Raw genomic sequence first — 115343 nt, 5'->3', positions numbered from 1 at the left:
CGCAGCTGTTCGTCGCAAGTACGTCACCAATATACCCGGTATGACTTAAGCGAATATCATTGGCGGACGCGCTGCCGGTGGCACTGAGACATGTCAGATGCAAAACGCCATCGGTTTCGCCCTGTGCAGGCTGAACCAGACTGCAGTTATCCGGAACGGCTGAAGTGAGCTGGTCAAACACCAGATCGCCGCCAAGGCTTTGCTGAATGCTAAGATCTGTTATCGTCTTGCCGGTGGCGATATTGACCCCATGAGAAAAACTGACCTCAAATGGAGCACCTGGTACTCGTTCATTTTCTGCTGCATACATCTGGTAACCATAAGAAAATACGGCTGGTATTACCGTGCCCGGCTCAGTGGTACCGATGATTGCGTCGTTGTCCCGGTGGCGCTGTCGCCGTACTCATAGACCGGCTGGACATTGAAGTGTAGCGGCTCCCCCATAGGCGCGGCAGAGTCGATGGTCAGACAAATGCTGGCATTGAGTGCAGGCCCGCCAGCCACGACTGAGCCTACGGGTAATGACGCCAGCGCCAGGGTTTGCCCGATACTGCCTGTCACGTCCGTGGTGCTGCGGCTGTCGGTTAACAGTTGGCTATTATCTTCTGAAAATATGCCCATAGGCTCAATATCAATCGACTCACCTAACGCGGTCACCGAGTGTACCGTCAACAGCTCATCAGTAATTAGCCGATAGTATGGGCCGTAGCCCGGCTCACCGCTGTTCGTCAGGACGGCGGAGACACACACCGTATTGCCGGCAAAAGCCGAACCTGGGCGGCCCAGGCTAACCTCAGGCTGGGGCGACGTAACTGCGGCGCGACTGACCTGCGAAACAGTGGTCAGCAGTACAAATGCGCTTATAATGAAGGCCCATAAGGGGTTTGACATTGAGTATCCTACTCTACTTTTCATTCACTACTAACATAGCGAGTTCGGACCACTGATACCTTTAGTCTTTCGGATACTCTGGCGGGGACAGGGCACTAAAACACGCACCAAAGAGCACCATGACAACACATCAATTAGCCTATGAACTGCGTCTCCTTTGAGCTTAGTGGTAGAGGGTCGGCATGCGGTATGTAAATTTATACTCGGGTACCAGCTTTCAGCGGCCCTAAAAGTTCTGGTTATCAAAAAAATCATAAACTTAAATCTAAATCGACATGCTGCAGGGTCTGAAACCCGCTGCTGAACCGGGACAGGTCTCGCGGGATAATATGCTCGATTCGCTGGTAAGCGATTGTTATATAAGTGTCAAAGACCTTATGAGGCAATAGTGGCTTCATCGCACCCGGCGTTAAGCCTGCAGTGAGCATGTGCTCAGCTGACGGTGTTAGGAGAATTCCTGCTCGCTCGCGGCAAACTACTTGTCTATCGACAGCCCTGCTTTTATTGCGCATTTGCTGCGATTTGTGCTTTACCTTATTTGCTGTTCACGCTACAAAGCCTGTCTGAACTTTTTTTGTGAATGATAGGCAATACCATAATGCTGTCGTTAGATACCCTGAATCTGGTCTGGCAAGAGGCGCTGGGCAAAACCCTGGCCGCCCTGACCAGCCCGGCTTTTTTATTGCAACTGGTGATCATTGCCGTTATCTATTTGATTGGACTGATTACAGCCACGCAGGTGCGCCGCCGGATCCCGTTTTTACACCATCCACCCACCAGCGCTACGCATTCGGTTACATGGTTTGGTTTTCAGTTGGGCCGCACCTTGTTTCCGTTATTTACCATTATTCTGCTGAAATTTTCCACCACCCTTGGTACGCAATTTCAACTGGATCCCTGGCTGCTTGATGTGGCGCTGATAGTAGCGGTATTGCTGTTTTTGAATTCCTGTATCAATGGCTTTGTCCGCAACCGCGCCGTCGCTATCTTCATGCGTTACGTGGGCCTGCCTATTGTCTTTGCTCATCTCATTGGCATGTTACCGGTCATTATCAAGACGCTGGAAGCCATATCTATTTCGGTAGGAAATGTAGATGTCTCGGCCTATGGGATAACCCGGGTTATCGTGTTTGGGGTATTGCTGTTCTGGCTTGGACGCACCTCTAATACCATGGGACAAGACATTATCCGTAATCGCCGGGATTTGGATATCACCACCAAGGAAGTCTTTGCCAAACTTTTCGAAGTGACCCTGTTTTGTGTGATTGTGCTGTTGCTGCTTAATGTAATGGGCATCAATCTCACGGCACTGGCGGTATTTGGCGGCGCGCTGGGTGTCGGACTTGGCCTGGGGTTGCAAACGATTGCCTCTAACTTTATCTCCGGGATTATCATCTTGCTCGATAGATCCCTAACGGTGGGCGATTATGTCGAGCTGGAAGATGGTGCCAAAGGATTTGTTCGCGAATTTAAAATGCGTTATGCGGTACTGGAAACCTACGATGGCAAAGACATTCTGGTCCCCAATGAAAAGTTCATCAGCTCGCTTTTGGTAAACTGGACCCATAAAGATCCTAAACAACGCTATCGGATAGATTTTTCAGTCGCCTATCAAACCGATATACGTGCGATGGTGGAGATTATAAAAGCCGCCATCGCGGAGCACCCGCAAGTGTTAAGCGGTGACGATATCCCCATTGAGGAGCGCCCCGATTGCGAAATTGACAGCTTCGGCGACTCCGGGGTGAACATGTTTGTCGAGTTCTGGATGGAAGGTATCGATGATGGGAAAAACCGTGTGGGGGGAGACTTATTACTGACCGTATTTGAAACCCTGCGCGCCCATGATATCCAGATCCCCTTCCCTCAGCGGGAAGTTCGTATTATCGAAAAATAAACTTATTGACCGGTTATCAGGCTGACACCTGATAACCGGCCTTAAAAATAACGCACTTGCCGCCATAGCCCAAAAAACAAGCTGCTCACCTTTTAAACAATTACAAATACCCTCTTTTACTTCAATACCTTACAAAGACTCTAATAGTCATTATCTAAATAACCGAAAATAATCTTTTATTGATAACCTGACCGTATGGTTAAGTAATATTAATTTAGATAAAATTATTTTAAATCATAAGGTTATAATTTAATTAACACTTCATTTACACAAATGCGAAGTATCTTAACCCTTTGCCTGTTAAATCTCGTTTCCCTAAGACATCTATTTTGCTATCCTTTCGCGGCAAATTTCTCAGATGACGAATTTTTCGCCACCAAACACTTATACGAGTATTAGAATAATGTCGTTACTACCGTCCATCACATTCGCGAAAGCCAGTGTTCTGCTAGAGCAGAATATGGGTACGTGTGTGCATTGGCTTTGTCGTAGTTTTGGCATGACGCTGTTCATTGCAGCGCTCAATATTATTCTGATGCTATGCGGGTCGCTGGCCGATTCCACTGATGTGGTTTCGGCAGTTATTGAAAACCCGGTCATCGGCCCGGTTACCGTCGCCTTTTTGGGCCTGCTTGTGGCCTACTCGGTAATGTGCGGCTCATTTAAATCTTCGTTACTTACCAGCCTGTTTCAGAGCACACCGGCCCGCCGGGCGGGTGTCATTCTTCGCAAAACGCGATATACGCTCCAAATTTTTGCCGCCAGCCAACGTCGTCAACTTACGCATGGCTCGCGCGCGCCCCCTTTAAGTCACGGCTGATAATGCGGCCTGTTTGCTATCCATTGTATTGACAGCGGGTAGCAAGCTGGACGCAGTATCGACCGACTTAAAATGATGGGACCGCCCTGGTGTGCGTCCCTAAGATCTGAGCGTCGTTCTGCTTGCGGAACGGCAGGATAGTAAACCTCTGGGTTGTAGGAAAATTCCTTTGCTTATTCGTAACCTTAGTAAAATTGCTCTTACCGCCATCGTGTTAACACTAGCAGGTTGTAGTGGCGGGGTTCTCGATCCGAAAGGACAAGTAGGTGTTGAAGAAAAGTGGCTGATCATTATCTGCACACTTTTGATGCTCATCGTTGTTATTCCGGTAATCGTACTGACCCTCTATTTCGCCTGGAAGTATCGCGCGAGCCGGGATTTTGAAGTGTACACGCCCAAATGGGCTCACTCGACAAAGATTGAAGCAGCGGTCTGGTCTATTCCAGTGCTGATCATCATTGTGTTGGGTGTTATTACGTGGAAATCAACCCACGCTCTGGACCCTTATAAGCCACTTGAAGGCAAGGGTGAGCATATGACTGTTGAAGTTGTATCGCTTAACTGGAAATGGTTGTTCATCTATCCCGAACAGGGCATCGCCACTGTGAACGAACTGGTTTTCCCTGCGGATAAGCCAGTGGCCTTTAAGATTACCTCTGAAGGCACGATGAACTCATTCTTCATTCCGCAATTAGGTAGCCAGATTTATTCAATGGCAGGTATGGAAACCAAACTCCACCTAATCGCTGACGAACCCGGTACCTTTATGGGTATTTCGGCAAACTACAGCGGTTCAGGATTTACCGGAATGGAATTTGACGCCATTGCCACACCAACTGAAGGCGACTTTGACGCCTGGGTTGAGAAAGTGAAGCAGCAAGGTGGTGAGCTGGATATGGCTCAGTACAATGCGTTGGCGAAACCGACCGAGAATCATCCGGTGACCTACTTTGCTGATGTAGAGGACAATCTGTTCCACACCATCATCATGCGGTTCATGAAGGATCACGGTGATATGAGCTTCTACAGCAAACCGAAAAATGCAGTCCAGGGGCACCATGAAGGCGCGAAAAAAGCTTCGTCGCACTCAGGCGCTCATGAAAATGGGGCCAAGGAGTAACCATGTCTTTCTTAGGTAAATTATCAATTGAAGCGGTGCCGTATCATGATCCTATCATCATGACTACGCTGACCGTGGTGGCAATATTAGGCATCACACTTGCTGTCCTAATCACCAAATATGATAAGTGGGGCGTATTGTGGAACGACTGGATCACCTCCATTGACCACAAACGTCTTGGTATCATGTACATTATTCTGGCGCTTATCATGCTACTGCGCGGCTTTGCCGATGCAATAATGATGCGCTCGCAGTTAGCCCTAGCCACTAACGGGGCCGAAGGCTATTTACCGCCGGAACATTACGACCAGATTTTCACCGCTCACGGTGTCATCATGATCATCTTTATGGCCATGCCATTTATGGTCGGTCTGATGAATATTATCGTGCCGTTGCAGGTTGGTGCCCGGGATGTGGCCTTCCCCTTCCTGAACAACCTGAGCTTCTGGCTCACCGCTGGTGGTGCGATTCTTATTAACCTGTCTTTAGGCTTGGGTGAATTTGCTAAAACCGGTTGGGTTGCCTATCCACCATTGTCAGGACTCCAATACAGTCCGGGGGTGGGTGTTGATTACTACATCTGGGCCTTGCAGATATCCGGGCTCGGTACGCTACTGACCGCAGTCAACTTCCTGGTAACTGTGTTTAAGATGCGTGCGCCGGGTATGAAGCTGATGCAAATGCCTATCTTTACCTGGACTTGTACCTGGGCCAACATCCTGATTGCCGCGTCGTTCCCAATTCTGACAGCGGTACTGGCGATGCTGACGCTTGACCGATACATGGACTTCCACTTCTTCACGAATGAAGCGGGTGGTAACTCGATGATGTATATCAACCTGTTCTGGGCCTGGGGTCACCCTGAAGTTTATATTCTGGTTCTGCCTGCGTTTGGTATTTTCTCTGAGATTATCTCAACCTTTACCGCGAAACGTTTGTTTGGCTATAAGTCGATGGTGTATGCCAGTGGCGCGATTGCCATTCTTGGCTTTATTGTTTGGTTGCACCACTTCTTTACCATGGGCTCCAGTGCCAATGTGAATGCATTCTTCGGCATAATGACCATGATTATTGCGGTGCCGACCGGGGTCAAACTGTTTAACTGGATCTTCACGATTTATCGGGGTCGTCTGGTTATCGGCACACCGATTCTTTGGTCAATTGGCTTTATTGTGACCTTCACTATCGGTGGTATGACCGGCGTATTGCTGGCTATTCCTGGCGCTGACTATGTTCTGCACAACAGTTTGTTCCTGATTGCTCACTTCCATAACACCATCATCGGTGGTGCGGTATTTGGTTATCTGGCCGGCTTTGTGTACTGGTTCCCGAAAGCCATGGGCTTCAAGCTGGATGAGCAATGGGGTAAACGAGCGTTCTGGTGCTGGCAGATTGGTTTCTTACTGGCCTTCATGCCGCTGTACGTACTGGGCTTTTTAGGTATGACCCGTCGTCTTAACTCAACCGATAATCCAGACTGGAATATCTGGCTGTACATTGCCGCCTTTGGTGCGGTGGTGATTGCCTTTGGTATTTTGTTCCAGCTTATTCAGTTGGTTGTCAGCTTCCTGAACCGCGAAGCACTGGACGATACCACCGGCGATCCGTGGAATGGTCATACGCTTGAGTGGTCAACGGCTTCACCGCCTCAGTTCTACAACTTTGCCAAAATTCCCCATGTGAACGATATCGACACATGGACGGACATGAAAGAAAAAGGCGAGGCGTATCAGAAGTATGAAAAATACGCGCCGATTCATATGCCGAAAAATACACCGGCTGGTGTGTTGATCAGTGGTAGTTTGACTGTCTTCTGTTTTGCCATGATCTGGCATATCTGGTGGTTAGCCGCTGCGGGTCTGGTGGGTGCAATTGCGTTCTACATTCAGCGTTGTTACGCCAAGGATGTCGACTACTACGTGCAGCCAGATGAGGTCAAACGCATTGAGCATGAACACATAAGTAATGCGCCAGAAGAGGTAAAAGCATGAGTTCAAATGCAGCAAGCTTAAATCCTAATGATGATGTGAACGGTCATGACGACAGTCATGACCATGAACACCACGATACCAGCGGTGATACGATATTTGGCTTCTGGCTATATCTGATGACTGACTGTCTGTTGTTTGCATCTTTCTTTGCAACCTACGCGGTGCTGTTTATGAACACCGCCGGTGGGGTGTCAGGCAAAGACATTTTCGAACTGGACTTTGTGGCGGTAGAAACCGCCGCGCTATTGCTAAGTAGTATTACCTTTGGCTTTGCAATGATTGCCGCCCACGCCCAAAAGCAAGCTCAAACCTTGCTGTGGCTGGGTGTCACCTTTGCCTTTGGTGCCGCGTTCATCGGTATGGAAATCTATGAATTCCATCACCTGATTGTTAACGGTAATGGCCCGGGTGAAAGTGCCTTCTTATCAGCCTTTTTTGCCCTGGTAGGATTGCACGGTTTGCACGTGACCGCGGGTCTGATTTGGATGACGATTATGATCATCGAAATTCTGCGCCGCGGCCTGGGTAATCAAACGGTAACGCGCCTGAGCTGCTTAAGCCTGTTCTGGCATTTCCTGGACATTGTCTGGATCTGTGTATTCACCGTTGTCTATCTGATTGGAGCGATGTAATGAGCCATAGTCATTCTCATTCAACCACCCCTGGGCATGCCGAAGAGGAACATGTTGAAAATCACGGCGATGTAAAATCCTATATTATTGGGTTTGTATTGTCGGTGATTTTGACCGTGATTCCGTTTTGGACCGTGATGGAAGGGGATTTCAGTAAAACCACTACCTTGTGGATTGTCGTGGTCACTGCAATCGTGCAATTGTGGGTTCACCTGAAATTTTTCCTGCACCTTAACTTCGCTACCGAAGACGGCCGTGCCAGCACGTTCTCGTTTTTATTCAGTGCGTTGGTTATCGTGATGATTGTAGGTTTATCTATCTGGATTATCTACGAGTCCAACGCCATGATGATGTACTAGCCTTACGGCTGGTACACATCCCGATATTAAAGTTGTTAGCGGGAGAAACTGATTAAATGTTCCGACGTTATTTACAGGTAACCAAACCCGGTATCATCATGGGTAACCTTATCTCTGTCGCCGGAGGCTTTTTACTGGCCTCGCGGGGCGACATAGACGGGTTACTGATGGTGGCTACCCTGGTTGGTTTGTCGTTGGTTGTTGCTTCTGGTTGCGCCATCAATAATTGTATTGATCGCGATATCGATGCACGCATGCAACGCACCAAAACCCGGGTAACGGTGACCGGTGAGATGTCTGTGAAAGCCGCGTTTGCTCATGGTGTAGTATTAGGAATAGCAGGTTTTGCCCTGCTGGCCTACTTCACCAATGCGGTGGCTGTGTTTTTTGCCGCCCTTGGCTACGTGGTTTATGTTGGCATCTACAGCTTGTATATGAAACGGAATTCAGTTTACGGCACGCTGGTAGGCAGCCTTTCCGGAGCGGTCCCGCCGGTAGTTGGCTATTGTGCGGTAGCCGCCCAGTTTGACGCTGGCGCTGCTATCCTGCTGGTAATGTTCAGTCTGTGGCAAATGCCGCACTCTTACGCCATTGCCATCTTCCGCTACAAAGATTACGAAGCGGCTAATATTCCGGTATTACCGGTGGCCCAGGGCATCGAAAAAGCCAAACTGCATATTGTGCTTTATATCGCCGTTTATGCATTGGTGACCATGTTATTGCCGTTAAGTGGTTATACTGGCCTGGGCTTTATGGCTGTGGCTGCTACCACCAGCATCTGGTGGCTGGTTATGGCGCTGCGTGGTTACCGTAGCGATGTAGATGAAACCAGATGGGCGCGCCAGGTCTTTGGTTTTTCGATTCTCAATATTACGATACTGAGTATCGCGATGGCCGTCGACTATCATACCGTCGCCCCCCAGCTGTTCGTATTCAATTGATAAAATGGCTCCTTTTAAGGAGCCATTTTTTTATCTTCTTACTCTGCTTCAATCACTTCGTATTTTTTCACTTCACTGTTTAGCACGATCTTTTCGGCCTGAGCACTAAAGCGGGTAAAATGGTCCGCATTAAAATGTGTCTCAAGGGCAGCTGCAGAGGCCCAAAGCTCAGTGATCACAATTTCAATATGCTGCTCCGTCATGCGCCGGGCGATGTCGTAGCGTTCACAGCCCGCTTCCTGGCGTGAGTAAAATTGCAGGGTTTTAAGAGCACTGATGACATGTTCCAGATTTTCTTCAGTACACTGTAAGGTAGCAACAACAGTTAACATAGCCTGATCCTTTGCGGTTATCGAAATCAAAACAAAAAAGCACTACCATAGATTACGTAGTTTCCCCCTCTACGATCCATCAAAATCAAATTCTACTGGCCCGGCGTATGTAAAAACAGCCGGCTGGCTAACGGTAAATTGGCACTGCCCAGAACCTGTGCGTTACCCCCCACGAATCCTGGGCGCGCCTCAATAGCATGCAGTCCCCGCCAGTCCTGATGCCTTAGCTGCTCATTGGTAGCGGCCACCAGCTGCGCTTTTACCCATTCTGGCAGATTGCCTTCAATGATAAGGTACTGTGTATCGAGTACTGCCTGACAATTAAGGCCGGCATAAGCCAGCGCTTTTGCGGCTTGTTGTAACCAGGGGTTCAGTGTTTCGGCAAGTCCGGGCCAGTAAGTGTCGCCATCCCACAGTGCTGCCCACTGCTGTGTATCCAGTCCCTGTTCCAGCGAATAAAGCGATGCCTGGGTTAGAAGCTGCGCCGGGTCGCCTGCCTGATCCGGTACGCTCAGTGAGCCTAAGGCGCCAGCGTTATGGTGAGCGCCGTACAACACCTGACCATGGTGCACAATTCCGCCCCCGGCGAAACTTCCGATATAAACATACACAAAACTGGCCGGTTCGGGGTAGTTGCCCCACAGTAATTCTGCTTCACATGCCGCGGTATCGTCATTACACAGTTGCACTGGTAAACCTGATAGACGTTGTAACGCCCCGATAATGTCGTAGTGCTGCCAGTACTCCAGTGGAACCGCCGGGGCCCGGGTATAGGCCGGCCAGTTCCAGATTTCAAATGGCATCGCCACGCCCAGGCCTACTACCCGTGTGCGCTCTTTCTGACTCAACTGTCGATAAAGTAGCGGCAGGTGAGTGCTGACAAATTGCTCCAGCTCATCGGTTTCAGGGCTATCAAAAGATTGCTGATAACCGTCAATTACCACCCCGGATAGATCCATCAGCGACAGCACAAAACTGCGTCTTCCGACTTTCAGACCAAGACTAAACGCGCCGCGAGGATTTAACATAAAAGGGACGGTGGGCTGCCCCACCCGGCCTTTATCAGGCGTACCGCGTTTGATTAGCTCCAGCGCTTCGAGCTGCGTAAACATTTTGGTTACCGCCTGCGCGCTAATCCCCAGGCTTCTGGCAATGTCTGCTTTCGGCATAGCGTGACCACTGCGCAACAGGGTTAGGGCGCGCCGGGCGTTTGCGCTTAATGGCAACTGCTCACAAAATGAGGAACAGGCTGAAAGCTTGTTATTGGTATACACTTCAGGTTCAGACATGGTCAATTTACAGATAACGCTGTTATCCCATAATTCCAGCCTTAAGTAAACCTGGTTGATTTATTCGCTGAATTCGTAAATACTGTTTGTCTATTGCAGCTAGTCAGGCGTTAATAAACGCTTAATCAGGTATAAAAGGATACAGTTATGCAGGTATTGGCTCTGGGCGAAGTCCTTATTGATATGCTGGGCACCCCTACCACGGACCCCGACGCACCTACCGCGCAGATATTTCAGCCATTTGCCGGCGGTGCGCCGGCTAACGTGGCCGTCGCGGTAGCAAAACTGGGTGGCCACAGCGCCTTAATTTCAAAAGTAGGCAATGATCAGTTTGGCCGCTTTCTGACTAACACCCTGAATACCTATCAGGTGGATACCCAGTATGTGCATACCAGTGAGGCCAAAACCGCACTGGCCTTTGTAAGTCTGGACAAAGACGGTGAACGCAGTTTTGACTTTTATCTGGAAAATGCTGCGCACACCCAGATAAGCTCAGCAGATACAGATGCCGTTGAAATAAGTGATAGCACCTTGATACACCTGTGTTCGGGTTCCTTTTCCTTACCCCTGCTTTGCCAAAGTGCTCAGGCTTTGATTGCCCGTGCCCGCCAACAACACAGCCTGCTGTGTATGGATATTAATTATCGTCCGGCATTCTGGAGTGATGATACCGCGACCATTGCCCAGCGCATATTTGAAGCAGCCGCACAAATGCACATTATCAAAGCCAGTTTTGATGAGCTGGAGCTATTATATGGTGCCCGCTGGGAATCAGTGATTGAGCAATGGCTAGCACAAGAAGTACAGCTGGTACTGTTGACTAATGGGCCGCAACCGGTGCGCTATTATACCCGTGACTATAATGGCCAGTGTGACGTACCTGCCACCACGGTAAAAGATACCACCGCCGCAGGCGATGCATTTATAGGCGGTTTTTTGTACTCACTGGGTCAGGCACTACCCCGCTCTGCCCAGTTTAACCAATGGGTCACCGACCGTCCCAGTTTGTTATCTGCCCTGTCTTTTGCCATGCAATGTGGCGCGCATACGGTTACCCGTTTTGGCGCCTTTGAAGCCCTTCCCGGCACGCAGGATATTAACTGAACCAGATTGCCAACACGGGCCGGCCGCCCGGCCTGCCCTTGCGAGCTGCCTGGGTGATATGAACATTGCCCCAACATGTTGCAATCGGGTAACAACATGGGGCACTTACCCGGCTTCTGCCAAGCAATTTAAGCGACTTAACTGGCTTCAGTTGTGTTTTCTTTTTGCTGGTTTGTTTTACCCTGAACATAGAGCCTGACTGTGTCCCCCATCCTTGCTCGCTCATAGCACCGGGGCAAGGCTGATGACCCATTTTATCTGAAGTTTCGTTAAAGCCTGATATTAGCTTGTGCACAGCCTTTGCATACGTATGCGTAATGTCTGTGTTCGAGCGCATTTTTTGTCATGCCCTCGCCGCATATCGAGTAACTAAACAGGGAGTTGGAACAGCCATGCATTCATTTAATAAAGGTCAGGATCTGGATTTTATTGTTGCCACTCACGAAGATGACGCCGGGGCGTTGGCGCGTATTTCAGCTATTTCGTCGTCTTTCCCCCGGGCCCATATTATTGTGGTAGACAGTTCGGGCGAACAATACCGCGACGGCGCCCGTCTGGCTGATATTATCGCCTCACTGGGAAATCAGGCCAGCTATGTCAGATGCACTAAGGCGTGTCGCTATACCTGCTATCAACACGCGCTCAGCCAGCTTACCGGCCGCTATGTAGCCTTTCGCCACAATGGCCAAATCATTGATGAAACCAGAACGGCACGCGGGTTTGCCCAAGCCATTCACGCCGATTTGCTGATCACCCACCCGGGTCAGACAGTGGCAGGTTTGGCTGAGAACACCCAGCCATTACAAGCCGTTGTCTTTAAAAGAGAGTTTGTTGAGCAGCAGCAACCATTTAGTGATCCGCTGACCTTTAATGAGCAGGATTTTATTGCTTCAGTGCTACAGTCGGCACATTGCCAGACCGGCGGGGAGGCGATGGCAGCGGCCTAGTTCAGTGCTTGAGAACACACCGACAGCAGGATTAAAAAAAGCCGGTGCAAACACCGGCTTTTTTATCCCATTACGCGGCTTTTACATGCTGTAAGCTACGGTTACATAGCCAAAACGGCCAATGTTATCGTAGGCCCCATCGAACGAGCCGGTGCCGGTAGTACCCAGTGGCAGTTGGCGATTGAACATGTTGTCTACGCCCACTGATACACTTACGCCATTGGCAAAGTTATAGCCAACCGTGACGTCCGTTACGGCATAAGACGCATTTTCCATCAGGCTGCTGGGGTTAGGGTTTAACGCCAGCGACTGATCAGTATAAAGGCTCACTCGGTCGATAAAGCGTGTCTTCCAACTGGCTTCCCAGTCACCACGATCGTAGTTTAGTGAGAATGTACCCTGCCAGTTTGCTTCACCTTCGGTGCCGGCGTACTGGTAGAATTCCCCCTCGTTTTCCTGGAACGGGAATTCTTTACGCTCGTCCAGGTAGGTGGCAATGATGTTAGAACGGAAGGCTCCGCCTAAGGCATCAAAATCGTAACCCAGCTCAAAATCGATACCTGATGCTTCCTGGCCTGCCAGATTCAGTGCATAGCTTTCGATAAGCGCGATTTCGCTGGCGTCATTACGGGTAATTAATCCACAATAGGTATTATCGACCCCCGATTGTGAATCGGCACAGCGGTCCAGAATGGTTTGCGCACCCACGCTGGAGATCGCATCGGTAAGCTCAATTTTCCAGTAGTCAACCGTAGCCGTAAAGCCGTCAAACCAACCAGGCTGATAGACCAGACCAATGGTTTCAGATACAGACTGTTCGGCCTGTAACTCACGGTTACCGCCCGTCTCACCTTGAATTGAACTATCATCGTAGCTGCTGTTAAACTCGGCCGGTACCCCTAACGCTGCACAGTTGGCTTGTCTTACGCCCTGAGAGTCGGCGGATAATTCGGCAATATTTTCTGTTTTACATGGGTCATCCACGGTAAAGAAAGTTTCGCTGGCTTCACCGAATAGTTCGCTAATATTAGGTGCACGCAAGGCCGATGAACGGGTCGCTCGCAGACGCAGATCTTCAAATACTTCCCAGTCCAGACCCAGTTTCCAGCTGGTCGCATTACCTACAGAGCTGTAATTAGCGATACGAATCGCACCATCAACCGTTAGCAATTCTACCCCTGGCAAATCGTAAAGCACCGGCACGGTGACCTCTGAGAAGATTTCTTCTACAGAATACTCGCCGCGATCTTCGCCCAGGGCATTAAAGAAGGTGCCACCGGCATTGTCAGGTTCGTTGATTTCGCTTTTTTCTTTGCGGTATTCAACCCCTGCTGCAAAGCCGACATACCCTGCAGGCAATTCATAAATTCCTGCATTAGAGATGGTGGCAGCGGCGTTGTATTGTTCAATAGTACTGGTACCGGTAGACGTGGTGTTGATGTAATCTATTGCTTGCTGGCTGGGTGCCTGATAGCCGAAGATATCAACCGGTACACAGCCTTCAAGACGTGCTTCCCGGTCTGCACAATACGCGGTGCCGAAGCGGTCTGCTTTGACATTAAGCGCGTTTTCATAGTTAGCAAACACCAGGTTGTTACGGTTAACACGTTCCAGCTCTGTTTCACCATAATTCAGGTAGGCTTCATATTCCCATACGTCAGCCACCAAACCTTCAACACCCAGCACAAAGCGAGTGGTTTCACGTTCATCATCTTCAATACGACGGCCTAGATCGGACATCATACGATTGATGGTGATTTCCGACAGATCCTGGTTACGCATATAGTCAGTAACCGAGTCATCCAGCAGCGGATTATCAATGCTTACAGTATTAACGGGATCGAAGAAAAAGAATGCCGGCTGACCTCGGCTTTCAGCACGGGTGCGAGAGTATTTTGCCTGTGCATAAATCAGCGTATCGTCGTTAAGATCGTAGTTACCTTTAAGGTTAAGGTTAGTGCGATCAAATGCAGGCTGTAGATCGGTAAATTTGCTCAGGTTCAGATAATCACAGTTTACGCAGTTAGCGCCATCGGTGATTTCACCCGCATAATTACTTTTCAAGCTGCCATCAGGGTTGAAGGTTTGTGAATAGCCATCGAATACGCCAGCTTCATTGATGCCATACAGGCCGGCATTGGGCGTATAAATATTGTCAGGGTAAGCCAGTGAGTCTTGTTGCTCTGCCGTTCTCTCTTCCCCATAAAATTTTGCATAAGCAATGCTGCGGTAAGACGTGGCAGTCTGAGAGTTTTCGGTGGCACTTAAACGATTCTGCGCGCTGTATTCTGCAGATACCGCAATGTTACCGCGATCATCATCAAAGTTGATACCGTAAGATGCCTGATATTTTTCGTTCTGGTAGCTGTTGTCATTGGCATAACCGCGTGTCGCGCTTACATCGAAGCCCTGGATATTTTTCTTCAGAACAAAGTTAACCACACCCGTTACCGCATCGGCACCATACACCGCAGAAGCACCGCCGGTGATAATTTCCACCCGTTCAATCCAGCTGGCCGGAATGGTATTGGTATCCACTGCCGAGCTGCCGGCAGAGCTGGAAACGTGGCGCTTACCATCTACCAGTACCAAAGTACGATCCACACCCATACCGCGAAGATCAAGAATGTTCAGACCGGCAGTACCAATATACTGACCAGAGTTACCCATTGAATAAGTGCTTGCAAAAGCTGGTAGCTCATTTAACACTTCACCGATATTCATCGCACCGGTATTCATCAGGGATTCGCCGCTAAGCACGGTGACTGGCGATGGAGCAATCGCGCCCTGACGCGAAATACGTGAGCCAGTTACCTGAATTTTTTCTACATTAGCATCTGCAGTTTGTGTTTGTGTGTCCTGGGCCAGAGCATTCCCTGAGGCAAACGCCGCACTGGAGACCAGCGCCAGCCGGACTGCATTCGAAAGGTTTTTCATCTTCAATTCCTAAAAGTGTAAAAAGGTAGGATTTGGTGAACTCATGTTCAGCCAAATTGAATGACTATTTTTCTTATTTTTTAATCAATTCTTGTCTGTATTCTAATTAGAAGAAATAAAATTTCAAAACTTTTGATTGAAATTATTAATAGTTAGCATTTATTTGATATTAATAATTTCCGCATATATTGATTACCTAATAATCCCTAAGGATTAAAAAACAAACGACTGAAACATTCGCGCAACATTATTTATATAAAACTATAAATAATGAGTATAAATAGTGCTCACTTACGTCTTTCGCAGCAATGCATCTCACTTTTAGTAGTTCGAATTTATGGATGCAGTGACTAAAAATTATTACAAAACTCCTGAAAAAAATACACAACATTCGTAAATCTGAATATAAGGTAAGGTTAAATACTGCCCAATTTGATTTAAATTTAATCTACCATCATTGTAGCGCGTTATTTTTGAGCGTTCTTTGACATATTAAGAATGGCATGTATGTTGAATATTATTTAGCCACAGATAAGCCTGTTCTATAAAGGTTTATTTTCTCTGTTTAAGTATTTCTTTAGAGAGGATATAACGATGAAAGCATTAACGACTACACTGGCTGGATTAACGATTGGCGTATTGGGAACTAATTTCGCCTCGGCACAAGTGACCGAAAATACTCTGCAAGCCAAAGATGGGTTTTATGTAGGCGGCAACTACGGGTATCTAAAGGTAGATGGCCAGGACGATTTTGATGATGATAACGACATGTGGCAAGGCCTGGCAGGCTATCGTTTCAATCGGTATCTGGCGGTTGAAGGCAGTATGATTGATTTTGGCGACTATGGAAGTGACCTGTCTAATGCCGACACGGATGGGTATACCGCTGCGGTTAAAGGCATGCTGCCGTTGAGCGAACACTTCGCGGTATTTGTCAAAGGTGGCCAGCTGTGGTGGGAAAGCGATTATAGTGTCGCTGACTTATCGGGCGATTTTGATGACGAGAGTCTGTTCATCGGCGCCGGTGTCAATTACGCCATTTCACGAAACCTGAGTATCAATGCTGAATATACCATTTACGATACAGAGCTGGATGCCGAAGAATTAGGTGAAAACTTTGGTGATCGAGACTTTGAGACAGACCTCAAGCAAGCCAGCCTTGGCGTAGAATACCGCTTCTAGTTCTTAGTGGTATAGCAGCCATCAATACGCTGCAAAGGGTGGGAATTTACCCACCCCTTGTATTTATACGACTAAATACCCCTATATAGTAATAAGTAAAAACTACATATCATTTTGTAGACCCCACCCTATTTTGGTAGAGCACCTGCTCTGGCCAAACGGTAAAAGCCTATACATCAAGCGCTTACCCTGGTTTTTCCTCACTTTTTTGTGGAACACTTTGTGCAATAGCTATCTTCATAGCAAAAAAGATCGCCATAGTCAGAAGTCAGGAGGCTCAAATGTCGAATTCCAATTCGATTTTTCAGCAAGGAGAGAATTGTTGGGTAAGCAGTAAGGCCAGCTTTGCGGCGCCGCTTATCGATTGTGCAAATTATTACAAAGCTTTGCATTCATCTATTGTTAAGGCTAAACATTCCATCTTTATTGTCGGCTGGGATATCGACAGCCGTATCCGCCTTATTCGTGGCGAAGATGAGGCCAATAGCGAAGCCCCTTCTGTTATCAGCGATTTACTTGCCTGGAAAGCCGAACAAAACCCCGAGCTGAATATCTACCTGTTGCGCTGGGATTCGTCACTGGCCTTTTTCGCGCAGCGCGAAATGTGGGCCAAAGAGGTGTGGGATGAAAAAACGCCTGACAATGTAGAAACAGTCCTGGATGACACCATTCCTATGGGCGGCAGTCAGCATCAAAAGATTGTTATTATTGATGATGAAGTGGTGTATTCCGGTGGTATGGATGTGTCGACCAATCGTTGGGACACCCGTGATCACCCTGTCGAGTCTGCTGAGCGCGATGGCCCTGATGGCGAATATGGTCCGTTACATGATGTGCAGGCGGTATATGCCGGACCATTGGTGAAAGATTTTGCTGAGCTGGTTCGCTGGCGCTGGCTCCGGGTGGCTGAATCGCAGCCTATCGATATTCGCGAAGGAGCAAAAAACGCCCTGGACGATCCACTGCCTGCGGCCTGGCCCCCTGCCTATCAGCCGTGGTTTGAGAAAGTAGACTGTGCTTTGGCCCGTACCATCCCGTTTATGGATGAGGTAGAGCCCGTGCAGGAAGTACGCAATATGTTGCTGGACCTGATCAATCAGGCCGAACGGGTTATCTATATCGAAAACCAGTTCACCAGCCGCCAAGAGATTGCCGAAGCTCTTAATAGCCGGTTAAAAGCCTGTCCTGACCTCAATGTGATCATCGTTAGTTCATATGAACCAAAAGGCCGGTTTGAATGCGAAGCGTTCTGGGCCAGTCGCATCGAATTTAAGAAAATACTGTTCAATGATATTGATCCGGCCCGGATCATTATGTCTTATTCGTCGATTTCTGATGAGCAAAGCCGCTCTGCTTATAAGCGTATTCACTCGAAAGTGATGACCATTGATAATAAATATCTGGTGATTGGTTCGTCGAACCTGAGCAACCGCTCAATGACGCTGGATACTGAAATTGATACTGTTTTTTACGGCAATACCGAACACAATCAGCAGCATATCGAAAAGGTTCGCGATGACCTTTTGGCTGAGCATACCGGCCGCGATCTGGCCACCACTGCTGAACTTATGCAGGAGGCCATGCCAGCACGGGCTATCATCGAAAATCAGCGGGCCCATGGCTACATTCTGACTCAGGTTAATGATGAAATCTTTACTGAACAATCGTCAGATAATCTGTTTCGTTCATTTTCCGACCCCGAAGAGCCGTTGATTGCGATGCCTACCCTGGATGGACAGTCTATGCCCGTTAAAAATCCGCGCCGCCGAACTATTATGATTGGGCTTGGTGTGCTGGTTATTGCCTTATTGGGCGGGCTGATGTTTTGGGCCAGCCAGTCTATTTCGTGGTTGAGTGCCGATAGTATAAATGCGTTTTTAGAGAAGAGCCGGGGAACCTATTTTGCTCTTCCAACCGTATTGTTAGTATACCTGGTAGGTGGACTGTTGTTTTTCCCGGTAACAGTATTATCCATTGCCGTGGCCGCTGTATTCGGACCCATATGGGGGCCTATCTATGGAATCCTCGGGGCGTTGTTGAGCTCCGCCTCTATGTTTGGGGTCGGTAAGTTACTGGGTAATGCTGGTCTTAAAAAAATTGGTGGTCCCAAGGTAGAAGCGGTCGATCAAAAGCTAAAATCCAGTGGTGTGGTGGGTGTTGCAGCTATTCGTATGCTACCCATAGCCCCCTTTAGTTTGGTAAATCTGGTAGCGGGTATTTCGTCAATCGGCCTGTTCCAGTTTTTAATGGGGACCTTTTTAGGTATGTTTCCCCCAATGATTGCGAAAGGGTTAGTGGGTGATTCGATTACCCAGATATTCCGTAACCCCTCTCCGCAAACCATCTCGTATCTGGTTGGCGGTATAGTGCTATGGGGTCTGATGATCTGGGGCTCGCAAAAATTTGCCCGCTGGTATCAGGAACGTAAGCAGAAAGAAAAGGCAAAGTCAGAAGAATGTGTCGCATAATTAGTTACAATATTCACAGCGGCGTGGGTTTGGATAAAAAGCACGACTATCGTCGCATCGGGAATTATCTTGCCGAACGTGATGCAGATATTGTGTTGTTGCAGGAAATGGATACCCGCCCTGCTGATCGTGAGGTTATTAAAGACATACGCGATATCTGTGCAGGGAGTGTCTATCATCTAGTGGCGTCACCCGCGCTTAGTGAAGACGCTGGCTGGTATGGCAATGCGTTACTGAGCCGGTTTCCGGTAACTGAAAGTCAGACACTGGATGTCAGTGAGGATGGCTTTCAGCCACGAAATATTCAAATTGTAACGGTGGAGACACCTGATGGGCCTCTTACTGTGATCAATACCCATAAAGGCCTTCAAAAACACGAGCGCCGCTCGCAGTTTGCCCAGCTTCACGAATATATCGCGGCTAAGCTTGAGAAACAGCCGACACCGCTGATACTGGCCGGCGATTTTAATGAGTGGCAGTTCTTCACCTCGGCCTTTAAAGGCCTGGACGAAACATTAACTCAGCATAAAGTGGGCGCTACTTTCCCCAGTCGCTTCCCCTTGTTTTCACTTGATCGGGTGTGGACATCCTCGGATATTCGTGTGCGGCGGGTCAAACGGCTTAAAAATGATCGCACCAGGATCATGTCCGATCACTTGCCGGTTCAAATCGATATTGTGTTACCCAAAAATGATAGTGTCGCGCCAGTGGCATTTGAGCAACGGGTTTCGGCCTAATTATTTTAGTTGCCTTTAGCAGCACAGCATTAACGAGCAGAGTCTGTGCTGCTAAAGCGTATATAAAAATTCTTTTATGTCGGTCTTAGAGCATTTTCCTACCAGATAGTACCGGCTTTTGTATATGCTTCTAAATCAATGTCGCCGGCCATAACTATGTCTGTGTAAAATTTTAATACGAAACAGAGTGACCGCATTAATTCTGTATTGCATAAATATTTATAGCAACCTGGCCTCACAGACTCTGAAATATTATCTTGCCGGGTATAATTGCGCCGAATTTTTTATAGAAAGTACTTCTCGCTTACCTCTCATAGAAAAAACAAAGCTTTAAAATATAAACTTTTTATATGACCTTTAAGTCTTCTTTTCCCTTTAGCGGCTAAGGGACATCGGGCAGGCTTTGATACTGCTGAGTCAGGGGTTTATCCAGCGATAAAAGCCACACTAGACGCCCCAGAGAAGCCGAGTTTTTTGTGATTAAACCGGACGGGTGAAGAGCAGTGACATTAGGTAGATTATCAAAAATGATAACAAGATACTGCCCTTCTAGGAAAATATCGCCAAGGCGTTATTTAAATCACGCTACCTAAATAAGATAGCTTCCCAGCAGCATTTAAATACTGAAACACTCTCATTACATTTACCTTATATTTAAGCAATCAGATGGAATGTATTACGTTAATGAATTTACACATTTCATTAAATTAACTTAACCGTTTATTTACATAATAGCGCGTCTTTTCTTATCCTAAAGACGTATGATAAGTCTCTCAATATCGAAAAAAGGGATTGCCCATGCACAAACTCACTCCTATGGCGGTTGCATTAACCACCGCATTTATTGCTTCTGGTTCAATGGCATCAAGCCACCGCGAAGCCCCCAATATCACTCGTATGCCTACCGTAGACTCCACCGACTTTTATATGTTTAACAGTTATGAAAGTGGGCGCGAAGGCTATGTCACTCTAATCGCTAACTATATCCCTTTGCAGGATCCGTACGGTGGACCTAATTATTTTACTATGGACCCCGCTGCCGAATACTCCATTCATATCGACAATGATGGAGATGCGGTGGAAGATATTAGTTTTTCATTTAAATTTAATAACAACCTCGGCGCCGACGGAGAAGGCCTGGCGCTGCCAGTAGGCCCTGCTGACAATCAGAAAATGATTAAGGTGCCACTTAAAAATATCGGTCCGATTTCCGCCGACGATACCAGCGCTGCTAATTTTATAGAACTTTACGACATGACTATGGTTAGTGGGGATCTGCGAGATGGCGAGCGTACCAGCTTAACCCCAGATGCAGGCGATAGCTTTCAAAAGCCGCTTGACTACATTGGTAACAAAACCTTTACCAGCCCTGAAGAATATCAGCGTTATGCAGATCAGTTTGTGTACAGTTTTGCGATGGCAGGCTGTGACGCGAACGGCAAGGTTTTTGTGGGCCAGCGTAAAGACCCCTTTGTGGTTAATCTTGGCGACACCTTTGACCTTGTTAATTATGTCCCCGTAGAGGGTGATAGTGCGCCGGGTGCGAACGACGGTGGTGGTTTTCCTGGTGGCATCACCCAGGATCCTGCCAACAACGATTTGAAAGATAAAAACGTTACGTCGATTGCCATTGAGGTGCCAAAAGAATGTCTGACCGGCGATGGTAACGGTGTAATTGGTGGATGGACTACCGCCAGTTTACCGCAAGCACGTATCCTGAACCCAAATGCCACCTTTGAAAAACCCGAGGTCAATGGCGGTGCTATGACTCAGGTCTCACGTTTGGGTAATCCGTTGGTGAACGAACTGGTTATCGGGTTAAGCGATAAAGATACTTTCTCTGCGGCAGAGCCTGCCGAGGATGGCCAGTTTGCTGATTACGTAACCAACCCGGTGTTGCCTGAACTACTTAATATCCTGTTTAAGGATGCTGTTAATTCTACCCTTGGAACAGACTTTGAGACCATCGCGCCAACTAACTTCCCCCGTAATGATTTAGTCGCGGCGTTTTTGACAGGGGTTGAAGGAGTCAATCAGCAACAAACCGTAACGCCGTCTGAAATGATGCGTTTAAATACTGGCATTCCGGCTACACCAGCGTCTGAACAATCGGCGTTTGGGGTTGCCGGTGATGATCTTGCAGGCTTTCCTAACGGCCGCCGCCCCGGTGATGATGTGGTGGATATAGCGCTTCGCGTGGTAATGGGAAGGTTGTGCTACCCGGTACCGGTAAATGGTGAAGATACTGATCTGGGTCTTTGTGCCCCGGAAGATGCAAACACCGGTAATGTTCCTTATACCGATGGCGCCCCGGTAGATGCAGATATCGCGACCACATCATTTCCGTACCTGATGACCCCAATTGCCGGCTCTGCGGAATAAGGAGGCTTTATGAAAAAGGTTTTATTAGTAACCTCATTAAGTCTGTTATTAACGGGCTGCTTTGATGATGACGATGACAACGACATTTTTGAACAACCAAATAACGCACCTGAGGCGGTCGCTGAAAACTTTATTACGCAGGCTGATACACCGTTTAGTGATGAGCTTTCTGCGACCGATGAAGACGGCGATACCCTGATCTTTTCGCTTTTCCAGGAACCTGCAAACGGCAGCGTGACGGTAGCCGATGATGGCAGCTTTACTTACACCCCCGCTGAAGAGTTTACCGGTGAGGATAGCTTTGTATTTGCCGTTACCGATGAAGAAAGTGAGCCAGTAACTGCAACTATCGCCATCACGGTAGAAGCCCAGCAGGTAGCGGTGTCATCTTATGTACGAGCTGCTTTTGCTCAAGACGCCACCGACACTCCCTTACCCGTCAATGGGCGGGAGTTCACGCAGGATGTAGAAGACCCTGCCGCTTTTGATGATTTGTTAGAACAATAACCTACCCTCGCGGCCAATTGTTTTGGCCGCATTTTTCCCCTATCCGAACAAGGCATATTCAGCCTCAGCCATACTGTGGTTGGTTATCCCTTTCTGCTGACACAGATACGAAATACGGTGACCAGCACCCACAGATTCTTATTAACAGCAACGGTCACTGCACGGCGAATATTATTGAGCTACCGCAGGCTTACCGGTTGCAGGATCGATAGCATCAAGTGAAGGCCCCTCATAGGTATCAAGCATCATTGCCACTGCTGCCTGGCCGTAACGCTCAAACCAAAAATCACCCAGCCGTTTTAATTTGTCTATGTTGGTCTGACTGATATCATCCATCGCATCATCAGGAGGAAGTGGCAAGCCCGTTTGCTCACGCATTTGCGCATTGATCCTCAGATACTGGCCGGGAGGCATGATATTCAGGGCCTGATAGGCAACCAGTTGCTCATCGGATAGCACATCAATAATGTGCCCTTGCCGCATCCATTGGAGCGCGCCCCACTCCTCGGTAGCCGGCCCATTGATTTTACGGGTGCGCTTACCTGTGCCTACAGAGATCAGTCGCACCTGTTCAAGGGGTGTATGAGGCCACAGCCGGCGACTTTCGGCAATGGCACACATCGCCGGATTGTTCGCCACCACGCCCCCATCCACCAACCAGCGTGGTTGGCCGCTATCGGGGTCATGCACCACTACACTGGGAAAGTAGGTCGGCGCGGCCGAAGAGGCATCAGCAACCTGGTAGCTTAGCAATGAGTGATGTTGTTTGTTGGAAGTTTTGTATATTTTGGGACGATGATACTCCACCCCAAAAGTTACCGCCAGCACGTGGCAGTCATGGCGTCTGGCGTCCCCAAGTTGCGCCTCGCCCAGATTGCGCTTTAAAACCTGCTGTTTTCCCCACCCTTCATATTTTGGCGCGTTCACACCGTCCAGTTCAAACCATCCCCGGTTTGGTTTGAATATTTCCTGAGCATTGCTGGCATTGTACAAATCATTTATATCTTCCACCGACAAAGAAGTGGTCGCCAGGGCCAGCGCGATGACTGCACCGGTACTGGTGCCAGCGTACAAATCCACACAATTGCGCAGCGACATTTGATGGTTTCGCTGTAACTGCTCTTCGACTTTGCGTAAAAACTGGATACTGGCAGCGCCTCGAATACCACCGCCATCAAGACTTAAAATAAGTTTACTCATGAACACTCACGCCGTAGAGTTTTGTATTTAGCTTAGAGCGAACCATAAGCAAGTCAACCGTTCTGATAGCCAGTTTGCAGCCGCTACCTTACTGAATATAGGTATTTATACCAAAACACCGGTGCCAACGTTGTTTACCAGAGGCGTCAGCACTATCATGTGGCCCAGAAAAAATAGAGATAAGAGTTGTATCACGTTGAAGACACATCGAAGTGAGGTGCTCGGAACAACCCTCAGCAAGCAGCTGGTTGTCGCAACTGGGTTAATACTTTGGCTGCTAATGCTCAGTGGTACCGCTATGGCCCGTACGCTGATTCAGTGGCCTGCTTCCACTGTAGAAGCCCTTCGGCAGGTGCGGGATGATCCCCGCCAGGTGCTGAATACCAGTCTGGCGCGTCTTGCTGATGCCAAAGGTATCGAAAAAGCCAGCCTGCACTTTGTGGCCAGTCGCGCGTACGCCTCTCTGATTCTGCACCATAAGGCACTGGAGCAGGCCGAACAGGGCCTGCAACAACTCGATCATGATGCGCAACCCTGGCTGTATGCCTACCTGCAACTGGCTAAGGCAGAAGCGCAAAAAGGCCTGGGGCAGGCTCGTGAAGCAGAAAGCGCGGTATCGGATGCTTTGCGCTGGGCACGCCACAACAAAACCTATGATCTGCTGGCTTACGCCCTGAGTGTGGCGGGTTATACCAACCTCACCTTAAGTGAAACCGACAAAGCTCTCGACCGGTTTCAGGAAGGTTACCGTCTTACTGAAAACAAAAACCTGTTGCTCGCGCCGGCGGATTTTAGCGGTATGATTGCGCTGGTGTATGAATCCCGAAATGAGCCTGAGCTTGCTATTCCTTACTTTGAAAAAGCCAGAGCCTATTACGAACAGCACAACCGGCGGCTCGAGCTGGCGAATACCTTGTTTGGCCTGGGACGCAGCTATGTAAAACTCAACCAGCAGCAAAAAGGGTTAGAACTGTTGGTACAATCGGCCCGTCTTGCCATCGATATTCGCGATATTCAGGGCGCGGCATACAGTTACCAGGAAATTTCTCAGGCATTGATTGAACGTGGCCAGCTGGATGAAGCTCAGGCCTATTTGATAGATGCATTGCGCTTGTTCAAACAAGCACAAAACCCGTTTCAGCAAATAGGTGTGCTGTTAACCCAGGCCAAAATTAAGTTGATACAAGGCAAAGCAAAGGCCGCCATGACGCATCTGGAGGGAGCAGCGGAACTGGCTGAAGGCGATGCATTCTTGCCCCACCGCGTGCAAATCAACAAGCTCAAAGCCGAAATACTGGCTTTTGAAGAACGCTATGAAGAAGCCTACGGCTTGCTGCTGACCATGCTTGCTGATGATCGTCGCTTGCAAAATGAGCAAAATAGTCAGCGACTGGTAAAACTTCAGACCGCCTTTGAAACGGAGCAACAGCGGGCACAGAATGCACTACTACGTGAACAAAACCTGCGCCAGAAAGCAGAGCTTGCGAATGAGCGTCGCCAGCGTGGATATACAGCCATTGTGATAACCTTGCTGGCCGTGATTTGTTTACTGTTACTCTGGCAACATCGCATCAGCAAAAAGCATCAGAAAAAGTACGAAACCCTGGCAAACAAAGACAGCCTTACCGGGCTTCTTACCCGCCGTAAGACCCTTGAAGATACCGCCCAGCAACTAAGCCTGGCTCACCGACACCAGGATTATCTTACTCTGGCGGTGCTGGATCTGGACCATTTCAAGCAAATTAACGATACCTATGGTCATCAGGCCGGGGACGATATTTTAAAAGGCTTTGCGGCCCTGGCTTCCCGCTCGTTCCGGGGCACCGATATTTTGGGCCGTATTGGCGGTGAAGAGTTTCTTTTTGTATTTCCCCATACCCCGGTAGATGATGCTTATCGGCTGCTAGAACGCTTTGGCGAGCTGGTGAAGGGCGTGCCGGTACGGGTCGGCCGCGAAGAGATATCACTGTCGGTTTCGGTGGGGCTGGTTAGCGGTAAACAAAGTGAAGATACCGCGCAACTGATGAATTTGGCGGACGAAGCCCTATACGTAGCGAAAGAAGCGGGACGGGATTGCATCCGGGTATCTGGCCAGGCAGTTGATCGCACACCGTGATGCCCCCTATGCCCGCATCCGGACTGGGATTTATTCTCACCCGCCGTCTTGTCAGACATCAACATGAAGAAAAAGTCGAACTTTGGCTGGCCACCGATGCTGGGCCGGTGTGCATTTATTCCCCGCCTCAAAAAAATGTGTGCTTTGTATTACAACAATATAGTCAGCAGGCCCGTGAGCTGTTACAGCAGCACCGATTGCAGGTAACGGTTGAGCCTGCCCGCTTTACTACGCTGACTCAGCAGCCGGTGAGCATGTTGCGCTACAGCCCTGATTACCTCCTTACTCAAGCTGCTCGTCAGACCTTGCAGCAACATGGTATCGAGCTATATGAAGGCGATATTAAGCTCACTGATCGATTTATCATGGAACGGTTTGCATTTGGCAGCGTTCGTTACCGAGCCTGGCCCCAACCCAATGGCCAGCTAGAACAGGCTCAGATAAAAGGTTCGCCCTACCGGCCTTCACTGCACAGCCTTAGTCTTGATATAGAATGCAACGAGCACGAGCAGTTGTTTTCAGTGGGGTTGAGCAGCCCTGTTCTCAGGCATGTTCTAATGGTTTACGATACCCCGGTAGCTACCGACCCGCAGACTGATTTTTCGCTCGAAATTGTTGCGGATGAGGGCCGATTGCTGCATCGGCTTATTGAACTTATTAATGAACACGATCCAGACATTCTACTGGGCTGGAATGTAAAGCAATTCGATATGGCGGTGCTCTACCGTCGCGCAAAGTATCACCGAATCCCATTAGCATTAGGACGTAACGGCGGACTGCTGAACGTACGCCAGTGGGATAATGGTACTTTTGTTGAACTGCCGGGGCGGGCTATTATTGACGGCATTGAGGCGTTAAAAACCATGGCCTGGCATTTTGACAACTACAGCCTTGATGGCGTAGCCAGTGAACTGCTGGCTAAAAACAAGCTTGTTAAAGAGGCTGATCAGCTAGCCGCGATTAAACACTTATACAAGCATGACCCGTTACAACTGGCAAAATATAACTTTGAAGACTGTGAGTTGGTAAATCAGATTGAGTCTTATGCCCAGCTTATCGATTTTCTGATATTACGCAGTACGCTGACAGGGTTGGATATTTCACGACCCGGAGGCTCGGTCGCCGCCTTTTTGAATGTGTATTTGCCCCGCCTGCATCGAACAGGTTATGTCTGCGGGGTGCGACCCGCCGATGGGGGCCTCGCCAGTCCGGGGGGCTACGTTATGACTTCTCAGCCCGGTCTGTATGATTATGTACTGGTGCTGGATTTTAAAAGCCTTTATCCCTCCATCATCCGCACCTTCAAGATTGATCCATTGGGTTTGGTGCAAGGGTTACAGGACCCCGAAAATGCAATTCCTGGTTTTAAGAATGCATGCTTTTCCAGAGACCAGCATTTTCTGCCTGATATCATTGCAAATCTTTGGGCGCAGCGAGATGAAGCAAAACGTCAGCACGATAAACCCCGCTCGCAGGCTATCAAAATTTTGATGAATTCATTCTACGGGGTACTTGGTAGTGCCGGTTGTCCATTTTACGATCCACGCCTGGCCAGCTCTATTACGCTACGCGGGCATGAAATTATGCAAACCACAGCCAAATGGATTGAGGCAGAAGGACTGACAGTCATTTATGGCGACACTGACTCCACCTTCGTGCATTTGACCGGCATTAATAGTCGCGATGAGGCCATCAAAACCGGCAAGTTACTTGAGAAAACCATTAACCAAAAATGGCAGCAAAAACTTCGTGATGAATACAGACTGACATGCCATCTGGAAATTGAGTTTGAAACTTGTTTTGATAAATTTTTTATGCCAACGATCCGAGGCTCTGAACAAGGAAGTAAAAAGCGCTACGCCGGGTTAGTAGAGGCGAACAAGCCAGATTCATTAGTGTTTAAGGGGCTGGAAAATGTACGTTCCGACTGGACCCGCCTGGCTAAGGATTTTCAGCAAACCCTTTACCTGAAAGTGTTCAGTAATGCGCCAGTAACGCAATATATCACTGAAGTGGTGGAAGGGATCCGTCGCGGTCAATTTGATGCTCAGTTAATCTATCGAAAACGGCTGGGTAAACCCTTAGCGCAATACATCAGGAACATTCCACCCCATGTTCGCGCCGCAATGCGAGCCGAAGAGAAAAATAGCGCTGCTGGCAATACGCCGCAATTTCAACGCCGCACGAGTGTGGAGTATGTCATGACGCATGCCGGGCCCCAAACTCTTACTTATTGGGATAGTCCTTTGGATTATGAACATTATATCGAGAAGCAAATCCGGCCTATTGCAGAAAGTATTTTACCTTCTATCGGGCTGTGTTTTGATAGCCTGATAAAGCCTCAACTGGGGCTTTTCTAGCTGTTTTGGTGGGTAACGGTCGGCCTGCATTCATACCATTCAAGACGCGCTGAATTAATCTCTTCCCACGCGACTTTGTTAGTAAATTATTATGCTCTTTTCTAGAACTAGTCCGTATTAATTAGATGACCAGGCCTTATATCTTGCAGGAAAGCTTGCAGCGGGATAGCGACTGGTAAGCCGTAAACGGGTTCACCTACCGTGAGCACCGTTATCTGGCTAACACGATAAACAGATACTAATGCCTGTAGGCAAGATTACATATTACGGGAAGATTTATGAGCGAAGTACAAAAGATGCTGGTGTCGTTTCATGTTAGTTTGGTGCTGGTGTCAATTATGATTAGTACCCTGCTGTTTGTTTTTGAAATTATTCCGCTTTCTCTGATAATTGTTGCCACGCTTTTAAACCTCTTGCTGCTTGAACTTGGTTTTTTCTTAAAAAGCCGTTTTCTTACCTCGCCGGAAAAGCCACAACCTAACCCTAAGACCAGCCCCAAAATCTTGTGATCCTGGGCGCCCGGGTTCATACATAAAATAGGCACATGGTAATGTAGCCTTACCTCAATCCAGGCTTAATTTCATTACACTCCTCAAAGTAAGTTAGCAAAGTGTCAACGCTATTTAGGGTGAGGCTCCGGTTTGCAACGCAAATTTAAGGTGACTTAACGACACCTTAAAAGGCACGAACGCGAGCATAGGAAGTGCGAGCTGGCACTACGCCACATGGAAGTGTACGCCTGCATCAGCCCTAGCTAGAGTAAAGTATCAACACTATTTAGGATGGGGCGCATATACGAAAAAAGCCCACTCAAATGAGTGGGCTTTTTCGTGTAATGAGGAGCTCCGTAGCCGGCAAGGGACAGTGTGCTACTCTCACATGGGGGCGTAGGTTGACCGAATGTCCGCAGACATTCGCAGCAACCGAAGCGGCTCGCCATGGATGGGTGAGGCTCCGGTTTGCAACGCAAATTTAAGGTGACTTAACGGCACCTTAAAAGGAACGAACGCGAGCATAGGAAGTGCGAGCTGGCACTACGCCACATGGAAGTGTACGCCTGCATCAGCCCCAGCTAAAGTAAAGTATCAACACTATTTAGGATGGGGCGCATAGACGAAACAAGCCCACTCAAATGAGTGGGCTTGTTCGTGTAATGAGAAGCTCCGTAGCCGGCAAGGGACAGCGTGCTACCTCACATGGGGGCGTAGGTTGACCGAATGTCCGCAGACATTCGCAGCAACCGAAGCGGCTCGCCATGGAGGGCGAGACTGGTGGCAGCACCAGGGATGGGTTGTTACCCCTGCGCCAATGCAGTGCTTGCCGCTTCGTTCCCCACGATGGGTTAGGTTCCCTATATAAGAATAGCGCAGCTATGCTGCGCATATACGAAAAAAGCCCACTCAAATTAGTGGGCTTTTTCGTGTAATGAGGAGCTTGGCGGTGTGCTACTCTCACATGGGGAATCCCCACACTACCATCGCCGCTAACGTGTTTCACTTCTGAGTTCGGAATGGGATCAGGTGGTGCCACGTCGCTATGGCCGCCAAGCAAAAAAGGTTGTTACCGGCTGCGCCGATAACATAACAATTTGGGAAATCTGATATTCAATCAATCAATGAGTAACATGCTACTCTGACTTACACTTTCAATATTTAGCTTGTCTTCTTTACAACCCTGAGCTCTACCTCCTCTTTAGCGAGGATAAGATTTGTCAGCAAGCTCGCAGCTTGCGATAAAACAAATCTTCACGACCACTTGCAACGCAAGTGTCTGTAGGTAAAAAGCCGCTTCGGGTTGTATGGTTAAGCCTTTCGGGCAATTAGTACAGGTTAGCTTAACGCCTTACAACGCTTCCACACCCTGCCTATCAACGTTGTCGTCTTCAACAACCCTTCCAGACCTTAAAGGTCAGGGATGACTCATCTTGGGTTCGGCTTCCCGCTTAGATGCTTTCAGCGGTTATCCGTTCCGAACGTAGCTACCGGGCAATGCTATTGGCATAACAACCCGAACACCAGCGGTTCGTCCACTCCGGTCCTCTCGTACTAGGAGCAGCTCCCCTCAATCATCCAACGCCCACACCAGATAGGGACCGAACTGTCTCACGACGTTCTAAACCCAGCTCGCGTACCACTTTAAATGGCGAACAGCCATACCCTTGGGACCGACTTCAGCCCCAGGATGTGATGAGCCGACATCGAGGTGCCAAACACCGCCGTCGATATGAACTCTTGGGCGGTATCAGCCTGTTATCCCCGGAGTACCTTTTATCCGTTGAGCGATGGCCCTTCCATACAGAACCACCGGATCACTATGACCTACTTTCGTACCTGCTCGACGTGTCTGTCTCGCAGTTAAGCTAGCTTATGCCATTGCACTAACCTCACGATGTCCGACCGTGATTAGCTAACCTTCGTGCTCCTCCGTTACTATTTGGGAGGAGACCGCCCCAGTCAAACTACCCACCAGACACTGTCCACAATCCCGATAAGGGACCTATGTTAGAACATCAAACATACCAGGGTGGTATTTCAAGGTCGGCTCCACGCAAACTGGCGTCTGCGATTCAAAGCCTCCCACCTATCCTACACAAGTAGGTTCAATGTTCAGTGCCAAGCTGTAGTAAAGGTTCACGGGTCTTTCCGTCTAGGTGCGGGTACACAGCATCTTCACTGCGATTTCAATTTCACTGAGTCTCGGGTGGAGACAGCGTGGCCATGGTTACACCATTCGTGCAGGTCGGAACTTACCCGACAAGGAATTTCGCTACCTTAGGACCGTTATAGTTACGGCCGCCGTTTACCGGGGCTTCGATCAAGAGCTTCGCTTACGCTAACCCCATCAATTAACCTTCCGGCACCGGGCAGGTGTCACACCCTATACGTCCTCTTTCGAGTTTGCAGAGTGCTGTGTTTTTAATAAACAGTCCCAGCCACCTGGTCACTGCGGCCCTCATCAGCTCAAGAAGCAAGTTCTATCACCAACAAGGGCGTACCTTCTCCCGAAGTTACGGTACTATTTTGCCGAGTTCCTTCACCCGAGTTCTCTCAAGCGCCTTAGTATTCTCTACCTGACCACCTGTGTCGGTTTGGGGTACGGTTCACATAATCATACGTTTAGAAGCTTTTCCTGGAAGCATGGCATCAACAACTTCACTCCCTTGGGAGCTCGTCTCGTGTCTCGGCCTTGAAGAACCGGATTTACCTAATTCTTCAGCCTACTCACTTTCACCTGGGCTACCAACGCCAGGCTTGCTTAGCCTTCTCCGTCCCTCCATCACTGATTATACAAGTACGGGAATATTAACCCGTTTCCCATCGACTACGCGTTTCCGCCTCGCCTTAGGGGCCGACTTACCCTGCCCTGATTAGCATGGGACAGGAAACCTTGGTCTTCCGGCGTGGGGGTTTTTCACCCCCATTATCGTTACTCATGTCAGCATTCGCACTTGTGATATGTCCAGCAAACCTCTCGGTTCACCTTCATCCACTTACACAACGCTCCCCTACCCAGAGGACATCCTGAATGCTACTTCTTCGTTCTTTATCTTCACCACCTTGTGATGAACGCTTTACCAGCGGCTGGCTTTGCCAGGTCGCTGTTAGCTTAAATAGCATTGAGTGATGTCCTCTGCCGCAGCTTCGGTATATTGCTTAGCCCCGTTACATCTTCCGCGCAGGCCGACTCGACTAGTGAGCTATTACGCTTTCTTTAAAGGATGGCTGCTTCTAAGCCAACCTCCTAGCTGTCTGTGCCTTCCCACATCGTTTCCCACTTAGCAATATTTAGGGACCTTAGCTGGCGGTCTGGGTTGTTTCCCTCTCCACGACGGACGTTAGCACCCGCCGTGTGTCTCCCGGATAGTTCTCATCGGTATTCGGAGTTTGCAAAGGGTTGGTAAGTCGGGATGACCCCCTAGCCTTAACAGTGCTCTACCCCCAATGGAATTCGTCCGAGGCTCTACCTAAATAGATTTCGGGGAGAACCAGCTATCTCCCGGTTTGATTGGCCTTTCACCCCCAGCCACAAGTCATCCCCTGACTTTTCAACGTCAGTGGGTTCGGTCCTCCAGTTGATGTTACTCAACCTTCAACCTGCTCATGGCTAGATCACCGGGTTTCGGGTCTATACCTGGCAACTCAACGCGCAGTTAACACTCGCTTTCGCTACGGCTCCGCTATTCGCTTAACCTTGCTACCAAATATAAGTCGCTGACCCATTATACAAAAGGTACGCAGTCACCCCATCACTAAGCACCCTGCTTGATTGGTGGCGGTTTACCGTTGGCTGCTTCGCAGGTCAACGTTAATCGTCATATCAAGGGTTAGCACTTTGTGAGTCACATCACTAAAGGCACTTAGTGATGGGGCTCCCACTGCTTGTACGTATACGGTTTCAGGTTCTATTTCACTCCCCTCACAGGGGTTCTTTTCGCCTTTCCCTCACGGTACTGGTTCACTATCGGTCAGTTAGGAGTATTTAGCCTTGGAGGATGGTCCCCCATATTCAGTCAAGATAACACGTGTCCCGACCTACTCGATTTCACATTTAATTCGTTGTCGTGTACGGGGCTATCACCCGGTATCGCGCCACTTCCCAGAGGCTTCCACTAACTTATAAAATGCTTAAGGGCTAATCCCCGTTCGCTCGCCGCTACTAGGGGAATCTCGGTTGATTTCTTTTCCTAAGGGTACTTAGATGTTTCAGTTCCCCTCGTTCGCCTCTTATAGCTATGTATTCACTATAAGATACCTGTAAACAGGTGGGTTTCCCCATTCGGACATCTGTGGCTCAAATGCATTTTGTCAGCTCACCACAGCTTTTCGCAGACTTACACGTCCTTCATCGCCTCTAACTGCCAAGGCATCCACCGTATACGCTTTGTCACTTAACCATACAACCCCAAGCAGCCTTTTGACTTCTGCGTTAGGCGGTGAGTTAACACCTGCTGTATGATGACAAGCTAATCGATAAATTGCCTTGCTATCTCATTGACAATCGGACTTGCCGATTGGCACGCTTTTCAGCGCTTTTCGATAACAAGTAATTTAAGTCAAGTAGAGTAGCTTACTTGAAAGAACATCTTTCGATATTCAATCTCAGTTACTCAATTTTGATTGATTACTAATTAATATCAGCTTTCCAAATTGTTAAAGAACGTTGGGTATTTCCTGCTCAAAGCAGTACTTTTATCCTTAGGGTAAAAAACCCTAATCAATGCTTACTGAAACAGTAAATATTCATTAGGATTCCGGTCTTCCTGGCAACCAGTTTTTTTTCGCATTTCTTCTCTGATTGAGGCATCGGATTGCGTAGTGTGCAAGCAGCACATAAGCAATTCGATAACGAAAAGCAGGGAAGAAATGGTAGGCTTGGGCAGACTTGAACTGCCGACCTCACCCTTATCAGGGGTGCGCTCTAACCAGCTGAGCTACAAGCCTGTTCTAGCTTTTCGCTTTGCCTTGACTGAGCACCTTGGTTTCATCGCTTGTCAGTCACATACGTATGTATGCTCCTTCCTCGCTCTTCAAGTCGGTACGCATTCAAACCAAATCGCTTCGCTATAACCTTCTTTCAGCAATCTGACTCATTTTGCATCAAATAACGGGCGGAAGTGGTGGAGCTAAGCAGGATCGAACTGCTGACCTCCTGAATGCAAATCAGGCGCTCTCCCAGCTGAGCTATAGCCCCATAAAAACGGTCGTTCTTCTTTTCTATAACAAGACTATCTGTGTGGACACTACGCTAAGAGTGCTCGTCGATTCTTTTGGTAAGGAGGTGATCCAACCGCAGGTTCCCCTACGGTTACCTTGTTACGACTTCACCCCAGTCATGAAACACAAAGTGGTGATCGCACTCCCGAAGGTTATGCTAACCACTTCTTTTGCATCCCACTCCCATGGTGTGACGGGCGGTGTGTACAAGGCCCGGGAACGTATTCACCGCAGTATTCTGACCTGCGATTACTAGCGATTCCGACTTCACGGAGTCGAGTTGCAGACTCCGATCCGGACTACGACATTCTTTAAGGGGTCCGCTCCACATCACTGTCTCGCCTCCCTCTGTAAATGCCATTGTAGCACGTGTGTAGCCCTACACGTAAGGGCCATGATGACTTGACGTCGTCCCCACCTTCCTCCGGTTTGTCACCGGCAGTCTCCTTAGAGTGCCCAACTAAATGATGGCAACTAAGGACAAGGGTTGCGCTCGTTGCGGGACTTAACCCAACATCTCACGACACGAGCTGACGACAGCCATGCAGCACCTGTGTCTGAGTTCCCGAAGGCACCAATCCATCTCTGGAAAGTTCTCAGCATGTCAAGTGTAGGTAAGGTTCTTCGCGTTGCATCGAATTAAACCACATGCTCCACCGCTTGTGCGGGCCCCCGTCAATTCATTTGAGTTTTAACCTTGCGGCCGTACTCCCCAGGCGGTCTACTTATCGCGTTAGCTTCGCTACTCACAACTTAAAGTCGCAAACAGCTAGTAGACAGCGTTTACGGTGTGGACTACCAGGGTATCTAATCCTGTTCGCTACCCACACTTTCGCACATGAGCGTCAGTCTTTGGCCAGGGAGTCGCCTTCGCCACTGATGTTCCTCCAGATATCTACGCATTTCACCGCTACACCTGGAATTCCACTCCCCTCTCCAAGACTCTAGTCTGCCAGTTCTAAATGACCGTCCCAGGTTGAGCCCAGGGCTTTCACATCTAGCTTAACAAACCGCCTGCGTGCGCTTTACGCCCAGTAATTCCGATTAACGCTTGCACCCTCCGTATTACCGCGGCTGCTGGCACGGAGTTAGCCGGTGCTTCTTCTGTGGGTAACGTCACAGCTAACGGGTATTAACCGTTAACCTTTCCTCCCCACTGAAAGTGCTTTACAACCCGAAGGCCTTCTTCACACACGCGGCATGGCTGGATCAGGGTTGCCCCCATTGTCCAATATTCCCCACTGCTGCCTCCCGTAGGAGTCTGGGCCGTGTCTCAGTCCCAGTGTGGCTGATCTTCCTCTCAGAACAGCTAGAGATCGTTGCCTTGGTGAGCCTTTACCCCACCAACTAGCTAATCTCACTTGGGCCTCTCTTTGCGCAAGAGCCCGAAAGCCCTCGTTTGGTCCGTAGACATTATGCGGTATTAGCCACCGTTTCCAGTGGTTATCCCCCTCGCAAAGGCAAGTTCCCAAGCATTACTCACCCGTCCGCCACTCGTCATCATCTAGCAAGCTAGACATGTTACCGTTCGACTTGCATGTGTTAGGCCTGCCGCCAGCGTTCAATCTGAGCCATGATCAAACTCTTCAATTAAATATATCGAAAATTTTTATGAATCGTCGGTTGACACTCTTAACGAGTGCCCACACAGATTGTCTTGTTATAAATTGTTAAAGAACATTTTGACAGCCGGCATGCCGGCTGGCACGCTTTTCGAAGTAAACTTATGTTTATTCCTACTTCACGTTTTGCTTCGTTTCTTCCCGAAGCGGGATGCGCATTCTACGCGTTTCGTTTTTTGCGTCAACCCTTTTTTGAAAGTTTTTTCTAAAAGCGGTTGAGGCTTAAAACCGTTACCAGCGTTGCTCTGGAGCCTGACTGGAAACCCTTCTTCAGTGTTGCCGTTTGGCCTGTCCCGTCGAAGTGGAGCGCATTCTACATGAGCCACTAAAACGGTCAACCCCTTTTCTTTCTTTTTGAGCATCTTTTCTAAAAAACTGCATCAAGTGTCCATTTTTCCAACAAAAGCTGTGCTAAACTCGCTTTTTAGTCTACATCAGTAACAGATTGTTGTTCAATTTGTTACAAGTGAGTAAACTATCGACAGCCTCCAAGTATCATCTATAACAATATAAAGGTAGGTTTATGAAAGTTGGCTTTATTCAATGCACTATTGTTAGTGTAGTTATCGCCGTTATCGGCTATGTGGTATTTTCATCTTTGGATATGGAAACAAACGTACCACTGGCTATAGCAGCTTCTTTATTAATAAGTGGCATTGTTTCTCCTTACATCGCTTCTCTTTTCAGTTCGTCCACCAGTGGTGTAGAACAAGAGCAGGCAACCGGAGGAGAAACCGCAACGCTTTATGTAGGTAATTTACCTTATAAAGCAAACGAAGATGCCGTCAAAGAGTATTTCAGTGGCTTTGTTCATGTGCAATCCGTACGACTTATGAAAGATCGTCGTACCGGCAAACGCAAAGGGTATGGATTTATTGAGGTGGTTACCACCGATGTTGATAAAGCCATTACCGAACTGAACGACAAAATCTTTTTGGAACGAACCTTAAAGGTTCGTCCCGCCAAAGAAAAAGGCGACGAAGAATAGCAATGATAAAACCTGGGTCCTCCCAGGTTTTTTTTAACCGGAGATTAATCGGCTTCTACGGCCTGAATTATCTTTTGATTAAACTGATTAAAGCGGTTGATGGCACTGATAAGATCCGGCACATGCACATCGTGCATGTGATTGATGATCCCCTGGACCAGATTACTGAATTCCTTTTCACCCGCCAAGGTTGCTTTAGCCTGCTCCTGAGTGCTCAATGCCTTTTCCACATACTCTGCTATGGCCGCGTTTTGATGGGCATTGTCAGGTTTTTCTGTGAGTTCCTGCACACTTCCATAGGCTTTAGCCATACTTGAACTTTGCGACTGAGTTAATTTAAGAGCAAAGCCTGCCAGCGACGCTTTGTCAAACTCCAGATTTTGAGCCTGCTCGAAGGCTTTGTCGATGTCACCGTCAAAGAACAACTCGGTCAGCTCCGTAGTACTGTTAATAAGCTGAGTGATGCTTTTAAGTTCCTGCTCATTTAAATCACCGTCTACCGAAAAGCTGAAGTGACTGGTGGTTTGCCACTGTACATTGGTGTAGGAACCGCTATTCACAGCACCCACGGTATTGTCGGTAGTACCGGAGTCTGTATATTGTCCGCCTTGCTGGTAGTCGTACCGCTCATAGCTGGCCCGCCGGGTATCGCCGAACCGTATCGATACTTCATCGCCCTCACGGGTCCGAATCACCAAATCGCCGCTGCGCTGTTGCTGTTGCGATAACGCCATCGCGTTAACCTGTAAGTTACTCAGCGGGTTGGCACCTAACACTTCTTCTTCCAGGGTCCCCATCTGCTCGCCGATTAACGCCTCACTTTTGTTTATACCCAGATTTATATCGTCATTCAGCCATTGGCCCAAATCCTGACGAGCCATTGCAATCCCTTTAGCAACGCCTTCTCGCGCTTGTCCAAATAAGTTCTGCAGCTTTTCATCAGGTGCGCCACCAGCCGCGGCCCCTCGGATGACCCCGCCAACAAAGCCCATGACATTGCGGGCTACTTTTTCAAAGTCGAACATGCTGGTTTCTTCCGGCAGGGGATCGGGCTTGCCAGGACGCTGGCCATCCACCACCAGATTTGCCGCCATCGACTGACTGACGACTTTGTAACTTACCCGATTCTGGGACGCGGTCATCGTGACCGAGGTTTCCTGCTGGCTGAATTGAGCGGCCTGCTGCAACCCCTGTTCCTGCAACTGCTTTCTGTGTGTCTTCACCGGATCTGAAATGGTCTTAGGGTCGGCGACAGTATTATTAAACTTATCTACATTCATGGCTAGGTCCTCACTCCTCTCACCTTTTGTTATCGGCCGCCTTACGTCATTGTTTAATTTTAGTACAATTCATTTTATAAAAGCCGTTGCAGTGCGTATAAAAGCCTCTACAATTCGGCTCCTTTATTTTTCTGGCAGTTGGGAGAACACGCATGGCTGAGACCGGTAGTCGCGAACAGTACACGATTGAATTACAGCAAAAGCACGACCGCTTACAATCCCTGTTGGGCCCGTTCAATGCGCCTGACATTGAAGTTTATGCTTCGCCGCACGAACACTATCGGGTACGTGCTGAATTCAGAGTGTGGCATGAGGGTGATGATTTATACCACATCATGTTTGATCCCCAGACCAAAGACAAATATCGGGTTGATCAATTCCCTGCGGCCAGCCAAACCATTAATGCCGCGATGCAAAAGGTGATGGCCCTGCTTAAAGATAATCCGGTGATGCGCCGCAAATTGTTTCAAATAGATTATCTGAGTGGGCTGAGTGATGAGCTGGTGATCAGTTTGCTTTATCACAAACCGTTAGATGACGAGTGGCGGCAGGCTGCGACTCAATTGCAGCAAGCACTCAGCCAATATTTCACAGTCAATTTAATTGGTCGTGCCCGAAAACAAAAAGAAGTGATTGGTAATGATTTTATAATCGAACAATTGCCGGTTAATAACCGCACTTATGAATTTAAACATATCGAAAACAGTTTTACCCAGCCCAATGCCCGGGTGAATTGCGAGATGCTTGAATGGGCATTGAAGGTATGCGGCGCGCCCGAGCGTGACTTACTGGAGCTTTACTGCGGCGCGGGCAACTTTTCTCTGCCTATGGCCAGTCAATTCCGCAAAGTGATCGGTACCGAAATTGCCAAACCATCGGTAGCCGCTGCGCAGTTTAATATTGCCCGCAATAATATTGAGAATGTCGATATTGTGCGCTTGGCCGCAGAGGACTTTACCGCGGCGATGCGCGGCGAACGGGAGTTTACGCGCCTGGAAGGCATCAATCTGAGTGAGTATGACTTTGCCACTGTGCTGGTCGACCCGCCCCGGGCCGGTCTGGATGACGAATCGCTAAAAATGATTCAGGAGTATGAAGAAATTGTGTATATCTCGTGCAATCCGGAGACCTTAAGCCAGAATCTGACGCGTTTGTGCGAAACCCATACTATCGAAGCGGCCGCGCTGTTTGATCAGTTTCCGTTTACTCATCACATTGAAACCGGGGTTAAATTGGTGCGAAAACCAGCTTAAACCGTTTTTGAACCGGCCGGGGCGGCTTCCGGCCGGGCCTTATTCTGTGCCACCCGCTCTGCGTAAGCCGCCGCGCCAAGCTGCACAAACCGCAGCTGCGCCTTTACCCGCCGCCCGATTTCACTGCGCATTGAGGGCTCTGCCTCTAAGGTCTCAGCCCCTGCACTGAAGACCAACCTTACCATTGCTTCGGCCTGTAAACTTGCCACCCCATGATCAATAGCCTGACGTTCGACAATATAATCAGCCAGCTCTTCTACAAAATGTTGGATTTCACGCAAAACTGCCATGCGATAGGCTGCAGAGGTGCCGGTATGTTCACGCAATAACAATCGAAACACATTGGCATTATCACAAATAAACTCAATAAAGGTATCCACTGAGGTATCGATAACCCCACCCCCAGAGTCAATCCGGCTTCGAGCCTGTCGCATCAATTGTCGCAATGCCAGGCCCGCTTCATCCACCAGGGTTAAGCCCAGCTCATCCATATCTTTAAAGTGACGGTAAAACGAAGTCGGTGCAATGCCAGCCGCTCGGGCAACTTCACGTAAACTTATCGCCGACAGACTGCGGTTGTCATCCAGTAAACTAAAGGCCGCTAAAATAATACTCTGGCGAGTTTTTTGTTTTTGTTCCTGTCGACTCAAATTAACCTCCTGAAGATCAAGAATAGTTTACCTCAATCTATTACAAAGCTCGACCACGGATATCTCTCTGTTTAGCCTGATAATTCCAAAAAAACTGCTATTTGGACATCAGTTAACCGGATATTTATGCCTATACTTTATGGTGAAATGACGCCGTTTTACTTTACTAAGACGATTTTTCCCGCTAAATTAGCGTACAGTTGTAAGCTGAGTTGTGATTAATGAAAAAACCACCCATTATTTTGACAAACGCTCTGGTATTTATCATCACCGGAGCTATCGCATTTATTGGCGTGCCCCTTTGGGCTGCCTACATTGGCTTTGATGCCGTTGAAATCATCACCGCCGTGGTACTGTTTTATTTTACCGGTATGTCGATTACTGCGGGTTATCATCGGTTGTGGTCGCACAAAACCTATGATGCCAATATCGTGGTGCGGGTTGTACTGGCAATTGGCGGGGCAATGGCTCTGCAAAACAGTATTTTGCATTGGTGTTCTGATCACCGCATTCATCATCGTCATGTTGATGATAATGACAAAGACCCCTACTCTGCCCGTAAAGGCCTGTGGTTTGCGCATATTGGCTGGATGCTTCGGGAATATCAGTCGCACCGGTACGATGATTATCGCAATTGTAAAGATTTACAAAAAGATCCCGTGGTGATGTGGCAACACAAATATTATTTGCCCATTGTGCTGGCTTCTAATTTTGGTATCACTGCCTTATTAGGCTGGTTGAACGGGGATATTCTGGGCATGATTTTATTTGCCGGGGTGTTCCGTCTGGTAATGGTTCACCATGTGACTTTCTTTATCAACTCGCTGGCCCACTTCTGGGGTCGCCAGCCGTATACTGATAAAAACACCGCACGTGATAATGGCGTACTGGCCTTTTTCACCTTTGGTGAAGGCTACCATAATTATCATCATATCTTTGAATATGACTATCGTAATGGTATTCGTTGGTATCAGTTCGATCCGACCAAGTGGCTGATCCGTGGGTTATCGTTTGCAGGCCTAACCTACAATCTACGCCGGGTGCCTGAAGAACGCATTGAAAAAGCAAGACTGGCGATGCAGCTGCAGCAAACCAGTGCAAAAGTGTCCCAATTGCCGAATGCCGAAGAAGTGATGCAAAAAATCCAGGAAGAGTACGACCTGCTGATGCAACGTATGTCAGATTACTACACGGCGAAAAAGCGGCTGATGAAGGTCAGACAAAAATGCATCAAGCGTAGTATGGATCGTTTGGAGTTAGACTTTCATTATAAAGAGTTAAAGTACAATTTGGCCTTACAACGGGAAAAGTGGTTACAGCTCCAAAACACCAATTTTGCTTTGGGCTAAGTTCATCTTATCCCCCATGTACAGAAAAGGCGCGTTGCATAACGCGCTTTTTTTTGGACCGTCGGAAATGAGCTTTTCATCGTGCCCCAAAGTATAATCGTAATGGGAAACAAATCTGGGGCCTGAGTAAAATATTCGAATCGCATTTGCGTTTCAGGGGTTTTGAACAACACTTAGTATGAGCGGCGCAATGCCGACATTCATGCTTTACAATAAGCAATTGCACTTTCGTTGTGTTGTATAACAGGGAGTACGATGGCAAGGACACCACCATGACCAATGATGCTTTGTTTAGCTTTGCTGAAGAAATCGAACCCTCTTCTTTATCCTCAGTGACCGCTCCCGAATGGTTAATCCTCAGTGTCGAAGATGATGCTGGCTACCAACAGTCGTTATCCCTGGGCCTGAAAGGCCTCACTATCAATAATGCGCCTATTCGTTTGCTAACGGCCAATTCTGCTGCACAAGCGGCCAAAGTGATTGCCGAACACGACAATATAGCTGTGATTTTGTTAGATGTGGTGATGGAACACGATGATGCCGGTTTGTTTTTGGTTAATACCATTCGCAACGTCATCGGCAATGAGCTGGTCAGAATTGTATTACTTACCGGTCAGCCAGGACTCGCGCCTCGGTTTGACACTATGCGTGACTTCGATGTTAATGAGTATTGGAACAAAGTTGATCTTACCGCTGAAAAGCTACGCAGTGTCGTGACCAGCAATGTAAAAACCTGGGATAGTCTGCACGAACTTGCTGTGGCCAAACGAGGCCTGCAAATGATTGTGGATGCCTCCAGAAGTATCACTGCCCGTCAGGAAATTCACAGCTTTGCAGATACCGTACTGCAGGAAATTGCCCATATTATTGGTGTAGAAGAAAGTGGCGGAGTTGCCTGTATTCACTATCCTCAGTCAATGTCGGTAAGTTATAGTCCTATCGTGGCATCCAGCGGCGAGTTTAGCGATCACAAAGCGACAGCGCTGAACGAATTGCTTGGTACACTGGATGAACGTGAAAGGCATCAGCTACACCACAATGTAGAACGAGCCGTGGTGGAACAGGAACATCAGTTCGGTACCCAATGGACGGTGTTGTATTTTAGTACCCAGGAGGTGGATAATCGCCGTTATCTGATTGTTGTCAAATCCGCTGTGGCATTACAGGTCAGCCACATCACCCTACTGATGGTATTTAGTCAGAATATTGGCAATGGCTTCACTAACCTGGCATTACTGAATAAACTAACTTCGCTGGCCTATTACGACACACAGCTGGCAATTCCTAACCGAAACTGGCTGGAGCGCGAGCTGCAAACCACTTCCCAATATGAACGCAATATCTCGGCGTTACTGTTGTTTCGGGTCAATGACTATTTTACCAGCGAGATCATGCTGGGGAGCGACTTCATGCAGACCATGATGAAGAGCTTACTGGAGCGGTTAAGACGGCAACTGCCGGAGCACCAGGCCATTGTTCGTCTGGAAGAAGACTGCCTGGCCGTGTTAATAGCAAAAACTCAAGCGCCCGATACCACCAGCCTGCGCGCGGTTACTGAGCAGATACTGGTGTTAAACGGAATTGATCACCGAGTATTATTATCAGTGGCTTATCTTGATATGAGCCTGGTACAAGAAGAAGACGCTGAACAGGCTATACGATTAGCCGAGGCCACTCTGCATGAGACCAATCGGCATGGCAAAGCTATCGGTTATTACAGCACCCACTTGTTACAGGCGCTGGAAAATCGCTATACCCTGCTTAAAAATCTGCGTGAGGCATTAAGTAACAAAGAACAGCTCAAAGTATACTATCAGCCAAAATTCGACCTGGTCAGCGGCCGGGTGTGTGGGGCTGAAGCCCTCGTTCGCTGGCAGTATGATGACAATACCCTGCTCCCCCCTGATCGGTTTATTCCGCTGGCCGAGACCTCAGGGCTGATTACCCAAATCGATACGCAGGTAATGGCTACGGTGTTTGACCATTTGCAGCAGCTGCAATTGCTTAATTGTGCCTTACCGGTTTCATTTAATGTCTCAAATATGGATTTGCTGGCGCCTGATTTTATCCTGGCACTCGAACATCACCTGAATACCAGCAATGTAAAATCCTCCTTGCTGGAGATTGAGATAACCGAAACTCAGGCGATGCAAAACTATCAAAATGTTACCGAAATACTGCATAAACTGGTAAAAATGGGTGTGACCGTGAGCATTGATGATTTCGGGACCGGCTATTCCTCCCTCGCTCATTTTACCAAGCTGGCTGCCACGGTATTAAAAGTTGACCGAAGCTTTGTCACTCAATTAGACGGTGACGATACCGGCAATGCTTTGGCGGTAATAAAAATGGTGAAAAATTTTGCCGAACAATTTGGTGCAGTGGTCGTGGCAGAAGGCATCGAGACCGAACATCAGCGTGAAGTGCTCACCCAGAATGGGTATCAGGTGGGTCAGGGCTTTTTGTTTTCAAAGCCCGTGCCCTTTGAGCAGCTGCGCTCCATGCTGACTCAGCTGCATTAACGGTGCGGCCGCTACGTGCATCGATATTACGCCTATTTTGCTCAACAAACCCGGTTATGGTGGTGGGTAATATGTATTCTGGTAATGGCGTTTTTGGCGGGTTTTGTCCAGTTTGAAAAAACCCTGCAGAGTCAGCTTGAACAATTAGAAACCGAACATATCAACACCCTATCTTCGGCCAATTCATTTTTTAGCCGGGAATTGGGCGACTTGCGCAATAGTATGCGTTTATTGGCTTCACATTTGCAGGACCTGATTACCCATCCTGAGGTGGATAGCGATGTGCCCGCCATATTCCAACGCCTGGGCGGGACTTTGCCTAAGGTCTCGCAAATACGCTGGCTGAACCAGGAAGGCAATGAGTTGTTTCGCACCGACTTTGACGGGCTCGAAACAAAAACCGTGCCCAGGGAAGCCTTACAGAATAAACAACACAGAGACTATTTCAAAAAAGTCAGCCAAACCCTCCCCGGCCAACTGATGCTTAGTCGTATCAGCCTGAATATAGAAAATGGCCAGGTTATCCGACCTTTTGAGCCCACCGTTCGCGCGTTGATTCATAGCCCGGCGGGACACCCTCTTGGAGAGGGATTTCTGGTGGTTAATTTTCGGCTGACGTCCCTGTTTTCCTACCTTGCGACGTTAAGTCAGAATACCACTCAATTAATGATTGCCTACGGCGACCGTAGCTGGCTGCTGCATCCTGAAAAAACCTTTGAATGGGGCGCGGATGTGCAATCCCGCTCTGCCAGTTTGCCCCAGAACAATCCGATGTTGTGGGAACAACTTGATGCCAGCCCAGCCGTCTCGGTTAAACTGGCGGACGAAAACCATGTGTACAGCGTGAACCATACCCGTATTCGGTACAGCGAAAAGAAAGACGACAATGAGAAAGTTTTTTTTATTGCGCGCACGCCGTCCACTTATTACCGCCAAATGGTTGATAAGGCTCTGCTCCCCGCGGCCGTTACCGGACTTCTGGTGTTTTTTCTGGGCTGCATTTTATTATACCGGGAAATTTCATTAGGGCTGGCGTTACAGACCCTGGCAGAGGCATTAAATCAGGAAAAAGATGAACTGGCCGAGACCCTCACTGTGCAACAACAATTACGTGAAGAGCTCGTGGAAATTGAAAAAATGGCCTCACTAGGGATGTTGGTTGCCGGGGTGGCGCACGAGATGAATACGCCGTTGGGCGCGGCGGTGATGTCGGTCAGTGATATTCAGAGCCGGCTGGAACAGCTTCAATTGGAGATTGAACAAGGATTGAAAAGATCCGCCTTGGAACAGTTTCTTTCGGCCAGTGCTGAATCCACCTCTCTGGCGTTGTCTAATTTACAGCGCGCCAGTCAGTTAATTAAACACTTCAAGCGCCTGGCGGTGGATCGCACCAACGAAACCTGCTCCCAATTTAATCTTTACCAATCAATACATGACTTACTAAGAGCCATGCAACCTCAGCTCAAGCAACAGCAGGTCAATACAGAGGTTATTTGTTCAAAAACCATCTACATGCACAGTTTTCCCGGCATCTTATCGCAGGTGCTGCAAAATCTGCTCAACAACTGTATGCATCATGCTTTTGAAGGAGTGAGTAACCCTGCTATTACCATCGAAGCACATCAACACGACAAATGGGTTACACTGACGGTTACCGACAACGGCCGGGGCATAGACGAGCGAGTGCAGGATTCAATGTTTGAACCTTTCATTACCAGCAATCGCCACCAGGGCAACACCGGATTGGGTCTGCATCTGGTACACCAGTGGGTATGTCAGCTAATGGAAGGCAAGATTCAGGTGCATGCGCCAGCCACCGGAGGCACCCAGTTTCAGCTAATTTTGCCCCTTCAGGTCACTCAGCATAGCTGATGGCGGTCTTCATCAAAGCTTTATTCCCTGCTGAATATTGCTACACTCATGCTCGGCTATAGAATAAAAACTGCCCGTTTTTTCTCTATTTAGCGTACGTACCCTGATTCTTATTGATGCAATACAGCGAGTATCCTCTATGACCAAAAAAAACCGTGAAAAAAAATCATCGCCTCCTGAATATCAGTTTGATGCGGTCGTCATAGGCACCGGCCCGGGTGGTGAAGGTGTGGCTATGCAGTTGGCCAAAGCGGGCAAAGACGTAGCGGTGGTGGAACGCTACGAGGCGGTGGGGGAGGCTGCACCCATTGGGGTACCATTCCATCAAAAGCCCTGCGCCATTCCGTCAGCCGCTTGATTGAATACAACAACACGCCGCTGTTTTCCGAGAATCATATTAACCGCAATGTAAGCTTTTCTGAAATCATGCGCCATGCCAGTGGGGTTATTCAAAGCCAGTCCAAGTTACGTTCTTCGTTTTATGATCGTAACCGGGTTACCCTGTTTTATGGGGAAGCCCGGTTTGCTGACAATCATACATTGCATATAGCCCGTAACGACGGTTCTCATGAAACCGTGACGGCACGTCAAATTGTCCTGGCCACCGGTTCGCGCCCTTATTGTCCGGCAGATATCGACTTTACCCACCCACGCATTTATAACTCTGACACCATTTTGAATATGACGCACGACCCAAAATCCATCATTATTTGTGGCGCCGGCGTGATTGGTTCAGAGTACGCCAGTATCTTTCGGGGTCTGGGAGTGAAAGTTGACCTGGTCAACATGCGCGAGCGGTTACTGTCGTTTCTGGATGCGGAGATTTCTGACGCTCTGAGTTATCACCTTTGGAACAACGGCGTGGTGATACGAAACAATGAAACATACCAATCGGTCGAAGGACGTGATGACAGTGTTATTTTAAATCTGGAGTCTGGCAAGCGTATGCGGGCAGACTGTTTATTGTTTGCAAATGGACGTACCGGTAACACTGATATGCTCAACCTGGATACGGTCGGTCTGAAGGCCGACTCCCGGGGGCAAGTATCAGTGAATGAACATTATCAAACCGAGGTGGACAATATTTTTGCCGTGGGCGATGTCATTGGTTATCCCAGTCTGGCGTCGGCCGCATACAATCAAGGCCGCTTTGCAGCCGAAGCAATGCTGGAAGGCAAAGCCGACTCCGGCCTGGTAGAAGATATCCCCACCGGGATTTATACCATCCCGGAGATAAGCTCAGTGGGTAAGACCGAACAGGAGCTGACTGAGATGAAGGTGCCTTACGAAGTCGGCCGGGCCCAGTTCAAACATCTGGCCCGGGCGCAGATCGCGTCCACCCAGGTCGGCAGCCTTAAAATTTTATTTCACCGCGAAACCAAAGAGATTCTTGGTATTCACTGTTTTGGTGAGCGCGCTTCTGAAATTGTGCATATCGGGCAAGCGATTATGCAGCAAAAAGGGGAAGCCAACTCACTCGACTATTTTGTCAACACCACCTTCAACTACCCCACGATGGCCGAAGCCTATCGGGTAGCGGCGTTAAATGGCTTGAACCGAATCTTTTAGCGTCGCCCCAACCCGCCACCGGATTGCCGCCTGCCGCCTTTTTCAGGGGCTAGGCAGTGATCTGTGGCGCGCTGTTTTTGCTATTCAATACCACAGCACTAAGATATCCCGGTAACACCAGACCGACGAGTACCAACGGTAGGGGCAATATGGCATCAAAGCAGCAACACGACGAATTTACCCGCCTGATGACGCGAGTACGACAATGTACCGTGTGTCAGAGTGAACTCCCCCAGCCACCCAGGCCAGTGCTTGCGGCCTCGCCTGACAGTCGTATCATTGTTATTGGTCAGGCTCCCGGAATTGTGGCCCACGATACCGCGATGCCGTGGAATGATCGCAGTGGCGACCGGCTGCGCAATTGGATGGGGGTCGATCGCGAGACATTTTACAATACCAATCTCATTTCACTCATTCCCATGGGCTTTTGTTTCCCCGGCTATAAAAATGGCGCAGATGCTCCGCCCCGTAAGGAATGTGCTCCTACCTGGCATCATCTTCTGATGGCCAATATCCAGCCCGAGCTGGTGCTATTGGTGGGTCGCTATGCCCAGCAATATTATTGTAAGGAATATAGAACATTAACGTTTGGAGTAGAAAAGGAAGCTCAAAAAGACAGTAAGTTTATGATATTGCCCCACCCCTCAGGTCGGAACAATCGCTGGCTGCGTAATAACAGCTGGTTCGAGGCTTCGGTGGTACCACAGCTTAAATCCCGGGTCGCCGACTTGTTGTCGGCGTAGCCGTATCAGCCAGTATGGGACTCTAAATAGGCGGTAAGTTCGTCAAATGGCATCGGTTTGGCGTACAGGTAACCTTGCGCTTCCATACAGCCCAATTGCTTCATATATTCAGCCTGATCTGGCCGTTCAACGCCTTCGGCGATGGTGCATAAGCCCAGTTTAATCCCCAGGCTTACAATGGTTTCTGCAATCACCGCGCTTTTGCCAGGCTGAATATCATTTACAAAAGAACGATCAACCTTAAGACGGTCTAACGGCAATCGCTGCAGATAACTCATAGATGAAAACCCGGTGCCAAAATCATCAATGGCAATGGCTACCCCGAATTGCTTGAGACTGGTCAGCGCATCAATGACAATCTGTGGCTCATCCATCACCACACTTTCGGTAATTTCCAATTCAAGCTGTGCTGGAGGACATTCAAAGCGGGTCAGTGCCTGTTTGATCTTTTGCACAAAATAACGATCGCGAAACTGCGGCATAGAAATGTTCACTGCCACCCTGAGCCCCGGATAGCCGCCCTGATTTAAGCTTTGAATACGTCGGCAGGACTCTTCCACCACCCACTGCCCAATGTCCACTATGAGTCCGGAATACTCGGCCAAAGGAATAAACACCGTCGGCGGGATAAAGCCACCTTCCTCATCCGGCCAGCGTAACAGACTTTCCACCCCGACTACCTGTTCGCTAGTCAGGTCGATCTGCGGCTGAAACCATAGCTGCAATTTGCGATCAGCAAAATCATTGCGCAGCCGGCGAATCATATTCAACTGCCAGGTGGTACGCTCTTCTATCTCAGGGGCATAGTATTCAAAATTATCATGATGATGCTTTTTGGCCCGGTTCAGCGCAATATTGGTGCGCTTTAAAATGTCCAGACCGGAGTCACCCTGCTGGGCAATTTCGTAAAACCCGATATGCACATTTAATGGAATGGTGTGATCCAACGCCTGAAATGAGGATTGAAACAAACTATTAATCTGTTCAGGGGTGATTTTTTCGGCAGGACCAATCAGGCCAAAAACATCACTGCTGATACGTGCTTTGATCACCGGTGCCTCAAAAAATGAACTCAACCGGGTGGCGACCGACACCAACAGCGCATTTCCTGCATCTTGCCCTAAGCCATCATTAATATCAGAAAAGCGGCTGATATCGATGAGGGCGACGACTTTAGTAAGCGGATCGCCTGCGGCAGGTTTTTCAAGTAAGTTGATAAACTCATTACGATTTGGCAGCAATGTTAACCAGTCCCGAAAGGCCGCATTGCGCAACTGTTGAAACAAATGTACGTTTTCGTAACCGATCGCAATACTTGATAAAAACACTTCCAGCAACTGTTTGTTGGTATCGCTCAGTTCATGGGCAAGGTTTACATACACGGCGGCTTCGAAACCGGCCCGATTCAAGTAAAGGACCGAGAATCCATCATCAAAAATGTGTGTTTTCTGGCGCAGGCAACGCTGTATATTTTCTGCAATCGCCGCGTTATTCAGTCGGGTCACCGGCTGATTGATTAGGTTGGCAAAGTCACCTGCCGCGCCAAGCACATACACGGTATTGGCATCTTTATCGATAAGAGAGCCGGCTTTGGCACAGACCAGTCCTTCAGCCTCTAACCCCAGTAACGAGCTAAGCTGGATGACGACCCCTTCACAAAAGGCTTTTATCGAATGCTCTTCAAGCAGATTTGCTGAAGCATCAATAATTTTCTGCAACCCCAAACGACTCTGGTTGATGGTGACGATATGCTGGTAAGAACGTATTGAGGTAATGACCGTGGTCAACAGACGACTGCGGGTGAGTTCCGTTTTTGTTTTGTAATCGTTGATGTCGTAATCGGTAATAATGGTTTGTTCGGGGGCATAACCAGGCTGGCCGGTACGCAGCACGATGCGGGGTTCTTCCAGTTGCAGGGTTTCACGCAGATATTTTACGACGGTAAGGCCGGCATCTTCCGACTCCAGAACCACATCAAGCAGAATGAGCGCAATTTGCGAACCATGCTGAGATAAAATAGCCCGGGCCTGACTGGCAGAATAAGCATGCAAGAATCGCAGTTGCCGATTGTTAATTACTACCTGAGACAGCGCCAGGCGCGTAACAGTATGTAATTCTTCATCATCATCAACCACCAACACATTCCAGAACTTTCCTGGCGCGACGTGATCAGACCGCGACCCATCCTCATCCAAAAAGGTAAGTTCATCGTTGTCGTAGTGAGTGTTTGTCATTGTCGGAGAATCCTTACTACCGCAATAGCCAATCGTACGCTTCATACTGAAAATTGCAAAGACCTTGCGTGGGTGCAATAGTATCAGCATGACAAATGCCGGCGCCGACGGTTACTCAATACAGCACCATTATCATGAAGATTACCTCCAATACGTGCAATCCCGAAGTTTCGCCCACAAAACATCGTTCTACTTTAGTCGATAATTCAAAGCTTCGTGAGCCCCAATCCCCAGTCGATGCAGGTGATAAAGTGTCACGGGCAGAACTTATCCAGCGTTTGTTTTTACGTGCCGGGGTGCAACCTTCCAAACCAACAAGCGATGTTCGAGAACGCCAGGCGGCGGTAAACCGACGCAAAGAAGTCGTCCAACTACACAAGCTGGAAAATCTGCAGGCGATACTGGACATTGCCACCACCATCAATGTTGGTCAGATAAACGAAGAGGAAATTGATCCCGACTGGTTTTTTGCGTTTGTAGAGTTAGCAGAAAATGTCTACTCGGCGGCAATGCAGGAGTTGTGGGGGAAAATTTTGGCGGTGGAGGTCGCCAGTCCAGGCAGTTTTTCGCTACCGAGCCTGCATATTATCACTCATCTGACACAACGGGAGGCGGCATTGTTTGCCCGGGCAGCCAGTATGGCGATGCGCAACCATGATCATATTCCGCGTCTGATCGTCGGTTATCATCAAAAACGCACCTGGTTCGGATTGTTTCAGCCTGCGGCTACGCCGCCGATGAATTTGGCACAGTACCAGCTTTCGTACCCGGATCTGCTAACACTGATAGACCTTAAGTTGATTTTCGCCAGTGAGATTGAAAGTTCGGAGCTTACGGTGAACCAGGGCTTCAGCTGGAGGATGGGTAATCAGAGGTTATCACTTACAGCCAGGCGTCCGGGGCTGGCGCTGGTGTATTACAAGTTTACCTATGTGGGGGCGGAGCTGGCCAAGTTAATTTCAAAAACCGCGGCGCCAGAATACCTTGAAGGATTAACCCGGCATCTGGCACCGCATTTTGAACTCACCAAAGACGGCTAGCCGGGACCAGACACCCGCGGTTGTTTATGAATCAGTAATTAAATTCCATCACCAAATTCGTGCAATCCACATTCACGTTTGAGGCCAAAGAAGCGGGTATCCTGCTCGCTCATGCCTTCCTGTAGCGATTGGGTAGTATGCCAGTCGCCGATAGAGACATAGCCCTGTTCCCAGAGCGGGTGATACGGCAAATCATGCTCTTTAAGATAATAATGCAGATCTTTATTGGTCCAGTCGATAATCGGGTACAACTTGTACTGGCCTCCGACCTTTTGCAGTACCGGTAACTTTTCGCGACTGTCAGACTGACTCCGGCGCAGGCCGGCAAACCAGGTCTGTGCCTCCAAGGCTTGCAAGGCTCGCTGCATGGGTTCGACTTTGTTCATCCGATTGTATTTTTCAATACCTTCGACGCCCTGCTCCCACAAGCGGCCATAACGAGCTTCCTGCCACGCTGCCGACAAAGGCGCCTGATACACATGCAGATTCAATTGTAACTGCTCGTGAAGCTCATCAATAAAACCATAGGTTTCCGGAAACAGGTAGCCGGTATCGGTCAGCACCACTGGTATATCTGCTTTTGCCTGCGTGCTCAGGTGCAACATCACCGCCGACTGTGCCCCGAAGCTCGAAGACACGATATGCTCACCCGGCAGATACTTAATGGCCCAGGCAATACGTTCGGCCGCACTGCGTTCATCCAGCTGCTCATTGACCTTCGCCACTTCGTCAGCAGACGCTTCCAACGAGAGCGGTTTATCGATATCGGTGAGAATATTAGTCATAGAAATCTCTTGCTGAGTCCACCACAGGCTTAACAATACCGGCGCGAACCACATAATCACCAAAGGCCTCACCGGCTTCACGCTCGCCGGCCCAGCGTTCTATTAAGCCATCAAGCTCGGCAAAGATTTCATCTTCGCCAATATTTTCGCGGTACATTCTTGGAATGCGTGTGCCTTCCCGATCGCCGCCAATATGCAGATTGTATTTGCCAGGCCCTTTACCTACCAAACCAACTTCAGACAGCATCGCCCGACCACAGCCGTTCGGACAGCCGGTAATACGAAAAATAATACTGTCCGAGCTCAGGTCATGTTTCGCCAGGAGTGACTCCATTCGTTCGATGGATTCAGGCAAATAACGCTCGGCTTCGGCCATCGCCAGCGGACAGGTGGGCAGTGACACACACGCCATGGAGTCCAGACGCTGGGAGGACACATCGTCTTCGATGAGTTTGTGCGATCGCGCCAGCGCTTCAATACGGGCTTTGTCATCGCCGGCCACGCCGGCCACAATCAGGTTCTGATTCGCGGTCAGACGGAAGTCGCCTTTATGAATTTTAGCAATTTCCAAACAGCCGGTTTTCAATGGTTTACCGGGCTTATCGATGATACGGCCATTTTCGATGTACAGGGTAAGATGGTACTTCCCATCAATGCCTTCGACCCAACCGAACCGGTCACCGCGACTGGTAAACTCATAGTCACGGCTGGGGCCAAAGGTAACCCCTGCCCGTTTTTCCACTTCTGCTTTGAAGTTGTCTACCCCAACCCGTTCCAAAGTATATTTGGTTTTGGCATTTTTACGATTGACCCGGTTGCCCCAGTCACGCTGGGTCGATACCACCGCTTCGGCAATGGCCAGCGTATCGTTGACGCTGATAAAACCAAAATCATCGGCTTTGCGCGGGTAGGTTGAAGTATCCCCGTGGGTCATGGCGAGGCCACCGCCCACCAGCACATTGAAGCCTATCAGTTTGCCCTGCTCCGCAATGGCGACAAAGTTCAGATCATTGGCATGCACATCAACATCGTTTTGCGGGGGGATGACCACCGTGGTCTTAAACTTACGCGGCAGATAATTGTCGCCCAGAATCGGCTCCACGGTATCGTCGGTGCTTTCGATTTTTTCACCGTCTAACCAGATTTCAGCATAAGCCCGGGTTTTGGGCAGCAAATGCTCACTGATTTTTTTGGCCCACTCATAAGCTTCCAGGTGCAGCTTTGACTCCACCGGATTCGAGGTACACAACACATTACGGTTAACATCACCGGCGGTAGCGATAGAGTCGATCCCCACCTTGTTGAGGGTTTGATGCATCAGTTTGATGTTAGGTTTGAGCACTCCATGAAACTGAAAAGTCTGGCGGGTCGTCAGACGAATGCTGCCATAAAGGGTATGCTCTTGCGCAAAGCGATCAATTTCCTGCCACTGGGAGGGGGTAATTATTCCGCCCGGCAAGCGCGCCCGTAACATGACATTGTGCAAGGGTTCCAGTTTCTGCTTGGCGCGCTCTGCGCGAATATCCCGGTCATCCTGCTGGTACATACCATGAAACCGGATCAACTGAAAATTGTCGGCCGTAAAGCCACCGGTCAGGTCATCTTTCAAATCCTCGGCGATGGTCCCGCGCAGATGTTTACTTTCGGCTTTCAGGCGTTCGTTGTCAGCCAGTTTGCCTTCAACGATAAATGGAGATTTTTCATTGCTCATTAATAGACATCCTTCTGATAACGTTTGGCTTTGCGTAAGGCGACAAGATAGGCCTTAGCATCTTTTTCACTCTTATTGCCATATTGCGCGATAATACTTAGCAAGGCGGCTTCTACATCTTTGGCCATATGCATAGCGTCACCACACACATAAAAATGCGCGCCCTGCTCCAGCCATTCAAAAACCTGCTCACCCTGTTCGAGTAACCGGTGTTGCACATACACTTTTTCGGCCTGATCACGGGAAAAAGCCAATGTCACTTTATCCAGCAATCCGCTTTTCACATACCCCTGCCATTCCACCTGATACAGGAAATCCTGAGTAAAATGAGGGTTTCCGAAGAACAACCAGTTTTTACCCTGGGCGTCCTGCGCATCACGTTCCTGCATAAAGGCTCTGAACGGCGCAATCCCCGTACCCGGACCGACCATGATAACCGGCGTGTCGGGGTTGTCGGGTAAGCGAAAGTTATCGTTTTGTTCAACAAAGACTTCCACTTCGCCACCCTCGCTCAGGTGTTCGCATAGGAAGCCTGACGCGCCGCCCTGGTGACGTACACCAAAGGCTTCGTAATCCACATGAGCCACCGTCAGGTGCACCTCATCCTCAACCTCTCGCTGACTTGAGGCAATGGAATACAGTCGGGGGTCAGTGGCCGTAATGCGTCCACTAACTGTTGAGCGCTTACTGAGCCGGGATGGTCACGGACAATATCCACAATCTGACGTTCGGCCATATAGGTACGCAAGGTGGCTTTATCTTCCAGCAAGGCCGCCAGACTTTCGGCGCCGGTGGCCGCCTGATAGGCTTTGATAAAGTTAGGATAGCTTAAGGTCAGCTCCAGTTTATCCGTCAGTGCTTCTGTCAGTGACAGGGTTGAATCAGCCACCGTCACCATGTCTTCGCCGTTTAGCTCTAATAGGGTCAATAATTCGGTTACCAGCGACGACGAATTTTTAAACCACACGCCCAGCGCATCCCCAGGTTCATAGGTGATACCCGAATCTTCCAGACTGATTTCAATATGGCGGATGTCTTTCACCGAGTCACGCCCGGTCAGCTTCTGTGCTTCGAGCAACGAGGCCGCAAACGGTGCTTTCTTGGTGTAGGTGCTAGTGGCGCCCGAGGTCACTGCCGCCCCGGTTTGCGCCGCTACAGCCTGGCCGGCCGGCGCTTTAGCAAAGTCGTCTTTCAGGCTGGCAATAAGCTTTTCAGCAAAGCTTTCTGCCTGGGCTTCATAATCTACATCGCAATCTTCACGGGGAATGATGGCCGTGGCCCCCTGCGCAGCCAGCCGGCTGTCAAAATCCTTACCGGTCTGACAGAAGAATTCATAGCTACTATCGCCTAACCCCAGTACCGCGTAGTTAAGGTTATTCAGCTTCGGGGCTTTTTTACCCCCTAAGAATTCGTGTAATTCAATCGCATCATCCGGAGCATCGCCTTCTCCGTGGGTACTGACATAGGCTACCACGTGGGTTTCGGCTTTAAGCTGACGAGGCTTGTAGTCGGCCATACTGATGAGCTTGCTGGTGTAACCAGCCGCTTCCGTTTTGGCCTGAAGGGCCTGGGCCAGATGCTTAGCATTGCCGGTTTGCGAACCGTACAAAATGGTCAGGGTGGGTGCACTTGTATCTGCCACCGGCCCAGTAACCGTAGCTGGCGCTGCGGCGCCTTCGGCTGAGGCTGCCATACCGGCCATGTAACCACTTACCCAGGTCAGCTGATCGCGGTTTAAACCTGCAATAGCCTGAGTAATCGCATTCCACTGTTGTTCGTTGATCACCGCGGGCGGTGTTGTATTCTGATTAGGATCTCGTGACATAACTCGTTAGCCTCAATTTGATGTGCTTAGGCTAACGAGTTTATTTACGAAGAGAAAAGAATTATTCTGCCTTTTTTATTACCTAAAGTGATTAGGCCTAAACTTTTGGGTCTAGAAGTGCAGTTCCAGACCGGCAAATGCACCATCATAAGACAGGTCTGCATAAACCCCATCTAAATCTTCGATATCCATTTCAACACTGCGGTAACCCAGCTGCAGGGTCATATCCACGGCCAGACTTTCGATAAATGAATAGGTCAGGGCCAGTTGATAGTCGCTGAAAGTGTGATCATCAAATGACAAATAACTGCCCTCGGCATAGGCGCCTAAACCGGTAAACGGTAAGCCCACCTGCACCCGGGAATAAGCCATGGGGATGACCCCGGAAAAGTCGGTAGCGCCGCGGGTGGCAGTGGATTCTTCGCGCACGTTCAGAACACCATCAACATACTTACCGTTAATGCCCAGATCAAAACTCACCAGGTCGTTATCAAACAGTTCGTAGTAAAGAATAATATCCGTGCTGTTTAAATCGATGCCGGTATAAACCTCGCTGTCAGCGGTGTACAGATCGCCATCGAAGGTAAAGCCGGCGTCCAGCTGTGTGTTGCCCTGCGTATCCAGCGAGGTGTAGTTCAGTTTGATATTGGGTACCAGAGGGACCGGGTGCTCAAACGCCACATACCCAGAGGACTGAGTTTCATCTGACAAATTGAAGTTGGCGGTATTGTTGTTATCGGCAAATCCACCATCGGTGGCACTTCGCCATCCCTGCGCTCCAACATACACACCCGCAATGGTATCGGCCATTACCGGCGTGGCGGCAAATGAACCTGTTAAGACCAGGGCCATAATGCTTTTTTTCATTGTTTATCCTTGATTCATTAATTCTGAAAGTTCAATAAGTGCAGCATTTGCACGGGAAATATAATTGGCCATAACCAGCGAATGGTTTGCCATCATGCCAAAGCCACTACCATTTAGAATCATCGGGCTCCAGACAGTTTGCTGAGTAGCCTCAAGTTCCCGAATAATCTGGCGCAGACTCACCAATGCATTTTTGTCTTCCAGGACATCGGCAAATTCAACTTCAGCAGCTTTGAGGTATTGTAGCATGGCCCATGAAGCACCTTTAGCTTCAAAAAACACATTATCCAGTTTCCACCAGCTGGTCTGAATATGGCTTTCTGACACCTGAGCTTTGTTTTTGGCATTACGCTGGCCGGCCATATCCGTGTTGATACGCGCCGATCCCACACTCGCGCTTAGCCGCTGCGAATAGCTTCCCAGGCGTTTTTCTACCATTTTCAGCCATTCGCGCAGGTTATCCGCACGGGTATAAAACTGACTGCTGCGATTTGCCGGATCTACCAGTTCTGCACGGTACTGGTACACCAGATCGATACCTTTACGATAACTGGACTCGGCGGCAGGAAACATCCAGTTTTTATGATCCATGTTGAATTGCGGCACGGCTTTGGAGATGTGCTTGTTTTCTACCGATTGGGACTGCGAGCGACTAAAATCCTTGCGCATCGACATTGCCAGGTCCCGGGTCATTTCCAGCACCCCGAACTCCCAGGCGGGCATATCGTCCAACAGCACGCCTGGCGGCATGACATCATTCGACAGATATCCCCCGGGCTTATCTAACAGGGTTTCGGCCACCAAAATCATCGTAGTGGTCATCGTATACCCGGGTACCTCGGTGTGCTCACGGCTTTGGGCTTGCGCAGCTACCCTTTTCTTAACATCAAAAGTAGACGGGGAAAGACTCCAGTACCAGCCAATTATCCAGAAAATAACCAGTAGCAAGGCCACGGCGGCCCCGATACGTTTAACATTTAAATGCTGTTTAATGCTCAACTTTGCTTTCCTTATGGTTGATAATGAAAGCCACCAGCATAATCAAATACGGGTGGCTTCCAAACAAATTTTTCGGGTTACTGATCACATTAAGGGCTGGCGCGATGAGATGTTGCCGAACGGTTGCTGGCACGAACCATCATCACCAGGGCAACCACCAACAATACCGGCCAAAACAAACCAATACCGAAAACCAGCAACCCTGCGGCGGCGGCCATAACCCCAAGAATAAGCGCGCCGACCATACTGATCGCCACTATAAAGCCTATTATTGCAAACACAACTGCGAGCACTAAAAAAACCACCAGGCCATCAAGCGGGGTCATCAGCTGATCACTAAAATGGATGGAAACATCCAACCAGCGCTCTATTGCGCCCCCCAGTGCCCAGGCCGCTAATGCAGCAATAACGATGGCAATGAATAAATTTTTCATTACGACCACCGTGGCAAGATAATGACCGCTGCCAGATAGGCTACCAATGTTAATGCAGGCATCATACACAGGGCGACCACCGCTGCGATCCTAACCCACAGCGCATCGATACCAAAATAACGGGCCAGTCCAGCACATACGCCGCTAATGACCGACTGGCTCATTATGCGGTGAACACGTTTATCAGAATGCACAGTTTTCATCATTGTACTCCGTTTATTCAGTTAGGCTGAAACATCAGCACGTTGTTGCTTTAATTGTGTCAGCTCTGTTTCAACCGCCTCATCCCGTTGCAGGGTTTTGAAGGCTTCCGCCACGGTCTGATTCGCTGAGTCTGAAGCGGTATAACGATTCAGGCGGGTGTGGAGCTGCTCAATATTTTGTTGCATCCGGTCAAGTTCTGCCGCATTGGCCGATGGTGAAGGGCTATTGATGGTTATGCCGGCTGCTGAACGGGCGGAATTTTGCGGCTGCGGGCGCGCCAAACGTCGCTGCGCCTCGCCACGGATTTGCTGTAACCGGCTGATATCTTGTTCCAGCCGGGCCAGCGTCTCTTCATGCTGTGTCAGATTTTGCTGCAACTGCGAAATACTGGCATCACAGGCATGTTTACGGGCTAGTGCATGCCGTGCTTTGGCATCATCATCAGCTGCTACCGCCAGCCGGGCTTTTTGTTCCCAGCGGTCAGCCGCCCGTTGATGCTGCTGTTGTTCTCGCTGCGACTGCTTGCAGGCACTAATATGGCGGGCGCTGACCTGCCGGGCCTCATCAATGGCCTCTTCAATTTCTTCGGCGGTCAATCTCAGCATTTTGTGGGGATCTTCGGCTTTATCCAGCATGGCGTTGAGGTTTGCATGAACAATGTCGGAAGCTCTGGTAAATAGGCCCATAGTGGTCTCCTGGGTAAACAATACTGTGGGGGTAACCCTGCAATAGCGCTCGCGCCATCGCCTGTATATCGTCATTTCTAATTAGGTATTACAATTGTCGTACCAAATATATAAAGCATTGATAAAAAAGAAATTAATAAGATTCAAACACGACAGTGCTAATGGTGTCACAGGCGTCCTGCCAACAATTGGTCAAATTCACTAAGCTGGTAGTTGTTTTCACCATCACTAAAAACACGCACAAAAAAAGCAGCTACTGGAGCTGCTCTTTGTACTAGGTCAGAAAGCTACAGTTGCTCATCGTCCTGGTCGGTCTGGTTATCGTCATGCTTCAGCGATGCTGACAAATCCTGAATACTGACATTACCACGAAGCTTGTCGGTGACCGTGGGTTCAAAAAAGTAAACAGTGTTAGCGACGGCTTGCTCCACATCCTGATGAATTTCATAAGAGGTCTGGACCATCAGGTTGTTAATCATGCTGCCTACTACCTTTTCCACCGAGGCCTGCTGGGCCATAACCGGCGCAGAAGCAACAGAAGTAGCAAAAAGGGCAGCGGTGAAAAAGTGTGTAGCTTTCATGGTGTTATCCTCAGATTTTGGTTAAGTGGGCAAGTTGTTTTGCCGATACCAAGAGGATTGCGAAAGGTGTGCCAGTACCTTAAATTTTTTTAAGGTACTGTTTTCTATATTGTTATTGATTTTATTGTAGGAGTAAGAAATCGTTCAAAATTAGCGCAGGTTATTATTTGGCCAAATTTACTATTAAGGTTAGTCTTTTTAACCAACCTGGCTGGCCCGGTATTCTGCGGCTTCCTGTTGCGCCTGTTCAACCTGTGCCAGCGCATTCATCAACAAATTCGGATCCGGATTCTTACCCGTGCCGTGCTGACTCAGATAGCGACGCCAAATACGTCCTCCCACCTGATTTTGAAAAAGCCCCAGCATATGACGGGCAACGTGCCACGGCTTGAAATAAGGCTCGTCCTGCTGTTCGATATAGCGCTGCATAATATGCACAATGTCGGACCGGGACGGGATCTTGTGAGCATCACCAAAAATAGCCGCATCGACCTGGCTCAATAAATAAGGGTTGGCATAAATCTCACGCCCCATCATCACCCCATCCACCTGTTGCAGCTGCTCCCGGGTTTGCTCCAGGGTTTTTATACCCCCATTAATACTGATATTCAGACCGGGATAGGCTTGTTTTAACTGATGAACCCGCGGGTAGTTAAGCGGCGGCACTTCACGATTTTCTTTAGGACTCAGGCCTTTTAACCAGGCTTTACGGGCATGCACAATAAAGGTGTCGCACCCGGCCTCGGCCACGATATCAATGAAACGGGAAAAATCTTCATATTCATCCATATCGTCGATGCCAATCCGGCATTTTACGGTCACCGGAATGTCCACATCCTGTTGCATTGCTTTAACCGAGGCCGCCACCATTTCTGGCTGCGCCATCAGACAAGCCCCAAAGCTACCATTTTTCACCCGATCTGACGGACAGCCAACATTGATATTGACTTCATCATAGCCGCGCTCCTGCGCCATCACCGCGCACCGCGCCATATCGGCAGCATCGCTGCCGCCCAACTGCAATGCCACCGGGTGCTCGGCCTCATTAAAGGCCAGGTAATCGCCTTTACCAAAGATCAAGGCCCCGGTGGTGACCATCTCGGTGTACAACAACGTATGCTGTGATAACTGTCGCAAAAAATAACGACAATGCCGATCAGTCCAATCCAGCATTGGAGCAACTGAAAACTGGCGGTTAAAGGGGGTGATTGACACAGCTGATACCTCGATGACTTGTCTGCAAAATTATCGTGTTCGCGCATTGTGTTGGGCAGTACCCACCAGCAAGTAGCCGATGCTACTTTTCACGACGGTGGCGCGACGCGCGCAGTATACCGTATTTTGTCACCTCAGAAAATCCAGGGTGAGCTGCTTTAATATTACTGACCCTTTTGTCTGCCTGGGTACTGCCGAGCCCTTTTGTTATGACCAGACCCGCCGCTTTACCAACTTTTCGCTGTGTAGCTCGTAAAAACACGCTGGTTATCGCACCTGTATGGCTCTGCTATACAGACACTGGCATGATAGCCGCCTGTTTGGCGTTTTTCTGTGATCATCAATAAAGGACTCTTTATGGCGTTTCGACTGGCCCTGTGTGTCGGCCTGCTGGCTTGTGCACCCATTACCAAAGCCCAGGTACCGGCTGATATTGAGCGAATTACCACTACCGGCTCGCGTTTGAGCAACACCTTCAACGACACGGATATTGTGACCTCAGCCGTCTTAGAAGCGCAGCTCAAACTAACCTCAGCGCAGCATATTCAGCAGGTGCTTAATTATGTAGCCGGGGCTGGCGTTCAGCGTGGCAATGGCCAGGAGTATCTGCCGGCGCTGCGCTCTGCGGTGCTAACCGGTGCCGGCGCCTGCGGTGGGGTGCTGGCGGCCGAGGACAATATTCCATTACGGGCCGCCGGCTTTTGTAATATCAACGAATTGTTCGAAGCCCATACCGAAATGGCGCAGCGTATTGAAGTGCTTAAAGGCCCCGCCTCGGCGCTGTATGGCTCCAATGCCCTGCATGGGGTGATCAATGTCATAACTCCTGACACCACCCGCGGCAATCCACGCCTGCTTGGCTATGATTATGGTTCGTATGGCTACAACCGTTTGAAGCTACGTCACGGTGAGGACTGGGGCGACACTGGCCTGGGTATCAATGCCAGTGTCACCCGGGATACCGGTTATCGTAATGAAGAAGGGGTGGATCAGGAAAAACTCAATGTGCGTCACCGTTATGATGCCAAAGATATCAGTATTATGACCGGCCTGACGTACACCAACCTGGATCAGGAAACCGCCGGTTACATTACTGATTTCAAAGCCTATGAAAGCGACGCGTTGTCCCAAAGCAATGAAAATCCTGAAGCCTTCAGAAAAGCCTCTGCGCTGCGTTTATGGAGCCGGGTTGAGTGGCAGGTCAATGAATACCTGGCGGTGTCCGTTACGCCCTACCTCAGAGACCAGGATATGGACTTTAAAATGCATTTTTTGCCAGGTACGCCGCTTGAGCAAAACAGCCAAAAAGGGATGGGGGTATTAAGTCAGGCCCGGCTTACTACCAGCGCGTCCACCTTCTGGGATGTGGGCTTAGATGGTGAGTATACCGAAGGTAGTCTGGTACAGTTTCAGGAAGGGCCCACTCAGGGCTCGCCATTTCTGGTGGAAACTGTGCCGGCGGGCAAGCACTATGACTATGATGTAGATGCTACGTTATACGCCCCGTATGTATCATTTAACTGGCAACAAAATGCCTGGCACCTACAATTGAGCGGACGCTTTGAACATATGCGGTATGATTACACCAATAATATGCTCAGTGGCCGTACCCGGGACGATGGCAGTGAATGTGCCAATGGCGGGTGTCGGTATTCACGTCCGCCTTCTGATACCAATAGCTTTTCAAACTTTAGTCCCAAAGCCTTGCTTAGCTTTCAGCTACAGGACGGCACGCAGTTGTACGCTACTGTTGCCCGGGGTACCGTGCCCCGCAGGCCACAGAGCTGTATCGTTTGCAGCGCGATCAGCAAATTGCCGACTTAGACTCAGTAACCGCAACCAACCTGGAAATCGGGGCCCGGGGGCAGCTTGATAAACTTGATTATCAGGTGGCGATGTACTCGCTTTATAAAGACGATGTGATTTATCGCGACAGTGATTTTTTTAATATCAACAATGGCGAAACCTGGAGCCGGGGAATAGAAATCACCCTGGATTATCCGTTATCGCCAGACTGGCAACTGGCGTTTGCCGGCTCCTATGCTTTGCATACCTATGAACATGACCAAGTGCTCAACACGGTGAATATCAGGGGCAATGAATTAGATACCGCCCCGGCCACGCAATTTAATACCCGGCTGGGTTATCAGCTGGATGCCAATACACAGTTGAACCTGGAATGGCAGTTTGTGGATGAGTATTTTACCGACCCGGAAAACCTGCATCGTTACGAAGGCCATAGTGTCCTGCATTTTCGAGCTCGACATTTGCTGAGTCCGCAACTCACCCTATATGGCCAGGTTAACAATTTGCTGGATGAAAATTACGCCGAGCGCGCTGATTTTTCAGGCTTTAGTGGTGACCGCTATTTTCCTTCTCGGCCACGCAACTTCATGCTGAGTGTGGAATATCAGTATTAGCATACTGCAAATTGACCCGGGTCGCCCAGGCGCAGGATTGCGCGGCCCTTATTGATCGCGCTAGCATAATATAAATTGTGACCCTTATCAGGCCCAGATCATGAGTGAACTTGAAGAAGCCGTTTATTTTCGGGAGCAAAGCCTGAAACTGTTGACGTGGGTGGTCATTGGCAGTGTATTGCTGATTCTGACCCTAAGTTACAGCACCTACGAAAATTTTGATCAGCTATATGCACGTAAACTAAGCGTGTATCCGACCTTGAGTGCCATCGCCACTTTACCTAATGTATTGGGGCTTACTTGCCTGATCCTGCTCATTGTGGGGGCCGGGGCCAGGGTAAAGCGTGCTAATGAGGCCATTGCATTAAAGGCTTACAGTCTGTTGATGAGTGAGAAGTTTGCTGCCTACAAACAAGACTACCAGCACATGGTCAGTCATTTTTTGCATGCCGCCGGGTTGCCCACGGACTATTCATTTTCACGGCTGGCGAAGGTTAAAACCCACCATTTTGTGAAGATGTCCTGGCCCATCAGCCGTTCGGTCGCGTTGCGCCGGGCGCAGTGGATCTCGCTAAGCCGGGCTATTGCCTGATTGTCTTGCTTTTAAAGGTTGAGTGGCCGGCGCGCCCAAACCAACATAAAATAACAAAAAAAGGTGAGCCAGTAGCTCACCTTTTTTTATCTTGCCGCGCCAAACGCGGTTATATCAACCCCAGATTGGCCGCATGAAACTGCAGATGCTCATCAATAAACGAGGCGATGAAGAAATAACTATGATCATAGCCTTCATGCATATTGAGGGTCAGCTGAGTATCTGATTGTTGCGCGGCGCTGATCAGAGCCTCCGGCTTGAGCTGTTCAGTTAAAAACTGATCGCTTCGGCCCTGCTCTACCAGCATCGGGATGTAATGTTGCTTTTCGGCCAGCAGCACCGACGCATCATACCCTCGCCAATCTTGTTCATTATCGCCCAGGTAGGCACTAAATGCCTGCTTACCCCAGGGACAATTCACCGGATTTGCCACCGGACTGAAGGCCGACACTGATACATACTGTTTGGGATTACGCAGCGCAATCACCAATGCGCCGTGACCACCCATAGAATGGCCGCTGATCGCACGCTCCCGGGTCACCGGAAATTCCCTTTCAATTAGCGCCGGTAACTCTTTGGTGACATAGTCATACATCTGATAATGCTCAGCGTAGGGAGACTGGGTTGCGTTGACATAAAACCCTGCACCTTTGCCCATATCATAGCTGTCGACATCTGCTACATGGTCGCCCCTGGGACTGGTGTCAGGGGCCACAATCGCCATCCCCAGTTGCGCCGCCAGCTTCATTGCCCCTGCTTTTTGCATGAAGTTTTCGTCATTGCAGGTGAGGCCCGATAACCAGTACAGCACCGGCACCGGATTATCCGCCGAGGCAAAGGGTGGCAAAAATACCGCAAAGGTCATGTCACAATTTACCGTAGCCGAGGCATGACTGTAGCGGCTATGGGTGCCTCCGAAGGCCCGGTTTTCGCTTACTAATTCCACCTGGACTACCCCTTAAGCGCATCAAAATGCACCACGCTGCGAATACTCTCGCCGCCGTGCATATAATCAAACGCATCGTTAATTTCTTCCAGCGACATCGTATGGGTGATAAAGGTTTTCAGCGGAATATCCCCATTGAGATACTGATCGACCATACCGGGTAATTCTGAGCGTCCTTTAACGCCACCAAAGGCGCTGCCACGCCAGACCCGACCGGTAACCAGCTGGAATGGACGAGTTGAAATTTCCTGACCGGCGCCGGCCACACCAATAATAACCGACTCACCCCAGCCTTTATGACAACACTCCAGCGCAGAACGCATAACCTCCGTATTGCCAATACACTCGAAAGAGTAATCAACACCGCCATCGGTCATCTCAACGATAACCTCCTGAATCGGTTTATCGTAGTCTTTGGGATTCACCAAGTCGGTGGCCCCCAGCTTTTTCGCCAGCTCGAATTTATCTTCATTGATATCAATGGCGATAATGCGCTTGGCTTTGGCCATTTCCGAACCAATGATCGCGGCCAGCCCGATGCCGCCCAATCCGAAGATAGCAACCGTCGCGCCCTCTTCCACTTTCGCGGTATTAAGCACCGCCCCGATGCCGGTAGTGACACCGCACCCTAGCAAACAAACTTCTTCTAACGGGGCTTCCTGGTTTACTTTGGCCAGGGAAATCTCCGGCAGAACAGTGTATTCAGAAAAGGTGGAGGTCCCCATATAGTGGTAAATTGGCTCACCATCTTTGGTAAAGCGGGTAGTACCATCCGGCATCAGGCCTTTACCCTGGGTTTCACGAATCTTACCGCACAGATTGGTTTTTCCGGATTTACAGAATTTACACTCACCACATTCGGGGGTGTACAAAGGAATAACATGATCGCCTGGTTTTACTGAGGTTACGCCCTCACCTACCGACTCAACTACACCACCGCCTTCATGGCCTAATACCGCCGGAAATGTGCCTTCAGGATCATCGCCCGATAAGGTAAATGCATCGGTATGACAGACACCACTGGCCAGTACTTTGATGCGTACCTCGCCTGCTTTTGGCGCTGCCACTTCAATTTGTTCAATAGATAACGGTTTGCCTGCTTCCCAGGCTACCGCTGCCTTGCACGTAATCGGTTGACCTTCCATTTTTTGCTCTCCGGTAAAATGTATTTAGTTATTAACAGTAAAGGCTCTATCGGCTTTTAGTTCAATCTCGTTTACACTAACCATCTAATATTAGAGGTAAATGCCATGCTTAAAAACCTGGGCCACCATTTGATTGGGTCTCTGTCACTTATATTTTATGTTGTGAATACGGTGTTCTGGGCGACACCGATTTTTTTATTGTCGATCTGTAAATTGATTCCGCTGTCTGGCTGGCAGCGTTTTATCACTTACCTGCTCGATGGGTGTGCTACGGCGTGGATCAGTGTTAACTACTTTAACCAGCAACTTTTCAGTCGCACCCGATGGCAGGTGTCAGGATTAGACCAGGTATCACCACAAGACTGGTATTTGGTCACGGCGAATCATCAGTCCTGGGTTGATATCTTGGTGTTGCAACGGGTTTTCAATCGCAAAATTCCATTTTTAAAGTTTTTTCTTAAAAAAGAACTGATTTGGGTGCCGGTGCTGGGGTTAGCCTGGTGGGCACTCGACTTTCCTTTTATGCGCCGTTATACCAAAGACTTTCTGGCTAAAAATCCCCATATGAAAGGGAAAGACATGGAAACCACGCGCCGGGCCTGTGAAAAGTTTCAGCATAAGCCGGTCAGTATCATGAACTTTGTGGAAGGCACACGATTCACTGAATGTAAGCATCAAAAACAGCAGTCACCGTTTACCCACCTGTTAAAACCGCGGGCCGGAGGGATCGCCTTTGTGCTCTCAGCGATGGGTGACAAGTTACATAAACTGATTGATGTCACCATTGATTACCCCCAGGGCGTACCGTCCTTCTGGGATTTTGTGAGTGGCCGGGTCAGCCAGGTGCGGGTGCATATCGATGTAACCCCAATCAGTGATATCACCCAAGGCGGCTTTTTCAGTGATACCTATTTTTCAGATCCAGCGCAGCGGGCCCGTTTTCAGACCTGGTTGAATCAACGCTGGACCCAAAAAGATAACCTACTGACGTCGTTAAACTCTACACAAACACCACTATGAAAGTTGTATTAGCTCCGTTTATTTTTATTGTTCACATCAGTGCCCAAATCGTTAACCTTGCCCTGTGGGGCAGTCTGATCATCGGTTTTGGACTGATTCGGTTTTTGATCCCGGTGGCACCTGTTCAGCAGTTGCTGGCAATACTTATGCAGCATTTTTTACTGACCTTCGGCAAGGTTAGTGTATGGCTGATTCGTGCGTTTAATCCGGTGGTGATTGAGCGCCGGTTCAGCGACCCCGTATCCCGGGACAACTGGTATTTGATTGTGGCCAATCACTTAAGTTATCTGGATATTATTTTGCTGATAGAGCTGGCCAGTGAGCGCTTTCCCGCACCCAAGTTTTTTCTTAAGAAGGAACTTATCTGGCTTCCTTTTGTAGGCCTGGGTGCCTGGGCGTTGGATATGCCTTTTATGCGGCGTTACTCCGCCGCGCATGTGACCAAACACCCCCACCTTAAAGGCAAAGATATCGAAACCACCCGTCGCTACTGCCAAAAGTTTGTGCACTCCCCCACCACGGTGATTAATTTTGTGGAAGGCACCCGTTTTACTCCTTCCAAACATGCCATGCGCAACAGTGGCTTTAACTGTTTACTGCCGCCCAAAGCCGGAGGGGTGGCTTTTACCCTGGCGACCATGGGTGATCTTTTCACAAATATACTGGATATTTCATTGGTGTATCCTGAAAACCGAAAGCATCCGATGATGGCCATGCTGTGTGGACAAATGCGCCATATTATTATCGATGTCAATGTGCTTGAGGTACCACCCCACACCCAGGGTGACTATTTCAATGACGACACCTACCGCACGCAATTTCAGCATTGGCTCAATGGTCTTTGGAAAGCAAAAGATCAACGCATATCTTTTTTGTTGGGGAATAAATAGTGGAACTTTCTGATTCTGGCCGGGCGTTATTTCAGTCTTTTCTTGAAAAGCTGATCCCATCAATAAATCCGGACGACACCATGTACAAGCTGTTGGCCGCCGCGGTTATCGTTACCATAGCGTTGCTGGTGTATATTGTGGTGCGGTTACTGGTTAACTTTTATGCTGAGCGACTCATCAAAAAAACCAAGAGTGGCTGGGACGATGCGCTTCTGGCACATGGTTTTTTCACCCGGCTGGTCCATCTGGCTCCCGCCCTGACCATCTATTTAATGACACCGGTGTTAATTGAAGAAACCGGGCTGCTGCATGGCTTGCTGGTGAAAACATCCTTGCTGTATATGATGTATACCGCCCTGCTGACGATTTTCTCGCTGTTATCGACGCTGGAATATATGTACAACGCGTCCTATCTGGCCAACCGCGCCTCGATTACCGGCTTTATTCAGGTCGGCAAACTGATGTTTTCTATTCTGGTGCTGCTGCTCAGTATCTCGATTATTATCGAGCGCAATCCGCTGCTTATATTGTCAGGTCTGACCGCACTGGCAGCTGTGTTGTTGCTGATTTTTCGCGACACTATTTTGGGTTTTGTGGCCGGCATACAGATTGCCGCCAACCGTATGTTTAAAAATGGCGACTGGATTCAGCTAACCAAATACGAGGTAGATGGTGAAATTCAGGAGATTGGCCTGACCAATGTAAAAGTACAGAACTGGGATATGACCATTTCTACATTGCCGACTTACTCCTTAACTAACGAAGCCGTAAAAAACTGGCGGGGTATGGAGGAGTCAGGCGGACGCCGCATCAAACGCGCCATTTATATAGATATTCATTCCATTAAATTGTGCGATGACGCGATGCTGGAGCGCTTTGGAAAAATTCGGTATTTATCAGAATATATTGATAAAAAATTAAATGAGCTGCGGGTCTATCACAAAGATTATGATATTGATGAGACCGATTTGCTCAATAGCCGCCGACTGACCAACATCGGTACCTTTCGGGCCTATCTGCAAAATTATTTGAGTAAACACCCCAAGATAAATCAGTCGCTTACCTACATGGTGCGGCAGCTGCCGCCGAACGAACTAGGACTGCCGCTGGAGTTGTATTGTTTCAGTATCGAAAAGTCCTGGACCAATTATGAATCGGTGCAGGCAGAGATATTTGATCATGTCCTGGCGATGCTCGACACCTTTGACCTGCGCGCCTATCAGCGCGACAGCCATATTATGGTGGCCAATCGCGCTGAAAAACCCACCATGACGTTACCGGCGGGCACGTCATAACCGTCCGGTAACAGCCTGCTACCAGGGCTGCGTAGAGTGGGTTACGCCAGAGCGTAGCCCATCAGCAGGCACAAAACCAGGCCGGTGACCCCAAAGAAGCCGTACTCGATTTTTTTTTGCATCCCGATATTGCCGGATTCTGTGGTGCTAAACCCCATGATGATACTGGTCGCACCCAACACAAATGCGACTAATCCAATCCCAAAACCCAGTGCTGAAAGCCATTCGCCCATGATAAATCCTCTATAAGCTACATCAATTTGCCGGCGTCTATGGATAAACCCCGACAGTCAACCTGTTCATTTTGTTGCTTTATTATGCATGAGGCCCACCAAAAAGCCTATTTTAACCGCACAATAATCAACACCCCTTCTTTAGTCCTGGTGGGTGTGGGATTTGCCACATTTTAGCCTATCTGACGAAAAATACCGCACCAGGCGTCCTGCTTAACTCAATAAATCTGACTAATCTATTGATTATTAATAGTTATTTCTAAGTGGCACGGTGGGTGCTCTATCGGTTATAACTGTTTATCTATAACAAGGAATTATCATGAAACTGACGGCTATTGCTTTATTGTTGCTCACCACGTCATCGGTGCTGGCTCACAGTGATACCGACTGTGATATCAATATCAACGGCGATCTTGAATACACCCCCACCTTGTTAACCCTGACCCAAACCAATGGCGATGTGGTTACCATCAGTAAGGATCATGACCTGACCATCAATCGCGAAGCGGTGTCACTGACGGCCAGACAACAGGAGTGGGTAAGCGGCTATTACGATTCGATTAGTGAAGCCGTGCCCCTGACCATGACGCTTGCGTCTGATGCGTTATCTCTGGCCAACAGTGCCCTTATCGAAACCTTCGGACAGCTGCTGGGAGAAGATGATGAACTGATTCAAGATTTTCAGACAGCTTTTGATGATATGCGTAGCGAACTGAAGCAAAAATTCGAGTCTAAAGACGGCCATTTTAAAATCACCCGCCACGATACAAAAGAGTCAGGGTGGACCGGGCAAGCCTGGGCCAGCGAATTTGAACAACGTATCGAAGATTTGGCGGAGCGTGCGACCGGCCGTATATTGATGAGCCTGGGCGCCCAAATGCTCAGTGGTGAGGAAAGCATGGAAGATTTTGGGGAACGGATGGAAGCCTTTGGCGAAGATATGGAGCAGCGCATAGAAGGTCAGGCTGACGCTATCGAAACCAAAGCTGAAGACTTATGTGAAATTTTGTATCAGGCCGACCACTACGAAAACAAACTTCAGGATCATGTCACCGGCCTGGAGCAGTTTAATATACTCAATGTTAAGTCTGACTCGTCAAAAATGTAAAGCGGCCAACATAGCGTGGTAGGATAGCGTAGTGTTTTATCAACGACGCGATAACGATGACTAATTTGACATTATGTGGCTGCGGCTGGCTGGGTCAGCACCTGGTACGCCGCTTGCCGTCTGAGTATCAGGTGCTGGGTACCACCCGCAGCGCTGATAACGCGGCCCGGTTAAGTCAGCTCCAGGTATTGCCTCATTGTTATTTGCTAGGAGATGACCCCCAAGCACTCAGCCGCACCAATGGCGCCAGCCCGGTTATTTTGAATATCCCCCCTGGCGCTCGCAAAAAGCCTCTTGATCCGGCCTTTGTCGATAACATGAAAACATTAATTGATGCGTTTTTTGCCGCCGGAAGTACCTACCTTATTTTCATCAGCACCACTGCTGTGTATGGCGACCAGAACAGCACCATTACTGAACAAACTGCTCGCCAGCCAGTGACGGCTTCAGGTAGCGCTCATGTTGAAATAGAAGACTATCTGCAACAGCATTACGCCAACAAATCTGTGGTAATAAGGCTGGCTGGCCTGATTGGCGCTGATCGTCATCCGATACATTTTTTAAGTGGTCGCAGCCTGGATAAAGGGGAACAGGTGGTCAATCTGGTCCATGAGGCTGATGTTTGCCAGGCGATTCTGAGTTTACTGAAAACTCCGATTACCGGTGCGGCGTTGCATCTGTGCGCGCTTAAACACCCCAAGCGGGGACATTTCTACAATACCAGTGCACAAAAAAAGGGGCTCGAGGCCCCCGTATTTAATTTTGATTTTGATACCCTGCCCGCTTCCGGCAAACGCATTGATGCGCAACATAGCTGGAAGCAGCTAGGGGTGGCACCCATCTATGCCGACCCCTACGATATGCTTTAACCGGACACCAGCGAGTACAATGAAAAGCCAAAGTACTTCAGGCATACCGTATTAATAAAGATGACCGCCAGGATCACCGGAATAAAGGTACCCAGGGACATATTTACATAGCGGGCGAACAGACTGCCTTTGTAGTTTGGCGCCCCTTCTTCTAAAGCCTCATTCAGGTTGTGACGCTTCCAGCGATAGATGACAAAAATACAGATCAGGAAACCATTGAGGGGTAATATGGTGTCATAGAACACATCATACACCACATCGAAAAATGATTTATCGGCCCCTGCATAGTGGGTAAAGCTGGTGAAAAACTCAACAAAACCAAAAGACAGCGCACAGAATCCACCAAGGGCAATCAATATCAGCCCCAGCATCACCAGCGCTTTTTTACGGCTCACATCTTTTTCTTCCATCAGTGCCGCTACCGGCACTTCAAAGATAGAGACCAGCGAGGTGATGGCCGCAAAAAACACCAGTAGAAAGAACAGGCTGGCAACCATTGACGCGCCTATATAGCCAATACTGGTTTGCAGCGCTAAGAATATTTTTGGCAAAAAGGTGAAGATCATGCCAATCGATGATTCGCTTAACTCCGCCGGATTGGTGTCAGGGTTAAACGAAAAAATAGCGGGCAGTATCAGTAACCCGGCCGTAAATGCCACCGCGGTATCGGTAATGGCCACCAGCTTGGCAGAATTTGGCACATCAGCATCTTTAGATATATAGCTACCGTAGGTGATTAAAATCCCCATCCCCAACGACAGCGAGAAGAATGCCTGAGACAGCGCGCCGTTGATCACCGAAGCGGTTAGCTTGCTAAAGTCCGGTATCAGGTAAAACTTTACCCCGGCCATGGCGTTTTCACGGGTAAGTACAAACACCACCAGTATCAGCAGCATCAAAAAAAGCGATGGCATCAGGAGCTTCGCCGCCTTTTCGATCCCTTCTTTAACCCCGCCCTGCAAAATCAGATACACAATGGCCGAGACCCCGGCCATGTACAAAAAGACTTTAGGTGAATTAATAAAGGTGTTGAAGGTATCAGGGTTCGCCAGCACATCCAGATCGCCGGTGACCGCTTCAAACAAATAGCCAAAAATCCAGACGGTAATGACCAGATAAAACACGGCAATCATAAAGGGCGTGAGGATAGACAACCAGCCGGCCAGTTTCCAGCCGCCCGAGTTGTTACTAAGCTCCCGGTAAGTGCCCAGTGGATCTTTGCGGGCGCGACGGCCCACTGTCATCTCGGCCAGCATCACCGGGAGACAAATGGCAAATACAAAAATGGCGTACATCAAAAGAAAAGCGCCACCGCCATTTTTGGCTGCGCCGACCGGAAACCCAACCAGGTTTCCGATCCCCACGGCAGATCCCGCCGCCGCAAGAATAAATCCGATGCGCGTTCCGAACTGTTCTCTGGCCCCGCTCATACCAGCTTCCCCTCAACTTATTGTTGTTTTATTGTGTTATTCCGGCAACTATTTTTTATTGGCAGCTGTGGGGTCATCGCATTGACATGCGCTAACACCGCGGCTGTGTCACCGTTTGGCCAAAATGGTAACAGCAGTGTTAACAAAAGTCTTGAATTTAAGCGTAACTGACTGGCGTTGGGCGTATCACCAGCTTACCACTTTGTGACCCCAGTCAAGAAAGTAAGGGCTTTGGTCGCTATCAAGGGTAGCCAGTGCAGCTATTAGCTGCTGCGCCGTAAACTCAGGCGTAAACAATTTTTCAGGTTTGACGTTATGCTGAAAAGGCTCTGATAACGAGGTATCTACGGTGCCGGGGTGATAACACAGCAAACTGGTGGATTTGGCGCGCCGCCCATATTCCACTGCGGCGGTTTTCACCAGCATATTCAGTGCCGCTTTAGAGGCGCGGTAGCCATACCAGCCACCAATACGGTTGTCGCTGATGCTGCCAACCCTGGCGCTAAGACAGACTACCTGACTGGGATTAGGGCTCATCACCCGCACCAGATGCTTTAGCCATAAAGCCGGAATGATACTGTTTACCTTAAAATAGGCCTGTAGCTGTTGTTGCTGAAGGTCTTCAAGCTTTTTCTCCGGGGCCAGCTCCAGACCATCGACGCGACTATGCAATGTGCCGATGGTACAAATAGCGGTCACAACCTACTCATCGTGCTCACGAAGCTGCTGACAAAACGCCTTGATGGCGGCATCCTCGCCGGTCTCCAGCGCCCGGGCCACGATGTTATCCGCCTCTGGAAACGTTTGCCCCTTACGGGATAATGCATAGACGGTGGTGTGCGGATTCTGCCTGGCCAATTGACGGGTTAGCGCCTGACCGATGCCCCCGCCGGCCCCAATCACGACGATGACATCGTTCATAAATTGCAATCCTTATCACAACCGCGCTGTTTGCCGGTTAGCCAGTACGAAATTTTATAGCGGTGTTTGGCGAATAGCGTATACGCGGTATTGGCCACCGGCCGGATCAGAGGCCAGCGCAATGGAGCATACAGCCAGCCTTTACCTACCGCCTTCCAGGCCGCATGGGTCGCATCCAGCCCGCTAAGCAAACTGCCGTCGTCCTGCTGCACATGAATGCGGTTATTTAATTCATTCCAGTCCAGCTCATTAAATCGTTGGCTGAAATTATCCTGCTGAATATCTTCAAACTGAATAGCGTGGCTTTTATCGTAATGTTTCAGGTGCATCATCTCTTTGCGGCACAAAGGACAATGGCCGTCGTAAAAAATTATCATACACCCTGCAATGTCATTGAAATTCAATAACTGTGTACGTTAAAAATATTCCTGCGGATGACTTGAAGTAAAGCGATGGCGCACCCACCTTTTATGTCAATCAAGATGGGAGAAATGTATGGCAAATATCCAAACCGCGACGGTCGGTGGCGGCTGCTTCTGGTGTATTGAATCAGCGTTTAACAAAATCGAAGGCGTTATTAAGGCCACGTCGGGATATGCCGGAGGGCAGACTGGCGATCCATCGTACGAGGCAGTATGTAAAGGTGATACCGGTCATGTTGAAGTCGTCAAAGTAGAATTTGATGCAGATACAATAAGTTACCGCGAAATTCTGGAAATTCTGTTTGCGCTGCATGATCCGACGCAGCTGAATCGTCAGGGTAACGATGTGGGCACTCAGTATCGCAGTGCCGTGTTTTATCATAATGATGAGCAAAAAGCCCAAGCCGAGCAGATCATCAGTGAAATGACTAAGGATGAAGTCTGGCCGGATCCGATTGTGACCGAAATCACGGCATTAAATAATTATCATGATGCCGAAGAGTATCATCAGGATTATTTTACCAACAATCCGCAAAACCAGTATTGCGCGATGGTGCTGGCCCCGAAGCTGGCAAAGTTCAAAAAAACCTTTGCGTCGCGTTTGCGCAAAGATTGAGTCTGGTTAAACCAAAGGCAGGGTGTGTCTGACACGCTGCCTTAATCGGTTATCTTCTCGCTAGCCTCATTGTTTTCGGGGTCCCCGGCAAACCAGCTATTTTGTAACGGGGTGCTGAATAATAATGCTGCCATCGCCTCGTAATTGGCCTGATTACTCTGACACTGAATGTTTTTCAAATAGTTCACCTTCCACGGATCGTTGATCATCCACAACGTGCCATCTACCACAGTAACACCTTCAATTGAGGCATTGTCCATGCGTTCATAAGCGCTGCACTGCTCACCGCCGGCCGGCGCCAGAAAGTCCATTTTTATCTGGCGGGCAGGCCGCTCGCCGGTAGCGTCTATCACCCACAATTCATTATCATTGCGGGCGATGGCCAGCAGATACGGCTGGTTTGTCTCAGGATGAATATAATATTCCAGAGCATTAATGGGGTGCGAGCCCTCGTGCAGTTGGGGTAACTGCAGAGCCGGCTCCGACACCGGGGCAAAGTCAGTGGTTTCCCAAAAACCGTCGGTCATATCCACCGAAAAAATTCTGGGCTTCCCGGCTTTGTCTTTTTCCAGCCCCAGATACAAACGCCCATTTTCCCCCAGGGCCATGCCTTCAACGCCGTCATTCGGAAAGTCGCCAACGGCCTGTGCTGATTTAAACTGCAGAGGCCGCACCCGGGTCATCAGAATATCACCATCATCTAACCGCTCCAGGCGCAGCAACAACGTAGGATAATCCGTGGATCCGGAGTCGCTGTAGCGTTTTTGGCAACGTGAAGACAAGGCGCCGGTGCGGGTGGCATCTTCGGTGACCGTATAAAATACTTCCGGATCGATGGGATCGGCAATCAGCGCCTCAAGATCCGGTTCACTGCCCAGGTAAGCCGCAAAACAACTGCGACGAACCCGGCTACCTAAACGCATTTTAGCGGTTTTCGGCGCCAGTTTGGCGGTGGTCGGATCGATAATATGCAACTGCCGTTGCTGAGAGCTATCGGCACTGCCATCGGAGATGGTGACCAGTTGATTCTGCCACGACGATAACCCCGAAGGCTGCGGGTCGGTGGCAATACTGCCATCCGCTTCGGTGAGCCACTGGCCTTTGACTGAGACCACCTGTGCTTCAGGCGCCGGATTGTCGCTGGCCGAGTCCGCAGGGGATGGTTCAGAACACCCGCTTAATCCTGCGGTCAGAGCCGCTACCATCAGTACCAGTTGCTTCATAAAATCCTTCGCCGGTTAAATGTAGTACTACTAATTCACCCGGTATCTTATCTTGCCCTGATTCACTTAGGCAAGCCACAGACCCTACGGTTATAAATTGTTGCACTTTTTTGGTGTGTAGCCTGTCACGCTTACCCCATAATAAAGAGCTCCTGCTACCGTCAGCGAGTAGATCCCGGTATGGTAGTGTCCTCAATAAATGTAAGGGCTGTCCTGGCATGGCCCTTCCTGATACCAAAGGGGTTGGTTATTTCACAACAAAGTCTGCCCGGCGTGCTGGCCGGACCGATATTGCGCCATATCGATGCTCATACTGTCACCGTGTGGCTTGTGACTTCCTGCGCCGAGCCGCCCGATATCACCATAGAACAGACCCAACCAGTGGCCATACAAGTGCATACCGATACCATCACGGTTGGTACCCATGCGTTTGTCCATTTATTGCAGGTGAGCCCGCAGCAGCCATTAAGCCCTGGTACGGTCTACCATTACTCCCTCGCTTTTGCCGATGCCGCTATGCAGCAGCAGTGGCAGCAGACCGCCGCTGACCTTTTTTATGCCGACCAGCAAACCTTCAGCTTTTGTTTTCAAACCCAGCTGAGCAACGTGCTACACGGATCGTGTCGCAAGCCCCATCATCCGGTCGACGATGCTTTGCAACGGGTGGATACCTGTATCGCCGAAGAATTTTCCAAGCAGCAGCGGCGTCCGGATATGCTGATCATGTCTGGCGATCAGGTTTATACCGATGATGTGGCCGGCCCCATGCTCCAGGCCATACAACAGCTCAGCACCCGGTTGGGGCTGTTTGATGAAAGCCTGGAAGGTGCGGTTATCAGCAACGGCAGCGAATTGGTGGGCCATCCCCATAATTTTTATGAACGGGAACAAATACTGCCGCAGACTGAGGTCAATTCGCCCCTGGCCAAGTTATTTTTCAGTGCTAAAGAAAAGCCTATTTTCACCTCGGTAAATGCCCACAATCATTTAGTCAGTTTTGCCGAGATAATGGCTATGTATCTGTTGGTGTGGTCTGACACCCCGTGGCAGCTGGTGTCGCTGAATGCCGGTGAAGTCAATAGCCAGTATCAGGCGCAGTTTAAAACCGAGCAGCAGGCCCTGGAGCACTTTGTGTCATCGCTGACTTCAGTGCGCCGGGCCATGGCCCATCTTCCTGTCTATATGATTTTTGATGATCATGATGTTACCGATGACTGGAATCTCACCCGGGGCTGGGAGGAAGAGGTGTATGGCCACCCCCTGTCCCGTCGGATGGTGGGCAATGCTTTAATGGGTTACTGGTTGTGCCAGGGCTGGGGTAATCAGCCCGGCGTGTTTACTGATATTCTGGCCCAGGCCCAATCGGTACTGACCCCGAACGGTCTGTGCCATCATGATGATTTTATTGATACCTTACTGGACTTTGAACAGTGGCATTTTACCCTGGATACCAATCCACCGGTGTGTGTGCTGGATACCCGCACGCGCCGATGGCGCTCTGAAACCAATCCAAATAAGCCATCGGGTCTGATGGACTGGGAAGCCCTATGCGAATTTCAGCAAGACATTATTGGTAAAAAGGCAGTGATCGTGGTTTCTGCGGCCCCTATTTATGGGGTCAAATTTATTGAAACCATTCAAAAGCTGTTTACCTTTTTTGGCCAGGCTTTGACCGTAGACGCTGAAAACTGGATGGCCCATCGCGGCACCGCGCACGTCATGCTGAATATTTTCAGACATTATCGTACGCCACCGGAATTCATTATTTTGTCAGGTGATGTGCATTATTCATTTGTTTATGATGTCCGCCTTCGTTTTAAACGCAACAGCCCGCATATTACCCAGTTCACCTGCAGCGGCCTGAAAAATACCTTCCCGGATAAACTACTGAAAAAGCTAGAGCGTCTGAACCGCTATCTATACAGCCCGGATTCGGTATTGAATGTGTTCACACGGCGCCGGAATATGTCGGTGACCGCCCGACCCGTACCCAAACACAAAGCCAAAACACTGCTCAATCAAAGTGCAGTAGGTCAGTTGATCATAGATGCTGATGCCGAAAAGGTGGTGTGCAAAGCTTTGTGTGCAGACCAACAAACGATAGAATTCCCGGCACAGCAGCAAGACTAAACAAAAAAGGTAAGAAAATGAGTGAATCTGCCCTGTCTATAGGCCTGTTTTATGGGTCGACCACCTGTTATACCGAGATGGCGGCTGAAAAAATTCAGGCGCAACTCAATAGCTTGTTCGATGAGCAGGTGGTGAGTCTGCACAATATTAAGGACGAGTCACTAAAGCGTGCTGAAGAATTCGATATTCTGATTTTTGGCATCTCTACCTGGGATTTTGGTGAACTTCAGGAAGACTGGGAGTCCCACTGGGAAGACGTTTATCAACTGGCTTTGCAGAACAAAACCATCGCATTATTCGGCTTAGGCGATCAGATTGGCTATGCCGACTGGTTCCAGGATGCGTTGGGCATGCTGCATGACGCCATTGTGCCGGCCCAATGCCATATCATCGGTTATTGGCCCAATCAGGGGTACGAGTTTACTGCCTCTAAAGCACTGACTGAAGATAAAACTCAGTTTGTGGGATTAAGTCTGGATGATGAAAATCAATACGATGTTACCGATGAGCGCATTGAGAAATGGTGCCTGCAACTGCTTGAAGAGCTTAGCTAGCCATGGCCGGAGCGGGTCGCCTGCATCAACAGTTTTATCGCAACGGCCCATCCCATCGTGATGGCGCCGATGTCAGCTTTCAGGATATCCGCAAGTTATTCAACTTTTCCAGCATCACCATCGGGCGCTGGGTAACTGCTGGCGAACAGCAGCTGGCTGCCAACCTGTTTTTCGATGCACTGTATGATCTGATGACCATTTTACAGGTCAACGAACCGGTCATTTCCCTCAATGGCTCATTGTCGCTGGCTTTTGGCACCGGTGGTCAAAAGCACAGCAGTGCCCATTACAACAGCACCAAACGCCAGCTGGCGCTGGCCAAAAATGCCGGTGGAGGGGCTCTGGCCCATGAGTGGTTTCACGCCTTTGATCATTATATTGCGGGTAAAGTGTTTAAGGGGCTGGATTTTGGTCATTTTGCTTCGCAGGCCTGGCTGGATGATGCCGAGCCCATCGCTCACCCATTAAATACCTTGTTGTGTCAGTTTTTTGAAATGCTGTTTCTGGATACCGATAGATCGCCAGGATCCTATCTGAAAACCTCGATCGAGGCTGATCGCGCCTTAAAAATGTATTACTATGCCATGCCTCAGGAGATGGCCGCGCGGGCGTTTGAAGCCTGTATACAGGATCAAATCCTGAAAAACGCCTTCCTGGTGCAAGGTACAAAAAAATCGACTGAGGCTAGACTTGGTATTTATCCTCATGGTAATTTGCGTACTCAGGTTAACCAGCAGTTAATGAAATACTTCACGGTGCTGGGTAAAGCGCTGAGCCAGAAAATGGCCTGAACGTGCATTTTAAAGGCGCACAGCCTGGCCAGTCGGCCACAATAAGTGTTGAACCGGCGCACACTGCGTGATGAAAAAACTGTATATTTTTATTACAAGCGGTATACTATTGCGCTCGAACTTTAGAGAAGAAAGAATACAAGATGAAAAGAAAAAAGCATACATCTGCTGAGGACGAGGCTCAGGTTGACATGACTCCCATGTTGGACATTGTGTTCATCATGTTGATCTTCTTCATTGTTACCACGTCTTTCGTTAAAGAAAAAAGCCTTGACGTAAGCCGTCCTGAAGACAATCAGTCTAACAATAATCAGCCGTCTAAAGCGCTGTCTATTCGTATTGATGAAACCGGTAAGATTATGATGGGTGGTCGTGAAGTCGACATCCGTCGGGTAGTTGCTAATGCCCAAACTTATCTGGCTGAAAACAATACCGACACGGCTGCTATCCAGGCCGACGAAAACACTGAAGAAGGTGTGGTTGTCGAAGTGATGAACCAGGTAAAAATTGCAGGTATTGATAAAGTATCGGTACTGGTGAAAAAGGGTTAATACCCCAGATTGCCAAAAGATAATGAAAAACGCAGCTTTGTGCTGCGTTTTTTTATGTCTGAAAAGTAGCTTTCGCCGGGTTAAAAGCTTAAAATTCAAGCAATACTTTAAAAGTATCTCTGCCTGAATTGGTATGTCGGTGTTTACCGCGCCTGAAATTTGCCAATGTATAAAGGAATTATCATGAAGCTACGCAAAACAGGAATAGTGGCGGGTCTGCTGGCCTGCTCGGTATCACTACCGCTGACCGCCGCCCCTTTTTATCTGGGTGATGCCGCCAACTTTAATGCTTATATCTTACAGGATATGCATGGTCGCAATTCCGATGTTGAAGGCCGCCTGGCGGTGGCTGGCAATGTGGATATCAAAGACTATGGCATTGGCCTGCAATTGCCTGAAAATGCCACACAGCCGGTACTGGTGGTAGGCCAGGATGCCACCGTACGTGACGCCCGTATTTACCATGGCGACGCTACTGCCGGCGGCACGATTGATATTGACGATAGCGTTGGTTTATATGATGAGGGCGAGTTTAACAATACCCATCAGTTCTATGCAGATAGCAGTTTTGATTTTGCTGGCACGAATACGCAGTTGCTGGCTAAATCTGAGCTCTGGGGTCAGTATGAAGCCACTTCCAAGGTGCAGATAAACGGCGATGGCACCACCATCTGGGATTTAACCCTCACCGGTGATGCTGATATCAATATTTTTTCTATTGATGCGGCGGACTTTTCTTCTCCCAACAAAAGCCTGATCTTTGATGTGCCGTCCACCAGCTACAATATTATCAATGTTTATGGTGAATCCGTTGAATTGTTCAACACCGGCTTTCATTATGCGGATGGCTCGAAAATAACCGACAACCGGCCTGAAGATGGTCCTGCTGGTCGCCATACAGGACGGGTTACCAACAACCTGCTGTTCAATTTTGTGGATGCTACTGAGTTATTACTGCATGGCGTAGGCTTTAAGGGCAGTATTTTAGCGCCATTGGCCGACACCACGTTCTACAATGGCCATATTGACGGTCATTTTATTGTGGGTAATTTACAGACGCCCGACGGCGAACAAACCGGCCAGGTGAATGATTACCGGTTTGGCGACTTTGTTGATGTCAGTGAGCCAGGCACGTGGGCCGTAATGATGGCGGCGCTGGCCGGTCTGGGCTGGCGTCGCTGGTTAAAACGCAAAGCCGCTTAAGGCGGGATCTTCAAGGATCAGGGTATCGCTGGTCAGCCCCGCCGCTCCGGCCGGCTGCCAGCGTAGTTGTAATCCGGCCTGGGTGGCCTGATACTCCACCGCAAAATTTCGGCCCACAAAACCGGTTAATACCAGCTGGCGAGACAGTTGCCACTGAGCCTGTAGCGTCATTTGGCCGCTGATACCGGACCGCTGCCTGGCCTCTACTTCAGGGCCGGTTTCGGTAAGTGCGAAGCGCCGATAGCCCGATTCGTGGATCCAGCTATAGCCCACGCTTACCTCCCCTTTCATTTGCCATAGCCGGCCTTCACCGGTGAGTATTGCCGCACTGACCCCGCTTGCAAACAGGCTGTCCGGACTAAAATAGCCGCCCTGCCCTCGCGTAAAATCACCGGCATTGTGCTCAAAGCCTTCCCAGCTCACATAAGGCCCTGCGCGGACAAAATCCAGCGGGATATCCGAGTCAATCTGGATGGCTTTGCTTACCTCCACGCGCAGCCCAAAATGGTTATTATCAATGACCCGGGTGCCGGCATACCGGTCCGCTACTGTGCTAAGTGACAGGGCCCATTGGGGCATGATCACCCGGGAAAACAAGCCTCGCAATCCGGTTTTATATACCGCGCCCCAGGCTTCGGTGCGGGTTTGGAAATAGTTGGAGCCCAGGCTGAGTAAGCTTTGCGCCACGGGCTGATGATAAACAGTGACACCCAGGGTGTGGTCAGGGGCTAACCAGACCCCGCCCAGCTGCCCGTTCGGGCGGGCGTTAACCGGCTGATCGAGCAGGGTATACCCAAGCTGAGCATAGTAAGTGGCATTGTCGGTCTCGTATTTAGCGCTGCCAGTAAGGCCGACATCTTCAAAGCCGGTCAGACTGGTAAAGCTGTCTTGAACCTGCCCGTCACCAAACCAGCTTCCGGTCGCAGGGGCGCCACTGTAAAGCTGCTGATAGTTAAGTTGCAGCTGCCATTGCCAGTCTGCCAGGGTGTCGCTGATACCAATATAACTGTCAAGACGATCTAAATGACCCAGCCCCGCTGCGCCACTGCGATTATGGCTGGTGAGACCGGCAAACAGGGTCAGGGGTTGGGCACTAATTGCCTGCCGGGCAACCGGATGCTCAAGCTCCCGCGCCTGCCAGAATTGTTTACGCTGCCAGGCGTTACCGGCCGCTTGTTGCTTAACCAGACTGGCGACGGCGGGATAAAGCTCGGCAAACAGCATATGGCTGGCATAGGATTTCAGCGATTGCAGTAATCCCTGGGCATATACCCGGTTGGTCGGATCCCGGCGCAATAATCCATTAAACACGTGTTGGGCAGCATCATATTGCCCGGTGGCCAGTTGTGCCCATCCTTGCAGTTCTGCTTCGGCCGGGGTTAACGTGCGTCTTGTGGCAATTGCCCGGGCTTTATGCAGACTGCCGGGGTAATTTTTAGCGTTATACAGCGCGGCTTGCTGCATAGATAATTGATCAGTGCAAAATTGGGTTAGCCGGGGCGCCTGGGGGTACGCACAAGCTACAGCCAGGGCTTTGGCGGGTTGCCGGGTTTGTGTCAGGGTTAGCACCTGGCCATACAGATTATGCGTTAATTCGAAACGTGACATCGCGGCCTGAAAGTTCTGCTGCTCATAAGCCTGCCATGCTGAGTTGTCGATAAGCTTATCCAGGCCAAGATCCGGATAGCGGGTCTGCCACTGCTTCACCGCTGGCAGATTATCGTTGGTTAATGCCTGGCGGGTGAGTGCCGTAACACTGGCGATGATACCGTCGCCGGGTGATGTCGTCTTTACTGATGGTGAACCCGAAGTCCGCGCCCGTTCAAATTGGGTGAAGGCTTGCTGATACTGGTTTCTGGCATAGTATATCCAGCCCAGCAACACATGATATTCGGGCTCGCCAGCTGCGGCCGCTAACCGCGCTGCACTTGCAAGCGTGTCCTCAGAGGCGGTTTTTCGCTGAGCTTCAGACCACTTGCTAAGACGCCAGAATAATTGCCGGGTCTGGGATTTGGTTGCGCCCTCGTGCATCGTGGCTGTCTGCAGCTTAGCCGGTGATGTTGGTGGTGAAGCCGTGGGAAGCGGCATTTGTTCCAGGGCGGTGCGCAGAGCTGGCGAGGGCTGCCACTCAGGATATACCTGTTGTAATCGCTGAAATTCGGCCGCGGCTAGGCGGCGCTGCTGTTGCTGAATATGAAACCATACGCCCGTAGTGTCTGGTTGCTCAGCCTGCCCTTTGGGAAGCGCAACATCAGTGGTTGCATAATCGGTCACCACCTGGCCCGCACAGGGGAGTGTGCTGATACCCAGCACCATCAGGCAGATGACCGCCCGCATCATAACGTACCTTCTGCCAGATTCAGCTGACTTAGCATAATGAGGCTGGCAGAAAAGTAGTCGGTCTCGGGCCCAGGATGCAACAGCGGCATCTCCTGTTGTTGACCGGTTCTGAAATAGACCACCTGGGCAATTGCCTGCATGCCCTCACTCCAGCGATAATCTGCAATCTCCCCATTGATCAAATTCACTGTCGCCGGTACCACTTTGTAGCGCTTCCAAAAATCCAGATAAGGTTTTAGCAAAGCAGGATCAGAGGTTTTCTGCCAGGTTAAATGCAAAGGAATTCGACAAGCATTAAAGCCGTATTGCTGATTCACCGCCCCTTCCACCGTCAGCTCCTGCTCACTCAACCACATCCAATCGCCGGGTAAGCTTGGCGGCTGGCTGGCCACACGGGTCAATAATTCATGTCCTGAGCGAATCAGATCTTGCCATACCGGGTTATCAGTAAGTGTATAAAATGCCTCAAATGCCGGGAATACCCAGTAAGAAAGATTCAACTGCACCGCCCCCGGCCGGGTGAATCCTTCCACCCCGGGCAGTAACACCGTATACCCATGGGCATTGACCAGCAGTTGCTCTTCGATACTGTTTATAATGCGCAGCGCCTGCACACGGTATTGCTCAACTTCCCACATTTTACTGGCACGCAATAATGCCCATGCGATTAAAATATCACCGTCTGAAGCATTATTGGTATCATCAATACACGCCGCACTTTGCTGGGGACAAGGCCGGTAACGCCAGCTAAATAAATGGTCTTCGCGCTGCAGCGTCTGCCGGGTCCATTGCCACATCGCATCAAAACGCTTTTGGTCCCCAGCCTGCACGGCAAACAACATACCATAGCCCTGACCCTCGCTGTGCGAAACAAAATCGTTGCCGGTATCCACAATCCGACCTTCACGATAGAATTGCTCAACATACTGCTGCCAGTCATTTTCAAACGCGGTGGGTTCGCGTAACTCCTGACACGCACTAAGCAGCATCCCTGCAACTACCAATACGACGATATAACAGGTCCGCATTACCAGTCTTCCGTTACGGCCTGATTGCGCCGCCGCAAGAGCATCACCGCTACCGTGGTGCATAAAAGTATAAGTGCCGCTACCGCCAGCAACCAGTACCAGGGGTTATTAGATAACCATAAACGCAGTTCCAGCCAGCGATTATCTGGCTCGCCCAGCTCAAACTGTTGGGCCACCTGCATCGCCACCAGCGGTTGCTGCGCATCCTGCCAGCTGAAAAAGTCGCCGGCCATCTGGCCCCACAAGCTCAGACTGACCAAATCGTAAACCCGCTGTGTCAGAATTTCCGGGGTTTGCGCCGCCACAATATACAGGCTACCAGTGGAATCGGTGCGTGGATTCTGCAAAGCGCTTAGCACGCCCATCTCACCCAGCGTACTTTGCTGACTGGTAGTGCCGCTTAGCTGCAGGATCTCCTGGTTGGCTGAGCCGGTTAATTTATGAATACGGTTATGCAGCGCATTTTGCATTTTGTAGGGCCATTGTTTGGTGGCACTGAGCGAGGCGCCGTACCCGGTCGCCAAATCCGCCGGCAATTGTTCCGGCGTGGTCAGGACAAAGGCATTCCCTGACAAGGTCTGCGCTGTTTCATAAGACAAAAATAAATCAGGGATCACCGCGCCGGCAGTTTGGGCCAGTTTGCCCGCCAGCGTGAGGCCAGCCCCTGTCATTTGGTGGCTGGTCATATAAATGCCATTGGCATGGCTATCTGTGGTCTGTGCAAACGGATAGGCGGTTTCCTTAAATAAGGTCAGACTGGGCTGGGTCACCACACTCCCGGCCTCTGGCAGGGTTATCGCTGAACTGCTTTGCAGTTGAAACAGCATATGATTTCCGCCGACCTCATCACAGGCCTGGCCGGTCAGAGGGGCACGCATGGTCACCTCAAAATCGATGGTATTTTTGCCGCCCTGGAGGTAGCGCGCCGGCACAATGAGCTGATAGCCCCGATAGGCCTCACCATTCGGATTACTTAGTGGCCGGCCATGAACCAGTTCATCATTTACCATGATATTCATCATCGAGCCGGGTCCCACCGCGGCGCCATAGGCAAAGTCCAGCTCAAGTTTCACACTGGCACTTTCAGGAACATAAAAGTCGGCGGGCAGACGCAGTTCATAGGCCTTTTGGAACTTATTTTCTCCCCGAAAAACCACATCATTATAACCAATCTGCGCAAAGGTATAGGTATTGTCAGGCTTAAGTACATTGCCAGCAGACAACGCGGGGCCTGAGGTATCACCGGTCACCACAATACTGCGATCCGGATTTAGCGCATCGTCCATGATGCCCAGGGTTCTGGCCGCCTGCTGCACCTCCTCGGGAGTCCGTCCGGACACTATCAGGCGGGGGCTGGCGCCAATACGGGTACCCTCTTCCAGGGTGAAAGGCCGGGTTTGTTCAATACCGATAAAGGGCCCGTTGATTTTCTGCTGAATCGGTTTGTCGAGGTATTTAGCCAAGGTATCCTTTACCCCGACCAACACATGCAGCTCCTGACCAGCGGTTTGATTCAGATACCAGCTGCTTTGATAATATTGCTCTGTGAGTTTTTCGGTCCACTGCTGAGTTGCCGGCAGCACCGGCAAAGAGGTTTGCGGCGAGAGGGCCTGATGCTGAACTTTTAAAGGCGCATACTGACTGCGTAGCGCCAGCGCCTGTGCCACCAGTGGCAGCGCATGCGATACCACTCCGGGAGCTGCCTGCTCAGCACTGATAAGCATTACCTGGCGCTGCGCGCCAATACCCGGTCCAAAATAGCCGGCCAAATCCTGCAGCCGGGCGGTCTGAACCGAACGCTCGCTGGTCACCGTCAGGCTGGAGCGCTGTAAATCAATTTCACTCCACAATTCCGGGGCGCCCCCGTCCACGCACTGACTCGCATAATGATGACTGGCAGCAAAGGTCAGAGTATTGAAACCTTGGCGCCATAGCTGGGGCGGGATCTGCACCTTTGAGGACAGCTGCGGACGTTCCGGATCAAACATAATCTGCCCGATGGTCGCATTGTTAAAACGCACATTTAAAATAGAGCGGCGTTTTACCAGCGCCGCCGAACTCACCAGGGCGAGCTTGAGTGAGGCACTTTGTACCTGTTGCCGTCCCGCCAGTGGAATCGATAATGTGGCTTCATCACGCTTGCCCTGCAATCGTAATATGTCAGGCATTGCAGAATATTGGCTTAACGCTGTGGTTGAGGTTGTGGCCGCCTGACTATCGCCAAACAACACAACCCCAGCAAAAACAAACCAACTCGGTATAGCATGTTATTTTCCCTTTGTTATAACCCATTGCTGCCACAGCGCCTGTAGCTGCATGACAAAATGCTTGAAAACGGGCCGCAGGCTTACCCGCAAGACATGACGCACCCCGTATAAATATGAGATAGGCCGGGTACGCCGTCGCTGAAAACTTTGCCATCGGCGGCTATCGCCCATGGTGAACGCCACAATCTCGTTGCGAACAACTTCACTGGTACGCAGAAAACAAAAGCGCACCACCCCTGCGGCGGGATCATGAAACAGTACCCGGCACGGAATCGTCACATTGCGCTGCAGCGAACTCGACCAGCTAAGCAATTGCACCTGCTCGGGTAATGTCTGATGGCGGGCATGAATTTGGGCTTTACCCCCCCTAATGACAGATCCAGCATATTACCTACCCAGGCCCGGCCGTGTTCATCCCGTAGCGTGATGTCATCAGTGGCCGGCAAACGCGCCTGGCCCCGAATTTGTCGCTGCTCTATCAGCACACTGAGCACACTGAACAACAACAATAAGTTAAAGGTATTCCACAACAGCACCACCACGGTCAGATCGCGGGTTAACGGCTCGGCAGACACCCTATGTAACCCCACTATAATCCCGGTAATCACCAGTACAATCAAACCATAAAATATATTGGCTAACGGGGAAATATATTGCTGAACCAGACTTTCGCCTTTGGGGGTGACGACAAAAGAAGGCGCGCGAGGGTTTTTAAACACTTTTACCAGCGCCCGCAGGGTGAAAGTACATTGCAATATTTCATACAATTCGGAGACTAGGGGCCAACGGGTTCGCCCGAACAATAGGGTCGACAGCTGATAGGTGGCAATAACATGAGGCACCGTATAGGCCACAATTTCCTGCAATGAAGCATGATAAATCTGGAGCCCGAAAATAAGATAGGTCAACGGCATCAGCAAAAAGATTATCCGGGCAAAAGGAAACAACCAGAATAAAATAGAACTCAGGTATCCAAAGCGCTGCGACCACGATAACCCGGCGCCGCGGTACGGTTTTTTTAGCAGTAAAATCTGGGTCATGCCCTGGGCCCAGCGCATTCGCTGGGTGACAAACGCATGCAGGGTTTCAGGCGCCAGGCCACTTACCATTGGCCGGTTTACATACACCGACTCATACCCCATGGCATGCAGATCGTAGGCGGTTTCGGCATCTTCGGTAACCGATTCGCCTGACAAGCCATTGACCTTTTCCAGGTGGGCCCGGCGCAGCACCGCTGCCGATCCACAGAAAAAAGAAGCGTTCCAGAAATCCAGGCCTTTTTGAATTGTGCCGTAAAACATATCGTTTTCGGATGGCATCCGGGTGAAGGCCGAAAAATAATTACGCTCTACCGGATCGGGGTTGGCCATAAAGTGCGGAGTTTGCACCAAAAACACTTTCTCTTTATCAATAAGCCAGGGCACCGTTTTATCCAGAAAATCGGCAGTGGGGACATGGTCGGCATCCAGGATCACGATAAGCTCGCCATCGGTGTGCGGCAGCGCACTGTTGATATTGCCGGCCTTGGCGTGCAGGTTCTGCGCCCGGGTGTGATAGCGCACACCAAGCTTCAGGCATAATCGCTGAAGCTGTTCATGCCGGTGGCGGGCCCGCCGGGCGGCAACCACATCGTGTTGCTGGCGCTTTTGTTCGGTCCCCCATCATCTAATAAATGTACGTGTAACTTATGCGCCGGATAATGCATTTGCAACGCCGCTCGCAGCGTAACCTGTAAAATCTCGGGATCTTCGTTATAGGTGGGGATAAACACATCTACGGTGGGAAGTTGTGGTTCGCTATAGTTTTTCAGGCTGCGTTCAGGGCGGCTTAACGGAAAAATATTCACCACACAGCTGATCACATGGGTCAGGGCGGCATAGAGCTCTGCCAGAAACAACAGCCAGGCTGCAGCCAGAGATAACCAGTCGGCCGCATTAAGGGTGTACATGCCCCGCCACAAAATGTAGCGCACGGTAAGTGCAAGGCCTAACAACACCGCCAGTACCCGGAAAAAAACCCGATATTGTTTTAAGGCAGCGGCTTCATGACTGGCAAAGTAGATGAACACCAGAATACAACCAGCCACAACTAACTGTGCCAGGGCATCCATGGGCGCGGCCAGAGCGCCGCCTAACAACAACAAACAACAAAGAAAGAAACCGTTATAGCTCAGAAACCAGCGTCTTCCTGATTGGGTATTTTCCAAATCAGAGTTCCGTCAGAGGCACCCTTGTCACGGCTGTATAGGTACTGCGATCGATTAACACTAACGCATCGTCGGTGTATTCGACTTCGTGATTACTTTCGTAAAACTTGCGCGAAAGTGTGTCCCTGTGTCGCCGACATTCCTTACTGCGTAGTACGGCGTATGGCAATATTACCAGGCCAATCATCAGCGCGGTTGCTTCAAGCACAAATACCCATGCAGCTGCCACTGGTGCCAAATACAATGAAAATCCTAAAACCAATGTGCAGGCCACTATAATCGCGTAAGTGAGCGCACGCAAGCGCTGCGCCCTGTGCATTTGTTGCTCGGCATTCAGCAGTTTACGCAAACGGCTATTCCAGCGTAACTGCAGACTGTGAGTGCTGGGCTGGCCATCATGCAGGCGTACCCGTTCGCGCCCGAATAAGGGGGTAACCTTATCGTGGCTGGCTGGAAGGGATGGAGCTGCACTTTCTTTGGAAAACATCGCGAGAATCTCAAACTATGAGATTCTTATTGTAGGCAACCCGGGCGCGGCAATAAATTGCTTAGAAAATACACGGTTATCCGAAACAATACGCTTTGTATACTTTGGTATTAGCTATCGCGAACGGCTAAATTTTGGCAGTTCGTTTGCCTGGTACATCTTCATCGCAATACTGGTCAGATTGCTGATATTGAACAAGGTCCCAAAAATACTGCCCACCAGCACCGCGTAAGTCAGCCCCAGTAACTCCGCCAGCACAAACCAGCGACGAATATTTTTGGCATCCTGCAAGATAATGGAGCCGATAGTAAAAATCAGCGACGACGCATAGGCCACAAAGATGAGGGGCCCGTGCTCAAGAATAAACCATTCCAGCAGCAAAAATGCGATATTCAGGGCCACAAAAAAATACAGGATGGCCCGGCTCCGGTATTTCAATGCGACCACATTGCGGACACTGGCCATCAGACAGCCGACCCCGGCAGCCATTGCCTCCAGCATAAAAAAGTGAACACTTACACTCAGCAAAGCTATTGCAGATAGTGCCCTGTAATGATTCGCATCATTTTGGCGATAGCCAATAAAATTAAATACCAGCGCGACGGCGCCAAAGGCTTCTGCCACCCAATCTGTCATTGTGGTCTGGTCGGTTAATAAAATTGATAACCGCTAATACGCTTAAAATCCCGAAATCGGTTGCTGTCAGGCGAAATCAAAATGCCAGATAAAACGGCTGACACAAGCTTTTGTAAGCAGCAGTATATTGATTGTTGCTATCACGAATATACAAAGGTGTTACACAATCGGCCATGGCAACTTCAGGTACATGATCATTACCCCCTGCTGGAACCGCGCTAAATTGTAAGGCCACAGCGTGCGCAGGCTTACCCTCGCGATGGTGCAGCATCAGTGCCTGCTGTAAGCGCAAATGATGCCGGGCCGCCAGCTGAACAATTTCGTTAAACCGGGTGGCCGGGTACAAGCAGCAGCAATGGCCCGCTGGGGTAAGCTTTTCGGCGACCCAGCTAAACAGTTCCGCAGGCGCTAACGCGTCATCGTGCCGCGCACGTTGACGCGCCTTTGTCTGGGCCAGATGAGTTCGCTGTCCGACCCCGGCCTGGCTAAAATAGGGCGGATTACAGATGATCAAATCGTAGCGATGGACAGAGGTAAACTGGTGCAGCGCGCAATGCTTAATATGGATTCCCCGTGGCCAGGGGCTACCTGCGACATTATCACGGCTTTGGCGCACCGCACCGGCATCCACATCTAAGCCGGTGACCGTCGCCGCATCAGGCAGCCGTTGACGCAACATCAAGCTCAAAATGCCACTACCACAGCCGATATCCAATGCGTTATGGACCTGGGCGACCGGCGCCCAGCTGCCTAACACCAGGGCATCGGTACTGACCTTCATCGCACAGTGCTCATGGCCGACAAAAAACTGCTTACACTGAAATCCTTTGGCCATGCTTAAAACCGTTGCTGCAGAATCATTTTTGCTGCTACCTCGCTGGCATAAGCTGGCCGGTATTTACGTAATTTACCCACCAGCACTTTGCGCAGTACCGGTGCCAGTTTCTGACCAAGATCTTCCAGTGGCCGGGTGGCATGGCGGGCTCCTAACAGCAGCGACGGGCGTACCGCTGTTGCATGGTGTAATAGCGGCATACGCATGATGGCATTTTCCAGCTCGCCTTTTACCCTAAGGTAAAAATTTTTGCTGCGGGCGTTGGCCCCCACACTGGAGATCCACACAAAGCTATCGCAACGCTGCGCGCGGGTCAGCTGAGCGGCGATATGAATGTACTCAAAATCTACTTTGCGAAATGCGGCTTTGGTGCCCGCCTGTTTCAAAGTCGTTCCAAGACAACAATACACATGGTTAACAGTGAAATAACCCTCATAATCCTGCAACTGGCCGAAATCAATGACCATGGGCTGCAGTTTTCTGTCAGGATCGTCAAACACAGCGGCAGGCATCGGGCGTCGCAGTAAACAGATAACGCGGCTATAGCGCGCATCGGTTAACAGCTGCCGGACGAGCGCCTGACCTACCAGGCCGGTGGCCCCTAATATTAAAGCGGTTTTATTGCCTGTCACCTTGTGTCATCCTTTTAACTACAGATAACTATCACAGCGTAGAGCGTAGATAATAATGAAAAAAGCGTTAATGATTGGAGCCTTTATGATGCTCAGCAACGCCGTTACGGCGAAAACCCTCACTATCGAACGAATATTTGACTCACCTTCATTAGATGGCAACGCGCCACGTAATCTTAAAGTATCGCCGGACGGACAGCGAGTGACTTTTTTGAAAGGTAAGGAGTCGGACTACGAACAACTTGATTTATGGGAATACCACATCGAGTCTGGCCAAACCCGCATGTTGTTCGACTCAGCTGAGCTGGCATCTGAAGAGCAGGAATTATCTGACGAAGAAAAAGCCCGACGCGAACGCATGCGTTTATCCGGCACCGGCATCGTCAGTTATCAGTTTTCTAAAGACGGTTCAGCGTTATTATTCCCCTTGGGTGGCGATGTGTATTTTCACAAGCTGGGGCAAAAAGGCGCTAAGCAACTGCTGGATACCGAAGCCTTTGAAACCGATATCCGGCTTTCTCCCCAGGGTAATTTCATCTCATTTATCCGCGACCAGAATCTGTTCGTAAAGAATATCGAAACCGGCGAAGAGAAAGCCATTACCACCGAAGGTGGCGATGCGATTAAAATGGGGATGGCGGAATTTGTCGCCCAGGAAGAAATGGGTCGGATGACCGGTTACTGGTGGGCGCCCGATGAAAGCCATATCGCGTTTACCAAAGTCGATGAAAGCCCGGTGGATATCATCACCCGCTCAGAAATTTATGCTGACGACATCAAAATGATTGAGCAGCGCTATCCTAAAGCGGGCACCCCCAATGTGGACATTTCCCTGGCGGTCCAGAATATTGAGTCCGGTGAGCGTCGGTGGGTTGATTTAGGCGAAAATAAGGACATTTATCTGGCTCGCGCAGACTGGATGCCGCATAGCAAAACACTGACTTATCAGTGGCAGACCCGTGACCAGCAGACCCTTGAGCTAAAGGCGTATAATATTACCACCCAACAGCAGACGGTGTTATTAAAAGAAACCAGCGACACCTGGGTAAACCTGCACGACGATCTTACCTTTCTGGATGACTCTGAACAGTTTATTTGGACCTCTGAACGCGACGGATTCAAACACCTGTACCTGTTCAACAATGATGGCAGCCTGGTCAGACAGCTGACGTCCGGCGACTGGGTAGTCGATGATATTGAAGCTATTGATGAAGCCAAAGGTCTGGTGTATTTCAGCGGCCGCAAAGACACGCCATTGGAAAGCCATCTGTATAAGGTGAACCTGCAGGGCGAGAAGGTAGAGCGTATCTCTAGCCGTGATGGTTACCACTCTGTGAGTTTTGCCTCCGACGCCTCAATCTATGTTGATCAGTTTTCCACTGCGAACCGCCCGCCCCAGGTAAGTCTGCATCAGGCCGATGGTAAACAGATTACCTGGCTGGAAGAAAACAAGCTGGATGACAATCATCCTTTAACACCATACCTGAAAAACTGGCACGAGCCTGAGTTCGGTACGCTGCAAACCGAAGATAATGCCACCCTGTACTATCGCTTGTACAAGCCACAAAATACCGATAAAAAGCACCCTGCGATTGTGTATCTTTACGGTGGCCCCCATGCCCAAATGGTCACCAACCGCTGGGGCGGCAACCGGAGCCTGTTGCTGCAGTACTGGGTAAACCAGGGTTATGTGGTATTTACGGTCGATAACCGCGGCTCAAACTACCGGGGTAAAGGCTTTGAAGATCCTATCTACAAAAAAATGGGCTCTATTGAAGTTGACGATCAGGTCGCCGGTGCCAAATTCCTGCAAAGCCTGCCGTATGTAGATGGTGAGCGCATTGGGGTGCATGGCCACAGCTATGGTGGCTATATGACGCTAATGGCAATGTTTCAGGCGCCAGAATATTTCAAAGCTGGCGTATCCGGGGCGCCGGTTACCGACTGGCGGTTGTATGACACCCATTATACTGAACGGTATATGGGCAACCCTAAAACGGATGACCAGGCCTACACCGATGCATCGGTATTTCCTTATGCCAAAGATCTTAAAGGAGATTTACTGATTTATCATGGTATGGCCGATGACAATGTGCTGTTTACCCACAGTACTCGTTTATACAAACATCTGCAGGATGAAGCCATTGTGTTTGAAACCATGGATTATCCAGGCAAAAAACACAGTATTCGCGGTAAACAAACCGGGATCCACCTGTATAAAACCATCACTAACTTTTTCAATCGCAGCTTACAGATAGAAAAATAAGTGCAAAGTGACCATGCTATTTAGCACGTGTCAGCGGGTATAAAAAGGGGGCCACATCTGGCCCCCTTTCTTGTGGTTCCAGGGCAGATTAAAACAGCATGTTAGCCAGCATTTTCTGGACCCCTACGGCAGCCGACTTCCCAAGCTCTACCTTTTGGGGCTCATCCTGCCCGACACCCAGATCCTCAGCTCCGAATCGGTATCAAAATGTCCGGCGGTTTCCACACTAAACTGGGTAATGGATTTGTACGGAATAGACAGGTAGTTCACCTTACGTCCGCTTAATCCCTGCTTGTCGATAAGTATGACTCGCGCCGAAGTAAATACAATCAGGTCGCGAATCAGCCGGTAGGCAGTGGTAATTTGTTCACTATCGCCGATGATCGGTTCCAGCTGTTCCCGTACTTCTTCTACATCAACCTCGCTGGCATTGCCCATAAGGGTGTCTAATAATCCCATAACTTTGTCCTTCTGCCTTATGCACCCTGGCGGGCGCTTGTGTGAATCCTCAGTACGGTTAGTATGTTATTTACCCAGCAGAGTTGCAACATATGGCTTATGCCGATAACAGCAACTCACCGTGGGGGTATGCCGCCGGTCAGCCTGGTTGCACCGTTCCCGGGAACCGATTATGTTAGATACCCCGATGTTTTTTAACCCAAAAGAGTGCAAATAATCCAACATGGCAGCACCTACTTACGAGGATGTTTTAGCCGCGGCAAAGCGGCTGAAATCTCATGTACAGCACACCCCTATTATTGAATCTTCATTACTGAATAAATGGCTGGGACACCGGATTTTATTCAAAGCTGAATGCTTGCAAACCATCGGCGCGTTCAAGCTTCGCGGCGCGCTGAATATGCTGGCACGCTGCGCTGAACAAAACACCCTGCCTAAACATGTGGTGGCGAACAGCTCTGGTAATCACGCGCAGGCGGTGGCTTACGCTGCCAGTCTTTACCATATCCCGGCCACGATTTTTGCAGCCCAGACTATTTCCCCCATCAAAGCTGCAGCCACCGAAAGCTATGGGGCCAAAGTGCAACGATTTGTCACCCGCACGGAAGCTGACCAGGCGGTGAAAGCAGCAGCCGCCGATGCCGATACGCTATGGATCCCCCCTTTGATCATCCCGATATTATTGCCGGGCAGGCCACCGCTACCCACGAAGCGTTGCTGCAAACAGGCCCGGTAGATGCGGTGTTTGCGCCCTGTGGCGGCGGCGGATTGCTAAGCGGCGCCCTGATTTCCACCCGGGCGATGCAACCCCAGGCGCAGATCATTGGCGCCGAGCCCGAGCAGGCCAATGATGCTTCACGCTCGCTGCAAAGTGGCAACATCGAAGTATTAAATTCGCCCCCTGATACGCTGGCCGATGGCGCCGCGACGCCCAGCGTGGGCGAGCATACCTTTGGCTTTTTGCAACAGCTTGACGATTTTTACGAAGTCAACGAGGTGCAGATTGCCTACTGGACTCAGTGGTTACAGCATTTACTCAAACTGCATATAGAGCCCACCAGTGCCTTATCCATGGCGGCGGTCACCGCCTGGGCGGTAGAAAATCCGACGCCCAAAACCGCTTTGGTAATGCTTTCGGGAGGCAACATCAGCGCTGCCACCATGCAAAAAATCTGGCAACAGGACTATCTGTTACAGCCTCCAAACTTAACTCAACAGGACGATAAATAATGCGTAAATTCGGACACACTCTGTGCGCACTGGCCACCACTGCTTTGATGGCGGTACCTGCGGTGGCACAAAATTCGGTGTTTCTCAAAAACATTAATGGCTATACCCTCGATGAGCAGGGAGAACTTAAGCAGTTTTCCCAGTTATTAATCAAAGATGGCAAGGTGGTCTCCACCGACCAGAACGCCGCTAACAAGATTGCCGAGGCAAATATTATTGACGGCAACGGCAAAACCTTATTGCCGGGTATGATTGATGCTCACGGCCATATGCTAGGTTTAGGCAGTAATTTGCTGGAAGTGGACTTGCGAGATGCCGGTAGTGCTCAGGAAGCAGCACAGATGGTAGCGGATTATGCATTAGCCCATGGCGATCAGGAATGGATCACGGGCCGTGGCTGGAATCAGGAACAATGGCCTGATCGCGCTTTTCCCACCGCGGCGCAACTAGATCAGCACATTACCGATCGGCCGGTCTGGCTAGGTCGGGTCGATGCCCATGCGGGCTGGGCTAATAGCAAAGCGCTGGAGCTGGCCGGGATCACCGCCGACACGCCGGATCCTGAAGGCGGTCAGATAATTAAGGATGATGAGGGCAACCCCACCGGTGTGCTTATTGATAACGCCAAAGCGCTGGTAGAAGAGGTTATGCCTGAGACGCGCTACAGCCAACTCACAGAACAACTGGACGCGGCCTCCGCCCATCTGCTGGCAAACGGCGTAACCATGATGCACGATGCCGGCATCAGCCATCGCGAATACGATTTTTATCTGACCCAGGCGGTAAAAGGCGAGCTGCCGGTGCGGGTATACGCGATGATTGCCGCTACGGATCCTGACCTGGCGCGCATGCTGGATCGCGGCATTGTTCGTGGTGAGCGCGACTTTATTTTTATACGCAGTGTTAAAGCCTATGGCGACGGGGCCCTGGGCAGCCGGGGAGCCGCCTTGCTAGAACCATACAGTGACGCGCCCCACCAGCAAGGTTTAATGCTGACTCAGCCCGAAGACTTTCCGGGTCTTTTTAATAAGGTCATTGATGCCGGATTCCAGCTTAATTTTCATGCTATTGGTGATCGGGCCAATCATCTGGCGCTAAATCAGTTTGAACAAACCTTTGCGCAGCGCGGCGGAGAACACCTGCGTCACCGCATTGAACATGCTCAGGTGGTGGCCCCCGACGATTTAGCCCGCTTTGCCCAGCTTCAGATCCTGCCATCTATGCAGCCTACCCACGCCACCAGCGATAAAAACATGGCTGAAGATCGGCTTGGTAAAGCGCGTATGAAAGGTGCTTATGCCTGGAAAACCCTGCTGGATTCTGGCATTCCCCTGCCCCTGGGCTCAGATTTTCCGGTGGAATTGGCCAACCCGTTTTATGGCTTGCATGCCGCGGTGACCCGTCAGGATCGCAATAATCAGCCAGTAGCAGGTTGGTACGCCCACGAAGCGCTGTCGGTAACACAGGCATTTCGTGGCTTTACCCTTGATGCGGCTTACGCAGCGCATATGGAAGAGGTAACCGGCACTCTGACACCGGGAAAATGGGCCGACTTTATCCTGGTCGATCAGGATATTTTTGAAATAAAACCCGAACACATTTGGAAAACCAAAGTCTTACAGACCTGGATCGCCGGTGAACAGGTTTTCGCTGCCGCCCAGGACGCAAATTAATCCATGGTTTGCCACCAGCGCGGCGTTACCCCTGGCTGGCTAACCTTAATCACCTCACCGAAGCGAGGCGTGAGTAATTTCACGCCCTGCTGCCGGCTGTGCTGCTCAAGTTGCTGTAGGGGCGCATACCAGCTGTGAAATGCCAGATCAAAGGTACTGTTGTGTATCGGTACCAGATACTGTCCGTTAACCTCCCTGAACGCCGTTAAGGTCTGTTCTGGTTGCATATGAACCTGAGGCCAGTTACTGGCATAGGCTCCATTTTCCATAAACGCCACCTCAAAGGGCCCCAGCTTTTCCCCAATCGTCCTGAAACCGGCAAAATAGCCAGAGTCGCCACTAAAAAATAACGAGCCCGCAGTGCTATTGATCGCCCACCCGCCCCACAAGGTTGCATTGCGATCGGTGAATGCACGCCCCGAAAAGTGATAGGAAGGCGTTAGGGTCAGCGTAATGTCGTCAAGCTGTTGATGCTGCCACCAGTCCAGTTCGGTAATGGAGCCGGGCTCGACACCCCACTTGAGCAGCTGACTTTTAAGCCCTAAGGGCACCACAAAGTGCCGGGTTTTATCTTTTAGTGCCCGGATAGAGTCTTCATCCAGATGATCGTAATGATTGTGGGACAACAATACCGCCAGGATAGACGGCAACTCTTCGATAGTAATTGGCATTGGATGAAAGCGCTCCGGCCCCATAAAGCTAAACGGTGAGGCACGACGGGCAAACATGGGATCGGTTAACAGATACCGGCCATCGATTTTAAACAATACGGTAGAATGACCCAGTTTCGCAAAAAAGATGCCGGTGTCGGGTAGGGCCTGTAACTGAGCGGTACTTAACGATTGTACCGGGATAGCATCGGCGGGTCTGATAGCAGTGCGTTCCCCGGTAATACTGCGATGAAAAATGTCGATAAACTTTTTAAAGGTATTACCGGTAATAGGGGTGGTATTGGCAAAGGCCCGTCCTGGTACTGAGGTGAGTCGAAGGTTTCTGAGGTGAGTCGAAGGTTTCTGAGGGGGTACTGTCGAGCCGGTAGTTGACCACACCCGCCGTCAGTATCAGCCCCAGCACCACCATTGCAAAGATTGTTAAAGCTCGCACTGTTGTTTGGCTCCCGGCCTATAAAAAACGGGAGCCTGAGCTCCCGTTGCTAACGACTTACACGATGATGTTAGCCATTGTATAGCGTATTAATCCATTTCTCTTCAGTGATAAAGTCCCAGTGCCATGACTGCCACTTCGACTCCAGCCCTTGCTGCACAATCTCCTGGGCACTCATGCCCTGAGCTTTAAGTTTATCCACATAGCTTTTGGTTTGTTCTATCATCTCTAAAAATGCTTTGTAGTCAGACTGTTTTGCCAACGGGCCATGACCGGGCACAATAATGGTTTTTTCGTTGGTTTTTTCAATCAGGTGTTTCACCGAACGAATATACCCTTCAACGCTTCCCCTGACTTTAAGTCAATAAACGGAAAGCGCTCATTAAAAAACAAGTCGCCGGTATGCAGGACATTCGGCTCTTCAAACCAAACTACGGAGTCACCATCGGTGTGACCTTCGGCCAGGTGCATGATATGCAGGGTTTCGCCATTGAAATGCATTTTAATGCCATCTTCGTAGGTGATCACCGGCAATGCCTGCGGCTTGGTGTTGTTGTCTTTAGCCAGCCTTACCCGCACATTGTTGTGCGCGACAATCGTACTGTCGGCATGCTGATGAAACCAGCCGTTGCTACCGGTATGGTCGCCATGAAAATGGGTATTGATGATAAATTTTGGCGATTCATTACCTAACTCACCCAACGCATTAGAGATTTTTTGCGCCAGCGGTTCAAACTGGTCATCAATAATCAGTACCCCATCCTTGCCGGCGGATACGCCGATATTGCCCCGGCGCCCTGTAACATATGTACAGAGCCGCGCAGCGGCGTATCTTTTATTTGTACATCGTTGTATTTATTCTGGGCCTGTCCGGCTGCGCTTAACAACAATGGCAATACCGCCAATGCGCCTTTATATCCGATGTTCATGATGCATCCTTCACTGGTTGACTGCCAATCATTATGCGGTCACATATCGAACAGATCATTTATATTTTTGTGTGACTTTCAGGCAGCGGCTTGATGTATTCGAATCTGGGCAGGGTTTCGCCGCCTTTTTCTACCGTCTCGGTGAACATCGACAAGGGTCTGACCCACAATGCCTGTTCGCCATAGCAAGGCCGGTAGACCACCAGCTTGCTGTCATCTTCACTGTGCCGGGCTACTTCATACACGGCGTAGAAGTTTCCTTTATAATGCCGGTATATCCCGGCTTGAGGGTAGGAATCATTTACTGATACTCCAGTGGTAAGGTAAGTTGTTCAACAGGCGTGGGTTCGGCTAAACCTATGTGCAGGCCAAGCAGACGAATGCCCCTGCCCTTGCCCCGCTCAAATGCCTCGTTCAGCAATTGCTCAAACACCCTGGCATCAAATTTTTGTTGCCGGTGCTCCACAGTAGTCAGCTGAAAGTCACTAAATTTAAGCTTCACGCCCTGCGACTTTATGCGTACCGGTTCACCCTTTGTGTGTTTTTGCTGATGGGCCGCCATACGCTCGGCCAGTTTGTCCAGCAGCACGGGTAAAAAGTCCCGACACTGTTCCAGGGTATGGATATCATCATGCAGGGTGCGTTCTACGCCAATGGATTTGCGCTCGCGGGTAACATTGACTTCCCGCTCATCGACCCCATGCGCCCGGTCCCACAATACTGCGCCAAATTTTCCCAGCTCTTTTTGCAGTCTTTCAAACGGGTAATGGCGAATATCCTCACAAGTAGCCAGGCCCATTCGCTGTAGTTTCTGCATGGTGACCTTGCCCACGCCGGGGATTTTTTCCAACGCCATTTTTCGTACAAACGCGTCTTGTTGATCTGGGGGATAACACAGATGCCATCAGGCTTGTTTTCATCACTGGCCACCTTGGCCACAAACTTACATGAGGCCACGCCGGCCGAGGCGGTCAGTCCCAGTTCATCGTGAATACGCTGTCTTATTTCCTGAGCGATCAGGGTGGCACTGCCACCACAATGTACTGAGCCTGATACATCCAGATAAGCTTCATCCAGCGACAACGGCTCGATGATATCGGTAAAATCAGCAAATATTTCGCGAATGCGCATCGACTCTTTTACATAAACATCCATACGCCCTTTGACCATCACCAAATCAGGACATAGCCGCAGCGCGTAGGCAGTGGCCATTGCAGAACGAACACCGTATTTTCGGGCCGGATAATTACAGGTGGAGATCACACCCCGTTGTTTTGAGCTGCCACCAATGGCCAGCGGTACATGACGCAAAGACGGATTATCGCGCATTTCTACAGCGGCATAGAAACAGTCCATGTCCACATGAATAATTTTACGCACCCGAATGTTCTCTGCCTGTACACATAGCCAGTATTTTAACGATTTTTTTGGTCACAATATACCCTCTTGGCGATCTGGCGGCCGATAGGGTAATTACCACCGGCTACAGGGTTTGGATTGCCCTATAAACAGGCGATAACAAGGAAATAAACAAGCAGACCAGGCGATAGGCTAATCACACAGGGTGATAGCACCGGCTATGATGGCACAGACTGGCCCTGGCGTGGGGCTCGGCCATAAAGGCGTGGTCGTGTAACCGCGCCACATGATATTAGGTGGGCACTTCAGCGAGAACCATATTCAGGAGATAGCATCAGCTCCTGTTCCACGATTCGGGCATAGTGTTTAAGCCGGTCAATCTCAGCCGCGGTGTAGTCACGGACCTCATCGTGCAATAAACAAAATGTCCCCAGCTCGTAGCCATCATTTGAATACAGAATCATCCCGGCATAAGAGCGAATATAGGGTTCGCCGCGCACCAGTTTGTTATTTTTGAATCGAAAATCTGCCAGGGCGTCGGGCACCACTAGATATTCTTCTTCGGCAATGGCATAGGTACAAAACGAAATGTTTCGTGGCGTTTCCCGTTTATCTAGCCCCTGACGCGACTTAAACCATTGTTTGTTTTCGGCAATCAGGCTGATCAGTACCGTTTTGCAGCCAAATTCCTGCTGAGCTTTTTGGGTGATGGCATCAAAGCGTTCTTCAGGCGGTGTATCCAGGATATTCAGATCGTAAAGGGCTTTTAAGCGTTCAGCTTCGTGAGGTAACCGGGGAATAGTAGCCATGCTGGCAGATCCTAAAAGAGTAACAAAATAATAAGCGTCATAAGCACACCAACGCACAGTAATACGAGGTGGCGAAGACGTATAGCAGAACATAACACTGTACTTATTACCAGTTAAGCTTGCCTGTCACGCTATTATTTTTATAGATCATGGGGTAACGCCTCTACAGCGTGGCCTGATAGCTTCGTATTCGCCGGTGTTATATACCAGGATGTAGCAGAGGCGATAGAGGTCAGTAAGGAGTCACTCAGAAGCTAGCTCCAGCGCCGGACGCAAAGCACCTGACGATACTGTGACAGCCAGGCGCTGAATCATTACCGATGGGCTGTTATAGAATCTGGTTTTCTTTCCATTCTGCCAGTTTCTTTTCCCGCAGCATCGTACGCTCTTCCCGGGCCTTTTTGCGATCGCACGGTTCCGGGCAGTCACAGGCTTTTTCAATACCCAGCGCCCCAAGGCCGCCACAACTACCAGAAATGGTTTTGCGCTGTACCATGTAACCTACTGCCATGGCTAATACCATGGCCAGGAAAAATACAAAGGCCAGAATAAATGTACTCATAACACCACCTTATTTAGTTTTTAATTTCAACGGTTTCTTCAAAGGCCGCAGAAAGATATTCTTCAAATTCACCGTTGTGATGCCGTATCAACAGCACCGCTAAATTCTGTTCTTCGGCCAGTGCCTTCGCAGCGTCCCAACCCATTACGTTTAACGCGGTGGCCAGGCCATCGGCGGTCATGGATGAGGGGTCGACGACCGTCACTGCCACCAGGTTGTGGGTGATGGGTTTGCCGGTACGAGGATCGATAAGATGAGAGTAACGCACCCCATCCTGCTCGTAATAATTGCGATAATCGCCTGAGGTCGCTATCGCATTGGTGCCGACCGATAAAATCTTTTGTACCGCGCGTTCGCTGCTGACCGGTTTTTCTATCGCAATAAGCCAGCCGCTACCGTCACCACGCTGTCCTTTAACCCGCATCTCGCCACCTATCTCAACCAGATAGTCATGGATATCGTGTTTTTCAAGGATTTGTGCAATTTCATCCACCCCGTAGCCTTTGGCAATGGTGGATAAGTCCACATAGACCTGCGGATGGGTTTTCTGTAAGCCCTCGTCGGTCACCCGCAACTTCTGGGCGCCCACATAGTCACGCACCTGCGCAATTTGCTCATCACTGGGAACCTGCTCCGGACGCTTATTGGGTCCAAAGCCCCACAGGTTAACTAAGGGCCCCACCGTGACATCCAGCGCGCCTTTGCTTACCTGACTAAGACGCAAGGCTTCAGTCACCACCGTGCGGGTCTCAGCAGAAACAACAAAAGGTTTGGTAAACCGGTTTTGATTAAAGCGTGATAATTCCGACTCTGGGTCGTAGGTGGACATCAACGCATTGATACGTTGCAAGCGCGTATCAATCTTGCTTTGCAAGCCTTCCACCGCCTGCTGCTGGTCACTCACCACATACTTCACATTATACGTGGTTCCCATTGTATCGCCATGTAAATGAACTACAGGCAGCTTCTCGTTACCGCAAGCGGCTAAAACCAGCACTACCGTGGAAATAACCAGCCATTGCGTCAGGGGTTTTATCAAAATACCTTATCCTTTTTGCATTAAAAAAGGGGCGAATGAATCGCCCCTTTTGTCTGTTCTTTATCGCCTGGTGTTAGCCACCGAAATCATCAAGCATGATGTTTTCGTCTTCAACACCCAGATCTTTGAGCATGTTGATTACTGCTGCGTTCATCATAGGTGGACCACACATATAGAACTCACAGTCTTCAGGGGCTGGATGATCTTTAAGATAATTTTCTAATAATACCTGGTGAATAAAGCCGGTATCACCTTCCCAGTTATCTTCAGGCTGAGGATCTGACAAGGCAACATGCCAATCAAAATTCTCATTTTCTTCAGCCAGTTCATCAAAATCTTCTACATAGAACATTTCACGTAATGAACGGGCGCCGTACCAGAAAGAAATCTTACGATCGGTTTTAAGACGACGTAGCTGGTCAAATATGTGTGAACGCATTGGCGCCATACCGGCCCCCCGCCCACAAATACCATCTCGTTTTCGGTTTCTTTGGCATAGAACTCACCGAATGGCCCAGAAATCGTAGCCTTATCACCTTCTTTCAGGCTCCAGATGTACGATGACATCTTACCAGCAGGCAGACTCAGATTATTAGGCGGCGGCGTAGCGATACGCACGTTAAGCATAATAATCCCTTCTTCTTCCGGATAGTTTGCCATCGAGTAGGCACGAATGGTTTCTTCATCAACTTTTGATTCGATGTCGAAGAAGCCAAAACGTTCCCAGTCACCACGGAATTTTTCTGGTACTTCAAAATCTTTATACTTCACATGGTGAGGCGGCGCCTCAATCTGAATATAACCACCCGCCTGGAACGGCACACTTTCGCCATTCGGAATCTTCAGCTTCAGTTCTTTGATAAAGGTGGCTTTGTTGTCATTAGAAATAACTTCACAATCCCACTTTTTAATACCAAAGACTTCTTCTGGTAATTCAATTTCCATGTCCTGTTTTACCGCAACCTGACACGACAAACGACAGCCTTCACGAGCTTCGCGTTTGGTAATATGGTCAAGTTCGGTAGGCAGAATTTCACCGCCACCGGATTTCACATCTACCCGACACTGGCCACATGAACCACCGCCACCACAGGCAGACGATACAAAAATACCAGCTTCGGCCAGCGCACCCAACAGCTTGCCACCCGGAGATGTTTTGATAGCCTTATCGGGGTCGTTGTTAATATCGATGGTTACATCACCGGTTGGCACAAGTTTCGACTTGGCAAACATGATGATGAAAACCAGCGCCAGTACGATGACAATGAACATGCCAACGCCCAGGAAAATTTCTACATTCATCTATAAACTCCTAAGGCCAGTTACAGCGCAATACCAGTAAACGACTGGAAGCCCAGGGCCATCAGGCCGGCGATCATAAATACCGCCCCCAGACCACGTACACCATCGGGCATATCCGCGTATTTCAGTTTTTCACGAACCGCTGCCAGCAGGACAATGGCAATTGCCCAGCCCACACCAGAGCCAATACCATACACCACACTTTCGGTGAAGTTGTACTCACGCTGAACCGCAAACGCAACACCACCGAAGATGGCACAGTTCACTGTAATCAGCGGCAAGAAGATACCCAGGGCGTTGTACAAAGCCGGGAAGAACTTATCCAGACTCATTTCCAGAATCTGTACCAGTGCCGCGATAACGCCGATAAAGGTCAAAAAGTTCAGAAAGCTAAGGTCGGCTTCCGGGAACCCGGCCCAGGCCAGGGCACCAGGGGCCAGCACGTTCACATAAATCACCTGGTTAACGGGTACCGAAATACCCAGTACCACGATTACTGCGGCACCCAAACCCATGGCGGTTTTGATTTTCTTTGATACCGCCAGAAAGGTACACATACCTAAAAACAGCGACAGCGCCATGTTCTCAATAAAAATAGAGCGAACAAATAGCGAAATATAATGTTCCACGTCTTACTCCTTAGGCTCTACTTGTTCCGGGCGAATCGTTCGGATAAACCAAACCATACCACCAATTAAGAAGAACGAGCTGAATGGCAGAATTAACAGACCATTGCCCTGATACCAGCCGCCGTTTTGTACCACTGGCAGAATTTCGAAGCCCAGGATAGTACCAAAGCCGAACAATTCTTTGATGGTGCCGATCACAATCAGAATAAACGAGTAACCTAAACCATTACCAATACCGTCCAAGAAGCTCAGCAGAGGCGGGCTCTTCATGGCATACGCCTCGGCGCGTCCCATTACGATACAGTTGGTAATGATCAGACCCACGAATACCGAGAGCTGCTTAGATACCTCATAGGTATACGCTCGCAGAATTTGGTCTACCACGATTACCAATGAGGCAATGATGGTCATCTGAATAATGATCCGTACGCTGGAAGGGATCTGATTCCGAATCAGCGAGATGAACAAGTTGGAAAACGCCACAACGGTGGTCAGTGCCAATGACATTACCAGTGCGGTTTCTAATTTAGTTGTAATTGCTAAGGCTGAACAAATTCCCAATACCTGCAGGGCAATGGGGTTGTTGTCCATAATTGGTCCAAACAGGACCTTTTTCATTTCTTTAGTATCTGCCACGATATACCCCCTTATGAACGCCAGGCCTGACTCTTCAGGAATGGACCAAAGCCTTGCTCACCGGCCCAGTAGCGAATGGTGTTTTCAACACCGTTACTTGTCAGTGTTGCACCAGAAAGTGCGTCCACTTCGTATGGGTCATTCGGGTTAGCACCCTTGGTTACATCAATTGCGACTTCGCCATTGTTGTAAAGCTTTTTACCGTCCCACAACTTCTGCCAGTTTGGATTCTGGACTTCGCCGCCCAATCCAGGTGTTTCAGCTTGTTGATAGTAAATCAGCTCTTTGATGGTTTTACCGTCGGCATCAACTGCCAGAAAGCCATACATCAAAGCCCAGAGACCACTGCCATGAACCGGCAAGATGACCCGGGTAACGGCATCGTCTTCACCTTTAACCAACCAAACACTGGCCACATTCGCCCGACGCTGAAAACCCACATTGCTGTTTTCAACTTTCTGACTCATTTCCGTTTGTTTGGCGGCTTTGTACATGTCGTACTCCGCCCCATCACCGCCTGGCTTGTCGGTGAAATTACCGGTGTCCAGGTCAACAAAACGGCGCTGGATTCTTTCGTTATAAACCGAGGCAATCTTGTCACTGCTCATACCGGATTCATACAAGCCCGCTGCAGTAAGAATGTTTGATTGCTTATCCAGCTTTTTGTTTTCCTGCTGAATCTGACGCAAGCCTACCGCTGCCCCAGAAACTACAATTGAACATACCAGACAGACCGCAACCACAACGCCTACGGTTTTTGCTAGAGATTCTTTTTTAGCCGACACGAGCAACCCTCCGCTTGATATTGCTTTGTGCAACAAAATAATCGAACAGTGGCGCCCAAAGGTTGGTAAACAGGATGGCCAGCATCACCCCTTCAGGGAATGCAGGGTTAACCACTCGAATTAATACCGTCATAAAGCCGATGAAGATACCAAATGCCCACTTGCCTTTATTGGTAAAGGCGGCAGAAACCGGATCCGTTGCCATAAAGAACATGGCAAACGCCAGACCACCAATAACAAAGTGGAAGTGTGCCGGCATGGCAAACATCGGGTTGGTGTCACTGCCAATCAGGTTCAGCAACGTCGCAAAGCCGGCGACACCTAAGGCCACCCCTGACACGATACGCCAGCTGGCAATACGCATGTAAATAATAAACAAACCACCCAGCAAAATAGCTAAGGTTGACACTTCCCCGGCAGATCCTGGGATGTTTCCGAAGAACGAGTTCCACCACAGTTCCATGTTGGTGTAGTCCATATCCCCTGCAGCCGCTTTACTCAACCAGGTTGCACCTGAGTAACCATCAGCAGCCACCCACACCTGGTCGCCCGAAATTTGTGCCGGATAGGCAAAATACAGAAACGCACGGCCTGATAAGGCAGGGTTAAGGAAGTTACGGCCGGTACCACCAAATACTTCTTTGGCAATAACCACACCAAAGGTAATACCCAGGGCGACCTGCCATAACGGGATTGTGGCTGGCAACGTCAGGGCGAACAGTACCGAGGTTACAAAGAAGCCTTCGTTAACTTCGTGCTTACGCACCGACGCAAAAAGTACTTCCCAGAAACCACCTACCGCAAAAGTTACCGCATAAATCGGCAGCCAGAAGCAAGCACCATAAAACATTAAGCTGGCCCAGCCAGCATCGGCCCCTAATTCACCGCCTAAACCAGCGAATAATGCCGCCTGCCAGGCATCAGGTAAGGTTCCTGAACCCGCAATAATCGCTTCATTTGCCTGTACACCAATGTTGTACATGCCATAAAACATCGCCGGGAAAGTGGCCATCCATACCAAAATCATAATGCGTTTTAAATCAATCGCATCACGAACGTGGGTGGTGGCTTTGTTGACTTTGCCAGGTGTATAAAAAATAGTGGCCGCTGCTTCATACAGGGCATACCATTTTTCATGTTTGCCACCTGGTTCAAAATTAGGTTCAATCTTTTCCAGATACGCTTTTAAACCCATTTCTTAACCCTCTTTCTCAATCGTGGTCAATACGTCGCGCAGGATTGGACCGTAATTGTATTTACCCGGGCATACATAGGTACACAAGGCTAAATCTTCTTCGTCCAGTTCCAGACAACCTAACTGCTGAGCACCGTCTGTATCACCAGAGATCAGGTCCCTAAGCAAAAGCGTAGGAATGATGTCCAGAGGCATAACACGTTCATAGTTACCAATAGGAACCATCGAGCGGTCCGAACCATTGGTAGTGGTAGTCATATCGTATTTTTGTTTGCTGTTGAGGTGCCCCAGATACGCACGTGTTACTGAGTGCTTATCCGACCCCGGTGTGATCCAGCCAAAGAGTTTTTTCTCGCGACCTTCTTTGATCATCGAAATCTGAGTGTGGAAACGGCCTAAGAAACCGTGCACGCCCTGAGCGGTAATGCCGTTTAGCACTGAGCCCGAAATAACCCGAACTTCACCGCCTTCAACCTCATTGGCGGTGAGCTCTTCGATATCTGCGCCCAACAGGGTGCGGACCAGGCGCGGCTTGGTTGCTACCGTGCCACCCAGTGCCACTACCCGACGGTTGTCCAGCTCACCGGTGGTCAGCAACGAACCAATTGCCATAACATCCTGATAATTCAGGTGCCATACGGTTTTGCTGTTGCCTACGGCATCCAGATGATGAATGTGCGTACCCGGCAAACCGGCCGGGTGAGGGCCACCGAATTCGGCAACTTCAACCTTGGCATTGCCGGTGGCCACGCTCGCGCCGCCAGCTTTACAGACAAACACCTTGCCTTCGCTCAGCACAGTCAGAGCCTGCAGACCATTAACAAAGTCGTCTTCACGCTCTTTGATAATAATGGTGGGATCGGCCGCCAGCGGATTGGTATCCATGGCTGTGACAAAGATAGAGTGCGGGGCACTGCCCGGCGCCGGCGCCTTACTAAATGGACGGGTACGAAACGCCGTCCATAAACCGGACTCTATCAGTGTGTGTTCCAGGGTTTCTTTGGATGCGCTGGTAATCTGGTCTGCGGCAATCTTGTCAAAGGCAACACTTTCATCACCTTCGATTTTTACTACCACAGACTGAAGAACACGTTTGGCGCCACGGTTGACCTCTACCACCTCGCCGGCCGCTGGCGCAGTGAACTTAACGCCGGGATTCTTTTTGTCTTCAAAAGAATCTGGCCTTTTTTCACTTTGTCGCCAACCTGGACGTGCATGGTAGGACGCATACCCACATATTCTTCTCCCAGAACGGCAACGCGCGTCACAGCATTTCCTTCAGAAATTTGCTGCTCTGGCGCCCCTTGATAGGGAGGTCGAGACCTTTCTTGATTTTAATCATATGTAATCGCACTACTCTAATAGAAAAACTCTTTTGCATAGCCGCACAACACCATGCTCGCTTGCAATGCAAAAAAACTCTGTATAACAACCTGTTAGCTCATTACTTGCAGATTACTGGTAAATAGTATGTTGCAAGCTTCGGCGGCAAACGCGTTAACGCCCGCTAAAAACCATGTGCTTTGGATATTTTTTCCTGTAGATCCGACGTTTGGCCGGGTCAAAAAGCATTATGCTAATAAGCTTCTTAAGACCAAAGTCGTGATGCGTGGGTAGAACAACCCGCGCCTAATTTCTGGGATTTTAACATTATCTGCCGGCTCTTCGCTATGCAAAAAATCGGTAAACCGGAAAAATTCTTGCCAACATCCCCATAAATCTCGTTTACGGATTATACAACAAGGTTACAAAAACCAAAAAAAAGCCGTCATCAATGACGGCTTTTTAATCTTTTTATTGCCAATCAGCCTGCGGATCAACATCGGCGTCGTAATCCACGCCTTCAATATCAAAACCGAATAGCTTCAAAAACTCATGGTGATAGCCAGCGTAATCGCTAAGCTCATGAAAGTTTTCCTGGGTGACCTGATCCCACAATGCTTTAATCTTGGCCTGGGTGGCATCATTAGTTTCTTTGCCATCCATGCGATACCGGTTGGCTTCGTCCAGAGTTGGAGTGTCACCATACAAACACTGGTTAAACAGGCCTTTTATTTGCTCAATACAGCCTTCATGGGTGCCTTCTTCTTTCATTACTTTATAGATTAATGAAATATACAAAGGCATCACCGGAATCGCAGAGCTTGCCTGAGTGACCAAGGCCTTCAGGGAAGACACATGGGCATCGATTTGTAGCTGGGGATGCTTACCCATAATAGCGGCCGCCGCGCGGTCCAGATCTTCTTTGGCTTTACCAATGGTCGCTTGGCCGTAGATTGGCCAGGTCAGCTCTTTGCCAATATAGGTATACGCGGTCGTTTTCGCACCTTCAGCCAGAACGCCAGCTTCGGCCAGCGCATCCAGCCACATTTCCCAGTCTTCGCCGCCCATTACCTTAATGGTGTCGCGAATCTCTTCATCGGTGGCTGGCTCTAAAGTAACATCATGTACCTTATCTTTATCAGTGTCATAGGTCTTGGTGGTATACGCCTGACCGACCGGCTTTAGTGTAGACTTATACGTCACGCCGCTGTTCGGCTCAGTACGTCGTGGTGATGCCAGACTATAGATCACCAGATCCACCTGCCCCATCTGCTGTTTGATTTTTTCAATCGTCTGATTTTTCAGCTCATGGGAAAACGCATCGCCGTTAAGGGTCTCGGCATACAGATCTTCCTCGGCGGCAAAATCATGGAAAGCCGCAGTATTGTACCAACCCGCGGTGCCGGTCTTGCGTTCGGTAGGGGCTTTTTCAAAGCACACCCCTAGGGTTTTGGCACCATAGCCAAATGCCGCGGTAATGCGTGACGCCAGGCCATAGCCGGTGGAGCTGCCTATGACCAGTACATTTTTTGGGCCTGTGCCTAAGTCGCCCTGCTGGCGAACATAATCAATTTGTTCTGCGACCGAGGCTTTACACCCCACCGGGTGCGCGTTGGTACAGATAAATCCTCTGACTTTAGGCTTGATAATCATTCTGGGTATCCTTTGCTGTTTGTGTCCGTATTGTAATCATGCTTTGGCGGATAACAACTCTGAACACTTAATCTGCGGCTTTATCAGCAGTGACGCACTCCCATCAGGGTTTGTCTGTTACAAACAAAAACGGCCTGGGGTGAACCAGGCCGTTGGAGGCGTAAATTACGCCAGGATGTCAAGTAGCTCGACATCAAATACCAGCGTGGTGAATGGCGGGATAGCACCACCAGCACCCTGCTCACCGTAAGCCAGTTCGCTTGGTACGTATACCTTCCATTTTGAACCGGCAGGCATCATCTGCAGGGCTTCGGTCCAGCCTTTGATTACGCCGTTTACCGGAAATTCAGCCGGCTGACCGCGCTCGTAAGAGCTGTCAAATACTTTACCGTTAATAAAAGTACCGTGGTAATGCACACGCACGGTGCTATCGGCATTGGGCACTTCACCATCACCGGTTTCAAGTACTTCGTATTGTAAACCTGATTCAGTGACCTGTACCTCTTCACGCTCAGCATTTTCTTTAAGGAATTTTTCACCTTCCTCGATTTGTGCCTTGCTCTGCTCGGCTTTTGCAGCCTGCATCCGCTCGTGAATTTCACCAAAGGCACTACGCAAAGTATTATTGTCTACCTTGGCGGCTTCTCCGGTGAAGGCATCGCTCAGTCCTGCCAGCACAGCATCAATGTCCAGCCCGTCAAACGGATTAGATTTAAGCTGTTCACCCATTTGAAAACCAACACCGTAGCTGGCCTGAGTTTCGACTGTAGAATAGTTATCGGACACAGTATCTCCTGAAATTAAATTACAAAATTTGTTCAAAAATCCATCCCAGCACGTATTAGGTCCGGATGAATTTTTTCTCGCACAACGCAGTGTAACATACCCTGTATTTACTTGCTCTAGACAGCATATCCGGGTCATTAAAACAGCAATAACTGCGCGAAATATTCCCTAAAGAGGTTAGACAACAGAATCACCAGACAGTATGGTGAAAGGCATGTAAGCAGGAGGATGCCATGCAATCACACTATGATGCAGAACTAAAAGATACCGTCAGATACCTGGGAACAGTCCTGGGTGAAACCATCAAAGCACAACTGGGCGATGAATGGCTTGAACGGATAGAACAAATACGTTTAGACGGCCGTGGTTCATACCAGGGCGATACAGATTGCAGTGAAAATCTGAAACAAACTTTCAAAACATTGTCCGACTCTGACCTTCTTACGGTAGGTCGGGCATTTGCGCAATTTCTGAATCTGGGCAATATCGCCGAGCAGGAATTCAACAGCGCGATGAATGTTGATGCTTCCATCGACACCCTGTTCAATCATTTAGATAAAGCCAACCTGAGCGCTGAGAATGTCGAAAAGGCCGTAGCCAAACTCAATATTGATTTGGTGTTAACCGCGCACCCTACCGAAGTAACCCGCCGCACCTTAATTCATAAACACAAAGAGCTGGCCAACTGTCTGCAGTCCATTCATCAGGAGACGCTCAGCGATCCTGAGCGCAGTCGCATTGAGACCCGTATCGCTGATCTGATCAGCCAGGCCTGGCATACCGAAGAGATCCGTTCGGAGCGCCCTACCCCGGTAGATGAGGCCCGTTGGGGGTTTTCGGTTATCGAAAATTCATTGTGGGAAGCCGTACCGCAATTCTTGCGTGAACTTGATGAACGTTTGCAGCAGGATTATCAGGTGAGCCTGCCGCTGGACAGTGCGCCGGTACAGTTCAGCTCATGGATGGGCGGGGATCGCGATGGCAACCCATTTGTCACCGCAGAGCTGACCGAGCAGGTATTGTATCTGGCGCGTAAACGCGCTGCCAAATTGTTCGCCGGTGACTTTGACCGTTTACAGGTTGAGCTGTCGATGTTTGATTGCAGCGACGAGCTGCGTCAGCGTGTGGGCGATGCCAACGAACCCTATCGTGCTTTATTGCGTCCGTTAGTACGCCGGTTGCAGGCGACCCGCGATGGCCTCAGTGATTTGCTGATGGGTAAAAGCGTTGATCAGCGTCGCTGGATTGCGCACAGTGATGAGCTGCTGGAGCCACTGTTGCTGTGCTACGAGTCGCTATGCAAATGCGGTATGAAAGTGACGGCTGATGGCTTATTACTGGATACGATTCGTCGGGTACGCTGTTTTGGTGTGCATTTGCTGCGCCTGGATATTCGTCAGGATGCAGAACGTCATGCCGATGTACTGGGCGAAGTAACCCGGTATCTGGGACTGGGGGACTATTCACAATGGAATGAGGCAGACAAACAAGCCTTTTTGTTACGTGAACTGTCTTCTAAACGACCGCTGTTTCCCGCGCACTGGGATGCCTCAGATGAAGTTAAAGAAGTCCTGAATACCTGTAAGGTGGTGGCCAAACACGACCAGACCGGCTTTGGGATCTACATTATTTCCATGGCAAGCCAACCCTCTGATGTTATGGCGGTGCAGCTGTTGTTGCAGGAGTCTGGCGTGAACTGGCCAATGCCGGTGGCACCGCTGTTTGAAACCCTGGACGATTTGAACAACTCGCCTGATGTCATGCGCAATCTGTTATCTATTGACTGGTATCGCGGTTATGTAAAAGGCCGTCAGTTTGTCATGATCGGCTATTCCGATTCAGCCAAAGACGCCGGGGCCCTGGCGGCCGGCTGGGCTCAATACGAATCCCAGGAAGCGTTGGTGAAAGTTGCCGCAGAACACGATGTGACGCTGACCCTGTTCCATGGGCGCGGCGGTACAATTGGCCGAGGTGGTCTGCCCGCCCACGCTGCAATTTACTCGCAACCACCAGGGTCTCTGGAAGGCGGCTTCAGGGTTACCGAACAAGGCGAAACCATTCGCTATAAGTTTGGTATGCCGAAGCTGGCCAAACGCAGTCTGGGTATTTATGCCAGTGCGATTATGGAAGCGGTGTTGTTCCCGCCACCGGAGCCTAAGCCTGAATGGCGTGAGCTTATCACCAAAATGGCGGCCAAGGGGCGTGATAACTATCGCCAAACCGTGCGCCATGATAAAGACTTTGTTCCGTATTTCAGAGTGGCCACGCCCGAGCAGGAGCTGGGTAAACTCCCCCTAGGCAGCCGGCCGTCAAAACGTAAGCCTCAGGGCGGTATTGAAAGTCTGCGGGCCATCCCCTGGATTTTTGCCTGGGCCCAGACCAGGCTGGTGTTGCCTTCATGGTTGGGGGTAATGCGCGCCATTGATGAAGTTAAAGCCGAATCAGATGAAAAGGTGGTGGCCGAGATGTTTGCTGACTGGCCATTTTATCGTTCCCGTTTATCGATGCTGGACATGGTGTTTCATAAAGCCGACCCGCGTATCAGCGAAGCGTATGATGAGCGCCTGGTGCCACAAGAGCTTAAGCATTTTGGAAAGACCCTGCGTACCGAATTGCAGGATAGCGTTGAATCGCTGCTTAAACTTACCGGGCAGCCGGAAATCATGCACAAGGACCCCCAGGGCAAAGAGTCGATGAACATTCGCGCCTCGTACCTGCAGCCTCTGCATTATTTACAAATAGAGTTGCTGGATCGGGTACGTAAAGCCGGTGATGACACCAAAAACAGCGAACTGGAACTGGCCATGATGGTTACCATTGCCGGTATTGCTATTGGTATGCGCAACACCGGCTAACCGGTAGCTTACCGCGCTGCGATAAAAACCGGCCAAACTCTTCTGGCCGGTTTTTTTATGCCCAAAATAGGTCGGAAGCACCGCTGCTGGTGGCCGGCGACACATCTGGCATAGTTATCGCTAGGACAAGTTGAACATTACAGGTTAAATTTCGTTTAATACTATTATTGGGCGGCCCGTGCTATTTTGTCAGGCTTGCCCTGCCGTAATTTTTTTTCAGGAAGCCTATGCAATACGATCCACAAAATATGCCCTTCGACAAATGCGAAGACGAGCCCATTCATATTCCTGAAAGTATTCAGGGCTATGGCTTTTTGATTGCATTTGCGCACGAAAATCTGAAAATTACCGTAGTGAGTGAAAACACCCGGGACATTTTTAGTGAGCCGCTGGTTGGCAAGCATTTTCTGGATCTGTTATCCCCCGAAGCCGATGAACGTAACTTTCTTAACGAAACCTTCGAGCGGGTCACCAAAAACAAGATTCGACTCCCTATCAAACTTCATCTAAAAACTGACGTTTTAAAGCCTGACACTGAAAGTGACTACCTGGCAGTGGTGTATGACTCTGGTGCGCACTACGTTGTTGAACTCGAACCAGCTACCGAATTTCGTGATACCTACAGCGCCGAACAATTTATCAAATTATATGCGATGACCGTCGCCCCCCGGTTCAAAGAAATGACGACGTTGGAAGAAATGGCCAACGAGATGGTGTCTACCATTAAGTACCTTACTAATATGGATCGGGTGGTACTATATAAGTTTCAGGAAGACTTTTCTGGCAAGGTGATCGCTGAAGCCAAAAGCGATGATCTGGAGTCCTATAATGAGCTGCACTTCCCCGCCAAAGATATCCCGCGCAAGCCCGTGAGCTTTATAAGGTCAATTGGGTGAGATTAACCCCCGATACCGAACTGCCGCCGTCTAAGCTGGTCCCCACTACCGAGGAGAGTAACCGACAGCCACTGGATTTGACCCGTTCTTTATTGCGTACATTCTCACCGATACATCTACAATACATTAGAAACCAAGGCCAGCGTGCGACCTTTTCTATCTCTTTGGTAACGGACGGCGATCTTTACGGGCTTATCACCTGCCATCATCGCGAACCCTGCTACATTCCACAAAATGTTCGTTTGCAGTGTGAAAACCTTAGCCAGTTGTTTAGTTGGCATTTAAAAGCGAAAGAAGAAGAACTGGCTCGTTTACGATTCGAGAAAACCGAGCGGGCGGTTGATGCCATGCTTAATAAAATCGGTCCTTCAAACCCGATTGGTAAAGTTATTAAAAATGCCGAAGGCGACTTTCTCGACGCTCTGGATACCCATGGTTTTTTATACTATTCAGAATATGAAACTATCACCCTGGGTCAGCATCTGCCGGTGGAGTTGACCAAAACTATTTTTAGCCAAGCCCGCAATAAGGATGGCTTTCCTTATGTCTGCGATAACTTGTATGAAGAATGGCCCGAAGCCAAACAACACGGCATCGCCGGCATCATGATCATTCCGTTGTTTGAGAAGAAAAAATACTTTACCGCCTGGTTTCGTAAAGAGCGTCAGATGACCCAGAAGTGGGTGGGCGCCGAAGATGAAGTTAACG

Annotated in this window: 88 protein-coding genes, 2 tRNA genes, 3 rRNA genes and 9 pseudogenes (2 of these 102 running past the window's edge); 44 read left to right on the top strand and 58 right to left on the bottom strand. The window is 49.6% G+C overall.

All coding sequences use genetic code 11. The features are described 5' to 3' along the window. Both IT774_RS02645 and IT774_RS02640 read right to left on the bottom strand, forming a co-directional pair. A protein-coding gene (locus IT774_RS02645; protein WP_195811213.1) for a CARDB domain-containing protein crosses the window boundary here: on the bottom strand, positions 1 to 310 show its start. The gene continues 4391 nt to the left of window position 1, outside the view; only the first 310 of its 4701 coding nucleotides appear in the window; its start codon is at positions 308 to 310; the stop codon falls past the left edge of the window. A gap of 29 nt (positions 311 to 339) precedes the next feature. Next, positions 340 to 891 (bottom strand): hypothetical protein, encoded by a 552-nt coding sequence (locus IT774_RS02640; protein ID WP_195811212.1) that lies wholly within the window; start codon positions 889 to 891, stop codon positions 340 to 342. 598 nt (positions 892 to 1489) lie between these two features. Here IT774_RS02640 and IT774_RS02635 point away from each other — a divergent pair. The 7 genes from IT774_RS02635 (at position 1490) to cyoE (ending at position 8651) form a co-directional block, all read left to right on the top strand. Then, on the top strand, positions 1490 to 2788 hold the full coding sequence (locus IT774_RS02635; RefSeq protein WP_408641197.1) for a mechanosensitive ion channel family protein: 1299 nt from the start codon (positions 1490 to 1492) through the stop codon (positions 2786 to 2788). 403 nt (positions 2789 to 3191) lie between these two features. Then, positions 3192 to 3608 (top strand): hypothetical protein, encoded by a 417-nt coding sequence (locus IT774_RS02630; protein ID WP_195811211.1) that lies wholly within the window; start codon positions 3192 to 3194, stop codon positions 3606 to 3608. 169 nt (positions 3609 to 3777) lie between these two features. After that, positions 3778 to 4728, top strand: a complete 951-nt coding sequence (gene cyoA / locus IT774_RS02625; protein ID WP_195811210.1) for a ubiquinol oxidase subunit II — start codon at positions 3778 to 3780, stop codon at positions 4726 to 4728. A gap of 2 nt (positions 4729 to 4730) precedes the next feature. Beyond that, complete coding sequence (cyoB, locus tag IT774_RS02620) at positions 4731 to 6719, top strand: cytochrome o ubiquinol oxidase subunit I (RefSeq protein ID WP_195811209.1); 1989 nt, start codon at positions 4731 to 4733, stop codon at positions 6717 to 6719. Continuing rightward, positions 6716 to 7351 carry a cytochrome o ubiquinol oxidase subunit III gene (gene cyoC, locus IT774_RS02615; protein WP_195811208.1) on the top strand — a complete coding sequence of 212 codons (636 nt, stop codon included), beginning with the start codon at positions 6716 to 6718 and terminating at the stop codon, positions 7349 to 7351. The genes cyoB and cyoC overlap by 4 nt, the downstream gene beginning before the upstream one ends. Next, a complete protein-coding gene (gene cyoD, locus IT774_RS02610; protein WP_195811207.1) occupies positions 7351 to 7710 on the top strand; it encodes a cytochrome o ubiquinol oxidase subunit IV in 360 nt (119 codons plus the stop codon). Before cyoC ends, cyoD begins: the two co-directional genes overlap by 1 nt. 56 nt (positions 7711 to 7766) lie before the next feature. Continuing rightward, on the top strand, positions 7767 to 8651 hold the full coding sequence (gene cyoE, locus IT774_RS02605; protein ID WP_195811206.1) for a heme o synthase: 885 nt from the start codon (positions 7767 to 7769) through the stop codon (positions 8649 to 8651). A gap of 38 nt (positions 8652 to 8689) precedes the next feature. Here cyoE and IT774_RS02600 read toward each other — a convergent pair whose 3' ends face one another. Then, entirely contained in the window at positions 8690 to 8983 is a 294-nt protein-coding gene (locus IT774_RS02600) for a putative quinol monooxygenase (protein ID WP_195811205.1), read from the bottom strand. 92 nt (positions 8984 to 9075) lie between these two features. Next, positions 9076 to 10272, bottom strand: coding sequence for an ROK family transcriptional regulator (locus IT774_RS02595; RefSeq protein ID WP_195811204.1), 1197 nt, complete (start codon positions 10270 to 10272; stop codon positions 9076 to 9078). A gap of 147 nt (positions 10273 to 10419) precedes the next feature. Between IT774_RS02595 and IT774_RS02590 the strand changes: the two genes are divergently transcribed. Both IT774_RS02590 and IT774_RS02585 read left to right on the top strand, forming a co-directional pair. Continuing rightward, positions 10420 to 11376, top strand: a complete 957-nt coding sequence (locus IT774_RS02590) for a carbohydrate kinase family protein (protein ID WP_195811203.1) — start codon at positions 10420 to 10422, stop codon at positions 11374 to 11376. A gap of 392 nt (positions 11377 to 11768) precedes the next feature. Next, positions 11769 to 12323 carry a hypothetical protein gene (locus IT774_RS02585; RefSeq protein WP_195811202.1) on the top strand — a complete coding sequence of 185 codons (555 nt, stop codon included), beginning with the start codon at positions 11769 to 11771 and terminating at the stop codon, positions 12321 to 12323. Between the two features lie 81 nt (positions 12324 to 12404). Here IT774_RS02585 and IT774_RS02580 read toward each other — a convergent pair whose 3' ends face one another. Further along, a complete protein-coding gene (locus tag IT774_RS02580; protein ID WP_195811201.1) occupies positions 12405 to 15260 on the bottom strand; it encodes a TonB-dependent receptor domain-containing protein in 2856 nt (951 codons plus the stop codon). A gap of 594 nt (positions 15261 to 15854) precedes the next feature. Here IT774_RS02580 and IT774_RS02575 point away from each other — a divergent pair. The 5 genes from IT774_RS02575 (at position 15855) to IT774_RS02555 (ending at position 22536) form a co-directional block, all read left to right on the top strand. Then, positions 15855 to 16442 (top strand): porin family protein, encoded by a 588-nt coding sequence (locus tag IT774_RS02575; RefSeq protein WP_195811200.1) that lies wholly within the window; start codon positions 15855 to 15857, stop codon positions 16440 to 16442. A gap of 281 nt (positions 16443 to 16723) precedes the next feature. Continuing rightward, complete coding sequence (locus IT774_RS02570) at positions 16724 to 18910, top strand: VTT domain-containing protein (RefSeq protein ID WP_195811199.1); 2187 nt, start codon at positions 16724 to 16726, stop codon at positions 18908 to 18910. Then, a complete protein-coding gene (locus tag IT774_RS02565) occupies positions 18898 to 19647 on the top strand; it encodes an endonuclease/exonuclease/phosphatase family protein (protein ID WP_195811198.1) in 750 nt (249 codons plus the stop codon). Before IT774_RS02570 ends, IT774_RS02565 begins: the two co-directional genes overlap by 13 nt. A 798-nt stretch (positions 19648 to 20445) precedes the next feature. Continuing rightward, on the top strand, positions 20446 to 22029 hold the full coding sequence (locus IT774_RS02560; protein WP_195811197.1) for a DUF4331 domain-containing protein: 1584 nt from the start codon (positions 20446 to 20448) through the stop codon (positions 22027 to 22029). 9 nt (positions 22030 to 22038) lie between these two features. After that, complete coding sequence (locus IT774_RS02555; RefSeq protein ID WP_195811196.1) at positions 22039 to 22536, top strand: Ig-like domain-containing protein; 498 nt, start codon at positions 22039 to 22041, stop codon at positions 22534 to 22536. Positions 22537 to 22707: 171 nt separating this feature from the next. Here the strand turns inward: IT774_RS02555 and IT774_RS02550 are convergent, their stop codons facing one another. Beyond that, complete coding sequence (locus tag IT774_RS02550) at positions 22708 to 23736, bottom strand: patatin-like phospholipase family protein (RefSeq protein ID WP_195811195.1); 1029 nt, start codon at positions 23734 to 23736, stop codon at positions 22708 to 22710. Between the two features lie 298 nt (positions 23737 to 24034). On the opposite strand from IT774_RS02550, the gene IT774_RS02545 reads away from it, so the two are divergent. From IT774_RS02545 to IT774_RS02535, 3 genes are all read left to right on the top strand, one after another. Further along, positions 24035 to 25852: a GGDEF domain-containing protein gene (locus IT774_RS02545; protein ID WP_195811194.1), complete on the top strand. Its 1818-nt coding sequence runs from the start codon at positions 24035 to 24037 to the stop codon at positions 25850 to 25852. A gap of 8 nt (positions 25853 to 25860) precedes the next feature. Beyond that, positions 25861 to 28212, top strand: coding sequence for a DNA polymerase II (locus IT774_RS02540; RefSeq protein ID WP_195811193.1), 2352 nt, complete (start codon positions 25861 to 25863; stop codon positions 28210 to 28212). 278 nt (positions 28213 to 28490) lie between these two features. After that, positions 28491 to 28721 carry a hypothetical protein gene (locus IT774_RS02535; RefSeq protein ID WP_195811192.1) on the top strand — a complete coding sequence of 77 codons (231 nt, stop codon included), beginning with the start codon at positions 28491 to 28493 and terminating at the stop codon, positions 28719 to 28721. Between the two features lie 923 nt (positions 28722 to 29644). On the opposite strand, the gene rrf is transcribed toward IT774_RS02535, so the two are convergent. The 5 genes from rrf to IT774_RS02510 all read right to left on the bottom strand — a co-directional run bounded on the left by rrf (position 29645) and on the right by IT774_RS02510 (position 35519). Continuing rightward, positions 29645 to 29760 (bottom strand): 5S ribosomal RNA (rrf, locus tag IT774_RS02530). A 250-nt stretch (positions 29761 to 30010) separates the two neighbouring features. Continuing rightward, positions 30011 to 33106, bottom strand: a 23S ribosomal RNA gene (locus IT774_RS02525). Positions 33107 to 33576: 470 nt separating this feature from the next. Next, a tRNA-Ile gene (locus tag IT774_RS02520) sits at positions 33577 to 33653 on the bottom strand. 174 nt (positions 33654 to 33827) lie between these two features. After that, positions 33828 to 33903, bottom strand: a tRNA-Ala gene (locus IT774_RS02515). 80 nt (positions 33904 to 33983) lie between these two features. Beyond that, a 16S ribosomal RNA gene (locus tag IT774_RS02510) occupies positions 33984 to 35519 on the bottom strand. Together the 16S, 23S and 5S rRNA genes with 2 tRNA genes alongside form the textbook arrangement of a ribosomal RNA operon. A 552-nt stretch (positions 35520 to 36071) precedes the next feature. Here IT774_RS02510 and IT774_RS02505 point away from each other — a divergent pair. Then, positions 36072 to 36536 (top strand): RNA recognition motif domain-containing protein, encoded by a 465-nt coding sequence (locus tag IT774_RS02505; protein WP_195811191.1) that lies wholly within the window; start codon positions 36072 to 36074, stop codon positions 36534 to 36536. A 44-nt stretch (positions 36537 to 36580) separates the two neighbouring features. Here the strand turns inward: IT774_RS02505 and IT774_RS02500 are convergent, their stop codons facing one another. Beyond that, entirely contained in the window at positions 36581 to 37816 is a 1236-nt protein-coding gene (locus IT774_RS02500) for a DUF5610 domain-containing protein (protein WP_195811190.1), read from the bottom strand. A gap of 152 nt (positions 37817 to 37968) precedes the next feature. Between IT774_RS02500 and trmA the strand changes: the two genes are divergently transcribed. After that, positions 37969 to 39069, top strand: coding sequence for a tRNA (uridine(54)-C5)-methyltransferase TrmA (trmA, locus tag IT774_RS02495; RefSeq protein WP_195811189.1), 1101 nt, complete (start codon positions 37969 to 37971; stop codon positions 39067 to 39069). Here the strand turns inward: trmA and fabR are convergent. Next, entirely contained in the window at positions 39066 to 39719 is a 654-nt protein-coding gene (gene fabR, locus IT774_RS02490) for an HTH-type transcriptional repressor FabR (RefSeq protein WP_195811188.1), read from the bottom strand. The genes trmA and fabR overlap by 4 nt on opposite strands. Before the next feature lie 221 nt (positions 39720 to 39940). Between fabR and IT774_RS02485 the strand changes: the two genes are divergently transcribed. The 5 genes and pseudogenes from IT774_RS02485 (at position 39941) to IT774_RS02465 (ending at position 47774) form a co-directional block, all read left to right on the top strand. Further along, positions 39941 to 41068, top strand: coding sequence for an acyl-CoA desaturase (locus IT774_RS02485; protein WP_195811187.1), 1128 nt, complete (start codon positions 39941 to 39943; stop codon positions 41066 to 41068). Positions 41069 to 41340: 272 nt separating this feature from the next. After that, the gene (locus tag IT774_RS02480) at positions 41341 to 43590 is read left to right on the top strand and encodes a GGDEF/EAL domain-containing response regulator (protein ID WP_195811186.1); all 2250 of its coding nucleotides are present in this window, start codon (positions 41341 to 41343) and stop codon (positions 43588 to 43590) included. Between the two features lie 15 nt (positions 43591 to 43605). Beyond that, complete coding sequence (locus IT774_RS02475; RefSeq protein WP_195811185.1) at positions 43606 to 45462, top strand: sensor histidine kinase; 1857 nt, start codon at positions 43606 to 43608, stop codon at positions 45460 to 45462. A 139-nt stretch (positions 45463 to 45601) separates the two neighbouring features. After that, positions 45602 to 47031, top strand: a pseudogene (gene sthA, locus IT774_RS02470) (Si-specific NAD(P)(+) transhydrogenase). 149 nt (positions 47032 to 47180) lie between these two features. Continuing rightward, positions 47181 to 47774 (top strand): uracil-DNA glycosylase family protein, encoded by a 594-nt coding sequence (locus IT774_RS02465; protein WP_195811184.1) that lies wholly within the window; start codon positions 47181 to 47183, stop codon positions 47772 to 47774. 5 nt (positions 47775 to 47779) lie between these two features. Here the strand turns inward: IT774_RS02465 and IT774_RS02460 are convergent, their stop codons facing one another. Further along, on the bottom strand, positions 47780 to 50008 hold the full coding sequence (locus IT774_RS02460; RefSeq protein WP_195811183.1) for a bifunctional diguanylate cyclase/phosphodiesterase: 2229 nt from the start codon (positions 50006 to 50008) through the stop codon (positions 47780 to 47782). 251 nt (positions 50009 to 50259) lie between these two features. Here IT774_RS02460 and IT774_RS02455 point away from each other — a divergent pair, with 251 nt between their 5' ends. Further along, on the top strand, positions 50260 to 51048 hold the full coding sequence (locus tag IT774_RS02455) for a TIGR03899 family protein (protein ID WP_195811182.1): 789 nt from the start codon (positions 50260 to 50262) through the stop codon (positions 51046 to 51048). A 38-nt stretch (positions 51049 to 51086) separates the two neighbouring features. Here the strand turns inward: IT774_RS02455 and IT774_RS02450 are convergent, their stop codons facing one another. The 10 genes and pseudogenes from IT774_RS02450 to dusA form a co-directional block, all read right to left on the bottom strand. Further along, positions 51087 to 51833, bottom strand: coding sequence for a phosphoadenylyl-sulfate reductase (locus tag IT774_RS02450; RefSeq protein WP_195811181.1), 747 nt, complete (start codon positions 51831 to 51833; stop codon positions 51087 to 51089). Continuing rightward, a complete protein-coding gene (gene cysI, locus IT774_RS02445; protein ID WP_195811180.1) occupies positions 51826 to 53544 on the bottom strand; it encodes an assimilatory sulfite reductase (NADPH) hemoprotein subunit in 1719 nt (572 codons plus the stop codon). The genes IT774_RS02450 and cysI overlap by 8 nt, the downstream gene beginning before the upstream one ends. Continuing rightward, positions 53544 to 55369: pseudogene (locus tag IT774_RS02440) on the bottom strand (assimilatory sulfite reductase (NADPH) flavoprotein subunit). The gene cysI and the pseudogene IT774_RS02440 overlap by 1 nt, the downstream one beginning before the upstream one ends. A gap of 111 nt (positions 55370 to 55480) precedes the next feature. Then, positions 55481 to 56236, bottom strand: a complete 756-nt coding sequence (locus IT774_RS02435) for a TIGR04219 family outer membrane beta-barrel protein (protein ID WP_195811179.1) — start codon at positions 56234 to 56236, stop codon at positions 55481 to 55483. Between the two features lie 3 nt (positions 56237 to 56239). Next, positions 56240 to 57229 (bottom strand): DUF2333 family protein, encoded by a 990-nt coding sequence (locus IT774_RS02430; protein ID WP_195812185.1) that lies wholly within the window; start codon positions 57227 to 57229, stop codon positions 56240 to 56242. A 95-nt stretch (positions 57230 to 57324) separates the two neighbouring features. Beyond that, positions 57325 to 57669 (bottom strand): hypothetical protein, encoded by a 345-nt coding sequence (locus tag IT774_RS02425; RefSeq protein WP_195811178.1) that lies wholly within the window; start codon positions 57667 to 57669, stop codon positions 57325 to 57327. Further along, entirely contained in the window at positions 57669 to 57875 is a 207-nt protein-coding gene (locus tag IT774_RS02420) for a PspC domain-containing protein (RefSeq protein ID WP_232365094.1), read from the bottom strand. Before IT774_RS02420 ends, IT774_RS02425 begins: the two co-directional genes overlap by 1 nt. Positions 57876 to 57893: 18 nt before the next feature. Continuing rightward, positions 57894 to 58559, bottom strand: a complete 666-nt coding sequence (locus tag IT774_RS02415; RefSeq protein ID WP_195811177.1) for a PspA/IM30 family protein — start codon at positions 58557 to 58559, stop codon at positions 57894 to 57896. A gap of 287 nt (positions 58560 to 58846) precedes the next feature. Then, a complete protein-coding gene (locus IT774_RS02410) occupies positions 58847 to 59140 on the bottom strand; it encodes a hypothetical protein (RefSeq protein WP_195811176.1) in 294 nt (97 codons plus the stop codon). A gap of 198 nt (positions 59141 to 59338) precedes the next feature. After that, entirely contained in the window at positions 59339 to 60313 is a 975-nt protein-coding gene (dusA, locus tag IT774_RS02405) for a tRNA dihydrouridine(20/20a) synthase DusA (RefSeq protein ID WP_232365168.1), read from the bottom strand. 399 nt (positions 60314 to 60712) lie between these two features. On the opposite strand from dusA, the pseudogene IT774_RS02400 reads away from it, so the two are divergent. Beyond that, positions 60713 to 62775: pseudogene (locus IT774_RS02400) on the top strand (TonB-dependent receptor). 100 nt (positions 62776 to 62875) lie between these two features. After that, positions 62876 to 63367, top strand: coding sequence for a hypothetical protein (locus IT774_RS02395; RefSeq protein ID WP_195811174.1), 492 nt, complete (start codon positions 62876 to 62878; stop codon positions 63365 to 63367). Between the two features lie 109 nt (positions 63368 to 63476). Here the strand turns inward: IT774_RS02395 and fghA are convergent, their stop codons facing one another. Then, complete coding sequence (fghA, locus tag IT774_RS02390; protein ID WP_195811173.1) at positions 63477 to 64313, bottom strand: S-formylglutathione hydrolase; 837 nt, start codon at positions 64311 to 64313, stop codon at positions 63477 to 63479. Between the two features lie 5 nt (positions 64314 to 64318). After that, positions 64319 to 65458 (bottom strand): S-(hydroxymethyl)glutathione dehydrogenase/class III alcohol dehydrogenase, encoded by a 1140-nt coding sequence (locus tag IT774_RS02385; RefSeq protein ID WP_269749785.1) that lies wholly within the window; start codon positions 65456 to 65458, stop codon positions 64319 to 64321. Positions 65459 to 65563: 105 nt separating this feature from the next. Between IT774_RS02385 and IT774_RS02380 the strand changes: the two genes are divergently transcribed. The 3 genes from IT774_RS02380 to IT774_RS02370 are packed head-to-tail and all read left to right on the top strand — an operon-like array spanning position 65564 to position 68663. Continuing rightward, positions 65564 to 66478 carry an acyltransferase gene (locus IT774_RS02380; protein WP_195811172.1) on the top strand — a complete coding sequence of 305 codons (915 nt, stop codon included), beginning with the start codon at positions 65564 to 65566 and terminating at the stop codon, positions 66476 to 66478. Next, on the top strand, positions 66475 to 67368 hold the full coding sequence (locus IT774_RS02375; protein WP_195811171.1) for an acyltransferase: 894 nt from the start codon (positions 66475 to 66477) through the stop codon (positions 67366 to 67368). Before IT774_RS02380 ends, IT774_RS02375 begins: the two co-directional genes overlap by 4 nt. Next, complete coding sequence (locus IT774_RS02370; protein ID WP_232365093.1) at positions 67368 to 68663, top strand: mechanosensitive ion channel family protein; 1296 nt, start codon at positions 67368 to 67370, stop codon at positions 68661 to 68663. The genes IT774_RS02375 and IT774_RS02370 overlap by 1 nt, the downstream gene beginning before the upstream one ends. Positions 68664 to 68704: 41 nt before the next feature. Here IT774_RS02370 and IT774_RS02365 read toward each other — a convergent pair whose 3' ends face one another. Beyond that, the gene (locus tag IT774_RS02365) at positions 68705 to 68896 is read right to left on the bottom strand and encodes a hypothetical protein (RefSeq protein ID WP_195811170.1); all 192 of its coding nucleotides are present in this window, start codon (positions 68894 to 68896) and stop codon (positions 68705 to 68707) included. A 319-nt stretch (positions 68897 to 69215) separates the two neighbouring features. Here IT774_RS02365 and IT774_RS02360 point away from each other — a divergent pair, with 319 nt between their 5' ends. Together IT774_RS02360 and IT774_RS02355 are read left to right on the top strand one after the other, a co-directional pair. Continuing rightward, a complete protein-coding gene (locus tag IT774_RS02360) occupies positions 69216 to 70004 on the top strand; it encodes a DUF2884 family protein (RefSeq protein WP_195811169.1) in 789 nt (262 codons plus the stop codon). A 56-nt stretch (positions 70005 to 70060) separates the two neighbouring features. Then, entirely contained in the window at positions 70061 to 70873 is an 813-nt protein-coding gene (locus tag IT774_RS02355; RefSeq protein ID WP_195811168.1) for an NAD-dependent epimerase/dehydratase family protein, read from the top strand. Here IT774_RS02355 and IT774_RS02350 read toward each other — a convergent pair. The 4 genes from IT774_RS02350 to IT774_RS02340 all read right to left on the bottom strand — a co-directional run bounded on the left by IT774_RS02350 (position 70870) and on the right by IT774_RS02340 (position 73601). Further along, positions 70870 to 72303, bottom strand: a complete 1434-nt coding sequence (locus IT774_RS02350; protein WP_195811167.1) for a sodium-dependent transporter — start codon at positions 72301 to 72303, stop codon at positions 70870 to 70872. The two genes, IT774_RS02355 and IT774_RS02350, sit on opposite strands and share 4 nt — an antisense overlap. A 186-nt stretch (positions 72304 to 72489) precedes the next feature. Next, positions 72490 to 73002 (bottom strand): SDR family oxidoreductase, encoded by a 513-nt coding sequence (locus tag IT774_RS02345; RefSeq protein WP_332308875.1) that lies wholly within the window; start codon positions 73000 to 73002, stop codon positions 72490 to 72492. A 3-nt stretch (positions 73003 to 73005) separates the two neighbouring features. Further along, a complete protein-coding gene (locus IT774_RS17855; RefSeq protein WP_332308874.1) occupies positions 73006 to 73224 on the bottom strand; it encodes an NAD-dependent epimerase/dehydratase family protein in 219 nt (72 codons plus the stop codon). Beyond that, the gene (locus IT774_RS02340; protein WP_195811166.1) at positions 73221 to 73601 is read right to left on the bottom strand and encodes a thiol-disulfide oxidoreductase DCC family protein; all 381 of its coding nucleotides are present in this window, start codon (positions 73599 to 73601) and stop codon (positions 73221 to 73223) included. The genes IT774_RS17855 and IT774_RS02340 overlap by 4 nt, the downstream gene beginning before the upstream one ends. A gap of 118 nt (positions 73602 to 73719) precedes the next feature. On the opposite strand from IT774_RS02340, the gene msrA reads away from it, so the two are divergent. After that, complete coding sequence (gene msrA / locus IT774_RS02335) at positions 73720 to 74262, top strand: peptide-methionine (S)-S-oxide reductase MsrA (RefSeq protein WP_195811165.1); 543 nt, start codon at positions 73720 to 73722, stop codon at positions 74260 to 74262. A 41-nt stretch (positions 74263 to 74303) separates the two neighbouring features. Here the strand turns inward: msrA and IT774_RS02330 are convergent, their stop codons facing one another. Further along, positions 74304 to 75485, bottom strand: a complete 1182-nt coding sequence (locus tag IT774_RS02330; RefSeq protein ID WP_195811164.1) for a hypothetical protein — start codon at positions 75483 to 75485, stop codon at positions 74304 to 74306. Positions 75486 to 75728: 243 nt separating this feature from the next. Between IT774_RS02330 and IT774_RS02325 the strand changes: the two genes are divergently transcribed. From IT774_RS02325 to IT774_RS02305, 5 genes are all read left to right on the top strand, one after another. Further along, positions 75729 to 77615: a metallophosphoesterase family protein gene (locus IT774_RS02325; protein ID WP_232365092.1), complete on the top strand. Its 1887-nt coding sequence runs from the start codon at positions 75729 to 75731 to the stop codon at positions 77613 to 77615. Between the two features lie 17 nt (positions 77616 to 77632). Then, positions 77633 to 78169: a flavodoxin FldB gene (gene fldB / locus IT774_RS02320; RefSeq protein WP_195811163.1), complete on the top strand. Its 537-nt coding sequence runs from the start codon at positions 77633 to 77635 to the stop codon at positions 78167 to 78169. Between the two features lie 2 nt (positions 78170 to 78171). Next, positions 78172 to 78960, top strand: coding sequence for a CLCA_X family protein (locus IT774_RS02315; RefSeq protein ID WP_195811162.1), 789 nt, complete (start codon positions 78172 to 78174; stop codon positions 78958 to 78960). 143 nt (positions 78961 to 79103) lie between these two features. Then, positions 79104 to 79511, top strand: a complete 408-nt coding sequence (locus IT774_RS02310; protein ID WP_195811161.1) for an ExbD/TolR family protein — start codon at positions 79104 to 79106, stop codon at positions 79509 to 79511. 183 nt (positions 79512 to 79694) lie between these two features. Next, on the top strand, positions 79695 to 80714 hold the full coding sequence (locus IT774_RS02305; protein ID WP_195811160.1) for a choice-of-anchor A family protein: 1020 nt from the start codon (positions 79695 to 79697) through the stop codon (positions 80712 to 80714). Here IT774_RS02305 and IT774_RS02300 read toward each other — a convergent pair. From IT774_RS02300 to IT774_RS02265, 10 genes are all read right to left on the bottom strand, one after another. Then, complete coding sequence (locus IT774_RS02300) at positions 80694 to 83054, bottom strand: cellulose synthase subunit BcsC-related outer membrane protein (RefSeq protein WP_195811159.1); 2361 nt, start codon at positions 83052 to 83054, stop codon at positions 80694 to 80696. The two genes, IT774_RS02305 and IT774_RS02300, sit on opposite strands and share 21 nt — an antisense overlap. Next, positions 83051 to 84082: a glycosyl hydrolase family 8 gene (locus IT774_RS02295; protein WP_195811158.1), complete on the bottom strand. Its 1032-nt coding sequence runs from the start codon at positions 84080 to 84082 to the stop codon at positions 83051 to 83053. The genes IT774_RS02300 and IT774_RS02295 overlap by 4 nt, the downstream gene beginning before the upstream one ends. After that, positions 84082 to 86313, bottom strand: coding sequence for a cellulose biosynthesis cyclic di-GMP-binding regulatory protein BcsB (locus tag IT774_RS02290; protein ID WP_269749784.1), 2232 nt, complete (start codon positions 86311 to 86313; stop codon positions 84082 to 84084). Before IT774_RS02290 ends, IT774_RS02295 begins: the two co-directional genes overlap by 1 nt. Before the next feature lie 36 nt (positions 86314 to 86349). Then, a complete protein-coding gene (locus tag IT774_RS17225; protein ID WP_232365091.1) occupies positions 86350 to 86628 on the bottom strand; it encodes a hypothetical protein in 279 nt (92 codons plus the stop codon). Beyond that, the gene (locus tag IT774_RS17220; RefSeq protein ID WP_232365090.1) at positions 86625 to 87911 is read right to left on the bottom strand and encodes a glycosyltransferase family 2 protein; all 1287 of its coding nucleotides are present in this window, start codon (positions 87909 to 87911) and stop codon (positions 86625 to 86627) included. The genes IT774_RS17225 and IT774_RS17220 overlap by 4 nt, the downstream gene beginning before the upstream one ends. 8 nt (positions 87912 to 87919) lie before the next feature. After that, on the bottom strand, positions 87920 to 88555 hold the full coding sequence (locus IT774_RS17215; RefSeq protein ID WP_232365089.1) for a hypothetical protein: 636 nt from the start codon (positions 88553 to 88555) through the stop codon (positions 87920 to 87922). 1 nt (position 88556) lies between these two features. After that, positions 88557 to 89042 (bottom strand): hypothetical protein, encoded by a 486-nt coding sequence (locus tag IT774_RS02280; RefSeq protein WP_195811156.1) that lies wholly within the window; start codon positions 89040 to 89042, stop codon positions 88557 to 88559. A 114-nt stretch (positions 89043 to 89156) separates the two neighbouring features. Continuing rightward, positions 89157 to 89678: a YgjV family protein gene (locus IT774_RS02275; protein WP_195811155.1), complete on the bottom strand. Its 522-nt coding sequence runs from the start codon at positions 89676 to 89678 to the stop codon at positions 89157 to 89159. Positions 89679 to 89754: 76 nt separating this feature from the next. Then, positions 89755 to 90513, bottom strand: a complete 759-nt coding sequence (locus IT774_RS02270; protein ID WP_195811154.1) for a tRNA1(Val) (adenine(37)-N6)-methyltransferase — start codon at positions 90511 to 90513, stop codon at positions 89755 to 89757. Between the two features lie 2 nt (positions 90514 to 90515). Further along, on the bottom strand, positions 90516 to 91145 hold the full coding sequence (locus IT774_RS02265; protein WP_195811153.1) for an NAD-dependent epimerase/dehydratase family protein: 630 nt from the start codon (positions 91143 to 91145) through the stop codon (positions 90516 to 90518). A gap of 55 nt (positions 91146 to 91200) precedes the next feature. On the opposite strand from IT774_RS02265, the gene IT774_RS02260 reads away from it, so the two are divergent. Then, positions 91201 to 93411, top strand: coding sequence for a S9 family peptidase (locus IT774_RS02260; protein ID WP_195811152.1), 2211 nt, complete (start codon positions 91201 to 91203; stop codon positions 93409 to 93411). A gap of 88 nt (positions 93412 to 93499) precedes the next feature. Here IT774_RS02260 and IT774_RS02255 read toward each other — a convergent pair. After that, positions 93500 to 93870 (bottom strand): annotated as a pseudogene (locus IT774_RS02255) (PH domain-containing protein). Positions 93871 to 94093: 223 nt separating this feature from the next. Here IT774_RS02255 and IT774_RS02250 point away from each other — a divergent pair. Together IT774_RS02250 and IT774_RS02245 are read left to right on the top strand one after the other, a co-directional pair. Continuing rightward, a pseudogene (locus IT774_RS02250) lies at positions 94094 to 95100 on the top strand (serine/threonine dehydratase). Continuing rightward, positions 95100 to 96773 carry an amidohydrolase gene (locus IT774_RS02245; protein WP_195811151.1) on the top strand — a complete coding sequence of 558 codons (1674 nt, stop codon included), beginning with the start codon at positions 95100 to 95102 and terminating at the stop codon, positions 96771 to 96773. The pseudogene IT774_RS02250 and the gene IT774_RS02245 overlap by 1 nt, the downstream one beginning before the upstream one ends. On the opposite strand, the gene IT774_RS02240 is transcribed toward IT774_RS02245, so the two are convergent. The 15 genes and pseudogenes from IT774_RS02240 to IT774_RS02170 form a co-directional block, all read right to left on the bottom strand. Continuing rightward, positions 96770 to 97822, bottom strand: coding sequence for an MBL fold metallo-hydrolase (locus IT774_RS02240; protein ID WP_232365088.1), 1053 nt, complete (start codon positions 97820 to 97822; stop codon positions 96770 to 96772). The two genes, IT774_RS02245 and IT774_RS02240, sit on opposite strands and share 4 nt — an antisense overlap. A 125-nt stretch (positions 97823 to 97947) precedes the next feature. Beyond that, a pseudogene (locus IT774_RS17975) lies at positions 97948 to 98806 on the bottom strand (MBL fold metallo-hydrolase). A gap of 59 nt (positions 98807 to 98865) precedes the next feature. After that, positions 98866 to 99084 carry a DUF1653 domain-containing protein gene (locus IT774_RS02230; protein WP_195812180.1) on the bottom strand — a complete coding sequence of 73 codons (219 nt, stop codon included), beginning with the start codon at positions 99082 to 99084 and terminating at the stop codon, positions 98866 to 98868. A 23-nt stretch (positions 99085 to 99107) separates the two neighbouring features. Next, positions 99108 to 100186: pseudogene (dinB, locus tag IT774_RS02225) on the bottom strand (DNA polymerase IV). 284 nt (positions 100187 to 100470) lie between these two features. Continuing rightward, complete coding sequence (locus IT774_RS02220) at positions 100471 to 100974, bottom strand: GAF domain-containing protein (protein ID WP_195811150.1); 504 nt, start codon at positions 100972 to 100974, stop codon at positions 100471 to 100473. 328 nt (positions 100975 to 101302) lie between these two features. Beyond that, positions 101303 to 101536 carry a (Na+)-NQR maturation NqrM gene (gene nqrM, locus IT774_RS02215; protein ID WP_195811149.1) on the bottom strand — a complete coding sequence of 78 codons (234 nt, stop codon included), beginning with the start codon at positions 101534 to 101536 and terminating at the stop codon, positions 101303 to 101305. A 13-nt stretch (positions 101537 to 101549) separates the two neighbouring features. Beyond that, positions 101550 to 102575 carry an FAD:protein FMN transferase gene (locus IT774_RS02210; RefSeq protein ID WP_408641196.1) on the bottom strand — a complete coding sequence of 342 codons (1026 nt, stop codon included), beginning with the start codon at positions 102573 to 102575 and terminating at the stop codon, positions 101550 to 101552. A gap of 73 nt (positions 102576 to 102648) precedes the next feature. Continuing rightward, positions 102649 to 103877, bottom strand: a pseudogene (gene nqrF, locus IT774_RS02205) (NADH:ubiquinone reductase (Na(+)-transporting) subunit F). Between the two features lie 20 nt (positions 103878 to 103897). Next, entirely contained in the window at positions 103898 to 104506 is a 609-nt protein-coding gene (gene nqrE, locus IT774_RS02200; RefSeq protein ID WP_195811148.1) for an NADH:ubiquinone reductase (Na(+)-transporting) subunit E, read from the bottom strand. Positions 104507 to 104509: 3 nt separating this feature from the next. Next, positions 104510 to 105142: an NADH:ubiquinone reductase (Na(+)-transporting) subunit D gene (locus IT774_RS02195; RefSeq protein ID WP_195811147.1), complete on the bottom strand. Its 633-nt coding sequence runs from the start codon at positions 105140 to 105142 to the stop codon at positions 104510 to 104512. 11 nt (positions 105143 to 105153) lie between these two features. Continuing rightward, positions 105154 to 105927 (bottom strand): Na(+)-translocating NADH-quinone reductase subunit C, encoded by a 774-nt coding sequence (locus tag IT774_RS02190; RefSeq protein WP_195811146.1) that lies wholly within the window; start codon positions 105925 to 105927, stop codon positions 105154 to 105156. After that, entirely contained in the window at positions 105917 to 107122 is a 1206-nt protein-coding gene (locus IT774_RS02185; protein ID WP_195811145.1) for an NADH:ubiquinone reductase (Na(+)-transporting) subunit B, read from the bottom strand. The genes IT774_RS02190 and IT774_RS02185 overlap by 11 nt, the downstream gene beginning before the upstream one ends. Positions 107123 to 107125: 3 nt before the next feature. Then, a pseudogene (locus IT774_RS02180) lies at positions 107126 to 108464 on the bottom strand (Na(+)-translocating NADH-quinone reductase subunit A). Between the two features lie 452 nt (positions 108465 to 108916). Beyond that, on the bottom strand, positions 108917 to 110098 hold the full coding sequence (gene fabV / locus IT774_RS02175; protein WP_195811144.1) for an enoyl-ACP reductase FabV: 1182 nt from the start codon (positions 110096 to 110098) through the stop codon (positions 108917 to 108919). Positions 110099 to 110263: 165 nt separating this feature from the next. Beyond that, entirely contained in the window at positions 110264 to 110884 is a 621-nt protein-coding gene (locus tag IT774_RS02170) for an FKBP-type peptidyl-prolyl cis-trans isomerase (RefSeq protein ID WP_232365085.1), read from the bottom strand. A gap of 233 nt (positions 110885 to 111117) precedes the next feature. Here IT774_RS02170 and ppc point away from each other — a divergent pair, with 233 nt between their 5' ends. From ppc to IT774_RS02160, 3 genes are all read left to right on the top strand, one after another. Beyond that, the gene (ppc, locus tag IT774_RS02165; RefSeq protein WP_195811142.1) at positions 111118 to 113739 is read left to right on the top strand and encodes a phosphoenolpyruvate carboxylase; all 2622 of its coding nucleotides are present in this window, start codon (positions 111118 to 111120) and stop codon (positions 113737 to 113739) included. 227 nt (positions 113740 to 113966) lie between these two features. Next, positions 113967 to 114635, top strand: coding sequence for a phytochrome family protein (locus tag IT774_RS17195; RefSeq protein ID WP_232365084.1), 669 nt, complete (start codon positions 113967 to 113969; stop codon positions 114633 to 114635). Further along, on the top strand, positions 114632 to 115343 hold the 5' portion of the coding sequence (locus IT774_RS02160; protein ID WP_232365083.1) for a GAF domain-containing sensor histidine kinase. It continues 1127 nt past the right edge of the window; only the first 712 of its 1839 coding nucleotides appear in the window; the start codon lies at positions 114632 to 114634; its stop codon lies beyond the right edge, outside the window. The genes IT774_RS17195 and IT774_RS02160 overlap by 4 nt, the downstream gene beginning before the upstream one ends.

Origin of the sequence: Salinimonas marina, assembly GCF_015644725.1 — a bacterium.
GTDB lineage: Bacteria > Pseudomonadota > Gammaproteobacteria > Enterobacterales > Alteromonadaceae > Alteromonas.
The sequence above is the reverse complement of the archived record's forward strand: the minus strand, read 5'-3'. Positions and strand labels throughout refer to the sequence as shown.

What these genes read in the sequence shown, in the direction of transcription:
- cyoB (WP_195811209.1), top strand. Translation starts at nt 4,731, where the DNA reads ATGTCTTTCTTAGGTAAATTATCAATTGAAGCGGTGCCGTATCATGAT.
- cyoC (WP_195811208.1), top strand. Translation starts at nt 6,716, where the DNA reads ATGAGTTCAAATGCAGCAAGCTTAAATCCTAATGATGATGTGAACGGT.
- IT774_RS17855 (WP_332308874.1), bottom strand. Translation starts at nt 73,224, where the DNA reads ATGAACGATGTCATCGTCGTGATTGGGGCCGGCGGGGGCATCGGTCAG.
- IT774_RS02505 (WP_195811191.1), top strand. Translation starts at nt 36,072, where the DNA reads ATGAAAGTTGGCTTTATTCAATGCACTATTGTTAGTGTAGTTATCGCC.
- IT774_RS02565 (WP_195811198.1), top strand. Translation starts at nt 18,898, where the DNA reads ATGTGTCGCATAATTAGTTACAATATTCACAGCGGCGTGGGTTTGGAT.
- IT774_RS02425 (WP_195811178.1), bottom strand. Translation starts at nt 57,669, where the DNA reads ATGAAAAATTTATTCATTGCCATCGTTATTGCTGCATTAGCGGCCTGG.
- IT774_RS02545 (WP_195811194.1), top strand. Translation starts at nt 24,035, where the DNA reads ATGGCCCGTACGCTGATTCAGTGGCCTGCTTCCACTGTAGAAGCCCTT.
- IT774_RS02460 (WP_195811183.1), bottom strand. Translation starts at nt 50,008, where the DNA reads ATGACAAACACTCACTACGACAACGATGAACTTACCTTTTTGGATGAG.
- IT774_RS02480 (WP_195811186.1), top strand. Translation starts at nt 41,341, where the DNA reads ATGACCAATGATGCTTTGTTTAGCTTTGCTGAAGAAATCGAACCCTCT.
- IT774_RS02415 (WP_195811177.1), bottom strand. Translation starts at nt 58,559, where the DNA reads ATGGGCCTATTTACCAGAGCTTCCGACATTGTTCATGCAAACCTCAAC.
- cyoD (WP_195811207.1), top strand. Translation starts at nt 7,351, where the DNA reads ATGAGCCATAGTCATTCTCATTCAACCACCCCTGGGCATGCCGAAGAG.
- IT774_RS02220 (WP_195811150.1), bottom strand. Translation starts at nt 100,974, where the DNA reads ATGGCTACTATTCCCCGGTTACCTCACGAAGCTGAACGCTTAAAAGCC.
- IT774_RS02500 (WP_195811190.1), bottom strand. Translation starts at nt 37,816, where the DNA reads ATGAATGTAGATAAGTTTAATAATACTGTCGCCGACCCTAAGACCATT.
- IT774_RS02295 (WP_195811158.1), bottom strand. Translation starts at nt 84,082, where the DNA reads ATGCGGACCTGTTATATCGTCGTATTGGTAGTTGCAGGGATGCTGCTT.
- IT774_RS02275 (WP_195811155.1), bottom strand. Translation starts at nt 89,678, where the DNA reads ATGACAGATTGGGTGGCAGAAGCCTTTGGCGCCGTCGCGCTGGTATTT.
- msrA (WP_195811165.1), top strand. Translation starts at nt 73,720, where the DNA reads ATGGCAAATATCCAAACCGCGACGGTCGGTGGCGGCTGCTTCTGGTGT.
- IT774_RS02365 (WP_195811170.1), bottom strand. Translation starts at nt 68,896, where the DNA reads ATGGGCGAATGGCTTTCAGCACTGGGTTTTGGGATTGGATTAGTCGCA.
- IT774_RS02410 (WP_195811176.1), bottom strand. Translation starts at nt 59,140, where the DNA reads ATGAAAGCTACACACTTTTTCACCGCTGCCCTTTTTGCTACTTCTGTT.
- IT774_RS02385 (WP_269749785.1), bottom strand. Translation starts at nt 65,458, where the DNA reads ATGGAAGGTCAACCGATTACGTGCAAGGCAGCGGTAGCCTGGGAAGCA.
- IT774_RS02305 (WP_195811160.1), top strand. Translation starts at nt 79,695, where the DNA reads ATGAAGCTACGCAAAACAGGAATAGTGGCGGGTCTGCTGGCCTGCTCG.
- IT774_RS02280 (WP_195811156.1), bottom strand. Translation starts at nt 89,042, where the DNA reads ATGTTTTCCAAAGAAAGTGCAGCTCCATCCCTTCCAGCCAGCCACGAT.
- cyoE (WP_195811206.1), top strand. Translation starts at nt 7,767, where the DNA reads ATGTTCCGACGTTATTTACAGGTAACCAAACCCGGTATCATCATGGGT.
- IT774_RS02185 (WP_195811145.1), bottom strand. Translation starts at nt 107,122, where the DNA reads ATGGGTTTAAAAGCGTATCTGGAAAAGATTGAACCTAATTTTGAACCA.
- cysI (WP_195811180.1), bottom strand. Translation starts at nt 53,544, where the DNA reads ATGAGCAATGAAAAATCTCCATTTATCGTTGAAGGCAAACTGGCTGAC.
- dusA (WP_232365168.1), bottom strand. Translation starts at nt 60,313, where the DNA reads ATGCTGGATTGGACTGATCGGCATTGTCGTTATTTTTTGCGACAGTTA.
- ppc (WP_195811142.1), top strand. Translation starts at nt 111,118, where the DNA reads ATGCAATCACACTATGATGCAGAACTAAAAGATACCGTCAGATACCTG.
- trmA (WP_195811189.1), top strand. Translation starts at nt 37,969, where the DNA reads ATGGCTGAGACCGGTAGTCGCGAACAGTACACGATTGAATTACAGCAA.
- IT774_RS02245 (WP_195811151.1), top strand. Translation starts at nt 95,100, where the DNA reads ATGCGTAAATTCGGACACACTCTGTGCGCACTGGCCACCACTGCTTTG.
- IT774_RS02550 (WP_195811195.1), bottom strand. Translation starts at nt 23,736, where the DNA reads ATGAGTAAACTTATTTTAAGTCTTGATGGCGGTGGTATTCGAGGCGCT.
- IT774_RS02355 (WP_195811168.1), top strand. Translation starts at nt 70,061, where the DNA reads ATGACTAATTTGACATTATGTGGCTGCGGCTGGCTGGGTCAGCACCTG.
- IT774_RS02570 (WP_195811199.1), top strand. Translation starts at nt 16,724, where the DNA reads ATGTCGAATTCCAATTCGATTTTTCAGCAAGGAGAGAATTGTTGGGTA.
- IT774_RS02595 (WP_195811204.1), bottom strand. Translation starts at nt 10,272, where the DNA reads ATGTCTGAACCTGAAGTGTATACCAATAACAAGCTTTCAGCCTGTTCC.
- IT774_RS02270 (WP_195811154.1), bottom strand. Translation starts at nt 90,513, where the DNA reads ATGGCCAAAGGATTTCAGTGTAAGCAGTTTTTTGTCGGCCATGAGCAC.
- IT774_RS02540 (WP_195811193.1), top strand. Translation starts at nt 25,861, where the DNA reads ATGCCCGCATCCGGACTGGGATTTATTCTCACCCGCCGTCTTGTCAGA.
- fldB (WP_195811163.1), top strand. Translation starts at nt 77,633, where the DNA reads ATGAGTGAATCTGCCCTGTCTATAGGCCTGTTTTATGGGTCGACCACC.
- IT774_RS02575 (WP_195811200.1), top strand. Translation starts at nt 15,855, where the DNA reads ATGAAAGCATTAACGACTACACTGGCTGGATTAACGATTGGCGTATTG.
- IT774_RS17195 (WP_232365084.1), top strand. Translation starts at nt 113,967, where the DNA reads ATGCAATACGATCCACAAAATATGCCCTTCGACAAATGCGAAGACGAG.
- IT774_RS02630 (WP_195811211.1), top strand. Translation starts at nt 3,192, where the DNA reads ATGTCGTTACTACCGTCCATCACATTCGCGAAAGCCAGTGTTCTGCTA.
- IT774_RS02485 (WP_195811187.1), top strand. Translation starts at nt 39,941, where the DNA reads ATGAAAAAACCACCCATTATTTTGACAAACGCTCTGGTATTTATCATC.
- IT774_RS02420 (WP_232365094.1), bottom strand. Translation starts at nt 57,875, where the DNA reads ATGATGAAAACTGTGCATTCTGATAAACGTGTTCACCGCATAATGAGC.
- IT774_RS02435 (WP_195811179.1), bottom strand. Translation starts at nt 56,236, where the DNA reads ATGAAAAAAAGCATTATGGCCCTGGTCTTAACAGGTTCATTTGCCGCC.
- nqrM (WP_195811149.1), bottom strand. Translation starts at nt 101,536, where the DNA reads ATGAGTACATTTATTCTGGCCTTTGTATTTTTCCTGGCCATGGTATTA.
- IT774_RS02375 (WP_195811171.1), top strand. Translation starts at nt 66,475, where the DNA reads ATGAAAGTTGTATTAGCTCCGTTTATTTTTATTGTTCACATCAGTGCC.
- IT774_RS02395 (WP_195811174.1), top strand. Translation starts at nt 62,876, where the DNA reads ATGAGTGAACTTGAAGAAGCCGTTTATTTTCGGGAGCAAAGCCTGAAA.
- IT774_RS02590 (WP_195811203.1), top strand. Translation starts at nt 10,420, where the DNA reads ATGCAGGTATTGGCTCTGGGCGAAGTCCTTATTGATATGCTGGGCACC.
- IT774_RS02330 (WP_195811164.1), bottom strand. Translation starts at nt 75,485, where the DNA reads ATGAAGCAACTGGTACTGATGGTAGCGGCTCTGACCGCAGGATTAAGC.
- fabV (WP_195811144.1), bottom strand. Translation starts at nt 110,098, where the DNA reads ATGATTATCAAGCCTAAAGTCAGAGGATTTATCTGTACCAACGCGCAC.
- IT774_RS02340 (WP_195811166.1), bottom strand. Translation starts at nt 73,601, where the DNA reads ATGATAATTTTTTACGACGGCCATTGTCCTTTGTGCCGCAAAGAGATG.
- IT774_RS02350 (WP_195811167.1), bottom strand. Translation starts at nt 72,303, where the DNA reads ATGAGCGGGGCCAGAGAACAGTTCGGAACGCGCATCGGATTTATTCTT.
- IT774_RS02580 (WP_195811201.1), bottom strand. Translation starts at nt 15,260, where the DNA reads ATGAAAAACCTTTCGAATGCAGTCCGGCTGGCGCTGGTCTCCAGTGCG.
- IT774_RS02260 (WP_195811152.1), top strand. Translation starts at nt 91,201, where the DNA reads ATGAAAAAAGCGTTAATGATTGGAGCCTTTATGATGCTCAGCAACGCC.
- IT774_RS02465 (WP_195811184.1), top strand. Translation starts at nt 47,181, where the DNA reads ATGGCATCAAAGCAGCAACACGACGAATTTACCCGCCTGATGACGCGA.
- IT774_RS02450 (WP_195811181.1), bottom strand. Translation starts at nt 51,833, where the DNA reads ATGACTAATATTCTCACCGATATCGATAAACCGCTCTCGTTGGAAGCG.
- IT774_RS02535 (WP_195811192.1), top strand. Translation starts at nt 28,491, where the DNA reads ATGAGCGAAGTACAAAAGATGCTGGTGTCGTTTCATGTTAGTTTGGTG.
- IT774_RS02380 (WP_195811172.1), top strand. Translation starts at nt 65,564, where the DNA reads ATGCTTAAAAACCTGGGCCACCATTTGATTGGGTCTCTGTCACTTATA.
- IT774_RS02640 (WP_195811212.1), bottom strand. Translation starts at nt 891, where the DNA reads ATGTCAAACCCCTTATGGGCCTTCATTATAAGCGCATTTGTACTGCTG.
- IT774_RS02300 (WP_195811159.1), bottom strand. Translation starts at nt 83,054, where the DNA reads ATGATGCGGGCGGTCATCTGCCTGATGGTGCTGGGTATCAGCACACTC.
- IT774_RS02360 (WP_195811169.1), top strand. Translation starts at nt 69,216, where the DNA reads ATGAAACTGACGGCTATTGCTTTATTGTTGCTCACCACGTCATCGGTG.
- IT774_RS02560 (WP_195811197.1), top strand. Translation starts at nt 20,446, where the DNA reads ATGCACAAACTCACTCCTATGGCGGTTGCATTAACCACCGCATTTATT.
- IT774_RS02635 (WP_408641197.1), top strand. Translation starts at nt 1,490, where the DNA reads ATGCTGTCGTTAGATACCCTGAATCTGGTCTGGCAAGAGGCGCTGGGC.
- IT774_RS02585 (WP_195811202.1), top strand. Translation starts at nt 11,769, where the DNA reads ATGCATTCATTTAATAAAGGTCAGGATCTGGATTTTATTGTTGCCACT.
- IT774_RS02600 (WP_195811205.1), bottom strand. Translation starts at nt 8,983, where the DNA reads ATGTTAACTGTTGTTGCTACCTTACAGTGTACTGAAGAAAATCTGGAA.
- IT774_RS02310 (WP_195811161.1), top strand. Translation starts at nt 79,104, where the DNA reads ATGAAAAGAAAAAAGCATACATCTGCTGAGGACGAGGCTCAGGTTGAC.
- IT774_RS02315 (WP_195811162.1), top strand. Translation starts at nt 78,172, where the DNA reads ATGGCCGGAGCGGGTCGCCTGCATCAACAGTTTTATCGCAACGGCCCA.
- IT774_RS02555 (WP_195811196.1), top strand. Translation starts at nt 22,039, where the DNA reads ATGAAAAAGGTTTTATTAGTAACCTCATTAAGTCTGTTATTAACGGGC.